This window comes from Rhodococcus sp. RCBS9, assembly GCF_029457415.1.
GTDB lineage: Bacteria > Actinomycetota > Actinomycetes > Mycobacteriales > Mycobacteriaceae > Rhodococcus_F > Rhodococcus_F qingshengii.
In genome coordinates this window covers 1,088,478-1,202,161 of record NZ_CP120422.1, presented here as the reverse complement: position 1 = coordinate 1,202,161, position 113,684 = coordinate 1,088,478, and the positions used below count along the sequence as shown (strand labels likewise).

112 protein-coding genes and 2 riboswitches (2 of these 114 cut by a window edge) are annotated in these 113,684 nt (G+C 62.8%); of the genes, 49 read left to right on the top strand and 63 right to left on the bottom strand.

Annotation, left to right across the window (positions count from 1 at the left end; translation table 11 throughout):
• The 3 genes from P0M12_RS05680 to P0M12_RS05670 form a co-directional block, all read right to left on the bottom strand.
• Nucleotides 1-808, bottom strand: the 5' portion of a protein-coding gene (locus P0M12_RS05680; RefSeq protein ID WP_210377633.1) for a hypothetical protein. 62 nt of this gene lie to the left of the window's left edge; only the first 808 of its 870 coding nucleotides appear in the window; its start codon is at nt 806-808; the stop codon falls past the left edge of the window.
• Complete coding sequence (locus P0M12_RS05675; protein WP_030535304.1) at nt 805-2,004, bottom strand: homogentisate 1,2-dioxygenase; 1,200 nt, start codon at nt 2,002-2,004, stop codon at nt 805-807. Before P0M12_RS05675 ends, P0M12_RS05680 begins: the two co-directional genes overlap by 4 nt.
• A 107-nt stretch (nt 2,005-2,111) precedes the next feature.
• Nucleotides 2,112-2,663, bottom strand: a complete 552-nt coding sequence (locus tag P0M12_RS05670) for a MarR family transcriptional regulator (protein ID WP_064073953.1) — start codon at nt 2,661-2,663, stop codon at nt 2,112-2,114.
• 104 nt (nt 2,664-2,767) lie between these two features.
• Here P0M12_RS05670 and P0M12_RS05665 point away from each other — a divergent pair, with 104 nt between their 5' ends.
• Together P0M12_RS05665 and P0M12_RS05660 are read left to right on the top strand one after the other, a co-directional pair.
• On the top strand, nt 2,768-3,382 hold the full coding sequence (locus P0M12_RS05665) for a TetR/AcrR family transcriptional regulator (protein WP_064073954.1): 615 nt from the start codon (nt 2,768-2,770) through the stop codon (nt 3,380-3,382).
• 174 nt (nt 3,383-3,556) lie between these two features.
• Nucleotides 3,557-5,155, top strand: a complete 1,599-nt coding sequence (locus P0M12_RS05660; RefSeq protein ID WP_063315878.1) for an ABC transporter substrate-binding protein — start codon at nt 3,557-3,559, stop codon at nt 5,153-5,155.
• A 58-nt stretch (nt 5,156-5,213) separates the two neighbouring features.
• Here the strand turns inward: P0M12_RS05660 and metE are convergent, their stop codons facing one another.
• From metE to P0M12_RS05625, 7 genes are all read right to left on the bottom strand, one after another.
• Nucleotides 5,214-7,478 carry a 5-methyltetrahydropteroyltriglutamate--homocysteine S-methyltransferase gene (metE, locus tag P0M12_RS05655; protein ID WP_158170084.1) on the bottom strand — a complete coding sequence of 755 codons (2,265 nt, stop codon included), beginning with the start codon at nt 7,476-7,478 and terminating at the stop codon, nt 5,214-5,216.
• A gap of 158 nt (nt 7,479-7,636) precedes the next feature.
• A riboswitch (cobalamin riboswitch) is annotated at nt 7,637-7,838 on the bottom strand.
• 105 nt (nt 7,839-7,943) lie between these two features.
• Nucleotides 7,944-8,381 (bottom strand): helix-turn-helix transcriptional regulator, encoded by a 438-nt coding sequence (locus tag P0M12_RS05650; protein WP_003940179.1) that lies wholly within the window; start codon nt 8,379-8,381, stop codon nt 7,944-7,946.
• 219 nt (nt 8,382-8,600) lie between these two features.
• Nucleotides 8,601-9,230 (bottom strand): response regulator transcription factor, encoded by a 630-nt coding sequence (locus P0M12_RS05645; protein WP_003940330.1) that lies wholly within the window; start codon nt 9,228-9,230, stop codon nt 8,601-8,603.
• A complete protein-coding gene (locus P0M12_RS05640; protein WP_054831249.1) occupies nt 9,227-10,351 on the bottom strand; it encodes a histidine kinase in 1,125 nt (374 codons plus the stop codon). The genes P0M12_RS05645 and P0M12_RS05640 overlap by 4 nt, the downstream gene beginning before the upstream one ends.
• Complete coding sequence (locus tag P0M12_RS05635) at nt 10,352-11,146, bottom strand: ABC transporter permease (RefSeq protein ID WP_019745005.1); 795 nt, start codon at nt 11,144-11,146, stop codon at nt 10,352-10,354. It abuts the gene before it with no gap.
• Nucleotides 11,146-12,102, bottom strand: coding sequence for an ABC transporter ATP-binding protein (locus tag P0M12_RS05630; RefSeq protein ID WP_003940598.1), 957 nt, complete (start codon nt 12,100-12,102; stop codon nt 11,146-11,148). Before P0M12_RS05630 ends, P0M12_RS05635 begins: the two co-directional genes overlap by 1 nt.
• A gap of 45 nt (nt 12,103-12,147) precedes the next feature.
• Nucleotides 12,148-13,095, bottom strand: coding sequence for an EamA family transporter (locus tag P0M12_RS05625; RefSeq protein WP_003940332.1), 948 nt, complete (start codon nt 13,093-13,095; stop codon nt 12,148-12,150).
• A 68-nt stretch (nt 13,096-13,163) separates the two neighbouring features.
• On the opposite strand from P0M12_RS05625, the gene P0M12_RS05620 reads away from it, so the two are divergent.
• On the top strand, nt 13,164-13,709 hold the full coding sequence (locus P0M12_RS05620; protein WP_003939872.1) for a CGNR zinc finger domain-containing protein: 546 nt from the start codon (nt 13,164-13,166) through the stop codon (nt 13,707-13,709).
• A gap of 113 nt (nt 13,710-13,822) precedes the next feature.
• Nucleotides 13,823-15,121 (top strand): NtaA/DmoA family FMN-dependent monooxygenase, encoded by a 1,299-nt coding sequence (locus P0M12_RS05615; RefSeq protein ID WP_050654749.1) that lies wholly within the window; start codon nt 13,823-13,825, stop codon nt 15,119-15,121.
• On the opposite strand, the gene P0M12_RS05610 is transcribed toward P0M12_RS05615, so the two are convergent.
• On the bottom strand, nt 15,118-16,083 hold the full coding sequence (locus P0M12_RS05610; protein ID WP_030535313.1) for a proline dehydrogenase family protein: 966 nt from the start codon (nt 16,081-16,083) through the stop codon (nt 15,118-15,120). The genes P0M12_RS05615 and P0M12_RS05610 overlap by 4 nt on opposite strands.
• The gene (pruA, locus tag P0M12_RS05605) at nt 16,083-17,744 is read right to left on the bottom strand and encodes an L-glutamate gamma-semialdehyde dehydrogenase (RefSeq protein WP_054188899.1); all 1,662 of its coding nucleotides are present in this window, start codon (nt 17,742-17,744) and stop codon (nt 16,083-16,085) included. The genes P0M12_RS05610 and pruA overlap by 1 nt, the downstream gene beginning before the upstream one ends.
• Nucleotides 17,745-17,939: 195 nt before the next feature.
• Here pruA and P0M12_RS05600 point away from each other — a divergent pair, with 195 nt between their 5' ends.
• Genes P0M12_RS05600 through P0M12_RS05590 form a run of 3 tightly spaced genes read left to right on the top strand, consistent with a single transcriptional unit; the run spans nt 17,940 to nt 21,024 of the window.
• The gene (locus P0M12_RS05600; protein WP_054188898.1) at nt 17,940-19,610 is read left to right on the top strand and encodes a PucR family transcriptional regulator; all 1,671 of its coding nucleotides are present in this window, start codon (nt 17,940-17,942) and stop codon (nt 19,608-19,610) included.
• On the top strand, nt 19,607-19,924 hold the full coding sequence (locus P0M12_RS05595) for a nuclear transport factor 2 family protein (protein ID WP_007733586.1): 318 nt from the start codon (nt 19,607-19,609) through the stop codon (nt 19,922-19,924). Before P0M12_RS05600 ends, P0M12_RS05595 begins: the two co-directional genes overlap by 4 nt.
• Nucleotides 19,924-21,024, top strand: coding sequence for a DNA alkylation repair protein (locus P0M12_RS05590; protein WP_073512790.1), 1,101 nt, complete (start codon nt 19,924-19,926; stop codon nt 21,022-21,024). Before P0M12_RS05595 ends, P0M12_RS05590 begins: the two co-directional genes overlap by 1 nt.
• 11 nt (nt 21,025-21,035) lie before the next feature.
• Here the strand turns inward: P0M12_RS05590 and P0M12_RS05585 are convergent, their stop codons facing one another.
• From P0M12_RS05585 to P0M12_RS05575, 3 genes are all read right to left on the bottom strand, one after another.
• Entirely contained in the window at nt 21,036-21,482 is a 447-nt protein-coding gene (locus P0M12_RS05585; protein ID WP_277377509.1) for a DUF2752 domain-containing protein, read from the bottom strand.
• A gap of 50 nt (nt 21,483-21,532) precedes the next feature.
• Nucleotides 21,533-21,823 carry a CD225/dispanin family protein gene (locus P0M12_RS05580; RefSeq protein WP_209909674.1) on the bottom strand — a complete coding sequence of 97 codons (291 nt, stop codon included), beginning with the start codon at nt 21,821-21,823 and terminating at the stop codon, nt 21,533-21,535.
• A gap of 166 nt (nt 21,824-21,989) precedes the next feature.
• A complete protein-coding gene (locus tag P0M12_RS05575) occupies nt 21,990-23,039 on the bottom strand; it encodes an ABC transporter substrate-binding protein (protein WP_065352758.1) in 1,050 nt (349 codons plus the stop codon).
• A gap of 373 nt (nt 23,040-23,412) precedes the next feature.
• On the opposite strand from P0M12_RS05575, the gene P0M12_RS05570 reads away from it, so the two are divergent.
• The gene (locus P0M12_RS05570) at nt 23,413-24,501 is read left to right on the top strand and encodes a 3-deoxy-7-phosphoheptulonate synthase (protein ID WP_063315883.1); all 1,089 of its coding nucleotides are present in this window, start codon (nt 23,413-23,415) and stop codon (nt 24,499-24,501) included.
• Between the two features lie 54 nt (nt 24,502-24,555).
• Here the strand turns inward: P0M12_RS05570 and P0M12_RS05565 are convergent, their stop codons facing one another.
• From P0M12_RS05565 to P0M12_RS05530, 8 genes are all read right to left on the bottom strand, one after another.
• Entirely contained in the window at nt 24,556-25,359 is an 804-nt protein-coding gene (locus tag P0M12_RS05565) for a TIM barrel protein (protein ID WP_007733578.1), read from the bottom strand.
• Nucleotides 25,356-27,083 carry an FAD-dependent oxidoreductase gene (locus P0M12_RS05560; RefSeq protein ID WP_007733576.1) on the bottom strand — a complete coding sequence of 576 codons (1,728 nt, stop codon included), beginning with the start codon at nt 27,081-27,083 and terminating at the stop codon, nt 25,356-25,358. The genes P0M12_RS05565 and P0M12_RS05560 overlap by 4 nt, the downstream gene beginning before the upstream one ends.
• On the bottom strand, nt 27,080-28,174 hold the full coding sequence (locus P0M12_RS05555; RefSeq protein WP_277377508.1) for a Gfo/Idh/MocA family oxidoreductase: 1,095 nt from the start codon (nt 28,172-28,174) through the stop codon (nt 27,080-27,082). The genes P0M12_RS05560 and P0M12_RS05555 overlap by 4 nt, the downstream gene beginning before the upstream one ends.
• Complete coding sequence (locus tag P0M12_RS05550) at nt 28,174-28,998, bottom strand: aldo/keto reductase (RefSeq protein WP_064443835.1); 825 nt, start codon at nt 28,996-28,998, stop codon at nt 28,174-28,176. The genes P0M12_RS05555 and P0M12_RS05550 overlap by 1 nt, the downstream gene beginning before the upstream one ends.
• Nucleotides 28,995-30,947, bottom strand: coding sequence for an FAD-dependent oxidoreductase (locus tag P0M12_RS05545; protein ID WP_007733572.1), 1,953 nt, complete (start codon nt 30,945-30,947; stop codon nt 28,995-28,997). Before P0M12_RS05545 ends, P0M12_RS05550 begins: the two co-directional genes overlap by 4 nt.
• 44 nt (nt 30,948-30,991) lie before the next feature.
• Nucleotides 30,992-31,873, bottom strand: coding sequence for a shikimate dehydrogenase (locus P0M12_RS05540; RefSeq protein WP_007733571.1), 882 nt, complete (start codon nt 31,871-31,873; stop codon nt 30,992-30,994).
• Nucleotides 31,874-31,936: 63 nt separating this feature from the next.
• A complete protein-coding gene (locus P0M12_RS05535; protein ID WP_007733570.1) occupies nt 31,937-33,313 on the bottom strand; it encodes an MFS transporter in 1,377 nt (458 codons plus the stop codon).
• A gap of 139 nt (nt 33,314-33,452) precedes the next feature.
• Nucleotides 33,453-34,370 (bottom strand): LysR family transcriptional regulator, encoded by a 918-nt coding sequence (locus P0M12_RS05530; RefSeq protein WP_020970528.1) that lies wholly within the window; start codon nt 34,368-34,370, stop codon nt 33,453-33,455.
• 134 nt (nt 34,371-34,504) lie between these two features.
• Here P0M12_RS05530 and P0M12_RS05525 point away from each other — a divergent pair, with 134 nt between their 5' ends.
• A complete protein-coding gene (locus P0M12_RS05525) occupies nt 34,505-35,197 on the top strand; it encodes an SDR family NAD(P)-dependent oxidoreductase (RefSeq protein WP_064444223.1) in 693 nt (230 codons plus the stop codon).
• Nucleotides 35,198-35,219: 22 nt separating this feature from the next.
• On the opposite strand, the gene P0M12_RS05520 is transcribed toward P0M12_RS05525, so the two are convergent.
• Nucleotides 35,220-35,993, bottom strand: coding sequence for a hypothetical protein (locus tag P0M12_RS05520; RefSeq protein WP_064443837.1), 774 nt, complete (start codon nt 35,991-35,993; stop codon nt 35,220-35,222).
• A 105-nt stretch (nt 35,994-36,098) separates the two neighbouring features.
• On the opposite strand from P0M12_RS05520, the gene P0M12_RS05515 reads away from it, so the two are divergent.
• Nucleotides 36,099-36,926, top strand: a complete 828-nt coding sequence (locus tag P0M12_RS05515; RefSeq protein ID WP_211920784.1) for a crotonase/enoyl-CoA hydratase family protein — start codon at nt 36,099-36,101, stop codon at nt 36,924-36,926.
• Nucleotides 36,923-38,461, top strand: coding sequence for an AMP-binding protein (locus tag P0M12_RS05510; RefSeq protein WP_277377507.1), 1,539 nt, complete (start codon nt 36,923-36,925; stop codon nt 38,459-38,461). Before P0M12_RS05515 ends, P0M12_RS05510 begins: the two co-directional genes overlap by 4 nt.
• On the opposite strand, the gene P0M12_RS05505 is transcribed toward P0M12_RS05510, so the two are convergent.
• Entirely contained in the window at nt 38,454-39,086 is a 633-nt protein-coding gene (locus P0M12_RS05505) for an alpha-ketoglutarate-dependent dioxygenase AlkB (RefSeq protein ID WP_007733562.1), read from the bottom strand. The genes P0M12_RS05510 and P0M12_RS05505 overlap by 8 nt on opposite strands.
• A 147-nt stretch (nt 39,087-39,233) precedes the next feature.
• Here P0M12_RS05505 and P0M12_RS05500 point away from each other — a divergent pair, with 147 nt between their 5' ends.
• Nucleotides 39,234-39,650: a hypothetical protein gene (locus tag P0M12_RS05500; RefSeq protein ID WP_007733561.1), complete on the top strand. Its 417-nt coding sequence runs from the start codon at nt 39,234-39,236 to the stop codon at nt 39,648-39,650.
• 94 nt (nt 39,651-39,744) lie between these two features.
• On the opposite strand, the gene P0M12_RS05495 is transcribed toward P0M12_RS05500, so the two are convergent.
• Nucleotides 39,745-39,972: a hypothetical protein gene (locus P0M12_RS05495; RefSeq protein ID WP_020970523.1), complete on the bottom strand. Its 228-nt coding sequence runs from the start codon at nt 39,970-39,972 to the stop codon at nt 39,745-39,747.
• Nucleotides 39,973-40,219: 247 nt separating this feature from the next.
• Here P0M12_RS05495 and P0M12_RS05490 point away from each other — a divergent pair, with 247 nt between their 5' ends.
• Nucleotides 40,220-41,011, top strand: coding sequence for a MerR family transcriptional regulator (locus P0M12_RS05490; RefSeq protein ID WP_270008161.1), 792 nt, complete (start codon nt 40,220-40,222; stop codon nt 41,009-41,011).
• A 383-nt stretch (nt 41,012-41,394) separates the two neighbouring features.
• Here P0M12_RS05490 and P0M12_RS05485 read toward each other — a convergent pair whose 3' ends face one another.
• On the bottom strand, nt 41,395-42,297 hold the full coding sequence (locus P0M12_RS05485; protein ID WP_277377506.1) for a DedA family protein: 903 nt from the start codon (nt 42,295-42,297) through the stop codon (nt 41,395-41,397).
• Complete coding sequence (locus tag P0M12_RS05480; RefSeq protein ID WP_073512689.1) at nt 42,294-43,001, bottom strand: methyltransferase domain-containing protein; 708 nt, start codon at nt 42,999-43,001, stop codon at nt 42,294-42,296. Before P0M12_RS05480 ends, P0M12_RS05485 begins: the two co-directional genes overlap by 4 nt.
• Nucleotides 43,002-43,133: 132 nt before the next feature.
• On the opposite strand from P0M12_RS05480, the gene P0M12_RS05475 reads away from it, so the two are divergent.
• Complete coding sequence (locus P0M12_RS05475) at nt 43,134-44,270, top strand: histidine kinase (RefSeq protein WP_277377505.1); 1,137 nt, start codon at nt 43,134-43,136, stop codon at nt 44,268-44,270.
• Nucleotides 44,267-44,911 carry a response regulator transcription factor gene (locus P0M12_RS05470; RefSeq protein ID WP_073512655.1) on the top strand — a complete coding sequence of 215 codons (645 nt, stop codon included), beginning with the start codon at nt 44,267-44,269 and terminating at the stop codon, nt 44,909-44,911. The genes P0M12_RS05475 and P0M12_RS05470 overlap by 4 nt, the downstream gene beginning before the upstream one ends.
• 37 nt (nt 44,912-44,948) lie before the next feature.
• On the opposite strand, the gene P0M12_RS05465 is transcribed toward P0M12_RS05470, so the two are convergent.
• The 4 genes from P0M12_RS05465 to P0M12_RS05450 form a co-directional block, all read right to left on the bottom strand.
• Nucleotides 44,949-45,323, bottom strand: coding sequence for a hypothetical protein (locus tag P0M12_RS05465; RefSeq protein ID WP_019744976.1), 375 nt, complete (start codon nt 45,321-45,323; stop codon nt 44,949-44,951).
• Nucleotides 45,324-45,450: 127 nt separating this feature from the next.
• Nucleotides 45,451-46,584 (bottom strand): HoxN/HupN/NixA family nickel/cobalt transporter, encoded by a 1,134-nt coding sequence (locus P0M12_RS05460; RefSeq protein WP_277377504.1) that lies wholly within the window; start codon nt 46,582-46,584, stop codon nt 45,451-45,453.
• Between the two features lie 140 nt (nt 46,585-46,724).
• Nucleotides 46,725-47,054 carry an AzlD domain-containing protein gene (locus P0M12_RS05455; protein ID WP_003940007.1) on the bottom strand — a complete coding sequence of 110 codons (330 nt, stop codon included), beginning with the start codon at nt 47,052-47,054 and terminating at the stop codon, nt 46,725-46,727.
• Nucleotides 47,047-47,784 carry an AzlC family ABC transporter permease gene (locus P0M12_RS05450; RefSeq protein WP_277377503.1) on the bottom strand — a complete coding sequence of 246 codons (738 nt, stop codon included), beginning with the start codon at nt 47,782-47,784 and terminating at the stop codon, nt 47,047-47,049. The genes P0M12_RS05455 and P0M12_RS05450 overlap by 8 nt, the downstream gene beginning before the upstream one ends.
• A gap of 79 nt (nt 47,785-47,863) precedes the next feature.
• Between P0M12_RS05450 and P0M12_RS05445 the strand changes: the two genes are divergently transcribed.
• Together P0M12_RS05445 and P0M12_RS05440 are read left to right on the top strand one after the other, a co-directional pair.
• The gene (locus P0M12_RS05445) at nt 47,864-48,304 is read left to right on the top strand and encodes an Lrp/AsnC family transcriptional regulator (protein ID WP_020970517.1); all 441 of its coding nucleotides are present in this window, start codon (nt 47,864-47,866) and stop codon (nt 48,302-48,304) included.
• Nucleotides 48,305-48,361: 57 nt separating this feature from the next.
• Nucleotides 48,362-48,787: a VOC family protein gene (locus tag P0M12_RS05440; protein ID WP_003940409.1), complete on the top strand. Its 426-nt coding sequence runs from the start codon at nt 48,362-48,364 to the stop codon at nt 48,785-48,787.
• Here P0M12_RS05440 and P0M12_RS05435 read toward each other — a convergent pair.
• Complete coding sequence (locus tag P0M12_RS05435) at nt 48,784-49,794, bottom strand: AraC family transcriptional regulator (protein ID WP_003940556.1); 1,011 nt, start codon at nt 49,792-49,794, stop codon at nt 48,784-48,786. The two genes, P0M12_RS05440 and P0M12_RS05435, sit on opposite strands and share 4 nt — an antisense overlap.
• On the bottom strand, nt 49,791-50,981 hold the full coding sequence (locus tag P0M12_RS05430) for a pyridoxal phosphate-dependent aminotransferase (RefSeq protein ID WP_209920524.1): 1,191 nt from the start codon (nt 50,979-50,981) through the stop codon (nt 49,791-49,793). The genes P0M12_RS05435 and P0M12_RS05430 overlap by 4 nt, the downstream gene beginning before the upstream one ends.
• 135 nt (nt 50,982-51,116) lie before the next feature.
• Between P0M12_RS05430 and P0M12_RS05425 the strand changes: the two genes are divergently transcribed.
• From P0M12_RS05425 to P0M12_RS05405, 5 genes are all read left to right on the top strand, one after another.
• Nucleotides 51,117-51,695: a carboxymuconolactone decarboxylase family protein gene (locus P0M12_RS05425; protein WP_277377502.1), complete on the top strand. Its 579-nt coding sequence runs from the start codon at nt 51,117-51,119 to the stop codon at nt 51,693-51,695.
• Nucleotides 51,696-51,820: 125 nt separating this feature from the next.
• Nucleotides 51,821-52,216, top strand: coding sequence for a TOBE domain-containing protein (locus tag P0M12_RS05420; RefSeq protein ID WP_003940157.1), 396 nt, complete (start codon nt 51,821-51,823; stop codon nt 52,214-52,216).
• A gap of 25 nt (nt 52,217-52,241) precedes the next feature.
• The gene (gene modA, locus P0M12_RS05415) at nt 52,242-53,051 is read left to right on the top strand and encodes a molybdate ABC transporter substrate-binding protein (RefSeq protein ID WP_003940357.1); all 810 of its coding nucleotides are present in this window, start codon (nt 52,242-52,244) and stop codon (nt 53,049-53,051) included.
• Nucleotides 53,048-53,857: an ABC transporter permease gene (locus P0M12_RS05410; protein ID WP_020970514.1), complete on the top strand. Its 810-nt coding sequence runs from the start codon at nt 53,048-53,050 to the stop codon at nt 53,855-53,857. The genes modA and P0M12_RS05410 overlap by 4 nt, the downstream gene beginning before the upstream one ends.
• Nucleotides 53,854-54,939: an ATP-binding cassette domain-containing protein gene (locus tag P0M12_RS05405; RefSeq protein WP_007733546.1), complete on the top strand. Its 1,086-nt coding sequence runs from the start codon at nt 53,854-53,856 to the stop codon at nt 54,937-54,939. Before P0M12_RS05410 ends, P0M12_RS05405 begins: the two co-directional genes overlap by 4 nt.
• On the opposite strand, the gene fadD11 is transcribed toward P0M12_RS05405, so the two are convergent.
• From fadD11 to P0M12_RS05370, 7 genes are read right to left on the bottom strand one after another with little or no spacing between them, the layout of a single operon-like run.
• Nucleotides 54,915-56,717, bottom strand: coding sequence for a fatty acid--CoA ligase FadD11 (gene fadD11, locus P0M12_RS05400; RefSeq protein ID WP_277377501.1), 1,803 nt, complete (start codon nt 56,715-56,717; stop codon nt 54,915-54,917). The genes P0M12_RS05405 and fadD11 overlap by 25 nt on opposite strands.
• Nucleotides 56,714-57,676, bottom strand: coding sequence for an SDR family oxidoreductase (locus tag P0M12_RS05395; RefSeq protein ID WP_042451253.1), 963 nt, complete (start codon nt 57,674-57,676; stop codon nt 56,714-56,716). The genes fadD11 and P0M12_RS05395 overlap by 4 nt, the downstream gene beginning before the upstream one ends.
• Nucleotides 57,677-57,680: 4 nt before the next feature.
• Complete coding sequence (locus P0M12_RS05390) at nt 57,681-59,114, bottom strand: aldehyde dehydrogenase family protein (RefSeq protein WP_277377500.1); 1,434 nt, start codon at nt 59,112-59,114, stop codon at nt 57,681-57,683.
• Nucleotides 59,111-59,611 carry an SRPBCC family protein gene (locus P0M12_RS05385; RefSeq protein WP_007733538.1) on the bottom strand — a complete coding sequence of 167 codons (501 nt, stop codon included), beginning with the start codon at nt 59,609-59,611 and terminating at the stop codon, nt 59,111-59,113. The genes P0M12_RS05390 and P0M12_RS05385 overlap by 4 nt, the downstream gene beginning before the upstream one ends.
• On the bottom strand, nt 59,608-60,699 hold the full coding sequence (locus P0M12_RS05380; protein WP_007733536.1) for a PDR/VanB family oxidoreductase: 1,092 nt from the start codon (nt 60,697-60,699) through the stop codon (nt 59,608-59,610). Before P0M12_RS05380 ends, P0M12_RS05385 begins: the two co-directional genes overlap by 4 nt.
• Nucleotides 60,696-61,628 (bottom strand): metal-dependent hydrolase, encoded by a 933-nt coding sequence (locus tag P0M12_RS05375; RefSeq protein WP_003940129.1) that lies wholly within the window; start codon nt 61,626-61,628, stop codon nt 60,696-60,698. Before P0M12_RS05375 ends, P0M12_RS05380 begins: the two co-directional genes overlap by 4 nt.
• Nucleotides 61,628-63,184 carry an NAD(P)/FAD-dependent oxidoreductase gene (locus tag P0M12_RS05370; protein WP_054782246.1) on the bottom strand — a complete coding sequence of 519 codons (1,557 nt, stop codon included), beginning with the start codon at nt 63,182-63,184 and terminating at the stop codon, nt 61,628-61,630. Before P0M12_RS05370 ends, P0M12_RS05375 begins: the two co-directional genes overlap by 1 nt.
• A 183-nt stretch (nt 63,185-63,367) precedes the next feature.
• Between P0M12_RS05370 and P0M12_RS05365 the strand changes: the two genes are divergently transcribed.
• Together P0M12_RS05365 and P0M12_RS05360 are read left to right on the top strand one after the other, a co-directional pair.
• On the top strand, nt 63,368-64,024 hold the full coding sequence (locus tag P0M12_RS05365) for a TetR/AcrR family transcriptional regulator (RefSeq protein ID WP_007733534.1): 657 nt from the start codon (nt 63,368-63,370) through the stop codon (nt 64,022-64,024).
• On the top strand, nt 64,021-64,647 hold the full coding sequence (locus P0M12_RS05360; RefSeq protein ID WP_030535343.1) for a TetR/AcrR family transcriptional regulator: 627 nt from the start codon (nt 64,021-64,023) through the stop codon (nt 64,645-64,647). Before P0M12_RS05365 ends, P0M12_RS05360 begins: the two co-directional genes overlap by 4 nt.
• 4 nt (nt 64,648-64,651) lie before the next feature.
• Here P0M12_RS05360 and P0M12_RS05355 read toward each other — a convergent pair whose 3' ends face one another.
• Entirely contained in the window at nt 64,652-65,830 is a 1,179-nt protein-coding gene (locus tag P0M12_RS05355) for an acyl-CoA dehydrogenase family protein (RefSeq protein ID WP_047271188.1), read from the bottom strand.
• Between the two features lie 187 nt (nt 65,831-66,017).
• On the opposite strand from P0M12_RS05355, the gene P0M12_RS05350 reads away from it, so the two are divergent.
• Nucleotides 66,018-67,739, top strand: a complete 1,722-nt coding sequence (locus P0M12_RS05350; RefSeq protein WP_050654833.1) for an FUSC family protein — start codon at nt 66,018-66,020, stop codon at nt 67,737-67,739.
• Here P0M12_RS05350 and P0M12_RS05345 read toward each other — a convergent pair.
• Nucleotides 67,715-68,677, bottom strand: a complete 963-nt coding sequence (locus P0M12_RS05345) for a sigma-70 family RNA polymerase sigma factor (RefSeq protein WP_030535346.1) — start codon at nt 68,675-68,677, stop codon at nt 67,715-67,717. The genes P0M12_RS05350 and P0M12_RS05345 overlap by 25 nt on opposite strands.
• Before the next feature lie 277 nt (nt 68,678-68,954).
• On the opposite strand from P0M12_RS05345, the gene P0M12_RS05340 reads away from it, so the two are divergent.
• Genes P0M12_RS05340 through P0M12_RS05315 form a run of 6 tightly spaced genes read left to right on the top strand, consistent with a single transcriptional unit; the run spans nt 68,955 to nt 75,324 of the window.
• A complete protein-coding gene (locus tag P0M12_RS05340) occupies nt 68,955-70,034 on the top strand; it encodes an ABC transporter substrate-binding protein (RefSeq protein ID WP_277377499.1) in 1,080 nt (359 codons plus the stop codon).
• On the top strand, nt 70,031-70,852 hold the full coding sequence (locus P0M12_RS05335; RefSeq protein ID WP_277377498.1) for an ABC transporter ATP-binding protein: 822 nt from the start codon (nt 70,031-70,033) through the stop codon (nt 70,850-70,852). The genes P0M12_RS05340 and P0M12_RS05335 overlap by 4 nt, the downstream gene beginning before the upstream one ends.
• Nucleotides 70,845-71,717, top strand: coding sequence for an ABC transporter permease (locus P0M12_RS05330; RefSeq protein WP_277377497.1), 873 nt, complete (start codon nt 70,845-70,847; stop codon nt 71,715-71,717). Before P0M12_RS05335 ends, P0M12_RS05330 begins: the two co-directional genes overlap by 8 nt.
• A gap of 31 nt (nt 71,718-71,748) precedes the next feature.
• Nucleotides 71,749-73,095 (top strand): LLM class flavin-dependent oxidoreductase, encoded by a 1,347-nt coding sequence (locus tag P0M12_RS05325; RefSeq protein WP_007733520.1) that lies wholly within the window; start codon nt 71,749-71,751, stop codon nt 73,093-73,095.
• Nucleotides 73,092-74,324 carry an MFS transporter gene (locus P0M12_RS05320; RefSeq protein ID WP_042451237.1) on the top strand — a complete coding sequence of 411 codons (1,233 nt, stop codon included), beginning with the start codon at nt 73,092-73,094 and terminating at the stop codon, nt 74,322-74,324. The genes P0M12_RS05325 and P0M12_RS05320 overlap by 4 nt, the downstream gene beginning before the upstream one ends.
• Nucleotides 74,325-74,337: 13 nt before the next feature.
• Nucleotides 74,338-75,324, top strand: a complete 987-nt coding sequence (locus tag P0M12_RS05315) for an LLM class F420-dependent oxidoreductase (RefSeq protein ID WP_030535352.1) — start codon at nt 74,338-74,340, stop codon at nt 75,322-75,324.
• A 9-nt stretch (nt 75,325-75,333) separates the two neighbouring features.
• Here the strand turns inward: P0M12_RS05315 and P0M12_RS05310 are convergent, their stop codons facing one another.
• The 5 genes from P0M12_RS05310 to P0M12_RS05290 all read right to left on the bottom strand — a co-directional run bounded on the left by P0M12_RS05310 (nt 75,334) and on the right by P0M12_RS05290 (nt 82,356).
• The gene (locus P0M12_RS05310) at nt 75,334-75,996 is read right to left on the bottom strand and encodes a DUF3239 domain-containing protein (RefSeq protein ID WP_007733514.1); all 663 of its coding nucleotides are present in this window, start codon (nt 75,994-75,996) and stop codon (nt 75,334-75,336) included.
• Between the two features lie 73 nt (nt 75,997-76,069).
• Nucleotides 76,070-78,148 (bottom strand): hypothetical protein, encoded by a 2,079-nt coding sequence (locus P0M12_RS05305; protein WP_064687600.1) that lies wholly within the window; start codon nt 78,146-78,148, stop codon nt 76,070-76,072.
• Nucleotides 78,149-78,250: 102 nt separating this feature from the next.
• Nucleotides 78,251-79,909 (bottom strand): DNA repair helicase XPB, encoded by a 1,659-nt coding sequence (locus tag P0M12_RS05300; protein WP_003940219.1) that lies wholly within the window; start codon nt 79,907-79,909, stop codon nt 78,251-78,253.
• 180 nt (nt 79,910-80,089) lie between these two features.
• The gene (locus tag P0M12_RS05295) at nt 80,090-81,166 is read right to left on the bottom strand and encodes an alcohol dehydrogenase catalytic domain-containing protein (RefSeq protein WP_007733511.1); all 1,077 of its coding nucleotides are present in this window, start codon (nt 81,164-81,166) and stop codon (nt 80,090-80,092) included.
• On the bottom strand, nt 81,163-82,356 hold the full coding sequence (locus tag P0M12_RS05290) for an LLM class flavin-dependent oxidoreductase (protein ID WP_162113731.1): 1,194 nt from the start codon (nt 82,354-82,356) through the stop codon (nt 81,163-81,165). The genes P0M12_RS05295 and P0M12_RS05290 overlap by 4 nt, the downstream gene beginning before the upstream one ends.
• A 216-nt stretch (nt 82,357-82,572) precedes the next feature.
• Between P0M12_RS05290 and P0M12_RS05285 the strand changes: the two genes are divergently transcribed.
• Together P0M12_RS05285 and P0M12_RS05280 are read left to right on the top strand one after the other, a co-directional pair.
• On the top strand, nt 82,573-82,884 hold the full coding sequence (locus P0M12_RS05285; protein WP_003939736.1) for a hypothetical protein: 312 nt from the start codon (nt 82,573-82,575) through the stop codon (nt 82,882-82,884).
• Between the two features lie 54 nt (nt 82,885-82,938).
• Complete coding sequence (locus P0M12_RS05280; RefSeq protein ID WP_003940633.1) at nt 82,939-83,589, top strand: TetR/AcrR family transcriptional regulator; 651 nt, start codon at nt 82,939-82,941, stop codon at nt 83,587-83,589.
• 424 nt (nt 83,590-84,013) lie between these two features.
• On the opposite strand, the gene P0M12_RS05275 is transcribed toward P0M12_RS05280, so the two are convergent.
• Both P0M12_RS05275 and P0M12_RS05270 read right to left on the bottom strand, forming a co-directional pair.
• Complete coding sequence (locus tag P0M12_RS05275) at nt 84,014-84,139, bottom strand: hypothetical protein (RefSeq protein ID WP_003940363.1); 126 nt, start codon at nt 84,137-84,139, stop codon at nt 84,014-84,016.
• 87 nt (nt 84,140-84,226) lie between these two features.
• Nucleotides 84,227-86,551, bottom strand: a complete 2,325-nt coding sequence (locus P0M12_RS05270; RefSeq protein WP_256082622.1) for a helicase-associated domain-containing protein — start codon at nt 86,549-86,551, stop codon at nt 84,227-84,229.
• Nucleotides 86,552-86,611: 60 nt separating this feature from the next.
• Here P0M12_RS05270 and P0M12_RS05265 point away from each other — a divergent pair, with 60 nt between their 5' ends.
• Nucleotides 86,612-86,800, top strand: coding sequence for a hypothetical protein (locus P0M12_RS05265; RefSeq protein WP_019744939.1), 189 nt, complete (start codon nt 86,612-86,614; stop codon nt 86,798-86,800).
• A gap of 83 nt (nt 86,801-86,883) precedes the next feature.
• On the opposite strand, the gene P0M12_RS05260 is transcribed toward P0M12_RS05265, so the two are convergent.
• Nucleotides 86,884-87,447 (bottom strand): transglycosylase family protein, encoded by a 564-nt coding sequence (locus P0M12_RS05260; protein ID WP_003939675.1) that lies wholly within the window; start codon nt 87,445-87,447, stop codon nt 86,884-86,886.
• Between the two features lie 8 nt (nt 87,448-87,455).
• Nucleotides 87,456-87,676, bottom strand: a riboswitch (cyclic di-AMP (ydaO/yuaA leader).
• A 383-nt stretch (nt 87,677-88,059) separates the two neighbouring features.
• Here P0M12_RS05260 and P0M12_RS05255 point away from each other — a divergent pair.
• Nucleotides 88,060-89,457 (top strand): YncE family protein, encoded by a 1,398-nt coding sequence (locus tag P0M12_RS05255; protein ID WP_058226123.1) that lies wholly within the window; start codon nt 88,060-88,062, stop codon nt 89,455-89,457.
• A gap of 94 nt (nt 89,458-89,551) precedes the next feature.
• On the opposite strand, the gene P0M12_RS05250 is transcribed toward P0M12_RS05255, so the two are convergent.
• Both P0M12_RS05250 and P0M12_RS05245 read right to left on the bottom strand, forming a co-directional pair.
• Entirely contained in the window at nt 89,552-89,941 is a 390-nt protein-coding gene (locus P0M12_RS05250; RefSeq protein WP_003939919.1) for a YccF domain-containing protein, read from the bottom strand.
• A gap of 33 nt (nt 89,942-89,974) precedes the next feature.
• Nucleotides 89,975-90,202, bottom strand: coding sequence for a hypothetical protein (locus P0M12_RS05245; RefSeq protein ID WP_003940194.1), 228 nt, complete (start codon nt 90,200-90,202; stop codon nt 89,975-89,977).
• Nucleotides 90,203-90,417: 215 nt separating this feature from the next.
• Between P0M12_RS05245 and P0M12_RS05240 the strand changes: the two genes are divergently transcribed.
• On the top strand, nt 90,418-90,831 hold the full coding sequence (locus P0M12_RS05240) for a cold-shock protein (protein WP_007733502.1): 414 nt from the start codon (nt 90,418-90,420) through the stop codon (nt 90,829-90,831).
• Between the two features lie 88 nt (nt 90,832-90,919).
• Here P0M12_RS05240 and P0M12_RS05235 read toward each other — a convergent pair whose 3' ends face one another.
• From P0M12_RS05235 to P0M12_RS05225, 3 genes are all read right to left on the bottom strand, one after another.
• Entirely contained in the window at nt 90,920-91,387 is a 468-nt protein-coding gene (locus tag P0M12_RS05235) for a DUF2771 domain-containing protein (protein ID WP_223304425.1), read from the bottom strand.
• Between the two features lie 26 nt (nt 91,388-91,413).
• Nucleotides 91,414-93,108 carry an MFS transporter gene (locus tag P0M12_RS05230; protein ID WP_175280096.1) on the bottom strand — a complete coding sequence of 565 codons (1,695 nt, stop codon included), beginning with the start codon at nt 93,106-93,108 and terminating at the stop codon, nt 91,414-91,416.
• Nucleotides 93,109-93,177: 69 nt separating this feature from the next.
• Nucleotides 93,178-94,008: a glutaminyl-peptide cyclotransferase gene (locus P0M12_RS05225; RefSeq protein ID WP_075834166.1), complete on the bottom strand. Its 831-nt coding sequence runs from the start codon at nt 94,006-94,008 to the stop codon at nt 93,178-93,180.
• A 38-nt stretch (nt 94,009-94,046) separates the two neighbouring features.
• Here P0M12_RS05225 and P0M12_RS05220 point away from each other — a divergent pair, with 38 nt between their 5' ends.
• The 3 genes from P0M12_RS05220 (at nt 94,047) to P0M12_RS05210 (ending at nt 98,167) form a co-directional block, all read left to right on the top strand.
• Nucleotides 94,047-94,868 (top strand): DUF3027 domain-containing protein, encoded by an 822-nt coding sequence (locus P0M12_RS05220; protein ID WP_030535360.1) that lies wholly within the window; start codon nt 94,047-94,049, stop codon nt 94,866-94,868.
• 68 nt (nt 94,869-94,936) lie between these two features.
• The gene (locus P0M12_RS05215; protein WP_064114461.1) at nt 94,937-97,609 is read left to right on the top strand and encodes a hypothetical protein; all 2,673 of its coding nucleotides are present in this window, start codon (nt 94,937-94,939) and stop codon (nt 97,607-97,609) included.
• A 6-nt stretch (nt 97,610-97,615) separates the two neighbouring features.
• Nucleotides 97,616-98,167 (top strand): phosphatase PAP2 family protein, encoded by a 552-nt coding sequence (locus tag P0M12_RS05210; RefSeq protein WP_007733495.1) that lies wholly within the window; start codon nt 97,616-97,618, stop codon nt 98,165-98,167.
• On the opposite strand, the gene P0M12_RS05205 is transcribed toward P0M12_RS05210, so the two are convergent.
• Together P0M12_RS05205 and P0M12_RS05200 are read right to left on the bottom strand one after the other, a co-directional pair.
• Nucleotides 98,157-99,197, bottom strand: a complete 1,041-nt coding sequence (locus P0M12_RS05205; protein WP_051649549.1) for an iron-siderophore ABC transporter substrate-binding protein — start codon at nt 99,195-99,197, stop codon at nt 98,157-98,159. The genes P0M12_RS05210 and P0M12_RS05205 overlap by 11 nt on opposite strands.
• 90 nt (nt 99,198-99,287) lie before the next feature.
• Entirely contained in the window at nt 99,288-99,545 is a 258-nt protein-coding gene (locus P0M12_RS05200; RefSeq protein ID WP_007733492.1) for a DUF2530 domain-containing protein, read from the bottom strand.
• 102 nt (nt 99,546-99,647) lie between these two features.
• Here P0M12_RS05200 and P0M12_RS05195 point away from each other — a divergent pair, with 102 nt between their 5' ends.
• The 3 genes from P0M12_RS05195 to P0M12_RS05185 all read left to right on the top strand — a co-directional run bounded on the left by P0M12_RS05195 (nt 99,648) and on the right by P0M12_RS05185 (nt 102,987).
• The gene (locus P0M12_RS05195) at nt 99,648-101,102 is read left to right on the top strand and encodes an NCS2 family permease (protein ID WP_277377496.1); all 1,455 of its coding nucleotides are present in this window, start codon (nt 99,648-99,650) and stop codon (nt 101,100-101,102) included.
• A 65-nt stretch (nt 101,103-101,167) separates the two neighbouring features.
• Entirely contained in the window at nt 101,168-101,599 is a 432-nt protein-coding gene (locus P0M12_RS05190) for a MarR family transcriptional regulator (RefSeq protein ID WP_003939901.1), read from the top strand.
• 80 nt (nt 101,600-101,679) lie between these two features.
• Entirely contained in the window at nt 101,680-102,987 is a 1,308-nt protein-coding gene (locus P0M12_RS05185) for an MFS transporter (protein WP_007733487.1), read from the top strand.
• Here P0M12_RS05185 and P0M12_RS05180 read toward each other — a convergent pair.
• The gene (locus tag P0M12_RS05180; RefSeq protein ID WP_003940103.1) at nt 102,971-103,519 is read right to left on the bottom strand and encodes a hypothetical protein; all 549 of its coding nucleotides are present in this window, start codon (nt 103,517-103,519) and stop codon (nt 102,971-102,973) included. The two genes, P0M12_RS05185 and P0M12_RS05180, sit on opposite strands and share 17 nt — an antisense overlap.
• A 70-nt stretch (nt 103,520-103,589) precedes the next feature.
• Between P0M12_RS05180 and P0M12_RS05175 the strand changes: the two genes are divergently transcribed.
• Genes P0M12_RS05175 through P0M12_RS05165 form a run of 3 tightly spaced genes read left to right on the top strand, consistent with a single transcriptional unit; the run spans nt 103,590 to nt 105,293 of the window.
• Nucleotides 103,590-104,180, top strand: a complete 591-nt coding sequence (locus P0M12_RS05175) for a TetR family transcriptional regulator C-terminal domain-containing protein (protein WP_037128521.1) — start codon at nt 103,590-103,592, stop codon at nt 104,178-104,180.
• A 49-nt stretch (nt 104,181-104,229) separates the two neighbouring features.
• Nucleotides 104,230-105,036 (top strand): RNA methyltransferase, encoded by an 807-nt coding sequence (locus P0M12_RS05170; RefSeq protein ID WP_218747701.1) that lies wholly within the window; start codon nt 104,230-104,232, stop codon nt 105,034-105,036.
• A complete protein-coding gene (locus P0M12_RS05165; RefSeq protein WP_030535366.1) occupies nt 105,033-105,293 on the top strand; it encodes a DUF2537 domain-containing protein in 261 nt (86 codons plus the stop codon). Before P0M12_RS05170 ends, P0M12_RS05165 begins: the two co-directional genes overlap by 4 nt.
• Nucleotides 105,294-105,313: 20 nt before the next feature.
• On the opposite strand, the gene P0M12_RS05160 is transcribed toward P0M12_RS05165, so the two are convergent.
• The 4 genes from P0M12_RS05160 to P0M12_RS05145 all read right to left on the bottom strand — a co-directional run bounded on the left by P0M12_RS05160 (nt 105,314) and on the right by P0M12_RS05145 (nt 109,624).
• The gene (locus P0M12_RS05160) at nt 105,314-106,099 is read right to left on the bottom strand and encodes a hypothetical protein (RefSeq protein WP_042451221.1); all 786 of its coding nucleotides are present in this window, start codon (nt 106,097-106,099) and stop codon (nt 105,314-105,316) included.
• Nucleotides 106,100-106,151: 52 nt separating this feature from the next.
• Nucleotides 106,152-107,111 carry a septation protein SepH gene (gene sepH, locus P0M12_RS05155; RefSeq protein WP_058037820.1) on the bottom strand — a complete coding sequence of 320 codons (960 nt, stop codon included), beginning with the start codon at nt 107,109-107,111 and terminating at the stop codon, nt 106,152-106,154.
• A gap of 200 nt (nt 107,112-107,311) precedes the next feature.
• Complete coding sequence (gene serC, locus P0M12_RS05150) at nt 107,312-108,433, bottom strand: phosphoserine transaminase (RefSeq protein WP_007733484.1); 1,122 nt, start codon at nt 108,431-108,433, stop codon at nt 107,312-107,314.
• 63 nt (nt 108,434-108,496) lie between these two features.
• Nucleotides 108,497-109,624, bottom strand: coding sequence for a citrate synthase 2 (locus P0M12_RS05145; protein WP_003940025.1), 1,128 nt, complete (start codon nt 109,622-109,624; stop codon nt 108,497-108,499).
• Between the two features lie 244 nt (nt 109,625-109,868).
• Between P0M12_RS05145 and pdxH the strand changes: the two genes are divergently transcribed.
• The 4 genes from pdxH to P0M12_RS05125 form a co-directional block, all read left to right on the top strand.
• The gene (pdxH, locus tag P0M12_RS05140) at nt 109,869-110,582 is read left to right on the top strand and encodes a pyridoxamine 5'-phosphate oxidase (protein ID WP_007733483.1); all 714 of its coding nucleotides are present in this window, start codon (nt 109,869-109,871) and stop codon (nt 110,580-110,582) included.
• A complete protein-coding gene (locus tag P0M12_RS05135) occupies nt 110,579-111,844 on the top strand; it encodes an MFS transporter (RefSeq protein WP_209447876.1) in 1,266 nt (421 codons plus the stop codon). The genes pdxH and P0M12_RS05135 overlap by 4 nt, the downstream gene beginning before the upstream one ends.
• Nucleotides 111,845-111,885: 41 nt before the next feature.
• Nucleotides 111,886-112,833, top strand: coding sequence for an aldose 1-epimerase family protein (locus P0M12_RS05130; RefSeq protein ID WP_277377495.1), 948 nt, complete (start codon nt 111,886-111,888; stop codon nt 112,831-112,833).
• 358 nt (nt 112,834-113,191) lie between these two features.
• Nucleotides 113,192-113,684, top strand: the 5' end (the start) of a protein-coding gene (locus P0M12_RS05125) for a citrate synthase (protein WP_003940509.1). It continues 806 nt past the right edge of the window; the window shows 493 of its 1,299 coding nt (coding positions 1-493); the start codon lies at nt 113,192-113,194; its stop codon lies off the right edge, out of view.

Genomic DNA, 113,684 nt, shown 5'->3' with positions numbered 1-113,684 from the left:
TCAGAGGGTCCGAGATGCTGCAGGTACCGAACGAGAGGAATCGGCGACGCACCTCGCCGGCCTCGTCCTCGGTGAGGTCGGACAGGGCTTGCGCGATCGATTTTCCATCGCGCTGAGACAGTGCAGCAACAATTTCCGAACGATCGGCGCCCCGCCTCGCCGCGTCGACGGCCACCATGATGTTGAGGAAGCCGTGTTGCTCGAAGCCTGTTTCCGGATCGGTGTTGCGCACGCCGTGGTGCAGTCCCGCAGTCGCCTTGAACGGGATATTCGCTCGGACAACGGATATCACCGCATCGGCGAGCTCTTCCTCGTTCGGGTACGCCTCGGCGACAATCCCGCCGGTGCGAAACTTTGCGGAATGCCCGGCAGTTTCGAGAGCTGCCAGATAGCCCGCGCGCCGATCACCTCGAGGCACCTCGACAAAAATGTCGACGTCGGGATGAGCGGCATGGACACGAGCGATTTCCTCGAAGGCCGCATCGGCGTCCAACCCGTCAGGAATTCCCACCTCGACGGCGGCGACGTGAACACCAGGGATGGCGAGCGCGTTCGAGAGTGCGGCCGCCGTATCGGATGGGCCGGCCGGCACGGTCAGGCTCAGCGTCACCGGGCTGTCCGCTGAAACGTACGCAGCCAGTTCGCTCAGTCGCGGCGCGGGAAAAACGAAAGGCCCGACCAGTGCGTCGTAATCCGCCTGCAGGTAGGCGGCGTGGGCCGGAACTGCCTCGGCGAGAGGAGCATTGCCGGGTGGGAAGAGTGCTGCGTCGTCGCACAGGCCGCGCAGGAGTGGGGAGATGATCGTCATTGCCTAGGCCCCCGCCCTGCCCAGCTCCAGGCGTACGCTTCGTCCTCGCAGGCAAGGGCTCCCTCACCCAATTCGAGGGGCCGGAACGTATCGACCATCACGGCGAGCTCGTCGAAGAACTCGGCGCCGATGCTCCGCTCGTAGGCGCCGGGTTGTGGTCCGTGGGCGTGGCCGCCGGGATGAATCGATATCGACCCCTGACCGATGCCGGAACCCTTGCGCGCCTCGTAGTCACCGCCGCAGTAGAACATGATCTCGTCCGAGTCGACGTTCGAGTGGTAGTACGGCACCGGGATCGACAGGGGGTGGTAGTCGACCTTGCGCGGAACGAAGTTGCAGATCACGAAGTTGTTCCCCTCGAACGCCTGGTGCGCCGGCGGCGGTTGGTGAACACGGCCCGTGATCGGCTCGTAGTCGGAGATGTTGAAGGTGTACGGGTACAGGCAGCCGTCCCAGCCGACGACATCGAAAGGGTGCGTGGGATAAACCATTCGGGTGCCGACGATGCCCGCCGACGTTCGGTGCTTGACCAGTACCTCGACGTCGGTTCCTTCGGCGATCATGGGCGCGATCGGTCCGTGCAGGTCTCGTTCACAGAACGGTGCGTTCTCGAGCAGCTGGCCGAAGCGGGACAGATAGCGCTTGGGTGGGACGATGTGACTGTTCGCCTCGATGGCGTAGGCACGAAGTGGCTTGTCACCCTTGGGGATCCATCGATGCGTTGTGGACATCGGGATCAGGACGTAGTCACCTTCACTGGCCTCGAGTGCGCCGAAGACGGTCTCGACGGTCGCCTCGCCAGATTCGATGTAGACCATCTCGTCGCCGATTGCGTTGCGATACAGGGGAGATGGCGCTGCCGCAACGACGTAGGACAATCGCACGTCGGCATTTCCGAGGATGAGACGACGGCCGGTTACCACGTCGGTCTCGTTCCAGGTGCTTTCGGGAAACAGCGTGTGGAGTTTCAGATGGCGCGGTTTGAGGGGATGGTTGGGGGTTGTGCTCTGATCGCGCAGTTCCCAGACCGTTGCGTCGACGATGGCCGACGGGATCTCGCGGTGGTACAGCAACGAAGAATCCGAGGAGAAACCTTCCTCTCCCATCAGTTCTTCGTAGTAGAGGTTGCCGGACTCGTCACGGTGTTGGGTGTGACGCTTCGGTGGGATGTTGCCGAGTTGTCGATAGAACGCCATGACGGGGCTCCTTCTGTGCTGTTCTGCCTGGCTCACCCACCAGATAGTAAACACATTAACTAAAATGATGTGATGAGCGCAACCCTCCAAGGGGGTTCGGGTCTATGTCAGTTACGTCCGCGTACGTCGAACTGGCTGCGGTTGGTGATCAGTTTGTCCAGGAGCATGACAAGAATTCGCTGTTCGGCCTCGCTCAGGACGCTTACCCAGGCGTGTTCGCGTTCGTTCTGCTCGCGAAAGGCTTCGACCATGGCTTCTCGGCCCTTGTCGGTCAGGTACAGCTGGACGGAACGGCCGTCGTTCTCGGTGGGCCGACGATCGATCAATCCGTCTGCCAGCAGCGACTTGGACAGATTGGAGACCGCTGCCCTACTCATGCCGGTGAGCTCGGCGGCAGCCTTCGGCTCGATCGGACCGGCCAGCCAGGTGACGAACAACAGCCTGAAGGAGGACCATGACCAGCCGCGAGGGCGGTGGATCGACGACTCGAGATCGTAGGTGACCACGTTGGAAGCCCGATTGAGTGTCAGTAGTACCTCGGTGGCCAGCTGGTCGCGAAAGCCGTGTTCGGTGGCCAGTCGCTTGTTGGCCAGTTCGATGAACGACCAGAAGTTCAGCGCGCCGACGGTTGGCTGGTCATCGGTTGTCCGGTCAGTCATGGACTAACCCTAGCGCGATCTGCAGTTGATTAATCCGTGTATTAGATCTCGGGGTTACGATGAAACTTCGCAACCCGGCACTGCGGTCAGGATTCTGAACTATCGTGACGCGCGTGACTGCGCGCAGCGACGAGTTTCCCTTGGACGTCGACCTCATGTCGGTGGGGCAACTCGAGCGGAGAGGACGACTGACCACGGCGGTGGTCGAGATGCTGGCCGAGATGCCGTCGGATCGAATCCAGATGAAAGACGTCTCGGAGCGTTCAGGCGTCGCACTCGGAACGCTGTATCGCTACTTTCCGACCAAACAGCAACTTCTGGCTGCGGCGATGACGGCGTGGAGCGGTCTCGAATCGGTCCGTCGTCCTGAGAAGTTGCGGGCAGACGGTGGTGAGAACAACGCGTACGAGCGGGTTCTGGCACTTCATCGCCGCGAGATGAAGGCATTCGAGCGTAGGCCCCACTTCGCTCGGTTGGAGATCGAACTCCATTCGTCCTCGGATCAGTTCGTGATCGAGTCGTTGGATCTGCGCGCAGCGGCACATCGGAGAATGCTGTTCGAGTTGATGGACGGCGTCCCGGCCGAGACGGCGAGGGTTGCGGCCGTGGCAATAGGCGGCACGATGCTGACGGCCCTTGCGCTGTGGACCAGTGGCCGGATCGGATTCGCAGAGGCCCAGCGGAACGTCGAAGACGTCATCGGACTGGTAATTCGCTGAACGGTTGCAACCTAGAATTCAGTTCTTGTTTCTGCTGTCATGAACGCGAATTATCGCTTCGGCTTTGTGAAAACGAAGACGCAGGACGAGACCTTACCTAGAATTCACTTACAAATATGTCGGGGTGTCCGATCCAGGGATCGACGTATCCGTGAACTGTGAAAGTGAGTCGCAATGAAGCGCTCGTACCGAGTCCGCGCTCGAATCTGGATGGTTGTCCTGGCGTCGGCGACGCTGGTGGTGACGGGGTGCGCCGGTAGCAGCCAAGGTACGACCACGGATGCATCGGACGTGACGGTCGGAGTTGTCGGTGACCAGAACAACGGGGGAGAGCCGCGATCGGGTGGCACCGTGTCGTTTGCCACCTACAACGGGATCAGCAGTCTCGATCCGGCTGACCGTCAGGACGGCGGCGCTACCGGTGGTAGCGAAATGGCAGCCATCTACGACCTTCTCATGCGCTTCGATACGTCGGCGGGCGAGTATGTTCCCCACTTGGCTCAGTCGTTGTCGGCCAACGGCGACAACACGGTGTGGACACTGAAATTGCGCGACGGCGTCACCTTCAGCGACGGCACTCCGATGGACAGTGCGGCAGTCCTGTGGAGCATCGATCACTATCTGCAGAAGAAGGGAACTCACGCGCTGGTGTGGAAGACCGCTGTGCGCGAGACGAATTCACCGGATCCGAGTACGGTCGTCTTTACATTGGCGCAGCCGTGGGACGAGTTCCCGATCATGTTCACCACCGGTCCCGGCATGATCGTCGCGCCCTCGTCGATGGCTACCGGCACGTTCACCCCGATCGGGGCAGGCCCGTTCACCGTCGAGAAGTTCGCCTCCCAGGACGAATTGGTGCTCGCTGCCCGTCCGACGTACTGGGACGGGGCGCCGTACCTCGAGAAGTTGCGCTTTCCGGCAATCGTCAACGAGAAGAGCAAACTGGAAGGATTGCACACCGACGGAATCCAGGTTGCCTATCTGAAGTCTCCCGACTTCATTCACGAGGCTTTCGAAGCCGGTGATCCCGGATTTGTGTACTCGGCCAGCATGGCCGGAGTTCTGGCAATCAATCAGCGCGACGATCGGGCAGCGAAGGACGAGCGCGTGCGTAAGGCGATTGTCGCTGCGGTGGACCCGAATACGTTCAACGAGCGAGTTCAGGGCGGCTTCGGCGAACCCGGCACCGACATGTTCGCGTCGTGGTCGCAGTGGCACGGATCGGTGGCCGGGAACGGCTTCGACCCCGAGGCGGCCAAGAAGTATCTCGCCGAGGCGAAGGCGGACGGTTACGACGGAAAACTGACGTACGTCGGGATGAACGATCCGGCGACGCAGCGCAGCGCACTGACGTTTCAGTCGCTCTTGCAGGCAGTGGGTTTCACGGTCGACATCACCTACGCAACCAGCATCAACGATCTGATTTCCATGCTGTACGCAAAGCATGACTACGACGTGTCCTACTTCGCGTTTAACGTGCTGGAAGAGTCACCGTTCGTGCGTATGTACGGCAACCTGTTCAGCGAATCGCCGTCGAACATCCTCGGTTACAAGAACGCTCGGATGGACGAGTTGCTCGGCAAGCTGCAAACAGCGTCGGGCGAGGATGAGCGGCGAGCCGTCATCGACGATATTCAGACCGTGGTCAACGAGACGGCGCCGATGGCCGTGGTCAACTCCGGCAAGGTCTTCATCCCGTGGCGCGAGAACGTCCACGGAGTGACCCCGAGTGCGGACGGGATTCTGCTCTTCGGCAACACGTGGTTGAGCTGACCCCCGTGCGCCTTTTTGGTAGTGCCCACTACCAAAAAGGCGCACCGGGGCTTTGCCCCTATAGCTCCGCTCGTACCAACTTCGCGGCTTCGACGAGGTTACGCAGTGACGCCTCGACCTCGACGGAACCGCGGGTCTTCAAACCGCAGTCCGGGTTGACCCACAACCGCTCGACAGGAACAGCTTTGAGTGCCTCACGCAGGGATTCGGCAATCTCGTCGACGCTCGGCACCCGCGGCGAGTGGATGTCGTAGACACCCGGGCCGACGCCGAGATCGAACCCGACCGAACTGAGATCGTCGAGGACCTCCATGTGTGAGCGCGCCGCCTCGATGGACGTGACGTCCGCGTCGAGGCCGGCGATGGCGCCGATCACCGCTCCGAACTCGGAGTAGCACAGGTGCGTGTGGATCGCGGTGGAATCCGCGACGCCCGAGGTAGCCAACCGGAAGGCGCCGACCGACCAGTCCAGGTAGGCACGCCGATCCTCGGCGCGCAGTGGGAGTAGTTCTCGTAGAGCCGGTTCGTCAACCTGGATGATTCCGATTCCGGCGGCCTGCAGGTCGACGGTCTCGTCTCGAATGGCCAGTGCGACTTGATTTGCCGAGTCGGCGAGGGGTTGGTCGTCGCGGACGAACGACCAGGCCAGAATGGTGACGGGTCCGGTGAGCATGCCCTTGACCGGCTTGTCGGTCAGGGACTGCGCGTACGTGATCCAGTCGACGGTCATCTGTTTCGGGCGGGAGACGTCGCCGTACAGAATCGGCGGACGCACGCAGCGGGTGCCGTACGACTGGACCCAACCGTTGGCGGTGGCGAAGAATCCGTCCAACTGCTCCGCGAAGTACTGGACCATGTCGTTGCGTTCCGGCTCACCGTGAACAAGAACGTCCAGGTCCAGCTTTTCCTGGAGCGCAACAACTTCGGCAATTTCGGCGCGCATACGGTTGACGTACTCGGCTTCGTCGATCTCGCCCTTGCGCAGTGCTGCGCGAGCGATGCGGATCTTCGAGGTTTGCGGGTACGAACCGATGGTCGTCGTGGGCAGCGGCGGCAGAGAAAGCAGTTCGTCCTGGGCAGCGCGACGTTCGGCGGCGGGCGCGCGACCGGTCGCCGAGTTCAGCACCGCGTCCAGACGGCCTCGAACACTCGCATCATTGAGTCTGCGATCGTCCTTGCGGGTCGACGCGGCCGCTCGTGCCAGAGCGAACTCGTCATCCACCGACTCTCGGCCCTGTGTGAGAGCGGTTGCGAGAGTTACTACTTCCTTGACCTTCTCGGTGCCGAACGCGAGCCACGAGCGCAGGGCCTTGTCGACATCGGCCTCTGCGTCGAGAGTGTACGGAACATGCAGCAGGGAGCACGATGTGGAGACGGCAAGAGTATCCACGCTGCCCAACAGAGCACCCAACGTGCTCAGTGCCGAATCCAGATCCGACCGCCAGATGTTTCGTCCGTCGACCACGCCGGCGACGACCAGTTTGCGGGCGAGTTCGGGGACGGAGCCGATCGAATCCTGACCGGCCACCAGGTCGACGGCAAATCCTTCGACGCCGGTGGACGCAAGCGCGGGCAGCGCCTCACGCAGCGAACCGAAGTACGACGCCAACAGGATCGACGGCCGCTCGGACAGCGCTGAAAGCTGTTCGTACGCAGCGCGTGCCGCTTCGATTTCCTCGTCGGTGCGATCGCCCACGAGGGCCGGTTCGTCGAGCTGAACCCAGCTCGCACCGGCCTTCGCGAGCCGACCGAGTAGATCCGCGTAGAGGGGGAGTAGTTCTTCGAGTCGCGAGAGCAGCGGCTCGTCAGTGCCGACAGCCTTCGAGAGCAGCAGGAAGGTGACCGGTCCGATGACGACCGGGCGGGCTGCAATGCCGTCGGAAAGTGCTTCTGCCAGTTCGGACAAGACCTTGGACGGGTCGAGTGCGAACGTGGTGGACGGCGAGATCTCCGGCACCAGGTAGTGGTAGTTGGTGTCGAACCACTTCGTCATTTCGAGCGGCGCGATGGTGTCCGTCCCACGGGCAGCGGCAAAGTAGCGGTCCAACGGATCGGCGACCGACGCGACGCGGTCGGGCAGCGCGCCGAGAAGAACTGCGGTGTCGAGCATCTGGTCGTAGAAGGAGAAGGTATTGACCGGGACGGAGTCGAGGCCCAGGTCACGGAGGTCGGCCAAGCCCTGCCGACGGAGGTCACGGGCGACAGCCTGCAGGGCGTCGGCGTCGATGCGCCCTGCCCAGTAGCTTTCGGTTGCCCGCTTGAGTTCTCGATGAGGACCGATGCGCGGTGAGCCCAGCACGGTCGAAGTGAATGTTGTTGTCACGGAGTTTCTCCAGATTGCCAATGCACTGATGGCCACTGCCGGCAGACGGGTATACCTCACGAGACCCCGAGTTTCAGCGGGCAGCACTGCCCGCACCGCACGCGAGGTCCGATGGAGATCTACACGCCCATTCCACGAGGCGGTGGACCGTCGGGCACGGCGTGCCCGACACAGTCGGCAGGTCTTCGGACTCGCGGGCACTCGATCGAGTTGGATCGAACCTACTGGCCGTCGCTTCCCAGGCGGATGCCCAGTGCACATGAACGGCGGTCGTTCCTGCTTACCGCTGCGGGACAGTCCCGGATTTTCACCGGGTTCCCTCTCACCCCGACAGCTTGCGCTGACGGAGCTTCGACGCCGGGACCGGTCTTCGGGGCTCCTCATGACCGTGCCGGGCGAACCAGCTGCATCGACCAGCATAAGGCCAACCCTCCCTGAGCAGTCAAGGAGAGTCGGCGAAGGGCGCTATGCGCGTGACATGTAGGAATTCGAGTCCGGTGGTACGCGCGGAAGATTTTCGGAGGAACGTAGATTCTCCGCCATTTCGACAAGCAGATCCTGTGAAGACGGTGAGAGGTCGACGACACGGGAGGTGAGGTTCCGCAGGCGCACGTTGTGCAGCTGTTCGAGGAGGGAGAGGTCTGCCTCGCCACCTGAGATCGCGGGCGGAGTGTGATCGGACGGGGCGTAGAAGTAGTCCGGATGGACCTTGAAGAAGTGGGCGAGGGCGGCAACCACTTCGGGTGACGGATTGGTTCGGACGCCGGTGCGCAGTTGCGACAGGTACGGCGTCGAGATACGGCAGCCGAACTCGGTCATGCCGCGAACGACCATCGCGTTGGTGACGTGAAAGTCGGCAGTCTCGAACAGCGAGTTCAAGCGATCGTTGAACTGGTTCGACATGAGACGTCCCTTCCCCCGCTACGCACAGGCTCCGTCGGTTCAATTAACTGCATCATAGCCAGGTATCGAACGATTAGCTGTTTCGGATTCTCGCGAAGCGGTCGTTTGCAGGGAAAATCCCTAGGGTAGAAGGTCCCTACTTTGAGTGATCTGGACAAATCGCCATCACGAATCGAACGGCGAACTATTTGCCGGGGAAGGCTATTCCAGACGCGCGGATCAGAGCCAGCCGTTCGACTCGGCGATTCTGACGGCTTCCGCGCGCGTCGACGCACCCGTCTTACCCATCGCGGATGACAGATGATTTCGAACTGTCCCGGCAGACAGGAAGAGCGCCCCTGCGATGGCTGCCACGGGTGCGCCGTCGTGAGCGGCGCGCAGTACTTGGGTCTCACGCTCCGTCAGGGGCGACTCGCCGCTGACGAGGCTGTCGGCCGCAAGGGTGGGATCGACGACGCGCAGTCCGGCGTGGACACGCCTGACCGCGTCGGCAAGCTGCCTGGCGGGGGTGTCCTTGACGACGAACCCGCCGGCCCCGGCGTGCAGCGCTTTACGAAGAAATCCGGGACGGCCGAACGTGGTGACGATCAGAACCCGGGTGTCGGGTGCTGCCTCGCGAAGGGCCGCCGTCGCGGCGATTCCGTCCATGCCGGGCATCTCGACGTCCAGAAGCGCGACGTCCGGGCGGTGTTCGAGAACGGCGGACACCACCTCGTCGCCGCGACCGACCTCGGCCACCACGGACAGGTCGGATTCCAGATCGAGCAGCGCGGCCAAAGCTCCTCGCACGAGCGCCTGATCGTCCGCCAAGAGCAGCCGTATGGTTGCTCGATCGCCCTGGCTGTTCACTCTGTCTCCTGTTCGACTACCTGAAGTGCAAACCCCTGCGGCTGGGGATGAGTGATGATCACTCGTGCGCCCGACGCTCCGGCGCGCTCGCGCAATCCGATCAGACCGTTTCCGGAAGACGTCGACTCGGCCCCTCGTCCGTCGTCGACGACCGACGCACTATTTTCGTCGACCGTGATCCGGCAGTGGGTCGCACCGCTGTGTCGAACGACGTTGGTGACGCCCTCACGGATCGTCCATGCAAAGAGTTCCCGAAGACGCGTGGGAACCATGTCGGTACTGCTCGGCACCTCGTCCTCGATACCAGCCGCACGCAATGCCTCTCGCGCTCGGGCTATCTCGACGGGAAGAGAAATCCCACGAAATCCTTCGACGGCCGAGCGCACGTCTGCCAACGCGTCACGCGAAAGTCTTTCGAGGTCGTCGAGTTCGTTGCGCGCACGTTCGATATCGACATCGAGTAGGCGATTGGCCAGTTCGGCTTTGATCGTGATGACGGTCAGCGAGTGCCCGAGGATGTCGTGCAGATCGCGCGCCATCCTCGTTCGCTCCTCCATGATTGCCCGCTGCTCCTGCTCTTCGCGTTCATGGAGTATGGCGAAGTTGCGGCTGATCAGGGACATGATTCCCCAGGTCGCGAACGCGGCCGCGCAGACTCCGAGTGAGAGTCCGGAGTAGTTTCCCCATCCGGACGAGAGGCTGACTATCTCCACGGAGGCCGCGAACACCAAAGCGAGAATGCCGCCGGCGACGGTCGGCAACAGCGTCACCGCTGTCACCGCGAGGTACGGTGCTGCTGCCAAACCTGTCGGCCCGACGCTCACGATCATCACAGCGGCCAACGCGGTCAAGGCGGACAGAGCCAGTGCAGCTTCGCGAATCGTCGGCCGAGTCATCGTCATTCGACGCCGCTGCTGCGTTGTGGCGAAGGTGTAGAGGTAGAGGGCACTGAAGGCGATCGTCGCGAGAATCCCTGTCCAGCCGCGCAGTTCGTCGCGTAGATTCCATCCCTCGATCAGCGGCCCGCCGAGAAATACCATCCAGACCGCCGCGAAGAGAACGCCGAAACGATTCCGCCGCGGGAGCGCGACGGAATCTTCTCGGTCAGTCGTTTGCGACAACTACACACGCTCCGTATCTCGTTGGAACCGCCAGATCGCTCCGCCGGCGAAGATGGCGAACCACACCAGGATATTGACGATCCAGGTCCAGTGAATGCTATTGCCCGTCAACGGTGCGTGGGCGAGGGCGTTGATGCCGAACATCGGGGTGAACTGTGCGATGGTCGCCCATACGGAACCGTCGGTGAGTGGTACGAAGAGTCCGCCGCCGAATGCGAGCAGAGCCAGTCCCGGTCCGAGCAACTGCATGACGTTCTCACTGGGGAGTAGGTACCCCATGAACAGGCCGAAGGCCGCGAAGATCGACGATCCCAGCCAGGCGATCAATGCCGTTGTGAACCAGAGTGATCCGTCCATCTGCGCCGAGGTGAACGCGCCGACGACGTAGACCACGAGAATCGAGACGAGACCGAGCAGCATCGCCATGATCAGTTTGACGGCGATGTAGGCGACCGGGGTCAGGGGAGTCAGCCGAAGTTGTCGGCTCCACCCGGACGCTCGTTCGATCGAGACCATCGCGCCGCCGCTGGTGGTGGCCAGCATCGCGCCGTACAGGGCCATGCTGATCATGATGTACGCGGCGACATTGCCGTGCCCGATCCCGTGGTCGTCGTCGCCTTGACCGAGACCGAAGACGAGGAAGAAGACAACCGGCATGACGAGCGTGAAGATCATCGTGCGCCGGTTGCGAGTCAGGCGACGAAATTCCAGTCGCAGTAGCGTCGTGTTGAATCCGCCGAGAGGTACGACGGTTCGCTCGGCTCCGTAGGTATTCGCTTCGGTTGCAGTGGTCATCACTTCTGTCCTTCGGAGTTGTTCGACGTGAGTGCGATGAATGCGTCTTCGAGGCCACGCGAGACGATTTCGAGATCGCGAGCCTGCGTATTGGTCAACAGGAACCGTGCAACGGCATCGGTGTCGCCCGAGTGCACGAGCAGCGACTCACCGCGCACCTCGACGGCGTCGGAGTTCGGTATGGCTCGCAGGAGTTCGTCGGTGATGCCTGGAACAGTCGCGCGCAGGGTGCGTCCGGACGCCATCGCCTTGACCTCGGCGGTGGTCCCGTCTGCGACCACGGTGCCTTGCCTGACCAGGATGATGCGGTCGGCGTAGACATCGGCCTCTTCGAGGTAGTGCGTCGCAAAAAGCACAGTGCGACCGTGATCTGCGTCGGCGCGGATGGCGGACCAAAAGTCCCGACGCCCTTCGACGTCCATGCCGGTGGTGGGCTCGTCGAGAATGAGCAATTGCGGGTTCGACAGCAACGCCATCGCAAATCGCAACCGCTGTTGTTGTCCGCCTGAGCATTTGCTGACCAGGCGATCGGAGATGTCGAGGATTCCGGCTCTCCCCAGCACTTCGTCGACCGGACGGGATTGGGAGTACAGGCTGGCGGTCAGCTGCACAGTCTCGGCAACCGTCAGCTCTTTCAGTAGTCCGCCGGTCTGCATGACTGCCGAGACGAGTCCGCGGGCAATCGCCGATCGAGGTGACATTCCGAAGACGCTCACCTCGCCTGACGTCGGCCGGGACAGGCCGAGGATCATGTCGATGGTTGTCGTCTTGCCTGCGCCGTTCGGGCCGAGGAACGCGACGATCTCGCCGGGGCGGATGCTCAGGTCGATACCTTTGACGGCGTCGACGGTTCCGAAACTCTTGCGAAGTCCGGTCAACCGGACGGCGTCGTGTGCCGATCCTTCAGTGAGTGTGTGCAGTGCCTGTGGTGAATGCCGTGCCTGTGTTGAGGTCATACATAGAATCTGCTCGCTTCGAGGTCGTGATCCCTCGTCCGTCCGTCATTCTTCTGCCATGACATTTGTCATCGGGTCGGCCGGTATCTGTTTCGGTGCAACCTGACCGAGGCGCGCGAGGACCAACCCCGCGATGATTGCTGCGCCACCTACAGCTTGGAGTGCGGTGACGGATTCCCCGACCAGGATCCACGCGGCGACGACCGCGCACAGCACTTCGGTCAGCGCTACCAGAGACCCGATTGTCGGCCCCAGCAGCGTGATCGCGGCGATGCCGGTGAGATAGGCAATGACAGTGCTGACCAGGACCAGGACCACCACCGGCAGCCACACGTTCACCGAATGGTCTGCCACGACGGCGTTCGAGGCCGAGAACTGGAGGGGGAGGACGCCTACGAGTCCGAGCGCGCCGATGACCACTGCACTGACCGTGAGCCCCGATGCCGCGAGAACAACAGGATGGAGATCACCGTCCGCACGTTCGGAAATGACGAAATAGACTGCAAGGCATGCCGCGGCGGCCAGTCCCCAGGCGACTCCGACGGCACTGATCTCTGCCGATCCGAAGACGTCGATCACCACGGCGGCGCCGATCAAGGCCACCGCCGCACCGAGAAGCGTCTGCACGCTCGGACGTGCGCCCTTGGTTATCCACACCCACCCGATGACGATGATCGGTGCAAGGTACTCGAGAAGCAATGCGACGCCGACCGAAAGATGTTGCACGGCATTGAAGAAGCACAGTTGAACGCCCGAGATCGCGAACACCCCGTACAGCAGTACCGTTCGCGTGTGGGTGCTCACCTGTCGTAGGCGAGGCCATTGGGTGGCTACGGCGATCACCATCATCACCAGTGCGCCGCCGGCAACGCGCGCGAACACTGCGCCGCCGGGGGACCACCCTGATTCGATGAGAGATTTCGCGAACGGGCCCGATACGCCGAACGTTGCCGCGGACAGCAGAGCGAAGATCAAGCCGTTGCGAGAGTTCACGTCGTCACCCGTCAGGAGTAAAAGCGATTACGATGCTGACATTAGGTTGATACGGCTCAGGAGTCAAAGTGCATTTTGCTGGTGACACGGAATCGGCGCTCGTCTTCGCCGCGTCGTTGGTCAACACGGCCCGCGGCGGGGCCGAACTGCTTCCGGATCAAGAGGAGCTGACACGGTTTCTCGACGCGGATCGCTGGACCGGCAGGCGGGACGGCACACCGGAGGAATTGACGGCGGTTCGTGCGCTGCGTCCACGACTGCGAAAGTTCTGGGAAGCCGCGGGAGTGGACGACGCCGTCGAGGTGGTGAACACACTGCTACTCGAATCGGGCGCGAGGCCGCGGCTCACCAGGCACGACGACCTCGGCTGGCACCTGCACGTCACCGCTGACGATTCGCCACTGGTGGACCGGATGGCCGCAGAAGCGGCGATGGGTGTGCTCGATCTGATCCGAACCGACGAATTCTCGAGGTTGCGATGGTGTGAGGCCCCGGACTGCGAAGCGGTCTTCGTGGATTTGTCGCGCAATCGTTCGAAGCGATACTGCGACACCGGAAACTGTGGGAACAGGGCGCACGTCGCCGCCTATCGTGCCCGTAAATCCGGGGCGTGACCAAGCGGCGTTCGGAGGGATAGAACCAGGCTGAGTGAATACCTTGTCGGGAGCCAGGATCGGTCTAGCGTTGTGAATTCGGAACAGATTTCGCGAAGCCAGGAGGATGGTCGGTGGCCGATCGTAGGCGTCCACTCAAGACGGTGACCGGTGTCAGCGGGGCGGTGAGTATCTACGACGCAGCGATCGATCCGACGACGTCGACGGTCGCGTCCGCGATCGACGTCGCAAAGACGGCCGAGGCGAACAAGATCGACGGACTGTTTGCCGCCGACCTGCTGAGTTTCGGCGCGCAGGGCGCGATCGGTGCGCAGGAGCCGTTGATCTTCCTTGCCGCGCTGAGTGCGGTCACCACCCATGTGGGGCTCATCGCCACCGTCACGACGACGTTTCATCACCCATTCAACCTGGCACGGTTGTTCGGCACCCTGGACCACGTCAGCAATGGTCGAGCCGCATGGAATGCCGTCACTTCCTCACTCGGAGAAGAGAACTACAGCGACCTGGACCTGCCGAGTCCGGAGGAGCGGTACGCCCGAGCGGCCGAATCGCTCGAGGTGGTCAACGCGCTCTTCGACAGCTGGAAGCCCGGCGCCTTGATCCGGGGAGAGGGCTCTGCGGTGCTGGATCCGTCGAGGGTGGTCCCCATCGAGCACCGAGGCAAGTACTTCACCGTACAGGGGCCGTTGAACATTCCATCCCTGCCGCAGCGTCGTCCGGTCCAATTCCAGGCAGGCCAATCTGCCGGGGGTATCGAACTGGGTGCTCGCTTCGCGGAGGTCGTATTCACTTCTCTCGCAACCTTCGAGGACGCGGTCACCTACACGAAGACGATCCGCGCCAGGGCGGCAGAGTTGGGGCGTGGGGACGAACTGCCACTGATTTTCAGCTCGTTCCACGCAACGTACGGCGCTACCGAAGCCGAAGTCGAACGATTGGTCAGAGAAGCCGAGGAATCGACGGACTTCGACGCCGGACGCACCAGGCTTGCCGATATGTTCGGCGGCGGCGTGGATTTCTCGGAATTGCCGCTGGATCGGCCGATCCCGGAGTCGTTGTTGCCGGACCCGTCGTCGGTGAATCGACGGCGGGGCCGGGTCGAGATCTTCGGCAAGCTCGCATCACAAGGAAAGACTCTGCGTGAGTTGATCATCGCGTCCAAGGACACCGGCCACTGGGCAGCGGCGGGCACCCCGGAACAGCTCGCGGACGCGATCGAGGAACGATACGACGCGGGCGTACTCGACGTCATCACGCTCGGTGACCTTGCGGATCCGCGTACACGCGATTTCGTCACGAACGGGCTGCTGCCGGAGCTGCGCAAGCGCGGAATCGTGGGATCCGACTACGTCGGCGATACCTTTCGCGAGAACCTCGAGTTGCCACCGCTGCCACCGGTTTCCGGTGTCTAGTTGTTGGAAGCGAGTGAGCGCATGAAGAACATGAGGTTGGCCGGTCTTTCCGCGAGGCGACGCATGAAGTAGCCGTACCACTGGCTGCCGTAGGGAACGTAGACCCGCAGGTGATTGCCTTCGGCTACCAATCTGCGTTGTTCGCCGTCGCGGATGCCGAAGAGCATCTGGAACTCGAAATCCGCGGCTGTCCGCTCGGTCAGTGTGGCGAGTCCGAGGGCGGCGTCGATCATGGTGGGATCGTGGGAGGCCACCATCGGGTATCCGTCACCTTCCATCAAGACCTTCAGGCAACGCACGTACGACGCGTCGACTTCGGCGGCCTTTTGGAACGCGACGCCGGCCGGTTCCTTGTATGCACCCTTGCACAGCCGAATTCGTGAACCTGATCCGGAGAAGTGCCGGCAGTCGGCCTCGGTGCGGTGTAGGTACGCCTGCAGGACCGTGCCGAGCGTCGGGAAGTCGCGGCGCAACTCTTCGACGATGGACAGTGTCGAGTCGGTGGTGGTGTGATCCTCCGCATCGACGGTGACCCACGCGCCCACTTCGTCTGCCGCTGTGACGATTCGGTGAGCGTTCGCCAGGGCGATCTTCTCGCCGTCACCGGGAAGTGACTGCCCCAACGCGGAGAGCTTGAGCGAAACCTCCAGGGAGTGTTGCGTCCCGGCAATCTCGGAAAGCGTTGCGTACGAGCGGAGAAGGGAGAGATAGGCGTCGACGGTAGCTGTTGCCTGAGCCGGATCGGTGGTGTCCTCGCCGAGGTAGTCGACCGTCACGAACCGGCCACTGGTGAGGATGTTGCGCACCGCTGACATCGCTGCGGGTTCCGCGTCCCCGGCGACGAACCTGTCTACAAGCTTGCGGGTCAAGGTCATCCCGGAGACTGTCTTCTCCAGTCGCGACGAGCGTGCCGCCGCGAGGAGTACCGGGCGCAGTGGGTTGCTCAGCGAGACGGCACTCATCAACGGTTCTCGCTCTCGGCTGGATCGACGTCCTGGTGGGGGTAACGATGATCGGTGGGAGGAACGAAGGTTTCCTTGACGGTGCGTGTCGACGCCCAACGGAGCAGATTCTGCGGCGAACCGGCCTTGTCGTTGGTACCGGAAGCCCGCGCACCTCCGAAGGGTTGTTGTCCGACTACCGCTCCCGTCGGCTTGTCGTTGACGTAGAAGTTTCCGGCGGCGAACCGCAGACCATGATGAGCTTGATCGACGGCCGCACGGTCGGTGGCGATCACGGCGCCGGTCAGGGCGTAAGCGGATCCGCTGTCGACGCGCGCGAGGATGTCGGCGTAGGCATTCGGTGCGGAGTCGTCGTAGACGTGAAGCGAAAGGATGGGACCGAAGTACTCGGTGCTGAAGGCTTCGTCGCTCGGGTCGTCACCGAGTAGGACCGTCGGTGAGATGAAGAATCCTTCACGGTCGTCGTAGTCGCCGCCTGCTGCGATGGTGAGGCTGCTGGTCGACTTGGCGCGGACGATCGCGGCGGCGTTTCGGTCGAACGAACGTTGGTCGATGACGGCGCCGCCGAAGTTCGTCAGGTCGGTGACGTCTCCGTACTTCAGCGACGACACAGTGTCGATGAACGTGTCGCCCATCTTGGCCCACACCGACTTCGGGATGAACGCCCGTGATGCGGCCGAACATTTCTGGCCCTGGTAGTCGAAGGCCCCGCGAATCAATGCCGTCGTGAGTACGTCCGGGTCAGCGGAACTGTGTGCGAGTACAAAATCCTTGCCGCCGGTTTCGCCGACGAGACGCGGATACGTCCGGTAGTTCGAGATGTTGGCTCCGACCTCACGCCACAAACGCTGGAACGTTGCGGTGGATCCGGTGAAGTGGATACCCGCCAGTCGGGGGTCGGCAAGCGCGACCTCGGACACCAAGGGGCCGTCGCCGAGAACAAGATTGATCACCCCGGGCGGGAGGCCGGCAGCTTCGAGTAGTTGCATTGTCAGGTACGCCGCGACGGCCTGCGTGGGTGACGGCTTCCAGATCACGGTGTTGCCCATCAGGGCCGGTGCTGTGGGGAGATTTCCGGCGATGGCGGTGAAATTGAAGGGAGTGATCGCGTAGACGAAACCTTCGAGTGGACGATATTCGACGCGATTCCACACTCCCGGAGCGGAAACGGGTTGGTCGGCGAGTATCTGACGTGCGAACGCGACGTTGAAACGCCAGAAGTCGATCAGTTCGCAGGGCGCGTCGATCTCGGCCTGGTATGCGGTCTTCGACTGGCCGAGCATTGTTGCGGCGGCGATGGTTTCGCGCCACGGGCCGGAAAGTAGATCGGCGGCGCGGAGGAAGACCGCAGCGCGGTCGTCGAACGAGAGGTCGCGCCAGGCCGGGGCGGCGAGTGCGGCGGCGTCGATGGCATCACGAACGTCCGAGTGGGTTGCGCCCGCATACGATCCGAGCACCGAACTGTGACGGTGTGGTTGAACAACGCTCTCTCGCTTACCTTCCGCAGTTCGGTGGATGCCGCCGATGACCTGCCTGATGTCGGTCGGCGATTCGGCCAGTTCGGTCAGTTTCGTACGGAGGCGCGATCGTTCCGGGCTTCCCGGCGCGTAATTGTTCACCGGTTCGTTGGCTGGGTGGGGGACATTGGTAACGGCGTCCATGACGATCCTTCGGCAGACTCAGGAGTGGGCAGTTGTCGTGTCGTGAACCAGTCAAGTCGAAAGACGTCGGCGAGTAATCCGCTGAGCGGCCAAACATCGGTGTCCGTGTTTGTCCGATCGGCTGAACCGTTTTCGCAGGAAAATGCACTATTCTCGAAGTTGAGGCGTTGCGACGGTCCGGGGAGTGGGTGGTACGTGTCTATCCGTGGGGTCAGGCTCGACGCGGTCCTTCGGGCGCTGGGCGGAGCTTTTGTCGAGCTCGTCCTCGCGCCGTCGGGTGATGACGTCTTCGTCGACTCCGTGGTGTTCGCAGAGGTCGGGGACCTCACGCGCCCCAGAACCGCGGCCGTCGAATCCTCTGAGTTCTGGCTCGCTGTCGGTATCGGCGCAGCCGAATTGGCGGCCTGGCTGAACCGCCTCGATCAGAAGGGATCAGCGCCTCGGGCCGTCATGTCGAAGGAGGCCTCGGACACGTCGGTGCGTGCGGCGGCACAGCGCGCCGGGATCGCCTTGATAGCGGTCCATCCGGATGCTCGTTGGGATCGATTGTTCACGACCATCCGGGGCGTGCTCGATCATTCGGTGTCCCGACAGGATTCGGACGACATCGTATTCGGTAGTGACACAGACTTGTTCGAGCTGGCGCAGAACGTCGCCGCAATCACGCGGGGGATGGTCAGCATCGAGGACGAGCATTCCCACGTCTTGGCCTATTCGGCATCGGGAGATGCTGCGGACGAGCTACGTCGGCAATCAATCCTCGGCCGCGAAGGACCTCGCGAATACCTCAGAAAGCTACAGGAGTGGGGCGTCTTCGAGAGCCTGCGGCGAAGCGACGACGTAGTGGAGGTGCCCGCTCACGACGACCTTGCGATCAGGCGACGGTTGGTGGTTCCGATTCGGAGAATATCCGACAATGTCAAGGGGGAGAGCGGTTTCAGCTCTGATCTTCTCGGCACGATCTGGGTGCAGGAAGGCCCGGTTCCCATTGCCGGCGATGCCGACAGCGTGCTCCGCGGTGCCGCGGCCGTTGCTGCTCGGCTGATTTCGCGCTTCCGAGACGCGCCGAGTAACGAGGCGATACAGATTCAGCGGTTGCTCGGGGTTCGCGGCGGCGGTGTCGACGTTCCTTCGCTCGCGGCCTCGTTGACCATCCCGATGTCCGGACCGGCGATGGTGGTCGGAGTGGCGAGTATCGGAAACGGTGGGCTGCCGTCTTCGGGCGAACTCGTGTCGTCTTTGCGACTGCACGCCAGCGCCTTTCAGCGTGAATCGCTGGTGAGTGCCGTCGGCACCCGGATCTATGTGCTGTTTCCGCGAACCCAATCCGTGAAATCCACAGTCTCGTGGACCCGCGAAGTTGTCGCGCGTTTGGACAAGGTGTCGCCTTCGGGGCTACGGGCCGCGGTCTCGTCGCCGGTTTCGACGCTTGCGGAGGTGGCCCAGGCTCGGGCCGAAGTGGATCGGGTCTTGGACGGAACGTCGGGGGATGTTCGTGTGACCACCCTCGCGGACTCGCGCACACCGGTGCTGCTGGGCGAAATCATGGACACCATTGCGGCCGACGAGCAACTGCACGATCCGAGAGTCGACGCCCTGGACGTCTACGACAGACGCAACGGGTCGAACATGCGCGAAAGCATCTCCGTTTACCTCGCACATTCGGGCGATGTCCGACGTGCATCCGAGCAGCTTCGGATTCACCCGAACACCCTCAGGTATCGGATCAAGAGGGTCGAGGAGATCACGGATACCGACCTCTCCGAGCCGTCGGCCAGGCTGTTGATGGAGATTCAGTTGGCGGCGTCTGCTCGGGCAGTGAGTTCGCCGAACCTGTCGGACCCCAGCAGTACTCTTCGCGAATGATCGACTCAGCGAAGGTGCCAGGCGCAGCGCGCGCGTATTTCGACGGCGGCGACGTCCGCGGCGTTTTCACCGAAGACGCAGTGGTTCGTGACGACGGCCGGACGTATGTCGGGATCGAAGAAATCGTGGCGTGGAAGTCCGCCGTGTCGACGGCGTTCACCTTCACCCAGAAGATCGAGTCGGTCAACACCCCAGGCTCGGCCGTTGTCGTGTCGGTGAAGGTCGAGGGTGATTTTCCCGGAAGCCCCGTCCAGTTACATCACCATTTCACTCTCGACGGTGATCGGATTTCCGCTCTCACGGTGTGCCCCTGATGCCCACCGCTGACGAACTGCTCGGGAAATCCGTCGTCGCCGATCTGGCAGGCTGTCTAGAGCGAGCCTCCGGTCACACACGCCTCGCCCTCGTTCGGGGTAGTACATCCGAATTCGACGGTATGAGTCTCGGCGAACGTACGCGCGTTGTGCGGGACGCGATGACTGCCGAACTGCCTCAGGATCTTCCGGCCTTCGCCGAGATCATCCGCCGTGCGCTTTCAGAAGAGACCTTCACCGGTTGGATGATCTGGCCGGTGACCGAAGCCGTCGCCGTCACGGCGACACGAAGTGGCTCCGAGTCGGATTTCGACGAGGGAATGGCTCTGCTTGCCGAGTTGACGTCGCGTCTGACGGCCGAATTCGCAATTCGCTCATTTCTCGAAACGAACCTTGACCGTTCGCTGGCGATCGCACTCACCTGGACCGGCCATGAAGACGAACACGTCCGGCGCTTGGCGACCGAAGGCACTCGTACTCGTTTGCCCTGGGGAAGACGAGTGAAAGAATTGACGGCGCGTCCCGAGTCGACAATCGTCATTCTCGACGAGCTGTATCGGGATGATTCGGAATATGTACGACGTTCGGTCGCAAACCATCTCAACGATCTCAGTCGTGCTGACGCTGCGCTCGCAGTATCGACTGCGAAGCGTTGGCTGCAGACACCGGATGCCAACACACTGAAAATCGTCAAACATGCATTGCGGACGTTGATCAAGGCCGGCGATCCAGATGCTCTGTCCCTCTTGGGGTTCTCGCCGCCCACCGACGTCGTGGTCGAGGGGTTCGTCATCGACCGCGAAACAGTTGATGCGGGTGGAGAACTCACCTTCGACTTCGCCGTCACGAACAATGGCAGCGAGTCCGTCACCGTCGTGATCGATTACATCGTCCACCACGTGAAGGCCAACGGGCAGACGACGCCCAAGGTCTTCAAACTGACAACACGAACGCTGGATCCCGGGGTGCCGGCCCGTATCGCGAAGAGGCATTCCTTCAAACCGATCAGCACCCGGAAGTACTACGCCGGCGAACATGCCGTCGAGGTGCAGATCAACGGCGTACGCCAGGTGCGAGGTGTATTCCGTTTGGACGCGTGAGGAGATCCGGCCTAGATGCGGAGACTGGCAAATATCGGGATCGGGGGTATGCGGACCGTCGTCCAGATCAACACGAGTGTCAAGATCACAGCCGGTGACCAGCGCAACTGATGCCAGAGCACGACGGGTCTTCCACGGGTGCGGGCGGTCGTCCACGAGACGTACGTGAACGCCAGTGCAAGCAGCATCACGAGGCCAAACGCATTGAAACGCATCGCTGCACCGAAATCGCCGTGGATGAGGCTGTACACCATCCGAGTGCTACCGCAACCGGGACAATTGACGTTGAACAGCGCTTTGGTCGGACAAACGGGAATGACCCCACCAGGTGTGGTGGGGTCACTCCAGGAGATGAAGGCGCACAGCGCAATTGCCGTGAACGCAACTGCCGCTGGCGCCTTCAGTGCGGCGAGTCGTGATATGTCATCGTTCTCGGTGTCACCACAATTCGGTGTCATTGCAGTTCGGTGTTTGGCCGCTAATCAGTGTCGCCGGTCGGCGTCGGCGGTCACAGGGAACTCGATCCGGCAAGGACGACGACAAAAAGGAAGTACAGAACAGCGACGGCAACACCTGCGCCGACTGACCACAAGGCGAACTTCTTGGCATCGTCAGCTGATTTTTGCGCAGCGTCGAACTGACCTTGCGCCCACAAAGTGTTGACCTGGCTTGATTTGACGATCGAGACGATGCCGAGCGGGAGGCAGCAGAACCCTGTCACGAGAATCGCCCAGACCAGATTGTTGTCCGGCGGAGGGCCGACCGGTTGTTGCTGGCCGTAGTACGGGTTCTGCGTCATTGGTCACCTAGCGTTCGGAGAAACAGGGCGTTCGGAGAAACACCCTCTGACGTGCGAAGAGCACGGGCAGGTGACAAGATAATCCGTTTCCGAGTGAGTCAGTATCGACTGTTCGTATGACAGAGAATCCGGTTGATTTCTGATTCGGAAGGCGATCCCGAAGACGTCAGCGCATGACCTGTACCTGCTCGGCGATGTCAGCGGCCAGGGCCATCGCAGTCAGAGCGAGGCCGTTGTTGAGGTCGTATCGCAGATGCCCGACATGGCCGTCCTGGACAGCGCGGACTCGTTTCCACGTGGGCGACTCGGCTTCCACAGCGTCGGGGTTCTGTAGCAAGACGAAGTCGGCCTGGTCGAAGATCGCAAGCTCCTCGAGGCTGTAGAAAGTCGAATCCTTCCGATCAGGTGCGGCATGGGCAGCGTCGGTCAAGACGTTCAAGCCGAGGTCCTGCGCAACCGAGACGGCGAACGTGTTGTTCTGCAGCCAGATCTGACCGCTGTCTGCGCCGGCGATCGCAATCGACTTGCCTTCGAGGAGACCACCGATCTTGGCCCGCGCTTGTGCAAGTTCGGCGTTGTATCGGGCGATGACGCGTTCGGCGACTTCGCGGCGATCGAGAGCCGTGAGCTGCGCGGTCATGGCCTGCTTCCACGACGAGCCCGTCGTGCCCTCGTCGACGACGAGCACCGGTGCGATGTCAGTGCCGAGCAGGCCCTTGTCCTGGTAGTAATTCCACCAGCCTTTCCCGACGACCAAAAGATCGGGGTCGTGGCTCAGTATCGATTCGGCATTCGGTTCGTTGTTCGTCCCACCGAGGCGAGCCGCGCCGGCGGGTACCTGGCGCATGAGTTGAGACTTCGGATCCCAATTGGTCGCGACGATCGGGTACTCGGCAAGTAGTGCAAAATCGAGGGCGCCTCGAGCTTCGAGCACCACGACGCGCTTGGGGTCCCGCGGGAGGCGGTAGGCCTGGTCCGCGACGACGATGTCGACCCACTCGTCGGAGGCTTCGGTGCCGCTGGATTCGCCCGAACATGCAGAGAGTGCGCCTAGTGTACCGAGCGCCGCCGCACCGGCCAGGAATCCGCGTCGTGTCAAGGAATCGATCAGACGGGTGAACTCGCCGTCCACATCTCTTGTCGACTGCAAGGGGGTATCGGTCGCAAAAGGGGACACCGTCGGGTGGAAGGTTTCGGTCGATTCGATCACAGGCATGAGAAGGCGCAGCTCCATCTGATGTTCCGGGCATTGGCAGGTGCCTGACCAACGTATTCGAATTCCGTAGCCGCAGCCTTGCTCGAAAGCGCCAATCGCTCAGCGGATTTGGCCATTCGTCACGGGCTCGTGCCACGGGACTCTCCCCTCGGATTCGGCTCGTTGTGGAGGGGCGCGCCCATCTGATCCGAACTCGAGGTATCGTGGCCGACATGCAGCGCGTCTATTTCTGGTTTAGCAGGCCGGCCCCGGGTGGGCCTGCCGGCGTAACCACGCGCTGACAACCTCCACCCAAGAGCCGGACTACAGACCGGCTCGCTGGAGTTTCTCTTCATCTCTGGGGTCGGCCTGAGAACAGGAAACCGAAAACCCCATGACTGTCACCATCGACACCACCGCAGCTTCGGACAGCCTCGACGATCAGCGCACTGTGAGTATCAGCCCGCTCGTGTCACCGGCGACTGTTCGTGCTCAGCACGCTCCGGACGAGGTCGCCGCCGCCACTGTGCGCACCGGTCGGGCCGACACCATCAACATCCTCAACGGTGACGACGATCGTTTGATCGTCGTAGTCGGTCCGTGCTCTGTGCACGATCCGGAAGCGGCGATGGACTACGCCCGCCGGTTGGCCGCCAAGGCCGACGAACTGCGGGACGATCTGCACATCGTCATGCGCGTCTACTTCGAAAAGCCGCGCACCACACTCGGGTGGAAGGGCCTGCTCAACGACCCCCACCTCGACGGCACGTTCGACATCAACACCGGGCTCGGTATCGGCCGCAAGTTGCTTCTCGACGTGTCGAGCCTGGGCCTGCCTGTCGGCTGCGAGTTCCTTGATCCGATCATGCCTCAGTACATTGCCGACCTGGTCAGCTACGGTGCGATCGGCGCCCGGACCGCCGCCAGTCAGGTTCACCGTCAGCTGTGCAGCGCGCTGTCCATGCCCGTCGGTATCAAGAACTCCACCGAAGGCGACGTACAGGTAGCCGTCGACGGCACCCGCGCCGCGGCAGCGAGCCACGTGTTCCCCGGAACGGACCTCGACGGCCAGGCTGCCTTGATCCGTACCGCGGGCAACCCTGACTGCCATGTCATTCTTCGTGGCGGTAGCGACGGACCGAACTACGATGCCGAGACCGTCGCGGACACCCTTGCCCGCCTGCGTAAGTCGAACCTGCCCGAGCGCGTGGTCATCGACGCGAGCCACGGTAACAGCAGCAAGGACCATGAGCGTCAGGTCATCGTGCTCGACGACATTGCCCGACGTCTGACCGAGGGCGAGCAGGGAATCGCGGGCGTCATGTTGGAGAGTTTCATCGAGGCCGGCCGTCAGGACCTGACCTTGGGCAAGGCGGACGAGCTCACCTACGGCCAGTCGATCACCGACGCGTGCATCGACTGGTCCACCACCGCAGCGCAGTTGGACCGTCTGGCGCAGGCCGTTGCGGCTCGGAGGGGCTGACGCCCCCGTGCGCCTATTTGGTAGCGCCAACTACCAAAAAGGCGCACAGGGCCGCTAGGCCAACACTTCTCGCGTGGCCTCGACCAGGTGCTCCAGCCAGGCGTCGGTGCCGACGGCGCGGCGCAGTGGCTCGTTGGGCAGTTCGATGCTGACCGGCAGTCCGGCAGGCAAAGTCGACCAGATGTCGGCCAGGGCTATGCCGCCGGTGCCGGGCACCAGACGCTCCTCGCGGGCCTGACGGATCAGCTCTGCGTCCCCAGTGGGAGCGGGGGTCGAACCGTCGCACATCTGGGCGTAGTGCAACCACTCGCGCGGGATGGACGCAAGATCCTCGAGCGTTGTCGCCGAGCGGTCGGTGTGCAATGCGTCGACCAGGACACTACGAGCCGGACCGTCTGCCGCCGAGACGATCTCGATGGCCGCACGTGCATCGGGCACCGCAGTCCACGGCATGAACTCGAGGGAAGCGACGATGCCGTAGTTCGCGCACAGTTCAGCGAGGCGGGCATAGGAGTCCGTGAGCCGAGCGCGGTCGCGGTCGTCGCCGCCCACCAGAACGGCTTTGGCTCCGAGCTGTGCTCCGGCTTCGAGCAGCGGAGCGTAGTCGGTGGGGTCGAAGTCGGCTGCAAGACGGATGATTTCGAGGTCGAATACCTCGACCGGTGAATCGCCCAGTCGACGCACCAGTTCGTCCAACGACTGCTTGTCCTCGTGCAGAGGGTAGGCCGTCGTACCTGGTGCCGCGGGCATCAGACGGATACCGATGGTGTCGAAGCCGTGCTTTTCAGCTAAGTCGACGTGCTGCATCGGTGCGGTGTCGAGCACTGTGAGGGCTGCCAGTCCGAGTGAGAGTGTCATGCGTGCGCTCCAACTGTCTCGGCTCCGGCCAGTTCCCGGCCGGCCAGGTAACCGAATGTCATGGCCGGTCCGAGGTTGATGCCCCCGGACGGGTAGTGCCCGCCCATCACGCTCGCCTGATCGACGCCGACGGCGAGCAACCCCTCGATGGGGCGGTCGTTGTCGTCGAGCACATGCGACGACGAGTCCGTGACCAGTCCGGCGAAGGTGCCGAAACTCCCTGGCACGACTTTCACCGCGTAGTACGGACCCTTCTGCAAGGGCGCGAGCGACGGGTTCGGCCACGGATTGGAAGCATCTCCGGAACCTCGGTTGAACGGTGTTGTACCGCGACCGAACTCGGGGTCTTCACCGGCCACGGCCCCGATATTGAAAGCTGCGACGGTTTTCTCCAACTGCACGGGGTCGACGCCGATCTTCTCGGCCAAGTCCCGAAGAGTGCGCCCACGCGTGAGGTACCCCGAGCGCAGGTACGGCTGGATCGGGATCGGCAAGGGCTTCGCCATGCCCAGCGGGAGGTATCGCACATACTGTTGATCGGCAATCAACCACGAGCACACCTCTTCGCCCTCGGGAACCTGCTCGACCATCGCGAGTGTGTAGTCGTGATAGCCGAGTGCTTCGTTGACAAACCGCTTGCCGTTCGCGAGAACTCCGATGACACCGGGCTTTCCGCGATCGAGGATGTGCGGGAACACACCTTCCTTGCCGTTGCGGTAGCGAACGATGGAGACGGGGCAGTACGCGACGGGGGAGGCGAGGGTGCGGTCGAGTCGGCCGCCCACGGATTCGCCGAGGGTGATGCCGTCGCCGGTGGTTGTCTTCGGAGTGAGTGACCAGTGCTCGTTTCCGGTGGGGGTACGGGGGAACAGTTCACGTCGGCGGTCGATGTCCTGGGCGAAGCCGCCGGTGGCTAGTACGACGCCGCGCGTGGCAGTTACCGAGTACGCGCCGTCCGGACCTTCGAGGCGGACGCCGACAACGCGGCCGTCGTCATCGGTCTGCAACGCGGTCGCGGACGTCTTCACCCGAAACTCGACGCCGAGATCGAGTGCCGAGCGCAGCATCATGCCGACAAGCGCGGTGCCGTTGACGAGTTGCTGGCCACGACGCTTGGTGGCGAGATCGAACATGTGCTTAGTCACCCGAACACCACAGTGCACAAAGGCTTTTGGTGAGCGGGTCGAGTGCAGGAAAGCCTGCAGGTCGGGCCCGGCCATGATGCCCATACCGAGGAACGACGTTTCGTACAGCTGCCGACGCAGTAGCGCCGCGACATCTGGTCCGAGCTTTCGCAGACTCACCGGTTTCGGTCCGACGGAACGGTGACCCGTGCCGGCGCCCGGTGTGTCACCGTGAATATCGGCGATCTTGGCTCCGGGCACGAACTTCAGAGCAGTCGTGCGTTCGAAGAACTCGACCATCTCCGGGGCGCCGTCGAGGAGTGCATCGACCTTGGCGGCGTCGAAGTTGTCGCCGAGTCGGTTTTCCAGATACGTCCGCGGCGCCGAACGATCCTCGACAACCCCGTCGGCGATGGCAAACATGTTGCGTGGGGTCCACATCCACCCGCCCGACCAGGCCGTTGCGCCGCCGCAGGTGTCGGCCTTCTCGACAACGAGTACCGACGCGCCGCCATGTGCTGCGGCAATTGCTGTGGAAAGCCCGCCTGCGCCGGAGCCCACGACAACCACGTCGTAGGTGAGGGGGGTACTGCTACTCATTTCTGCTCCTTGGCAGTTGTTGCGAGGGTCGGTGTCGATGTCAGCTCGACAACCTTGCCCGTTCGTGACGATTCGTAGATTGCGGCGATGATGGCAAGTGACGCGCGCGCGTCTCGACCGGTGACGGCGGGTTCGCGCCCGGTCAGGACCGCGTCGGCGAAGTCCTGAACCTGCAGGGTGTGGAAGTCGGTCAGTGCCGCATTGACCGCTCCCACATCGAGATTGGCGTCGATGTCGGCGGAGTACGGCGACCGGAACTCGACTTCGCCCGGCACGGTCCAGATTTCGTTGACACCCTCGTGCCCTTCAGGAAATTCGAGGACGCTGGCAATGGCGCCGGTGCGCCCGATCACCGTCACGCGGTTACCCAGATTGTGATTGGCACCGGTAGTCGCGGTGACGGTGGCGGTGCCGCCCGAGGCAAAGGAGATCACAGCTGACGCGCTGTCTTCGGTCTCGATGTGCTCACCGTGGGTGTGGGTGCGGATGAAGCCGCTGACCGAGACGGCCTCGCCCATGAACCAGGCCAGCATGTCGATCTGGTGCACGGCCTGTGTCATGAGCACGCCACCGCCGTCGGTGTCCCAGCGTCCGCGCCACGCATCGGCCGAGTAGTAACTAGACGGGCGGTGCAGGATCACCGACGCCTCACCGAGCATGGGTAGTCCGATCCGCCCGTCGTCGATGGTGTCGCGGATCCGACGTGCTGCCGGCCAGAATCGGCGTTGGAAGAGCACCCCGAACGTGATACCGGCGCGGTCGGCGGCCTCGATCATGCGGTCGGCGGCAGCAACATCGACTGCGATGGGCTTCTCGCACAAAACATGTACACCCGCTTCGGCAGCGGCCACGACTACCTCTTCATGTACCGGGTGCGGCGTGCAAACGGTGCAGGCGTCGAGTCCGAGGGCGAGAAGTTGCTCCACTGAACTCACGGCTGCGGGAATGCCGTGCGCTGCCGCGAACTCCTGGGCGCGTCCGAGATCGGGATCGCAGCAGCCGATCACCTCGACACCGGGGACTTGTTGCAGCGCGCGGGCATGGTTGCCGGCGATCTTGCCGCAGCCGACGATTCCGACTTTCAACGTCATCAGAAATGTTCCTCTGCTTCGACGTCCCGCGCTGCAGACTCGCCGCGGTCGAGACTGTTCAGTGCTTCGATGTCCTCGCCGGATAGGGTGACGTCGAGTGCTGCCAGGTTCTCGGCCTGACGCGTCGGGTTCGCTGATCGCGCGACCGGAACCACACCCTGCGCGACGTGCCAAGCGAGGACCACTTGAGCTGGTGTGCAACCGATTCGACCGGCGATCTCGCTCACAACGGCGTTGTCGAGCACGTCACCCCGGCCGAGCGGACTCCACGACTGCGTGAAGATGCCAAGTTCGTCGTTGGCGCGGCGAACCGGGATCCGAGCGAGCGACGGGTCCATCTGAATCTGGTTGACTGCCGGTGCCTCGCCGGTTTCGGCGACGACGCGGCGCAGGTGGAGCTCCAGGAAGTTCGACACACCCACGTACCGAACCAGTCCGGCGTCGCGGCAGGCCAGCATCGACTCGAACGACGCGACATAGCGATCGATTCGCGGGAGTGGCCAGTGGATCAGGAACAGATCCAGCTGGTCGAGTCCCAGTAGTTCCAGACTCTGCTCGAGGGCGCCCCGAATGTCGCCGGAAACCTGGTCGTTGCCACGAAGTTTGGTGGTGACGAACAGTTCTTCTCGCGGCACACCTGATTCCGCCAGCGCCACACCGACGGCGCCCTCGTTGCCGTAGATCGCGGCGGTGTCGACGAGCCGGTATCCGGCCTCGATGCCGGAGAGAACCGAGTTCGTGGCGTCGGCACCGACCAGGGGCCAGGTTCCGAGTCCAATGGGTGGCAATGCAGTTGCCACGGGTGTGGCTGCCTGTGTGGTCATGCGTGAACCTCCTGACGTGCCGCAGCGGCGGCGGTGATCGCGACGGCAACGTCGGCTGCGGTCACGAGTGCGGCATGGATGGACCCGCCGTCACCGCTCGCGTCGCCGACGGTATGTACTCCGAGTCGTGGTGCCAGTGAACGGAGTTCGGCAAGAAGTTCCGAACGCGGCTCGACGCCTTGCGAGATCAGCAGTTCGCCGGGAGCATCGACCTCGCTCAGCACACCGGCCGTCGAAATCGTGACGCGGTCAGCGGCGACTGTGGTGACGATCGAGCTGAGGTAGGTCGTGAGGTTCTCACTTGCGGCCAGGCGCGGCAGCAGCACGATCTTTCCGCGGCGTCCGACGTCGTGCGCGATGGTTTCCTGCGGGCCGATCATCACGACCTGGGTGCCCTTCTGAAGGAGATCGTCGGCGACGGCCGCAGCTTCACGGTCGGCGCCGAAGATGGTGACAGCGGCAGGAGTCGGATCGCTGGAGACGAGGAATTCGCGGACGTCGCGAACGGTACGGGTAGCTGCTCCGGGGAGATCGACCACGGGGCCGACGCCGCCGGCGGCAAGAACTATGGCGTCGAAATCGACACCGGAGAGCAAAGCAGCATCTACCCGGGTCGAGGTGTGGCAGTGGACCCCGAGTTCAGCCAGTTCCGCGGCGTACCAGTCCACGATCCGTCCATATTCGGGATACTCGTGAAGCTTCGATGCCAGAGCGAAGTCGCCACCGAGGCTGGGTCGCTCGTCGTACAGGTCGACGCGGTGACCGGCAAGTGCGAGGTCGCGGGCAGCGGCCATTCCCGACGGCCCGGCACCGATGACGGCGACCCGCACGGTGGCATCAGCCGGCTTTGTAGGCTGATCCAATTCGCGGCCGACCCACGGGTTGACGGAGCAGGGAATGGGGCCGGCGGCCAGGCTGTCGATGCAGTAGTTGCAGGCAATGCAAGGGCGGTACCGGCCACCGTCGATGGCACGATTCGGGAAGTCCGGATCTGCGTGCAGCGTACGAGCCATGCTGACGAAGTTCGCCTGCCCGGATTCGATGATCCGCGCAGCGATCTCCGGCGACGTGATGCGTCCGGCCACTCCCACCGGGATGTCGAAGTCGCGCTGGTACTGCTCGGAGTACGGCGCGAGGAGACCGCGCGACCATTCACCGGGCTGGATGATCCACTGTCCCGCTTCGTAGTTGCCGGCCGAGACGTCGAGGAAATCGAGTCGGTCGGTGTCGATGGCGCCGATGCGAGCGCGAGTCATCTCGGCGTCGAGTCCGCCGTCGATGCCTTCGAAGGCTGAGAATCGGAGTCCCAGAGTGATTCCCGGTGCGTGCTCGTGGACGGAGGCGATGACCTTGTTGACGAACAAGGTGGGGTCGGCCCACTCGTCGTCGCGGTGATTGTAAGCAGGGGAGAGGAACTGGTGGATCAGATACCCGTGGCCACCGTGCAGGGAGATGACGTCGACGCCGGCCTGCTGGCAGCGTGCCGCGGCTTCACCGAAACATTCGATGATGTGCTCGATGTCGTCGCCGTCGAGTTGTTCTGGCATCTCGCCGCCGACAACCAAACACGGAATCGGTGTCGGGGCAACGGGAACAAACCCGCTGACAGAACCTTGCGCCGTACGTCCACCGTGGTTGAGTTCGACTCCGACGAGGGCGCCGTGAGCGTGGATCGCGTCGGCCATCTTCTTGATGCCGGGAATCCGTTCGTCGACGTCGACGCCCATCTGCCGGATGCGTCCCTTGCCGTCGGCACGCACGTAGCTCGCTTCGGTGAAGATCAGTGCAGCACCACCTTCGGCGCGGCGGGCGAGGTACGCGATGTACTCGTCCGTCATGGTGCCGTCGACTTCGCAGTAGTTGCGTTCCATCGGGGCCGACACGAACCGGTTCCGGAGGCGGACGCTGCCCATGTCGAGAGGTTCGGCGAACGGCGCAGTCACGTTCATCAGTGCTCCTGGTACTTCGCGAGAAAGTAGGTGTTCGGTTGTGCTCATGCGCGTGCCGTCTCGGAGAGCAGCTCGCTCAGATGGCTGCGCATGCGATCCGTATCGGCTTCGACACCCGTCAGGAGTGTGAAGGTGTCAGAGGCTTGAGCCACCAGCATCTGGCCGCCGTCGAGGACTCGACATCCGAGAGTAATTGCAGCGTCGAGCAATTCGGTGCGCATCGGCCGATAGACGATGTCCGCAACCCACAAGCCCGCGTGGAGCGCCGCGGGGTCGAACGGAGTTCCGGGATGGCCGACCATCCCGATCGGAGATGCGTTGACGACGCCGTCGCACGTAGTCAGGTTGACGGCGATCTCATCGATCGCCAAAGCCGTTGTGCGCGTGCCAGGGAAGGCCGAGGCGACGCGAGAACACACATCGGCAGCGCGAGCGGGATCAATATCTGCGATGCGAAGATCCGTGGTGCCGGCGGCGGCGAGTGCGTATGCCACAGCGGAACCCGCCCCTCCTGCCCCGGCAAGCACCACTCGGTCCAAGGCGGCGTCGGGCAAACCGCGCTGCAGTGCTGTGAGGAATCCGCTGTGGTCGGTGTTGTGGCCGATCAAACGGCCGTTGTCGACCACAACCGTGTTGACGGCACCGAGCAACCGCGCGTTGTCGGACAGCTCGTCGAGCGCGTCCACGACAACCTGCTTGCACGGGTGGGTGATGTTCAGTCCGGTGAAATCGCCCGCGACGGCGCCACGCACCACCTCACCGGTTTTCTCGACCGAGATGTTCAGGTTCTCGAGATCTACCAGTTCGTAGCTGTAATCGTCGAGTCCCAGTGCTGCTGCTTCGTGTGCGTGCAACGCGGGCGAGAGTGAGGTGGCGATACCCGACCCGACAAGGCCGATACGGTGACGTGTGTATTCGGTGGTCATGACATTCTCCTGCATAAGTGGGGACGGCCCCTCGCGGCAATTCAGCGCGAGGGGCCGGTCCGGTCAAGCGTTGTTGCTGGTGAGCTCTGAGTCCTGCTTGATCGGCAGGCTCGGCTTCGGTTGGCCCAGTTCTGCTGTGGGCGTGCGGTACGTTTCCGGTCCGGTCATTGCCGCGATGGCGGAGACGACGGCGAAGCCCAGGCACATCCAGGCAACCGGTGTCCAGTTGCTCTTGTCTCCGGCTGAAATCGCCTGAGCGATAGCCGGTGTGAAGCCGGCAACAAGGAGTCCGAGCATGAGGCTGACGGCCATTCCGGTGTATCGGACCTTCGCGGGGAACTGCTCCGGGAAGTACGCCGGGTACGTGCCGTTGGGCATGGCGTAGAAGATGCCGATCATGACGATTCCCGAAGCGAAGACCATGGGGACGCTTTGGGTTCCGATCGAATGGAAGAAGACGAAGATCATCAGGCCGGCTCCGATCGCGCCGACGACGAAGATGGGCTTGCGTCCGTAGCGATCCGAGAGGATGCCGAACAGCGGCTGAGTCAGTACGGCAACAAAATTGGCGGTCGCGATTGCCCACAGCATCGTGGAGCGCTCGAAGCCGGATTCGACGGCGTACGCCAGGGCGAAGACGTTGACGATGGTGTTGATCATCGCGAAGGTCGAGCTCATGCTGATACGGATCACGGTGCGCCAGTGCGAGCGGAACATCTCGACGACGGGAATTCCGGCCGTCTCGTCCTGTTCCTTGAGTTCCTCGAATACCTCCGGCTCATCCAGGGCGCGACGTAGCCACAGCGCGACGACGGTCACGATGATGCTGAGCCAGAAGGGAACTCGCCAACCCCACGAGTAGAGGTCTTCGTCGGGCAGGCTCGCCACTGGGATGAATACCAGGCTGGAGACGACGATGCCGAACATGATCCCGCTCATGGTGAACGAGGTGAAGAACGAACGACGGTGATCAGGTGCGTGTTCGAGCGTCAGTGCCGAAGAGCCGGGTGATTCACCGCCCGCAGAGAGCCCTTGAAGAAGGCGAAGCAAGACGAGAATGATCGGCGCGGCGATGCCGATCTGGTCGTAGGTCGGCAGGCAACCGACGATGACCGTCGCAACACCCATGAGGAGCAGGCAGGCGAGAAGCGCGTTCTTGCGTCCGTACCGATCGCCGAGGTGTCCCCAAAGCACCGCGCCGAGCGGGCGGGCGACGTAGGCGACACCTAAGGTGCTGATCGAGAGCAGGGTTGCCGTTGATCCGCCGCCGGGGAAGAAGATCTTGGGGAACACCAGCGCGGCCGCGGAGCCGTAGATGAAGAAGTCGTAGTACTCGAGGGTGCTGCCGAGGAAGCCCGAAACGGCGGCGCGGCGCGCATTCGAATTCGGGTGCTCCGCAGTGGAGTGCGTGGAACCGGTGGAGGTGATCGGTGGTGCCATGTGAAGTCCTTTCGTCCCGATGGGCCGGCCGTGGCGGCACGTTTGGTGATGCACCACGCATCGGTGACGTCCCTCACCTTTCGGCGGCTGAGACGACAGTGCCACGAAGGACTATGGCGCGTCCAACACTAAATGAGTCTCAGATAATGACGTTTTTGGTCTCAATCTCCGGCGTCGGCAGAATTTCCTCGGATGTCTCCAATGCGACGGCGAGCGCATCGGTCATGTGCCGCGGTGACCAGGCAATTCCGTGATTCATGAACGTCGGCTCGCCGGTGAGTGGGACGAACACACTGCCAGGTGGGGTGATAGCAGCCATACCGGACGTCATCAGCGCTACACCGACGCCGGCGGCAACGAGCATCAGGATCATGTACGGATCGGTGATCTCCTGAACCACGCGAGGCCTGAAGTCTGCGTTCATGCAGGCGCGCATCGCGGTTTCCTGGAGGGCCGAGCCGGCCGAGAGCGGGGTGGTCACGAATCCGTCGTCGGCCAATTCACGGAGGTCGATCGCGTCTCTCTCTGCGAGGGGATGGTCGATCGGAAGCACAGCGCCGAATGCCTCCCGTCGGATCAGTCGGGTAGACAGTGATGCGGATTCCACGGGTAGTCCGACGAAGGCGAGATCGAGGGCGCCGCTCTCGAGTTGGATGACCGCGTCGCGCGTCATGATCCGGCCGAGGAGTGTCAGTTCGACTTCCGGATAACGCTGACGCAACGCGCGTGTCAGTGGCGGAAGTGCTTGATAGTTGAGCACTCCGGTGAACCCGATTGTGACTCGTCCGTAGACGCCTCCCGACGACGCGCGCGTAGCGTGTCGTGCCGTCTCCATGTTCTCGATGACGCGATAGGCGTGGGGGAGAAAGGCATGTCCGCCGGATGTGAGTGCGACGCTGCGAGTGCTTCGTTCGAACAACTTGACGCCGATGTCCTTTTCGAGCTTTCGGATCATCTGGCTGAGCGGCGACTGGGCCATCTGGAGCCGTGATGCGGCCCGCCCGAAGTGAAGTTCTTCCGCAACCGCGACAAACGCGTGCAACCAGCGGGTTTCCATCGGCAAGGCCTCCAGGTATTTGACGTTGACAACAAACGCCATATATTCAGAATTTCTACACAGTGTGACGGCAATTATGCCTGTTTGCAACATAAATTGAGTGCGTAGCGCACAGAAACTCAGGAGTGAATGCGATGCAGGGTTACCCAGAGGGTGTCACAGCGCTCGTTACCGGCGGTGCGAGCGGAATCGGCGCCGCCAGTGCAAAGCTGTTGACGGAGAGGGGAGTTCGGGTGGTAACGGCAGATCTTGCCGAAGGCGCGGACGAACAACTCGACGTGAGTGATCCGACAGCAGTCGATGCGCTTCGAACCAGGCTCCGCAGAGTCGACATCTTGATCAACAGTGCGGGAATCGTAGGACCATCAGCGCCACTCGTCGACGTCGACCTCGCGGCTTGGCAGCGTACGTTCCGCATCAACGTCGAAGGGACATTCCTGATGTGCCGGGCGTTCGTGCCGGGGATGGTTGCGTCGGGGTGGGGGAGGGTCGTCAACCTCGCAAGTATTGCGGCCAAGGACGGAAACCCGAATCAGAGTGCATATTCCGCGTCCAAAGCGGCCGTCGTCGCGCTGACGAAATCACTCGGCAAAGAGGTCGCCACCACCGGTGTGCTGGTCAACGCGATAGCTCCGGCGGCCGTGGAAAGTCCTATGAATGCCGGCACCGATCCGGCCATCCTCGCCCGTTCGCAGTCTTTGACGCCGATGGCGCGAATGGGGAGGGCCGACGAGATTGCCGAACTGATCTCCTGGCTGTCGTCGTCGGCGGTAAGTTACTCGACCGGCGCCGTGTACGACGCCAGCGGCGGCCGTGCAACATACTGAATTACCTTCTGGGAGAAATCGATCAGAACCGGAGCAGTGACTGCCACAGTTCGCGAGATGCGTCCTGGTACTCGAGCATGTGCGAGATCAGTTCGCGCAGTGGCTGTGTCGGTTCGAGTTCTTCCGGAAGGAGCGGATTGCGCACGATGACCGCGATCACCGCGCTGCCCAGAGCAAGTGATTCGCGGGCCGCCTCCTCGCGACTGATTGTCGCCAGGCGTGTTTGCGCCTGTGTGAGTGCTTCACGGGCCTCGGCGATGTCGGCCAACAGTGCTTCCGAGTTCCAGAGTGTGCGGATTGTCGAATCATCCTCGGGGGCAAGGTGAGCGATTTCCATGACGGCCGATTCGGGGGCGGCGCCGAGTCGGCGGAGAGTGCGGCGGGCGCTGTCCGTGCCGCCGAGGAGATTGTTCGGACGGACTGCGAGTGTGGGCTTCCACTCCTCGTAACCCGCCAGTCGCAGCGCTTGATCGTGCCGGCGGGCGGCAGTGCGGTCGCTTCGTTTGAGCCCCGAGTGCTCGACGGCGATCCAGGTGCCGTCCCAGGGGCGTATGCGATCGGTACGAGTTCGCCACCCCTCCACTTCGCTGTAGGTGGGGATACCGTCCGGGTTGAGGACGTACGTTCCACGAGCGGTACGACGCAGTTTGTTCTCTCGGCACAGGCGGCCCGCTGCCACGCGAATGCTCGATGCGCTGACGCCGACGATCTCGCCGGCCCGGGTCAGCACAGCGGTGCTGAACTCGGTGTCCGGGCTCGCTGTTGCGAGGTCCAGCACAACTCGGGTTGCGGACATTCCTCGATCAGTTTGTAACAACTTTTGAACAACTCCTGACAAATTCTGTTACAAGTGGCATGGTGGGTACCGGGAAACCTTATCCGCGAGCAGTGAGGAAATATCGTGACCGACTCCGATCGACCAGGTGGCGATGTCTATGTGGAGCGTGACGGTGGCGTCACCGTCATCGTGATGAATCGCCCTGATCGCAAGAATGCGGTGGACGGGCCGATGGCGGCGCAGTTGCGTGATGCCTTCCTGGAGTTCGAATCGGACGAGAGTCAGAAGGTGGCGATTCTGTGGGGCGCGGGCGGCACATTTTGTGCCGGTGCGGATTTGACCGCAGTCTCCGACCCCGCCCGCGTGCATGAGTTGCATCCGGAAGGCGGCGGCACCGGCCCGATGGGGCCGAGTCGGTTGGTGTTGTCCAAGCCATTGATCGCCGCCATCAGCGGATACGCGGTTGCAGGAGGGCTCGAGCTTTCATTGCTCGCGGACCTGAGGATCTGCGAGGAGGATTCCGTGTTCGGAGTCTTCTGCCGGCGCTGGGGAGTTCCTCTCATCGATGGTGGGACCGTGCGACTGCCGCGAATCGTCGGGCAGGGGCGAGCGCTCGACATGATCTTGACCGGTCGCCCGGTCGACGCTTCGGAGGCGTTGGCCTTCGGACTGGCCAATCGTGTTGTTCCAGTGGGGCAGTCACTCCAGGTAGCCAAGGAGCTTGCGCACCAGTTGTCCGCTTTCCCACAACTCTGCATGCTCGCGGATCGCGCATCGGCCTACCGATCTTTTGATCTACCACTTGCCGAAGCACTGCGCGCCGAGGGTGTCGCAGGAAATCCCATTGTCATCGCCGAAGGTGTGCGCGGCGCTGCTGCGTTCGCCGCGGGCGCCGGCCGGCACGGCCGATTCGAGAACAACCCGAATTCGAACGAGGAAACTGAACCATGATGCCCATGACCCGAGATCTGATCGCCCGTGGTGCGCGACAGCACGGACCGCGAACAGCCGTCGTCTTCGGCGATCGATCGATGACGTTCACGGAAGTGGACGAACTCAGCAGCCGATTGGCGCATACATTCATCGCGCTCGGTATCGGGCGTGGCGCACGGGTTGCGTTGCTGGTCAACAACTCTCTTGCCAGCGTGCCTGTCGATTTTGCGTGTGTCAAAGCCGGCATCAACAGGGTTCCGCTCAACTCGCGACTCTCGCTCGACGAGCACGCACGAATGCTCGCGGACACCGACACTTCGCACGTCGTTTTCGGTACTGACCTTGCCGGCCGAGCTGCTGAACTGTCCGCCAGGTTCCCGGATCGGACGTTCGTCGGGCTGGAAACAGGTGCGGAGGGGCAGCTTTCGCTGTTGGATCGAGCACAGGGCATGTCTTCGGCCACTCCGGACGTCGAGGTAGATCCCGACGACGTGATCCTGACGCTGTTCACTTCCGGGACCACGGGAACGCTGAAGGCCGCGCAGCACACTCAGCGCAGCTACGCCGGAATCTGCCGCAATGTTCTGCTCAATCTGCTTCCGGCGACTCAGGACGACACGATGTTGCACGCAGCATCACTGATTCACGCCAGCGGTGTCTTCGTGCTTCCATTCTGGCTCCGTGGCGGTAAGACCGTCATCCTCCCCGGTTTCGACCCGTCGACCTTCTTGGACTCGATAACCGAGCATCGGGCTACGGCAATCAATCTGGTGCCGACGATGATTCAGATGCTCCTCGAACGCCCTGATTTTGCGAGCGCAGACATCTCGAGTCTGAAATCCGTGATCTACGGTGCGTCGCCGATGCCGCTGGCCACCATCGAACGGGCGATGCAGGCGTGGGGGCAACACCGTTTTCTCCAGTACTACGGGCAGACCGAGGCACCGCTGTGTATTGCAGTCTTACGGCCCGAAGATCACACGGAAGATCGCCTGCTGTCCTGTGGTCAGCCGGCCATCGACGTCGAGATCAGGCTGCTCGACGGCGAGGGAAACGAAGTGCCCCAGGGAGAACCGGGTGAAATCGTGATCCGCTCGCCATCGGCGATCGCCGGATACTTCAATGCACCGGAACTGAATGCGGACACCTTCACCGAAGACGGCTGGGTTCACACCCGTGACATCGGTCAGTTCGACGCCGAAGGATTCTTGTTCTTGAAGGACCGAGCTTCGGACATGATCATCAGCGGCGGATACAACGTCTACCCCCGTGAAGTCGAGGATGCACTCCTGACGCATCCGTCTGTCCGTGAGGTCGCCGTGGTGGGTACCGCCGACGCCAAGTGGGTGGAGGCGGTCACGGCTGTGGTGGTGCTCGAGGACGGGACCGTCGAAAACGACGTACTGCAAGCATCATTGGTCGCGCACGTCGGCGAGCGACTGGCGTCGTACAAGAAGCCGCGTCGGGTTGTTTTCGCAGAATCCATACCGAAGACGGCCGTCGGCAAGCTCAATCGGAAGGCGCTGCGAGACGAACTCCGCGACGCTATCTAACTCCGCGAGTGCGGAATTGAACGCTGATTCTCGGCCCGAGGGCCCGCGCACTCTTCGGGACACAGTGTTCCCACGTGCGTTGGCAGGATCCGCCCATGACGAGTAGATCTCCGTGTCCGAGATTGAAGCGGATGGATTCGCCGCCCCCGCGAGGGCGCAATAGGAGCGGGCGAGCCGCACCGAGAGACAGGATGGCCACCATCGTGTCCTCGGTGCGACTTCGTCCCGTATCGTCCCCGTGCCAGGCAACGCTGTCGGAACCGTCGCGATAGAAACAGAGACCCGACGTGGCGAATGGTTCGCCGAGTTCGTCGAAGTAGTGACTGCTCAGCGCGTCTTTGGCTTCGGTGAGAAGTGCGTCCGGCAGTGGTTGATTCTCTGCGTAGAAACACACCAGACGAGGGACGTCGACAACGCGGTCGTACATCTGACGCCGTTCGGAACGCCACGGCACCGTAGCTTCCAGATTGTCGAACACGGCCTCCGATCCGGTCAGCCAGGCCGGGCGATGGTCGACCCATGCGCCGGCTGTGAGGATACGTCTCTGCACCGTGCCCTCGAGATCGCCCAAAGAGACGCCCAGGTCACCGTTGTCGAACAGAGACGGTTGCATCGTGGCGGTCATAGACTCCACCGTACACCGAAATCGAACATATGTTCCCATGAAATTTGATTGCAGTGCTGGACGGCTGTTCATCCTTGCTGGGTGATGTCCGGCGGCGTGAACCTTTGAATACTGTTCTCACGCTATTTCGCCGAAGAAGGGGATGTCATGACTGCTCCGCACCAATCTCATGCGAACCACCCTGTCCGACAAGGCTTTGCCATCGGGACCACGGTGGCGGCAGCATGCCTGCTCTTCGTCGCGGGAATCGTCGCGTTGCTGCAGGGCATCGCGGCTCTCGCGGACAACGATTTGCTGATCGTCGGAGTCAATTACACCTTCGAATTCGATGTCACGACATGGGGTTGGATCCACATCGTGCTCGGAATCATCGGCATCGCGGTGTCGCTGGGATTGTTCGTCGGCATGGCGTGGGCCCGCGGGATGGCATTCGTCATCGCGGCACTTTCGATCGTGGCGAATTTCCTGTGGATGCCGTACTACCCGCTGTGGTCGATCGTGATCATCGCCCTCGACGTCGCTGTGATCTGGGCCGTCGCGACCTGGCGACCTGACGAGGTGTGATCCTCTGACCGAAGTGAGTGGTTCACCTGCGGTAGGTGAACCACTCACTTCGCTGTGTCCGGGCCTCCACGGTTGGCCTCATCCCTACGCGGCGTCAGCGCCGTTTCGGTGACTCGCGATCCTGGTTCTCGCGCGGACGCATGTCCTTCGTCGATCGGTGTGGGAAGCCATGGATCATCGAGCAAGAGATCCAGCAGATCACTACCGTTGCGATTCCGAGTCCGATCGACGCGAATGGTTCCTGCGTAGCCAGCCAGACGCTCAGTCCGATTGCCGTCCCGACGATCAGAATCAGGATGGTGTCGAGTCGTGTCGTTTGCATCGAAATCATCGCCTGGCACAGATAGTTTCTGGCGGCCCGCTGGTTTTGGCGGCCCGCCGCCCGGCGAGTGACAGCCGGGGGCAGACCTTGCGCGGCTGACCCCTCGCTCTGGAAATCGCCGCCGCAAGTGATCAATACCCGCGAAATTCGTCTGCGAAACTCCTCACGGAAGAACAGGGCCTTATGTCTCAAGGCCCGACATGCCGGGCCTTGACTATGACGTAGCGTCATAGTTAATGCTGTTCGTATGCGAATCAGCGACGTGGCCAGTGCGGCAGGCACCACTCCGCGGACCGTTCGGCACTATCACCGACTGGGGTTGCTGGCCGAGCCGAGACGACTGTCCAACGGTTACAGAACTTACGAACTTCCCGATCTGGTCAGGCTGATGCGCATTCGATGGCTCTCCGCCGCCGGCATTCCACTCGGATCCATTGCCGCGATGATCGAACCGACGCCGATCGATGTACGAGAACCGGACGACTTCGCCGAAGATCTTTCCTCCCTGATCGCGGAGATAGACCGGAAGCAGCGCGTCCTCGCAGACCAGCGAGTGCGCCTCGAGGAAATGCTGTCGGCGCGAGGTGCTGGGAGGGTGGTCTCGCCGCTTCCGATGGAGCTGCTGTCGGCGTTCGACGAGTTGATCGCGTCGTCCCCCACGGGTTCGGTGCGACGCTTGTTCGAGCGCGAACGCGACATGTGGGAATTGGTGGCGATCTCGGGCGCAGCGCCGCACGAACTGTTCTCCACGGCTACACGATTGCTGTCCGACGAGGGCGACCGGAATCGAATTGTCGATCTGTACCGTCGTTTCGCTGCATTGGCTGGGCGTGAGGTAGTCGACGTTGCAGACGAGATCGCGTGTCTGTCCTGCGAGTTGGAGGAATCACTGGCCGGGGTGCTCGGCGACGTGTGCTCAGACGGAGACTCTGCAGGTGTCGGCCTTTCGGTCGCGATCGCGGATCTGGTGCCTGATCCAGCGCAACGTGAAGTGGTTGCGCGCGTCGCAACACGTCTCATGTCAGGCGGTACGGCGTGATCCGATCACTGTGGTTGCTCTCGACGGGCAGGAGAGACGGAGGTTCCAGTGATACAGCGACTTTCGGATACGCGAAGGGGACCATGTCGATACCGGTGGCATTTGTCGCGGCGAGTGTGATCGAGGCCGTGGCGATTCACTTCCTGGTGCCGTGGCAGTGGCTTCGCGTCGTGCTGCTCGTTGCAACGGTGTTGTCGCTGATTGCGATTGGCGGTTGGCTTGCCGGACGCGTCGTGCACCCGCATCTCGTGTCCGCTCGAACGGTGGTGTTTCGTTCCGGCACGGGCGTTCGTGTCGAGGTGGACCGATCACGGATTTCGCGGGTGAGCATGGTCCGAAGATTCGGTGAGACCGCAAACTCGATTGTCGGCGACTGCCTGGTTCTACCGGGGCCCGACGGCACTGTCGTGGATGTCGGCTTCGACCGACCCGTCTCGGTCACGCTCCCGAAACGGCTGTCGAAGGGATCTAGCTCCACTCTGATCGATGGGTTGCGGTTGCATGTCGATCAACCCGGCGAATTCTGTGCAGCGTTGTCGCGGGACTGAACTCACATCACGTCGTCTGCGATCCGAATGATCGATGTCCTCCTGCATGCGGTGGCGCCCAGCCTGCGCCGAGCGCTCGCAGAAGGTGCTTCCGCAAGAGTGCGCACGGGACCAACCAGGTAACACCCGCGCTCTCGATCTGCTGCGAAGGATCACCCATCTTGCTCCGACCACCGCAGCGGCCGTCAGTGCGGCAATTGCGACAAGAAATGGGGCCCCGAACGTCGTGATCTGATGGAGGGATGCGGCGGTCATGTACCCGAGGGTTGTCTCGGCTGTCGCCCACACGAGGGCACCGACCGTGCTGTACGGAGCCATCTTGCGGTACGACAGATCAGACATCCCGACGAGGTGGGGAGTCAGTGTTCGCACGACCGGGATGAATCGACTTGCCAACACAGCAGGGCCGCCGTGTCGAAGGATCAGTGCCTCGGCTCGTCGCAGTAACCGAGTGGGGACGCGGCGAAAGAGCCTCTCGCTGAAGGGACGCCGGTGAAGCGAGCGCCCGGTGCGGTGGGCGAGGAAGTCACCGACCACGACTGCTATGGCGGCGATTGCGATGAGAACCGCCAGATTGACGTGCCCGTACCGGGCCATTGCGCCACCTGTCACCAGAAGTGTGAACGTGGGGACAAGAGCGCCGACAAGAAGAACGGACTCGGCCAGGACCGCAGTGCCGACCAGCGCGTAGGCACCATAAGCGGGTACATGTCCCAGCAGCCCAACCAGATCGATCACGCGTTCACCTGAGGATCAGACGGGGCGGGGTTCGGTAGGACTTCACGAGACAGTTCCCACACCAGGGCGGGCGGAAGGTTCGCCCAGATTGTCTTGCAGTCCACGGTGAATCGTTGTCGGTATTCGGTGAGAAGCTCCTCGACCTGGCGGTGGCGACGCACTGATTCCCGCGAAGCGGTCACCGAACGCAGTCGACGAGTGCCCCGGTAGGCGAAGTACGTCAAACACCCTCCACCTGTGAGAAGTTCGTCGTAGCGCGTGAGAATGTCCCTCACCGTGCTTGGCGCAAAATTGGTGAACGGTAGTCCGGAAACGATCGCGTCGTAGCGAATGTCATTTTTTATCAATTCAATTCGTGATTCGTGGACATGCGTGCGCGGCCCGCCGAATCTATGGGCGTCACGAGTGAGCTCGCGCAATCGAGCTGCGAAGCGCGGATTCGTTTCGACGACATCGAGTCTGTCGGTCGGCGAGAGCCGGTCGAGCAGCGCCGTTGTGATGGGGCCCGTCCCTGCTCCGACCTCGAGGACAGTGCGCGGACCGTCAAATCGGGTAACCGGTGCAGTCATCGCCCGGGCGAGTGAGATGCTGCTCGGAGCGACGGCGCCGACGTCACGGAAACTGTCGAACGCCTCGCGTAGGAACATGGCGGAAGAATTGACTCCGGGGCGGACAGATCGAGTGGAGCGGGGTTTGTCATTCACGGATTCGACGCTACGAATATCGGTGAGCAGGAGAATCGGCCGATCGACGACGGTATACCCCGACGAAAGTCGGGGGTCGTGGGCTCCCATCGTCGGGGTCAATCGGGAGCTGTGACAACTACTGTCATTGGCATGACTTGGGCTGAGAACTCGACCGTCCGTGCAACGGGGCGTCTCGTCATCGTCGCGGTGTTCACCGCGACCGCTATCCAGAACTGTGCGTCATCTCTCGACAGCGGATATCGGGCTCCCGGGATCGTCGTCGCGGCAGTTGCCGGAGCCTTGATCGCTTGGCAGAGAGTCGCCTGGTACGTCGCCCCAGTGGTGATTACGGCTGCAACCGGCATTTTCGGCTGGGTTCTTCTGCCGCTGCTGGCGTTGGTCCTGTTCGATCTAACAGTCCAGCGGCGCACGAACATCGCCCTGCTCTTCAGTGCAATCGCGATCGCGGTGACAGCATTCGCGCCTGCTCAGGCCACTCCACAGGCAATCGAGATATCCGCGATGATCATCATTCTCGCGTTGCCGATGCTGGCGGGAATGTGGGTCGGACACCGCCGGAAAAGGATCGCAGTGCTCAACGACGAAGTCGCGCGTCTCAAGCACGAACGGAGTCTGGGGGAGGACCGGGCGCGCGCCAAGGAACGGGCCCGGATCGCAGCGGAGATGCACGACGTTCTCGCGCATCGTCTGAGCATCATCGCTCTGCACTCCGGTGTTCTCGAGGCCAAATCGGCGACCCTCCCCGCTCCGATCGGTGATCGACTTACTCTGTTACGCAACGCATCCACGCAAGCATTGTCCGATCTGCGAGACCTCCTCGGGGCCCTTCACGAATCCCCTGAAGATCTGCCGACTCGACCGGTTCTCGTAGATGTCGACGACCTGACCGAACAAGCACGCGCGGCCGGGCAAGATGTCACGCTCGTAGTCGATGGCACCTCAGCTGACGCCCCTGTCGCCCTTCAGCTCGCTGTACAGCGCATCGTCTTGGAGTCGCTGACCAATGCGCGTAAACATGCGGTAGGAGGTTCGGTAACCGTCCGCCTCGCCTACGGACCACCTGTGACTACCGTGTCGGTCGACAACACGCTCGGGTCGGCATCCTCGGATGCAGCCCCCTCCGGCTACGGATTGGTCGGACTCCGTGAGCGAGTGCTCGCGCTGGGAGGTGAATTCGAAGCGGGCCCCATCGACGAAGGCGGGTGGCGAGTCTCAGCTCGAATTCCACACCCCCATCCGGTCGAACAAGATTGGCAGGAAAAATGATCCGCGTAATGATCGTCGACGACGACGCACTTGTTCGACTCGGCCTCACGGACTTACTTGTCGACGACCCCGACATTGAGGTCGCTGCGCAAGCATCCGATGGCATCGAAGCAATCGAGAAGGCTACCGCTCACCGGATCGACGTTGCGTTGGTCGATATCCGTATGCCGAGAATGGACGGCATCGCGGCGATCTCAAGGCTCCGCGCTCTGCCGCATCCGCCGAAAATTATCACTCTGACCACCTTCGATCTCGACGAATACGTCTACGAAGCAGTGGCTGCGGGCGCCGATGGGTTCCTGCTCAAAGACGCTGCTCCCGGCGAAATAGTGCGCGCGGTCCACACCGTGGCTGTGGGATCGGCCATCTTGCACCCCAACGCCGCCAGGCGACTTATCGACCGCTACCACCGCACCGATACGAAGGCGGCAACAAATGCCCGCCAACGCATCGAGTCTTTGACGCCCCGCGAACGGGACGTCCTCGACCTCCTCGCTCGCGGAGATACCAACGCAGAGATTGCGCAGGAACTCGGTATGCGGGAGAGCACGGTCAAAGCTCACGTCAGTCGTATCTTGGCCGCGTTGCAGACCACAAACCGCGTGCAAGCCGCGCTGCTTGTGCGTGACGCCCAACAATGACGCCGGGCCACGGTGCTCTACGGCCCTGCTCGCGTATTCACCGAAGCGGATCGACAACCAGCCACTGCACCGTTCCACCGACATTCCATAGTGCATCGGGGTTGTCGAGCGAGGCCGCGTACGTTGCCGCAGCTTGGTCGCCGGCGATCTCACCGCTCTCGCCCGACGGCGGGTTGGGCTCGAGGAATTCGGAGGGGTGCGGCCCTGGCCATGCAGGCACGTCGAACGGGGAAATGCTGGTGTCGATGAGGCCAGGTCGATGCACGGTCACCCAGTCGGGAACTTGCTTGGTTTCCGCCGCCACGGCGATCCCTGGTCCTTCGGCAGCTTCGCCGTCGCCGCTACCGCAGCCTGCCACTGCAAGAACAAGTCCCGTGATTGCCACACCCACTACCGCATGACGTATCCGCACCGTTTTCTCCTAGCCGGGGCTGACCCCGTTCGAACTCCACTATTGCATCTCGCCAACTCCGCGGGATGCGTCTTTTCATAAATGTGGGAAACGCACTGAATGTGCGTAGAAGACTCGGATTGCCAAACTATTCAGCGGTCGATCGAGGTGCGGCGGCAACGGATTGTGCCTGCCACCGTTCTTCGATGCGGCCGTACCGCCACACGAGTAGAGCAATCAGCCAGGTGGCGACAAAGAGTCCGACGATGATGAAGCCCATCGCGCCGAGATCCAAGTTCCCGATGGTGCCGAGAAACCCGTCGTGAATGTCGAGTTTGTCGGTGAAAATCGAGATGATTTCCTGGGACCCGATCAGCAGTGCCACTGCCACCGAGAGTCCGGTGATCACCATGTTGTAGTAGATCTTTCGGACCGGCTGAGCAAATGCCCAACCGTAGGCGAAGTTCATGAACGATCCGTCGATCGAGTCGAAAAGCGACATCCCGGCGCAGAAGAGGATCGGCAGAACGAGGATCGAATACCACGGGAGCCCTGTCGCCGCCGCGCCGCCGGCGATCACCAACAGCCCGACTTCGGTGACGGTGTCGAATCCCAATCCGAACAGTAGGCCGACCGGGTACATGTGCCAGGGCTTGCGAACCATCTTCATCACCGGGCCCAGAATCTTGTTCAGGGCGCCACGGCTGTCGAGTTCCTTCTCGAGTTGTTCCTCGTCGAAGGTTCCGGCCTTGTACTTCGTGTACACCCGATGAATCCCGATGAGAGAGACAAGGTTCAAGATTCCGATCAAAATCAGGAACGTGCCGGAAATGGTGGTGCCGAACAAGCCGGTCCACTTCTCCAGATCGGAGTTGTCGTCGGAAAGGCTGGTGGCCAGTTGCCGCACACCCAAAGCCAAGAGGGCGACGAGTACGAAGACGATGGTCGAGTGTCCGAGCGAAAACCAGAACCCGACGGACATCGGTTTCTTGCCGTCCGCTACCAACTTCCGAGTGGTGTTGTCGATAGCGGCGATGTGATCGGCGTCGAAAGCATGGCGCATGCCGAGCGTGTACGCCGTTACGCCGAGTCCGACGCCGAAGACACTGCCTTCGATCGTGTAGTGGCCGGGGACAACCAGGCCGAGAAGAACTGCCCACCCGACGACGTTGAGCGCTACGACGGTGACGGTCATCCCGATGATGCTTCGACGCTGGCCTCGATCCAGACTGTGCCAAGCACCGGCGATTCGAGTGCCTGTCGTGGTCATTGTCGTGGACATCGAACCTCACCGATCCTTCAGTCGCGGCCGGCGGCCACGCTACTGAAATCGTATAAGTGTTCAACTGTTCAGATAAGCGCCTGGAGGTTACAAATTGCCCATTCGGGAGTAAAGATATTTTGCTCGTCGATGGGAAATGCTCAGGCGAACACGGTATTGACCAGCGCGACGTAGATCGTCGTTCCGACGACGATGCTCAGGACGGCATTCTTTCGCCAGAGGTGCGCGGCGATCGTGGCGCACACTGCAATCAGTTCGGGTAGGCCATGAGAAGGGGCGGTGATCGACACCCCTTTGAGTGAATACATGACGAGAATCAACATGACGCCTGCCGGCATGTAGATGCCGAGGTAGCCGACCAGGGCGGAGGAGCGCAGCGGCATGAGCGCGGCGAAGGGGATTGCGCGCAGCGCGAAGGTGACCACGGCCATGACTGCGACCGCCGCAAAGATGTACGAGGTGTCAGGCATCGATCTTCGCCTTTCGTGAGTCGTAGACAAAGCGCCCGATCAGGAAGAGCACGAAGGCGCCCATCGCAATTGGCAGCATGTGATCCGGCGCTGCGAGCCGGGCGACCAGAGCGCAGGTGACCGCGGCGACCGGCACCGCGAATCCGTTTTGTGCGCGAATCGCTTCGATCGAGAGGACGACGAACAACGCCGTCAGGGCGAAGTCGAGGCCGACGATCGAGTCCGGAATCCACTGTCCTGCCGTCGCGCCCAGGATCGCGCCACCGATCCAGTAGCCGTGCAGGTACAGCTGGGAGTAGACGATGACGCGTCCGGTGAGTGCCTTGGGATCGGCAGTTACCGACATCGCATAGGCCTCGTCGGTCAGCGCGAACATGCTGTAGAAGCGGGCGAAGGGGTTGCGAATCTTTTCCAGCGGAAAACTCAAGGCGTAGAACACATGTCGAAAGTTGACCAGCAGTGCGGTCAGAGCGACGTACGGCAGCGGTGTCATGGCCGCGACCATTCCGACCGCGAGAAACTCCAGCGATCCTGCGTAGATCAGCGAGGTGAAAGCGACTGCCCACCAAGGGCTGAGCCCTTGTTGGGCCACAAGAACGCCAAGTGCGATCCCGAGCGGGAGCAGGCCGAATCCAACCGGTAGCGACAGCTGGAAGGCGTGCCGCCACGCCGGGGTCCGCGGTGGGAGTTCGACGGCCGGTGCGGCCGTCGACGATGCTGGTTCGATCACGACGCAAATCTATAACAAAGATCGAGGTGATCGATTGCTCAGAATGCCCAAATATTGAACAGTGCGCAATAATAGTGCGATGGATGCCATGGATGACGCAATTTTGTTTCACCTACGCCAGGACTCGAGTTTGACCAACACCGAGTTGGCGGATCTGGTGGGTCTGACACCCTCACCTTGCCTGCGTCGGGTGAAGAAGCTCGAAGCCGACGGAATCATTACCGGGTACCGGGCGATCGTCAGTCAGGAAGCGCTCGGTCGAGGATTTCAGGTGATCGTCACCGCCGAGATCGGAGTCAACGACCAGGCCACCATCGAGGACTTCGAATCCCAGGTCGCCGCCTTCGACGAAGTGATCGAATGTCGGCGGTTGTTCGGAATTCCCGACTACTTCATTCGGGTCGCGGTGAAAGATCTCGCGACGTATGAGAACTTCATGGTCACCAAGCTCAGCGGGCTTCCGGCTGTCTCGCGGGTGACATCGTTGATCACCATGAAGACCATCAAGAGCGTCGACTGACTCCCGGGCTCGGCTGAACCTTCACTAGGTGTCGGTGGTCGGCGTTAACGTCGGAACATGGGATACGAATTTCAAGTCACAGTAGATTCGGCACATCCGCACGAACAGGCGAAGTGGTGGGCCGCAGCACTCGGGTGGGCAGCGGAGCCCAGCGACGAAGACTTCATCAGGGGCCTCGTCGCCGCTGGTCACGCCAAGGAATCCGACACCACGACATTCGAGGGAGTCCTCGTCTGGCGCGAAGGTGCGGCCATCAGCGATCCGGAGCATCCCGAACGTCCCCGCGTTCTGTTCCAACTGGTTCCGGAATCGAAGACGGTGAAGAACCGGCTCCATTTCGACATACGAGTGGGCGACAAGCGCGAGGATGTCGCAGCGCACCTCGAGACGGTGGGGGCGACGATCCTGCACCGAGGAGCGCAGGGGCCGAGCGTGTGGATCACGATGACCGATCCCGAAGGAAACGAGTTCTGCGTCAGCTAGCGGTACGAACTCGGAGTGTCGCCGGTCCATCGTTTGAAGGCCCGACGGAAGGCGCTGGGCTCGGAGAACCCCAATCGCGCCGAGAGTACTTCGACGGATTCTCCGCGCCGCAAACCAGCGATGGCTACGTCGCGGAGCACTTCCTCGCGTAGTTGATTCAGTGATGTTCCGTCACGCCGCAGCAGTCGACGCAGATGGGGAACGCTGATCGAAAGCATCTCCGCGATCTCCTCGGCAGTGGAGGTTCGCCCCTTCACCCCGAGCTCCAGGACCCGTCGTACCTGCGCCGACGCAGTGCTGTCGTAATCACGTTCGGACATGAGCTGAATCGGAGATTCTCGGAGGTACTCCTCCAACGTCTCCTCGGTTTGGATGATCGGTGCACGCATGGCCGAGTTGTCGAACTCCAGTGCCGCGCGCTTCGCGCCGAAGGTGACCGGCGCTCCGAAGATGTAGTCGTAGTCCTGCGCCAACCGTGCATCCGGTGCCGAGTACGGAAACTCGACCGCCCGAAGTCGGACGCGCTTTCCGATCAACCATGCGGAAAATCGGTGCAGCAAGATCAGGACGAAATCGGTTGTGACACGTTCTGCGACATCAGGTTCGGCGACGCCTTCGCGAGCTCGGACAGCGAAACTCACCCGAGTGCTTTCCTCGCCCTTCTCGATCGACAGTGGGGCCAGAGCCGGTAGCGCACGGATCACGTCGGACATTCGAGCGAAGGCCGATCCGAGATCAGGGCAATGGATCAACGTCAGGCAGATCAATCGGAAAGTGCCACGGGGGACCGGGGCGGATCCGAGGCCGAACAATTCGTCGTCGGTGATCTGCCACGTGGATTGGATGAACGTGGTGACCTGAGTCGGGGTCAGTCGGGCGCGCGGGTCGGACAGTGTCTCGAGGTCGATCCCGGCAGCGCGCAGTGCACCCGACAAATCGACGTCGTTGTCCGGCGAGAACGCGAGATAGCGGTGGACGAATGCGGTCGGGATGGTCCGCGCTGTCATGGGTGCGCTGCTCCTTGGAGCAGGTGGAGACGGCGTGCAGCTTCGGACAGAATGTGGTCCTGCTTGCAGAAGGCGAAGCGCACCAGGTGCTTCCAATCGTCGCGGTTGTCCGCGAACACGTCGACCGGAACGGCCGCGACGCCGATCCGCTCGGGCAGTGCGCGGCAGAAATCTCCCGCATCGGTTTCGCCCAACGGTCTGATGTCGGCAAGGAGGAAGTACGTGCCGCCACCGGAATGCACCGTGAAACCGGCCTCGGTCAGAGCTTTACCGAGCACGTCGCGTTTGCCTTGCAAGCTCTGTCGAAGTTCGACGACCCACGGCTGTTCGTTGGTGAGCGCGTAGGCAACGGCCGGTTGGAACGGTGCACCGGCAACAAATGACATGAACTGCTTGGCGGCACGGACTCCGTCGATGAGTTCGCTCGGGCCGATCGCCCAGCCGGTTTTCCAGCCGGTGACATTGAAAGTCTTTGCGGCACTGGACACCGTGACGGTGCGCTCACGCATGCCCGGGAGCGACGCCATCGGTGTGTGGGTGAGGCCGTCGAAGACCAAGTGCTCGTAGACCTCGTCGCTCAACACGATCAGGTCGCGTTCGCACGCGAGTTCGGCGATCGCTCGAAGTTCGTGATCGGTGAATACGGTGCCGGTGGGGTTGTGAGGACTGTTGACGATCAGCATCTTCGTCTTGGCGGTGATCGCGCCGCGCAATGCATCGAGATCGACCGCAAATCCGTCTCCCGCGGTTACCAACGGAACTGTGCGACGTACAGCGCCTGCCAACGCGACGGATGCAGCGTAGGAGTCGTAGTACGGCTCGATCAGCACTACTTCTTCGCCGGGTTCGACCAGTCCGAGAATCGCAGCACTGATCGCCTCGGTGGCGCCGACGGTGACCAGAACTTCGGAGTCGGGATCACTGTCGAGTCCGTAGCGGATGCGCCGATCCTCCGCGATGGCCTGACGCAAGACGGGCATGCCCGGACCGGGCGGGTATTGATTGACGCCCTCGGCGATGGCTCGGCGCGCTACCTCGAGCATGGCCGCAGGACCGTCGGTATCCGGAAAGCCCTGACCGAGGTTGACCGCGTCGTGAAGTGTGGCCAACGCTGTCATCTCGGCGAAGATCGTGGATGCGAACGGCTGCAGACGCGAGACGGTGCGGTTGCGGGGCGTCGAAGGCATCTTTGCAGCTTAGTCGGCTGACACCGCATCCTCACATCCGCTCGGACGCGGTGCTTGTCACGTTTGAATCGCCGCCATCGTCCAACTCTGTAGAGAGCATCGAATCCGGTGCCCCAGAACATACGGAGGCTTGCCATGACTCGCATTCCCGCAGTGACACCGTCAGAAGCCAGTCCGTTGATCAAAGTGGCATACAAATTCGCCGCCAGGCAGTACGACGAAGTCCCCGAGCCCTTTGCCGTCCTGGCCAACCATCGGAAATTGTTCGTAGCGGCTGCCCGCCACGAAATGGCTGTGCAGAAGGCGTCGAAGGTGCTGCCGTCGAACATTCGTGAACTGGCCGTCTATCGCGTCGCCTGGACTGTCGGCTGCTCGTGGTGTGTCGACTTCGGGACGATGCTCTCGCGCTTGGACGGTTTGGACATCGACAAGTTGAAAGAGATCGCGAACTACCGGGGTTCATCGAAGTACAGCGAAGACGAGCGGGCCGCGATCGCCTACGCCGACGCCATGACCGGTGACCCCCATGGGGAGAACGGGGTGACGGACGAACAGGTCGCGGATCTCGAGCGCAGGTTCGGGCGAGCGGGCGTCGTGGAACTGACCTATCAGATCGGGCTCGAAAACATGCGCGCCCGGATGTATTCGGCGTTGGGGATTACCGAGCAGGGGTTCAGCACCGACTCCTGCCGTGTGCCCTGGGCAGAAGAATGATGCGCTGATTCGTCTACGGCAACTATCGACAATGCTCCGCAGATACGTGATCATGATTGACTAGTTCACGCATCTGCGGAGCATTTCGGCTTGTTAGGTCCGCACTTGCGACCTACGATCACCTGGTGCCCAACATTCGAATCCGCGAAGCTGCCGGCCTGCTCGGTGTCAGTGACGACACCGTCCGGCGGTGGGTCGACGGTGGGCTTCTCACCGCGACGACGGACGACTCCGGCCGCAAGGTCATCGACGGTGCCGAGTTGGCGGGCTTCGCCCGGTCCAACGCCGGACCCGCACCGGCCGATCCGCTCACGGGTGCGAGTTCGGCCCGCAACCGGTTCGCCGGCCTCGTCACCAAGGTCGTCACCGACAAGGTGATGGCTCAGGTCGAAATGCAGTGTGGGCCCTTCACTGTCGTCTCGTTGATGAGTACCGACGCGGTTCGGGAGCTCGGACTCGAGGTCGGGAGTATCGGAGTCGCAATCGTGAAGGCCACCACGGTCATCGTGGAAACGCCGTAGTTTTTGAACATACTGGAGGAAATTCGTGAAGCGTGTAGTCGGACTTGTTGCAGCAGGTGCCTTTTCGCTTGCCCTGGTGACCGGTTGTAGTTCCTCCGACAATTCTTCGTCGGAGACGTCGTCGGCCGCTCCGACCACAACCACTTCGAGTGAGAGTGCCACGGGAAGTATCACCGTCTTCGCGGCGGCGTCACTCAAGAACAGCTTCACCGAACTCGGCAAGGAATTCGAGTCCGAGAACCCCGGTTCATCGGTCACTTTCAGCTTTGCCGGGTCCTCGGACCTCGTCGCTCAGATCACTCAGGGCGCACCGGCTGACGTGTTCGCCTCGGCTGACGCCGCCAACATGACCAAGGCCACCGACGCCGGCGTCGTCGCGGGGTCGCCCTCGGACTTCGCGAGCAACACCTTGACGATTGTTGTGCCGCCGGGCAATCCGAAGGGCATCGCGTCGTTCGCCGATCTGGCAAAGGAGGGGACGCAACTGGTGATCTGCGCTCCGCAGGTCCCTTGTGGCGCGGCTACGAAGAAGGTCGAGACGGCCACAGGCGAGACCCTCTCGCCCGTCAGCGAAGAATCGTCGGTGACCGACGTTCTCAACAAGGTGACGTCCGGGCAGGCCGATGCCGGCATCGTTTACGTCACCGACGCGAAGTCCGCTGGTGACAAGGTTCAGACCGTCGCGTTCCCGGAAGCCACCACGGTGGTCAACCTGTACCAGATTGCGGTGCTGAAGGATTCGAAGAATTCGGGAACGGCAACCAAATTCGTCGATCTCGTGAAGGGGCCCAAGGGCCTGGCAGTTCTGAGTGACGCGGGATTCGCTGCCCCGTGACACACCTAAGACCGGCGGTCCGGGCTCCGCTCGGGTTGCCGGTATGGATTTACCTTCCGGCGCTGATCGGCGGAGCGTTTGTCATCGCGCCCTTGGCGGCGATGCTGGCCACCGTGCAGTGGTCGCAGTTCTGGGAACTCGTGACTTCCGAATCGTCGGTTGCCGCGTTGAAACTGAGTTTGAAGACAGCGGCAATGAGCACGCTGCTGTGCATCCTGTTCGGGGTACCGATGGCCGCGGTGTTGGCGCGCAGTCATTTTCGGGGACTGTCCGTTCTTCGATCCTTGATTCTGCTCCCGCTGGTTCTGCCGCCAGTGGTGGGCGGTATCGCGTTGCTGTACACGTTCGGGCGCAAAGGGTTGATCGGTGAGCAGTTGGAAGTGCTCGGCATCCAGATAGCATTCTCGACAACCGCGGTGGTCCTGGCGCAGACGTTTGTCGCGCTACCGTTCCTCGTCGTCAGCCTCGAAGGTGCGCTACGCACTGCGGGCACACGATACGAGGCCGTAGCCTCGACGCTCGGAGCCCGCCCGACCACCGTGCTTCGCCGGGTGACTTTGCCGCTGGTGCTTCCCGGTCTGGTGTCAGGGGCAGTGCTGGCTTTCGCTCGCGCACTGGGGGAGTTCGGTGCAACGCTGACGTTCGCGGGAAGTCTGCAAGGGGTCACGCGTACCCTGCCGTTGGAAATCTATCTCCAGCGTGAGACCGATCCGGATGCAGCGGTAGCGCTTTCGCTGGTGTTGGTCGTAGTCGCGGTGGTCATCGTGGTTGCGGTGCGTGGACGCGGATCGGCGGGTTCGTTGTGAGTGGCCTCCACGTCGACATCGAGATTCCGGAGCGCGATGTCGTTGCGACGTTCGACGTCGCGGCCGGTGAGGTGACCGCTGTCCTCGGACCGAACGGCGCAGGCAAGTCGACGGTACTGGCGGCGGTTGCCGGACTACATCACCCGCGGCGTGGGTTGATCGAACTGAATTCTCGCGTTCTCACCGATACCGGTAGGGGAGTCGCGTTGGCGCCGCATCGGCGCGGCACTGCTCTACTCGCGCAAGAGGCACTTCTCTTTCCCCACCTCAGTGCGGCCGCGAACGTGGCGTTCGCGCCGCGCAGTGCAGGGCGGTCGCGTCGCGATTCCGCCGATTCCGCGCGCCACTGGCTCGACGCAGTCGACGCCGCCGAATTGGCTGACCGCAAGCCGTCACAGCTCTCCGGCGGTCAAGCGCAACGAGTCGCAGTGGCGAGGGCATTGGCTGCTGAACCCGAACTACTCCTGCTCGACGAACCGATGTCTGCGCTCGACGTCGCCTCCGCCCCGGCATTGCGGTCGTTGCTGCGTAGAGTGCTCCGAACAGGAGATCGCACGGCCGTGCTCGTCACGCACGACGCTCTGGATGCGCTGGCCCTTGCCGACACCGTTGTCGTGCTGGACGGCGGCCGGGTCGTCGAACGTGGTGACGTACGAACAGTTCTGACTCGCCCGCGTAGTGCATTTGCAGCACGCATCGCAGGGATCAACTTGCGCAGCGGCACGATGGCCGGAGACGGAATGCTCAGAAGTCCGGTCGGGGTGGATATCGCGGGCCAGACGGAGACCGACTTACCGGCCGGCAGTGCCGCCGTGGCAGTCTTCGAGCCGCGAGCAGTGTCGGTCTACCTGGATCCGCCTCACGGGAGCCCACGAAACGCGTTTGCGGTCACGATCGCGGAGATCGAAAATCGAGGCGATGTCGTCCGAGTCCGAGCCGAGGACGAAGCCGGCCAGCCGGGCTTGTCTGCCGACATCACGGCGAGCGCAGCGGCCGAGCTCGATCTGGTTCCGGGATCGGCCGCTACGTTTGTGGTCAAGGCCACCGAGACGCTGATTTATGCGCAGGGCGCAGGCTCGTAGACGTCCTCTACGACCGAATCCGCATAGAGGGCTGCAATTTCGGACGCGTACTTCTCGGCTATCGGCTTGCGCCTGAGCTTCATCGTCGGTGTCAGCTCGTCGCCGCCTGGCTCCCAGAACGTGGTGAGTACGTGAAACCGCTTGATCTGCTCGGCCCTCGACAGACGCGAGTTTCCCTCGGCGACAGCAGTTGCAACGATGTCGACGATCCGAGCGTCCTTGGCGAGTACCGCGGCCTCGGCCGCAAGTCCCAGTGAGCGTGCCGCTCCGACCGCGGCGTCGGCGCTGAGAGTGATCAACGCTGTGTTGAACTTTCGGCCGTCTCCGATTGCCACGACCTCACCGATCAACGACGACGACGTCTTCACTGCGGTCTCGATGGTAGCGGGGGACATGTTCTTTCCCGACGCATTGATGATCAGCTCCTTCTTGCGATCGATCACCGTGAGGTATCCGTCTGCGTCGGCCGTGACGATGTCTCCGGTCGAAAGCCAACCGTCTGCACTGATCGCTTCGGCCGTTTTTGCCGGTTCGCCGCGGTACCCCTTCATGACCAACGGTCCTCGAACCAGTAGCTCACCGTCCGCCTCGATGCGCATTTCCATGCCTGGAAGCAACTTTCCGACCGTTCCCAGCTTGGTCGGCTCGGCCGGTGCGGTGCTCGCAATGCATGTCAGCTCGGACATTCCCCAGATCTCCGAGATCGGAACTCCCAGGGCTGCAAAGAATGCCAAGGTGTCCGGCGGAATCGGTGCGGCGCCAGAGATGGCCCACTTCAGTTCGGCAAAACCGAGTTTCGCACGCAGAGCGGAGAGGACCATTGCATCGGCTCGGGCGTAGTCCGCTTCCAGTTCGGCGGGGACTGTTTCACCGGCTCGCAAGTGTGCGAGCCGAGTGCGACCGACGTCGAGTGCCCACTGCAATGCCGCTCGCCGCGCGTCGTCCGGTTCGTTGGCGACGGCCGATTCGACTGCAACCTTCAGCTTTTCCCACACACGGGGGACGCTGCCCCAGATCGTGGGGCGACAGTCCGGAAGCGCAGCCGCTACCTGGCTCGGATCCGGCACGACAGTGATCTGGGTGCCGAACACCATTTGCATGTACAGGCAGGTGAGCCGATCGGCTATGTGCGCCGACGGCATGTACGAGGTGATGCGGTCACCGAACTCGACGGGGAGTACAGCACTGACGGCGGTGGTTTCGAACAACAGACAGGCATGAGTCGTCTCGACGCCCTTGGGGTTGCCGGTCGTGCCGGAGGTGTAGATCAACGTGGCGACGTCGTTCGGTTTCACCGCACGCCAGGTGCTCTCGAAATCGAAATCGGCGGCAGCAGAGGACTTGATCTGCTCCAGCGTCAGGGTGCCGGACTGCTGGGCAGACGGTTGCGCGTCGACGACCACGATCGTGTCGAGTGTGGCACCGGATCGGCGAACGGTATCCACGTACTGGGCCTCGCAGACGAGCACTCGCGCACCGGAATTGGCGAGGATGTACTGGATGGCTTCGGGTGCCGACGTGTTGTAGATGGAGAAGGACGTCGCGCCGAGGTGTTGGGCGCCGACGTCGATCGGGTAGAACTCGATGCGGTTACTCATCATCAATGCAACCGTATCGCCATGTCCCACGCCGATTCCGGCCAATCCCGCGGCAACATCGCGAACCTGTTCGCCGTACGCGCGCCACGTCAGTGTTCGCGCATCGCCGATGTCTCGCAAAGCCACCGCGTCGGGCGCCACCGCCGACACTCGCTGGAAGGCTGCACACAACGTAGTCATGATGTTCTCCTGGATGCCTTTGGCAGGGCTGATGCATTCGTCGGGGCCGCAGCGGTGGTTCTGTCTTCGAGTTCGCGGATCAGGTCGTGTGCCTGTTTGTCTTTTGCCAGGTAACCGTCGGCAAGGACATTGATGAATCCGCGTCCCCACGCCCAGGGTTCCCAGGCAGCGGGGGCAAGGGTCCGGGCGGCGCGGCGCGCGATCGCGTCGGCGATCACGGTGGCGGCACGGTCCGGGGAGATTCGATGACGGAGGGGACCGGGTAGTCGAGCGTCGAGTTTGCGGCCGATCTCGTCGTCGTCGAGTGTGGCGCGTGCAAGTTGTGTATCCACCATCCCGAAGTACGCGATGCCGGCAGTAGCGCCGTAGCCGGCAACCTCGAGACGCAGCGCCCGGCCGAGCGCTTCGACCCCAGCCTTGCTGATCATGTACGAAGCGCCGCCCAAACCGGGGGCGAACGACGCCGCCGATGACACGACGACGATGTGCCCACTGTTGCGGATCACCTCGTCGATGGTCGGATGCACGGTGTTGAAGACGCCGGTGAGATTGACGTCGAGCACACGATCGAAGGCGTCGGGATCGATCTGGCGCAATGTTGCCGGGGGAGGGGTGATTCCGGCGTTGGCCACTACGACGTCGATTCTGCCCAGCTGCTCGATGATCGTTTGCACGGCTGCGGTCATGCCGTCCCGATCTCGGACATCGGCCGTCACCGTCACGACTCGCTGTGACTCGAATGAGCGCTCGGCCGTTGCCAATGAACTCTCGTTGACGTCGACCAGTGCCACGGTGGCCCCACGCCGGTGGAGAGTGCGCGCCAGCGCTGCACCGATACCGTCGCCTCCACCGGTGATCAGTACGACCTTCCCGGCGACGTCGTAGTCGATTCGGCGTCCGGGCAGTGGAATGCCCAGATCGCGGACTGTTCCCGCAATTGCGGACAAGCGTCCCGTCATTGCTTCAGTGCCTTCCGTGTAGCGCGCGGATGAGAACCTTGACCAGCCAGTCGATTCGGGCGGTCCTTCGAAACGTCGTCAGTGGTAGGGGCGAACGGAATCGTTGCCGAGTCGTCGAACGAGCGTAGGTGAACTCCTTCAGACCATCTGGGCCGTGAACGCGTCCGAAACCAGATGCTCCGACCCCACCCAGTGGCAGGTTGGGAACCGCGGCATACATCACGTAAGAGTTCACCGACGCTCCTCCGGATCGGAGCCGATCGGCAACAGCCGCTCCGTCCTTGCCGAACACGCTTGCTCCCAATGCGTATGGCGACGCATTGACCAACTCCACCGCCTCGTCCATCGAGGCGACCTTGGTGATCGTCATCGTCGGGCCGAAAGTTTCCTCCGTGACGGCGAGGCTGTCTTCGGGGACGTCGACCATGATGGTCGGTTGCACGTACTGGCCGGAGATCGAGCCGAGCCCTCCGAGAACGACACGTCCACCCCGCGACATCGCGTCGTCGATGTGGCGCCGGATTACAGCCACTTGCGAGGGCATGGTGATCGGACCGATCTTGTCTTCGGCACCCGGACCCGCATGAACTCGGGCAGCCAAAGTGATTGTCTTGTCGATAAACTCGCCGTAGACATGTTCGTGCACGTATACACGCTCGACGCCCAGACAGGTTTGACCGGAGTTGGACAATGCTCCCCACACCGCAGCATCCGCGGCGGCACCGACATTTCCGTCGGCATCAAGGATGAGCGCGTCCTTACCACCACATTCCATCAACACCGGTGTGAGGGTCTCGGCGCACGCTGCCATGACTTTCTTGCCCGTCGCGGTCGATCCGGTGAACCCGATCTTGTCGACACCGGCCAGGCACAGTGCCGCGCCGACCGAACCATCGCCCGTGACGACCTGCAGCACAGGATGTTCAGGGACGACCTCGGCGAAGGCGCGGCCCAACCATTGCCCGACTGCCGGTGCGAACTCACTCGGCTTGTAGACCACGGCGTTGCCTGCAGCCAGCGAGAACGAGAGCGAACCGAGTGGGGTGAAGACCGGATAGTTCCACGGACCGATCACACCGATCACCCCGAGAGGTCGATACTCCACCGAGGCGGCCTGATTGACCGTCAACAAACTGGAGCGGACGCTGCGCCTGCCCAATACCTTTCGGGCATTCTTCGACGCCCACGCGAGATGTTCTAGTGCCATGGCGATTTCGAGCATCGCGTCAGGGTGCGGCTTGCCCATGTCCCGGTGCACGACGTCGGCAAGTTCGGATGCGCGACGAGCGATGATTCCTCGCCACCGATCCAGTCGACGAGCACGTTGCTCGAATGTCAGTTCTGCCCACCACTCGGAAGCAGTACGGGCGTCGCGCACTGCCTGTGGCACCGTGTCGTCGGACGCCTGTGTGGTCGTGTCGATCTCGGTCGCCGTCATCGTGGAGTTCCTTGAAGTGTGTGGTGGACGGCGCCGTCGGCCCAGCCGCGGGTGACGCGTTGGAGGATCGGTCGGGACAGAGTCAGAATGGGGGCGAACCACGGCTGCGCTTGCACAGCGAACGTCCAGGTGAGGCGGCTGCCAGTCGAAGTCGGTTCCAACACCAGATCTTCAGCGAAGCGTTTGAACCCCGGAAGTGACGCCGACTCCACGTAGAACGACATCCGGCGCCCCTCGTCCCAGCGGAAGAATCGCTCGTTCAGTGCAGCAAAAGCGCCGGCTCGCACGGTTCGCGTAGTCCCGACGCCGAATGGTCTGTCCGAGGTCCAGTCGGCTCCGGTGATCCCGTGCGCCCACGACGTGAGCGCTCCGTCCGAGGTCAACGTCTGCCACAAGCTTTCACATGTCGCTTCGGATTCGATCCGGTGAGTGATCACCAGCGGAGCGGAGCGGATGAAGGCTGCGTCGGCCGCAGAAAGAGAGAATTTTCCCTTCACAGGTCCACCACCAAAGACCCACCGGTGGAACGTGATCGACAGGTCAACATCGAACCAGTACGTTCGGATTCGGTGAGGAGGGTGTCTCGATGCTCGACGGTCCCGGAGAGCACCCGGACCTTGCATGTACCGCAGAAGCCCTGTTGGCATGAATACGCTACTCCGGGAAGTACGCGTCGTATTGCAGCCAAGGCGCTTTCGGACTCGCCCACATCGACGGTGAGACCGGTGCGCGCCAGATGCACCGTGAACTCCTTGCCGTCGACTACCGGGAGTGGGGAGAACCTCTCGCTGTGCACCGATCCGGTCGGGTTGGCGGCGAAAGTTGCCGCACGCACCGTGTTCATCAGCGGAACCGGTCCGCACGTGTACACCGCGGCACCGGGATCCGCAGCAGCGACGAGTGTTCCGATATCCGTCGGACCCAGCTCGTCGTCGGGTCGGATGGTTACCCGGCCGCTGGAATACTCCTCGATCTCGTTCAGGAATGGCATAGCTGCCCGAGTTCGTCCGAGATAGTCCAATCGCCACGGGACTCCGCGGCGGTGACAGCGTTGCACCATGGGAAGTATCGGAGTGATCCCGATTCCGCCCGCAACAAAGAGGTACGACGGAGCAGTGACAAAAGGAAATGCATTCCGCGGCCCTCGTACGTCGACAACCATTCCGGGTTTCAGCGACTCGTGTATCTCGCGGGAGCCGCCCCCGCCTTCGTCGATCCGCCGGACGGCGATCCGATACGAGGTCAAGTCGTCGGGGTCTCCGCACAACGAATACTGTCGTTGCCTTCCCGAGGGGAGAATGACGTCTAGGTGAGCGCCGGGAATCCACGACGGCAGGGTGATTCCTTCCCTCGGGGTCAAGGTGACACTCAGGACGTCTGCGCACTCGAACCGGACGGACTTCACGTCCAGCGTCATGTCGAATCCGCTGTAGCGGACCGGGTTGGGACGCGAAAGTATCTGCGCTGCAGGACTTGACGCAAAGATTCGACGGTATGCGCTCGTCGCCTGTGCGGCAATCCTCAACGACCGGGTCGGTGTGAAGTCTTGTGCGTCGTGAGGACGGTCGGCAGTCGTCTTGTTCATCCTTCACTCTTTTCGGAAGAACGATTGGCGGCAGGTGAGCGAGCGAGGTAGCGCATGGCTACGTCCATGTCCCCGATCTGGGACGGATGGAAGCTCGGCCGCAGATACGGAGGAATCTCGGTGATCAGGAATTTCATGTTCGGGACCAGGCCGCGGCGAGTGGCGCTGATCAGTTGCAGAGGCCACAGGCGGCCCTTCGCCTTCGACGGGTCCTGCCGGAAGAGGTAGTTCATCGAGGCGATGAACAACACGAACAACGTGAAGCTGGCGAGCAGCGCCGTGCGAACGCGGCGGGCGTAGCTACCGTCCACGTACATGTAGGCGTCGAAGGCCACGTTGCGGTGCTCGACTTCCTCGGCGCCGTGCCACTTGACCATGTCGAGCATCGTCGGGTGCATGCCGGCATCTTCGAGGGCGGGATCGGTGAGCAGCCATTCCCCGACCACCGCCGTGTAGTGCTCCATCGCGGCAAACAAGCCGAGACGTTCACAGAGCCAGGCGTGCTTGGCTTTTCCGGTCAATCCTTTGTCGCCCAATATCTTGTCCACGAGCCAGTCCATCCGGCGTGACATCGGTTTCATGTCCATGCCGAGGTCCGCAAGATGCTCGCGTGCACCTTTGTGCGACGACGCGTGTGTTGCTTCCTGGCCGACGAATCCCACCACCTCTTCGTGCAGGCGGGGGTCCTCGATGAGCGGGAGCGCTTCGGCGAGCGTTGCGGACATGGCCCGCTCTCCCTCGGGCAACACGAGATGCATGAAGTTGATGACGTGGGTGACCATCGGTTCGTTCGGCACGTAATGCAGTGGTACGCCGTCCCAGTCGAATTCGACGTCACGGGCGGCGATCGCATGTGCTTCGTCGGTGTAGCGGCGCGCGCCGGACGGTGCGACGACGGGTGTGCCTCGGAAGGCGTTGATGCCGAGCATTATCGGCTCCTCACGGTTTCTCGGGCAGTGGTGAGTGATTCGGACGAGACGGGTTGTACTTGCGCGTAGTGAGCGAGGTCGGCTCGTTTGGTCCTGGTGCGGAAGGATCGGTTGAATCCGGGATAGAAGGTGTAATTGCGGCCGCCGTCGACGAGGTAGTAACTACTGCACCCGCCGGCGTTCCACACGCTGGTGGCGAGTCGGCGGTCGGTCGCGCGCACGAACTCTCTCTGCACGTCTGCCCGGACGTCGATACTGCCGATGCCGCCCTCGTCCATTTGAAGAATGCAGCTCACGATGTACTCGACCTGCGCTTCGATCGTGACGACCTGAGAGGTGTAGACCACGGAATTGGGGCCGAGGATCATGAAGAAGTTCGGAAACCCGCTGATGGTGGTGCCGAGGAAGGCCTCGGCACTGCCGTTCCACGTCTGCGCGAGGCTGCGGCCGTCCTTGCCCCGGATGATGTCGAACGACGGGTTGTCTCCCATACGAAAGCCGGTTCCCATGACTATGGTGTCGACTTCCCGGAAGGCGCCGTCCGCGGTGAGGACTCCGCGCTCCTGCACCTCGACGATTCCGTCCGTCACCACCTCCACATTGGGTGACGCCAGCGCGGGATAGTAGGTGTTCGAGAACGTCGGACGCTTGCATCCGAATGCGTAGTGGGGGAGCAGCTTTGCGCGAAGCTCCGGGTCCCGCACCTGCCGGCGAAGGTGTGCTCGGCCGAGTGCGGCCAGCCCTTTGAGCAGTGACGGCTTGTACACGAATCCGGGTACCAGGGCTTCTTGGAGCAGGTCAAGTCCCTTGCGTGCCAGTCGTTGGGTGAGCGGCACCCGCTCGAAGAGAGCGCTCGGCCAGCCGGTCATCGGCTGATCCGGGTGCGGCAGGATCCACGTCGGTGTCCGCTGGAACACGGTCAACGTGTCCGCGAGCGGTTGCAGTCTGGGGATGATCTGCACCGCAGAGGCGCCGGTGCCGACCACGGCTATCCGCTCACCGCGAAGGTCGTGGTCGTGGTTCCAGTCCGCGGTGTGGAACATCTGACCACGAAACGATTCGAGCCCGGGAAGGTCGGGTGTGGCGGGGGCACTGAACGGGCCGGTGGCCGCGACCAGGAACTGTGCCTCCCACACGGTTTCCGCAGTGTGTACCCGCCAGATCTGGGCTTGCTCGTCCCACGAAGCTTCTGTCACGTCCTGGTTGCAGTGGAAATGACCGGCCAGTCCGAAGCGATGGACGCAATCCCGGAGATAGTCGTAGATCTCGGGCTGTAGCGGATACAGCCGCGTCCAGTTCGGATTGGGCGCAAATGAGAACGAGTACAGAATCGACGGGATGTCGCACTGTGCACCGGGGTAGGTATTGACCTGCCAGGTTCCCCCGGGCTCCGCGGCACGTTCCAGAACGACGAAGTCGTCGATCCCGGACTGCTTCAAGCGGACAGCCGTTCCGATGCCGCCGAAACCGGCTCCGATGACGACGACTCGTGTTCGGCGAGTTCGAGTTTCCTCGTCACCGGCCGATGGCCCCGAGGTTGGGTCGATGTCGACCATGTGTGACGCCTCCTGATTGGTGCGTGAACAACTGAACGAAGAGTAAGTCTGACATCAAGTGATGTCAACAGCGGTTGATGTCAGAATTCAACTGATTGACATCGGGCGATGTCAGTTCGCTTGCCGAGGTCGCCGCGATAACCTGAGGTCGAGAGCGCTGCCGGTCAGTGAGAACATGGGGACATGACGGATACCGAGGCTCGGCGCACCGGACCGCGCAGGTGGCGTGGGCAGGAACCGGAAGATCGCCGCGCCGCGCGCCGGACACAGCTGATCGAAGCCGGGTTGCAGATCATGGGCACCGAGGGAGCGGCCGCCGCGACCATGCGTGCGACCTGCCGCGAGGCCGCGCTGACCGAACGGTACTTCTACGAGAGCTTCGCCAACCGTGACGAACTGCTGGTCGCCGTGCTCGACGAGGTCGTTCTCGGTGCGCGTGACACTATTCTGGACGCTCTCGAGGCGGCGCCTTCCGAACCGTCGGCCCTGATCCGCCACGTGGTGAAGGCCTTCACCAACTACGTATTCAAAGATCCTCGACGTGGACGCATCATGTTCGTCGAATCCCAGGCGGAACCTGCGCTGTGGGATCGAGGGCGAGAATTGATGGCGGAGTTCACGAATCCGATTTCCGCGTCGCTCGAGCTGATGTACGGCGGCGAGGCAACCGACTCCGCGAACTCCGAACTCAATTCGGTGGGGCTGTTCGGTGCCCTCGCGTTCATCTATCAGGCGCACACCCCGTCCTCCAAGATCTCTCGAAAGCGTTTGGTGGAGCACATTTCGCTCATGGTCGAGGCGCAGGCGACGGTCAACAGCACGCCCGCGAGAAAAGAATGACGTCCGCGTCGGCCACAGGCGGAAGGCGTCTCGGTCCCGAAGACCGGCGTGAGCAGATCATTGTCAGCGCGGCAAAGGTTTTCGAGGAGAAGTCTTTTGCCGACGTCTCGATGACCGAGTTGGCCAAGGCGGCTGGGGTCGGACGTCCGCTGCTCAATCATTACTTCGGCTCCAAGCGGGAGTTGTATCTCGACGTCGTGCGGCGGTTCGTCTTCATTCCCGAAGTGGCGGTGGACCGCATTCCGCGATCGGCGAGCCAGGAGAAGCGGATCGGCGCCGTGATCGATCGGTGGCTCGACGTCGCCTGGCGTCATCGCGACATGTGGATCTCGACAGTCATGTCCGACGACCTCCGCCGTGATCCCGAGATGGATCGGATCCTGCAGGATGCTGACGACGTTGCTGCGCGACGCATGATGGATGCGCTCGAGATTCGACCGAGTGAAGGCAGCGAGGCTGCTGTTCATTCGATGATCGTGGCGTACGGAGGCTTGGCGAAGGCTGCCAGTAAGCAGTGGTTGGTGACGGGAGCGCTGGACCGCGAACAGGTGCACCTTCTGCTGGTACGCAGTTTGCTCGCCATCGTGCGTGACGTTCTGCCGGCGTGCGAGGCGGATTCCTGATTGCTCAGAGTGATCTCGCCACGAGGTCCTTCATGACTTCGTTCGATCCGGCGTAGATTCGCTGAATACGAGCGTCGGCGTACATCTGAGCGATGGGATATTCGAGTATGTAGCCGTACCCGCCGTGTAGTTGCACGCAGCGGTCGATCACGGCGCACTGCTGGTCGGTGAGCCAGTACTTGGCCATCGCGGCGGTAGTCGCATCGAGCTGCCCGGCAAGGTATTTGACGATGCAGTCGTCGATGAACGTTCGTGAGATACGAGCGATGGACGCGCACTCGGCAAGTTCGAAGCGCGTGTTCTGCAGATCGAAGAGCTTTTGCCCGAACATGTTTCGGGATTTGGTGTACTCGACGGTGAGGGCGACTGCACGCTCCATTGCCGCAGTGGCTGCAACTCCGCAGATCAATCGTTCGGGCAGTAGCTGCTGCATCAGCTGGGCAAACCCTGTGCCTTCGCGGTCCCCGAGCAGGTTTGTTGCAGGCACCCGCAAGCGGTCGAAGAACAGCTCGGTGGTGTCCTGGCCCTTCTGTCCGACCTTCTCGAGTATTCGCCCGCGCTCGAAACCCGGTGTGTTGTCATCGACCTCGGCCACGATGAGCGACACTCCACGCGCTCCGAGGCTGGGATCGGTCTTGGCGGCAATGATCACCAGATCACAATTGCGACCGTTCGAGATGAATGTCTTTGCGCCGCTGATCAGATAGTCGTCACCGTCGCGGACGGCTCGGGTGGTGATGTTCTGCAAGTCGGATCCGGTGCCGGGCTCGGTCATGGCGATTGCGCCCACCCACTCGCCACTCACCAGCTTCGGTAGCCAGCGCAGTTTGTGCTCGTGATCGGCGTAGGCATTGAGGTAGTGCGGCACGATTCCCGAGTGCACGCCGAGTTGGAGTGAATGATCACCCGCCATGACCTGCTCGTGGAACAGCACGGCGTCGTGCGCGAAAGTTCCTCCTCCGCCGCCGTACTCGGTGGGGATCGACATGCCGGCGAGCCCGAGCGCCCCGAGTTCTCGATATGCGGATTTGTCGGGAAAACCTTGGGACGCGAAGCGTTTCTGATGCGGTGTGACGTGTTTGGCGAAGAAGTTCCTTGCCAGGTCGGCCACGGCCTCCAATTCGTCGTCCATCCACGGGGACCGTCGTTCTGCGGTCCGGGTTGCGGTAGATCCTTGCGTCATCGTGATTCTCCCGATCGATGAAGTGCGACCCGCGAGCGGATCCGACTCCACCTATCATCCACACTGTTGACATAGTGTCAATAAAGGGGTGGTCGAATCGACCTCCGGACCCGCCTCGAATTCCACGTCGGCCGCCCGCAAGAATGGGAGGACACAGACACGAACAGGCCGGCGCGAAGGATGGGCAGTGGACCCCGAAGAAACATCAGCGGGTCACGAGTCCAACCTCCCGGCTCCGCGGCCGGCGCGCAGCGTCCTGTTCGGATTGCCGCCGGTGGGAAACAGGTACCCCGGAGCGGTTCGCGTCGCCCTAGCCCTGGCGATTCCGGCGGCCATCGCCACACTGCTCGGATTCGGGTCTGCTTCGCTCCTGGTCGGCCTCGGTGCATTTGCATCGATCTACGGTGAGGGTCGTCCGTACCGGAGCAGGTGGAAGGCAGTCGGTATCGCTGCGACGGCGCTGACGATCCTGTCCTTCGTCGGGGCATCGGTGGGTGAGCCCGTCCACCGAGCCATCGCTGAGGGAGCGCCGACGGTGCTGCTGGTCTTTGTCGTGCTGATCATGGCCGTCGTGGTGTCGACCTGCGCCTTCACCGTCGACGCGCTTCGATTGGGTCCACCGGGCGCGTTCTTTCTGTTGCTCACCACCGAGATCAGTTCCGTGATCGCCACTCCCGGTCAGCCGCCGGTCGAGGTCGCGATGTGGACGGCAATCGGTGGGATCAGCGCGGTGGTCGTCTCGATGACGGGAATCCTGTGGGCACCGAGAGCTGTCGAACGCAGTGCTGTACAGGCAGCCGTCTCGGCCGTTGCGGAGTACACGGACGCTCAGGCGAGGTACGCCCCACCCGAACTCACGCGAGACAAACGCCACGCTGCAGCACTTCGGCTGCATGACGCGTGGCAGTGCCTTTACCGCGGCGCAATCGTCGGGAAAGACCACCCGTTGACCCGTGAACTCGAACGAGCGCAGATCTCGATGGCCAGAGCGATCTCCGACGACCACGATCCGGAGCTCATGGCGGACCCCGCGTTCGACGTCGACGAGGTCGGGGCCCACCCGCCTCTGCCCGACCCGACGATCCGATATCGGTTCCTCCGCGCCTGCAATCCGTCCAGCCGAGCGTCGGTGACGGCACTTCGGCTGTCCATTGCCTGTATGGCGGCGGGAACCCTCACCGTCCTGCTCGGCATCGATCGCCCGGACTGGGCGGTGATCGCCGCGGCGATGGTCCTTCATCAAGGACCGGATCGAATACTGGGCACCTATCGCGGAATCCACCGCATCGGCGGAACCGTCCTCGGGTTGATTCTGTTGGGTGCCATCTACGCCTGGAGTCCGACCGGTCTGTGGTTGGTGGCGGTACTTGCCGTCCTGATGGCGGGGATCGAGCTGTTCCTGGTGCGGAATTACGGGATAGCCGTCATCTTCATCACCGCCCTCGCGATTCTCCTCGGCGCGGCCGGTGGTGCGCACGGGACCGTCCGACATCTGATCCTCAGCCGCATGCTCGAGACGGCAATCGGCGTCGTCGTGGCGTTGGTGGTCCTGTGGACGGTGGGGCGCGGTGCGCATCGACGCACTCTGATCTGGGTCGACGAACGGGCGGGTAGCGTCTTGTTCAAGCTGCTGACCGAAATTCGCGCGAGGCACTATGCACCACAGGCGAATTGGTCGGAGCTTTCGGAGCTTCGTCGGGACCTGGACTTCGAACTGCGAGGTAGCGCGATGGCCGGGATCGACGCCGCCCACAACGAACCCGAGTGGGCGTCGCAGCAGTGGAGGACGCACACCGAATTGCATCATCTGGGATCGGATGTACTGCACCGACTGTGGTTCGGCACGCAGGTGTCCAGATCACACCTCGAGGAATGGGAGTCTCGCTACTTGCGTTCGGGTTCGGTGTGATCGAGCATCGGCACAGCGCTGAACTTGGCTGGATTCGCAATGTCGTAGGCTGCGCACACAACTCCGTCGCGGACAGTGAAGCCGGCAACGCGAGCGGCGAACTGCGGGTACTGGTCGTCCCCCGGTGAGCCGGCGAATACACCGCCGAGCTGTCCGTTGACGAGAACCGGTGACATCGAGAACACCGCTGCCGGTCCGTACTTGCGGGCCAATCCCAGATAGAACCGCGCGACACGATCGCTGCCGCGCACAATGTTGACAGCCGTGCGGGTAGTTCCGCCTGCGTCACCGATCAGGACGGCATCGGGATCGAGTGCACCTATCACGGCGTTCAGATCTCCACTCGCGATAGCCGTCACCAATCGCTCGACGGCAGCAGCATGCTCCTCGCTACTGACCGGGACCGGGGCCGACGCTGCGGCTTTACGGGCCCGCGAGGCCAACTGACGGGCAGTGGCTACTTCGATGTCGAGGATGCGCGCAACCTCGGCGAAGGGCACGTCGAAGCCGTCATGCAGGACGAAGGCAACGCGTTGAGCGGGAGTAAGGGTGTCCAGGACGACGAGGGCAGCAAAACGATTCTGTTCCTGCGTCACGACGTACTCCAGCGGATCGGGTGTCGCTGAGGGTGTGCCCGAGGTGGCGTCGACGGGCGTGACGATCGGCTCCGGAAGCCACTGTCCGACATAGCTTTCTCTTCTGACCGCGGCCGATTTGAGATGATCGAGGCAGATCCGACCGACAACAGTGGTGAGCCATCCGCGCAGCTCGCGGATCTCGAGGTCGCTTCCTTGTCTCGATTGTGCGACTTGCAAGCGTATCCATGCCTCCTGCACCGCATCCTGAGCGTCGCTGAAACTTCCGGTGAGGCGGTAGGCCACCGACGTCAGGTGGCCACGGTGTTGCTCGAAGTCCTGCGCAGTCGTCGGCGAAAGCATGCCCTCATGATACGGACCTCACACATTAAATCCGGCATGAATGTAACCGTTGACCCAGGTAGTGGGTGCCGACGTATGGTTTCGGCACTGCTCACGGCTCGATCCTGTCTGCACATTCATTGGAGTCTCACGTGTTTCGGTCTTTCCCGCTCATGTCGCTCAACTGTTGTCGTTGAACTGACATTCCCCACACCTGCCTGTGCCGAGCGCCGCACACGGCGCTCCGGACAGGTGTAGCCGAGAACTGAACCAATCATCTTCTACAGGAAGCAACTTCATGATTCGCCCTCGTTTCGCGCGCTCGGTAGCCGCGGTCGTCGCTCTTGTCACTCTGTCCAGTTTTGCCGTTGCCTGCTCGGGCTCCTCCGACGAAGTGGTCAAGACCGCCGACGGCAAGACCGTCCTGCGGTACGAGGGCAGCACCGGACAGGTCATCTACCCCGAACTGGCCGCTGACCTCGGCTACTTCAACGACGTGGAGCTCAACTGGATCGGCGATACGACCAGCGGCCCTCAGAGCATTCAGAACGCAGCGACCGGTCAAACCGAGTTCGGCGGAGCGTTCAACGGGGCGGTGGTGAAGTTGGCTTCCGCGGGTTCACCGATCACCTCGGTCATCGGGTACTACGGCTCCGACAAGGAGAGCTTCAACGGGTACTACGTTCTCGACGACAGTCCGATCAAATCGGCGAAGGACCTGATCGGCAAGAAGGTCGGGATGAACACCCTCGGTGCGCACCACGAGTTCGTCGTGCGTGAATGGCTTGCGCGGCAGGGACTTACACCGGACGAGATCAAGCAGGTGGAACTGATCGTGGTTCCGCCGGTCAACACGGAACAAGCTTTGCGGCAGGGACAGATCGACGTCGCCACCCTCGGCTCGGTCTTCCGTGACTCCGCGCTCGAACGTGGTGGCCTTCGCGAGCTGTTCACGGACGAATCGTTGTTCGGCTCGTTCACCTACGGCACGTTGGTGTTCCGTGACGACTACATCGCGCAGAACAAGGAGGCGGTCGCCGATTTCGTGCAGGGAACAGCGAGGGCCATCCGCTGGACGCAGACACACCCACGAGAAGAAGTGGTCGCGAAGCTGACGTCGATCATCAACAGCCGCGGACGCAACGAGGACACCAAGCTCATCAGCTACTGGAAGAGCCCAGGAGTCGCCGGCCCCGGCGGAACGATCACCGATACCGAGATCAGCACGTGGATCGACTGGCTCACCCGTAACGGCGAACTCGAAGAAGGAAAGTTGAAGCCGTCGGACATCTACACCAACGAATTCAACCCGTACGCCAACGGAACGTATTCACCCGACAGCGGCGCTGACGGACAGGCACTGGAGGCAGCAAAATGAGCACAGAACCGAAACTACAGCTCGAACACGTCACCAAACAGTTCGACATTCGTGGGACCGACGAAGTTTTCACCGCGGTCGAGGACATCAACATCGACGTGGCGCCGGGGGAGTTCCTGGTCCTCGTCGGGCCGAGTGGTTGCGGCAAGTCGACTCTGCTGGACCTCCTCGGAGGACTCAGTTCGCCCACTTCCGGTCGAATCCTTCTGGACGGCAAGCAGATCACGGGCCCAGGCTTGGATCGGGGAATCGTCTTCCAGCAATACGCGCTACTTCCATGGCGAACTGCACGTCACAACATCGAGTTCGGACTCGAAGCGAAGGGCGTGAAGAAGAGCGAGCGACGCGAGCTCGCCGAGCATTACCTCGAACTGGTCGGTCTGCAAGGTTTCGCGGATCGCTATCCGCACGAGTTGTCCGGTGGAATGAAGCAGCGAGTCGCGATCGCCCGCAGCCTGGCATTCGACCCCGAAGTGTTGCTGATGGACGAACCATTTGCTGCGCTGGACGCACAGACGCGAGAGTCGCTGCAGGACGAGCTTCTGCGCATCTGGAAGGCCACCGGCAAGACCATCTTGTTCATCACCCACGGAATCGACGAGGCCATCTACCTCGGGCAACGTGTTGCAGTACTGACTTCGCGGCCGGGGCGCGTCAAGACGATCGTCGACATCGACATCGACCGGTCCGGCGACGACGTGCGATCAGGTGAGGAGTTCCGAGTGTTCCGGCACCGGATCTGGACGCTGCTGCACGGTGAAGTCGAGCGCGCTCGGGCCGGCGAACTCGATCCTGCCAAGGAGGTTGCACATGTCTAGCGCATTGGCGACGCCGGAGGTGGTCGCCACCCCGAAACCGTTGGCCGACAAAACACCTGACATTGCACAGCGGAGCCAGGCCGGCGGCAAGGCGGCGCGCTACATTCGTTCCACCGCCTGGCGGATTGCCAAGCCGTCGATTGCGATCGCGATCTTCCTCGGGATCTGGGAAGCGGCACCTCGGCTCGGGCTGGTGGACAAGGTCTTCCTCCCGCCCTTCACCGAAGTTGTGTCCGCATTCTTCACTCTCGCCGAGAACGGACAATTGCAAGAGCATGTTTCGGCCAGTCTGACGCGTGCGCTGACCGGATTCTTCGTGGCCATCGCGATCGCGATTCCGTTGGGAATCGCGATCGCCTGGTACCGCCCGGTCTCCGACTTCCTCAACCCGATTCTCGAATTGTTCCGCAACACAGCAGCCTTGGCGCTGCTTCCCGTCTTCGTGCTGATTCTCGGAATCGGTGAGGAATCGAAGATCGCCCTGGTGATCTACGCCTGCACCTTCCCGATTCTGCTCAACACGATCTCCGGTGTGCGAACAGTGGACCCCCTGCTGATCAAGTCCGCTGCCTCGCTGGGGTTCTCCTCGATTCGGCTGTTCCAGAAGGTGGTTCTGCCCGCCGCTGTTCCCACGATCTTCACGGGTATCCGCATGGCAGCCGCGTCGTCGATTCTCGTGCTGATCGCCGCCGAAATGGTCGGGGCCAAAGCCGGTCTCGGGTATCTGATCACCGCTTCACAACTCAACTTCCAGATCCCGAACATGTACGCGGGCATCGTCGCGATCTCGTTGTTGGGTCTGACAATCAACGCGATTCTGGTCCTGATCGAACGTCGGCTCTCGCGCTGGCGCGTCACCGCCTGACCACACATTCACGGAAAGATTCTGCGAACTCATGTCCGAACGACAATTTCATCTGAACGCCTTCCTGATGGGCGTCGGCCATCATGAGGCGGCGTGGCGCCACCCACGCACAAATGCGGCCAACCTCCTGGACGTCAAGCACTTCCAGGAATTGGGGAGAATCGCCGAGCGTGGAAAGCTGGACTCGGTGTTCTTCGCCGACGGTCTAGCAGTCGGCCCGCGGGTCAAGTACAACACCCAGGCGATCTTCGAACCCGTCACCTTGCTGTCGGCGATCGCGGCGGCCACCGACAAGGTGGGGCTGATTGCAACCGCGTCGACCAGTTACAGTGATCCATACACTCTCGCAAGGAAGTTCGCTTCCCTCGATCACATCAGTGGTGGACGAGGCGGGTGGAACATCGTGACGTCGGCCGGTGCCGACGAGGCCGCGAACTTCGGCCTCGATGCGGTACCGACGCACAGCGGTCGTTACGAGCGCGCCGAGGAGTTTCTCGACGTGACGCTCGGACTCTGGGACAGCTGGGAAGAGGGGGCAGTTGTCCTGGACGAAGAGACCGGAATCTTCGCCGATCCTGATCGTGTCCATCGCATCGACCATGACGGTCAACGATTCACGGTGGCTGGCCCGCTCAATTCGCCGAGGTCTCCACAGGGACGTCCGTTGCTCGTGCAAGCCGGTTCCTCCGAGAGCGGTAAGGACTTCGCGGCGAAGTATGCCGAGGCCGTGTTCACCGCTCAACGAACACTCGAGCAGGGGCAGGATTTCTACACCGACCTCAAAGCGCGGCTGATCAAGTACGGGCGTAGTCCCGACGAGATCAAGGTGCTGCCAGGCATCGTTCCCTTCATCGCGGATACGGAAGAAGAAGCCAAGGCACTGGAGCAGTCGTTCACGGATCTCATCTCACCTGAGTACTCGCTGCGCCAACTCTCGAACATGGTGGGCGTCGACCTCACCGAGCATTCGCTGGATGCCCCGTTGCCCCCGTTGCCGGACATCGATCGCATCCAAGGAAACAAGAGTCGATACCAGCTCGTCAAAGACCTTGCGGAGAGCGAAAACCTCACCGTCCGTGAACTGATCGGCAAACTCGGCGGTGGCCGTGGGCATCGGACATTTGCCGGGACACCGGAGCAGGTCGCGGACGAGTTGACCGAATGGTTCGACAAGGGCGCCGCGGACGGCTTCAACATCATGCCGCCCTATCTGCCCGGAGGGCTCGAGGTGTTCGTCGACCGGGTCGTGCCGATTCTGCAGGCGCGTGGGCTCTTCCGGACCGAATACACGGAATCCACCCTGCGGGGTCACTACGGCCTCGATCGTCCGGCGAATCGGTTCTCGCGGGCCGCTGACGCGGCAGAAGTGAGCGCGTGACGGAAACACTGCCCAAGGAACAGCCGGCGATTGCCGGTCTCAAGCCACTCGTCACAACGGTTTTCGTACCGGCGGCCATCTTCGGGATCGGTCAGGGAGCGGCTGCCCCCATCATGGCCGTCACCGCGCGCGACCTGGGTGCATCGGTTGCCGTCGCCGGCCTGATCGTTGCACTCGGTGGTTTGGGCGCCGTACTCGGTGACCTCCCCGCCGGCAGGATCGTGTCGCGTTTCGGTGAGCGCAGGTCGATCATCGGCGGAAGTTCCTTGGGTGCAACAGGAGTGGTGATCTGTCTCCTTGCGCAGACTCCGTGGATGCTCGGTATCGGCGCACTGTTGACCGGATTGGCGAATGCGGTGTGGGGCCTTGCGCGGCAGAGCTACCTCGCCGAGACCGTGCCACTCGGTCTACGGGCCCGAGCAATGTCGTCGTTCGCCGCGATGTGGCGGTTGGGTTTCTTCCTGGGACCGCTCATCGGGGCCGGCGTGATTCTCCTGGTGGGAGCGCGCGGAGGATTCCTCGTCCAGTTGGTGGGCGTCGTGCTCGCCGGGGCGCTGATGGCCCGCGTTCCCGACCCGCCACGAAAGGTGCAGGCAGGCAACAGCGATCACGGACACGTCACGCTCCCGGAGATCCTTCGCCGTCATCGTGCCGCTCTGTCGACGCTCGGGACAGGCTCCCTTCTGATGGGCGCCGCCCGCGCTTCGCGTGAGGCCGTTCTTCCATTGTGGGCATTGCACCTCGGATTGGATGCAGCCCAGGTGAGTGTGATCTTCGGTATCGGTGCGGCCGTGGACTTGCTGTGCTCGTACCCGGCCGGACACATCATGGACCGATACGGCCGCAGGCTGGTCGCGGTGCCTTCGCTGACGGTGATCGGTGTGTCGTACCTACTGTTGCCGTTCTCGACGGGTGCAGTGGGATTGACCGTGGTCGCTGTCGTGATGGGGATCGGCAACGGGCTGGGCAACGGCGTGATCATGACCCTCGGTGCCGATATCGCCCCGCCCGAAGAACGCGCCGAGTTCCTCGCTGCATGGCGATTGACGCACGACACCGGCATGTTCGGTGGGCCGCTCGCGATCGGTCTACTCGCCGCGGTGCTCCCACTCGGGTGGGCATTCGCCGCTCTGGGCGCGACGTCGTTCGCCGGCGCGGCGATGATGTTCCGCTTCATTCCGGTCTACTCTCCGCGGGTGTCACCCCGGTCGCGCGTCGGGAAACTGTAGGTAGGCTCGCTACATGCGATTCGGACTGTTCGTACCTCAAGGCTGGCGTCTGGACCTGGTCGGCATCGACCCCGCAAAGCAGTGGGAGGTAATGCGAGACTTCACGCTGCGCGCGGAGGCAGGGCCGTGGGAGTCGGTGTGGGTCTACGACCACTTCCACACCGTTCCCCAGCCGACGGAAGAAGCGACTCACGAGGCGTGGACATTGATGGCCGCACTCGGTGCGTCGACCTCGCGTATCCGACTGGGCCAGATGTGTACCGCCATGAGTTACCGAAACCCGGCGTACCTCGCCAAGGTCGCCGCGACCACCGATCTCATCACGGGTGGACGCGTCGAGATGGGCATCGGCGGCGGCTGGTACGAGCAGGAGTGGCGCGCATACGGCTACGGCTTCCCCTCTGCCGGTGAGCGTCTGGGCCGCCTCGACGAAGGAATCCAGATCATGCAGCAGGCGTGGTCGACCGGCAGCTCGACGCTCGACGGCAAGTACTACCAGGTCGACGGAGCGCTGTGCCGTCCACTTCCGTTGCAAGAGGGCGGAATTCCCATCTGGGTTGCCGGTGGCGGCGAGAAGGTCACACTCAAGATCGCGGCCAAGTACGCGCAGTACACGAACTTCGACGGCACCCCGGCCGGCTTCGCGCACAAGTCCGAAATCCTGAAGAAGCACTGCGACACCGTCGGTAGCGATTTCGACGCCATCGTCCGTTCGGCCAACTACAACGTGGCCATCGGCGCGACGGAATCCGAGGTGGCTCAGCGGTTGGAGACACTGAAGGCCCGACTGACGCCGTTGGTCGGCGAAGCTGCCGCCGATGCGTCGCTCGATGCGTTCCGCGGAATGCCTGCCGTGGGTACACCCGAGCAGATCATCGAGAACCTGTCGGCGCTCGAGGCGCAGGGACTCGAGTACGGAATCTTCTACTTCCCCGAGGCCGCGTACGACACGTCGGGAATCGAGATGTTCGAGAAGGAAGTGCTGCCCGCGCTCGCGTAACCGTTGGGGCTAGCGCAGCGAGTCAGGAAGATCGGCCGGGTTGATCAGAACCCGGCGATCGGGGTGGGTGCGAACTTCTTCGGAATCGGGAATCCGGCTCTGCAGGAAGTTCCACTCGCTCGCACTGACAGCAGCGATCGCGCGTGCCAGCACTGCCGAGTCCTTGGTCCCCCACTCGATCGGCATGGGACTGACCATCTGCCACGTGTCAGCCTTGCTGCGGGTGGAACGATCCGAACGCAGTGCGACCGACGGAATGCGGTCGCCGACTCGCCACTTCGGATTGAGTCGAACGTTGCGGCTGACGAGCGCGTACTGCGGTGCTCCGGCCGCCGGCTTCGCGATGTCGATCAATGCCGTCAAGGTCGCCGCTCGAGGGTGAACCTCGGTGACGATCGCGGGAACCAGTGGGTTGTCCGCATACAGAGATTCGACGCTTCCCACCTTGCGAGGTGCCCACACGGCAACCCACAGGGAACTGGCCGCACCGATGGCGAGGACTGCGCCGATGATGATGGACCACACCTCGCCCATGCTGATCAACCAGGCCCCGACCGCGGCGAGGACGATCGCGAAGATCACCGCAGAAATCTGCAGGCGGCGTACATCGGCCAGTGTGTCGTTGACCGACTTGGCGTGAGCCTTGTCGACGGTGAACTGGAAGTCAGCCACGAAAAATTCCTTCGGTGGTGCCGGACGATCTAGGACCGGCCCCCGATCGCCCGGGGACCGTCCACCAGCGTAGCTAGTTTCGCGCGCGCTCCCACATCTGCAGGTAAGCCTCGGCGCCGCGGCTCATGTCCTCGATGATGGTGTCGCCGTCGGCTCCCGCGGCGATGCGCATGTCCGCGATCCAGTCGGGAATCATCCCGTACTGCGCCACGCCGTCGGTGTTCACGTCGAAAACCCGGGTGCCGGCGCGCTGCTGGTCCATGACCGTGCCGTCGAAGGCGGTGTACGGATATTGCAGCGGATTTTCTGCGGCGTCGCCGCGCGGTGCGGCCTGCGGCCCGAAGCCGTTGGTGTCGGCGCCGTAGCCGAAACCGAAGTAGTAGTTCTCGCTTCGCATCGCCCGTGCGTCCCGCCACTGGTCGATGAACCCACGCTCTTCGGGCTTTTCGTCCGATGCGTCGAGTTGTCCGGCGTACAGGGCGACAAATCCGCCGAGTGCGTAGATCCGCTTGTACAGGCTCGGGTCGCTCCAGCTGTGACTGGAAACGACGCCGGAGTAGTTCGCAGCTTCGAGAATATCGAGAGCCGCTTCGGCGGTCTTGACGCTCATGTGATCGATGTCCACGATCATCCCTCGGTCCATCAAACCTCGGATCGTGTACGCGCCGAGGTCGGTCAGGCCGTGCGAATTGCATTGCGGACCAGAGGGGTACACCGGAAGCGTCACTCCGGGTGGGAGTACCGCGAGAAGATTCTGTGCGCCGTCGACCTTGGTGGGCAGCACATTGTCCTCGGCAACGCCGGTGCATGGTTCCGACTGCCAGAACTCCCCGGTGCCCAGGTAGTTGCCGATATTGACGGCCACTCCGGTGACGCCGCCGTCGAAACGGGCACCGCCGAGGGCGTTGTCGAACTTGTGCGTGACGATCATCTGCCGGACACCGAGGTCGTACAACTCGTCCAGGCCGCGGTCGATGTCGTCCTCGGTGCACTGCGGAATACCGTTGCGCACAGAGCAACCGAAGGGTTCGGACACCTCCACCCCGAGGGTGACGGCCAGCTTTCCGTCGGCGGCCACCTGCCTGGCCTGTTCCGGCGAGCTCACGATGCGGAACCAACCCCGGCCGGGACCGCCGTACTGGGCGTCGATGTAGTCCTGGAGTTCGCGTGTCTGCTGCGCCTGGATCCGGACGGTCTCCATCTCGTCACAGGGATTTCGCTTGCTCGGATACAGCTCGCACAGGACACGATTGGCGACAAAGAGATTGGTGAAGATTCGCAGCCCGCCACGCCAGGCCCGCTCGACCCACTTGTAGTACGTCTGCTCGTGCGTCAGTGAATCGTGCGCCGGCCAGTCGGCGAAACTCGGCCAGCCGGTGGTGTCGTGAGTTTCGAAGGGATTGCCGTACGACAGAACGTTTTCGAGGAGCGCCGGTATCCCGTCAGGTTGATGGTCCGGGCAGTCGACGAGCGCTGCGGTGACGCCCTGAGGATCGAAAGGTCGGCCGCAGTGCAGGTTTCCGCCCATGAACTCGGAAGCATTCATGTGCACGTGTGTGTCGATGAATCCGGTGACTTCACCGTTCGGTCCGATTTCTCCCGGAACGCCGTTTGCGCCCACCTCCGCTTCGGGGAAATCGGCGCAGCCATCGCGCGGGATCAGCGTGAACGCAGATTCGGGAACGTCACCGGGATCGGACATCGTGAGCATCAAATCTCGCGAGATCAGTTGACGGCCGTTCGAGGTCGCGGTCAGAACGAACGATTCACCGGTGGACATCACGGTCCAGTCGGTGGAGGGAGTTGCTTCGGAAGTGGCGAGTACCGAGTCCGCGCCGTCGTGCGAGAGCATCGACCCGTCCGGGCCGTACAGCATGAATCGACCCAACTGGGCCGCATGTAGCCGGAACGGTTCGGCGTCTGCGGCTTTCGTTACGTCGGTGAGGTACGCCGACCCGTCACGACGGACGAAATCACCAGACTCGGTGCGCAGCGCGAAGCAACCGTTCGCAAGTGCGTACACCGAGTTCTGCGCAGTAGGAGCAGGACTCGGTGCCGCGGCGCTGACGCCGGTCGCGGCGACTACGACGGCGGCAGTCAGCAGCGAGATGGTTCCGGCGAGCCGACCCCGTAGACGTGGAACTGAGCGCATGGTGCTGGTGACCCCCGGCCGATGGACACGACTGTGACAGGGGACACTCTACAGATAACTGGACGTATGTCCATTTGATTCTGCAACGTGTTGCAGAAATGCTCAGCCGATGGCAGGTCCGAGCAGGTCATCGGCGTCGGTGATCCGATAGGCGTAGCCCTGTTCGGCGAGGAATCGCTGACGATGTGCCGCGTACTCCGCATCGAGAGTGTCGCGCGAGACCACCGAATAGAAGTGAGCCTGACCGCCGTCGTGCTTGGGTCGCAGTAGGCGTCCGAGTCGCTGCGCTTCTTCCTGTCTCGACCCGAAGGTTCCCGAAACCTGCACGGCGACAGATGCCTCCGGAAGGTCGATCGAGAAGTTCGCGACCTTGCTCACCACCAGCGTCTGGATCTCACCGTTACGGAACTGATCGAACAGGATCTCGCGTTCCTTGTTCTTGGTGGATCCCTTGATCACCGGGGCGTTCAGGGCTTCGCCGAGTTCGTCGAGCTGATCGAGATACGCACCGATCACCAAAGTCGGAGAATCGGGGTGCTTGGCCAGGATCGACTTCACGACCGCAATTTTCGTGTGAGCCGTCGAGCACAGTTTGTAGCGCTCCTCCGGTTCGGCGACGGCATAGGACATGCGCTCGGCGTCCGTCATCGTCACTCGCACCTCGACGCAGTCGGCCGGTGCGATCCAGCCCTGCGCTTCGATGTCCTTCCACGGAGCGTCGTAGCGCTTGGGTCCGATGAGCGAAAAGACGTCGCCTTCGCGTCCGTCCTCACGAACCAACGTCGCGGTCAGGCCGAGACGGCGGCGTGACTGCAGGTCTGCCGTCATCCGGAAGACCGGCGCGGGGAGCAGGTGTACCTCGTCGTAGATCACCAGTCCCCAGTCTCGGGAATCGAAAAGTTCGAGGTGCTTGTACTCGCCCTTCGTGCGACGTGTGATCACCTGGTACGTGGCGATCGTGACCGGCCGAATCTCCTTGCGCTCGCCGGAGTATTCGCCGATTTCTTCCTCGGTCAACGATGTACGCGCGATCAACTCACGCTTCCACTGACGACCGGCAACGGTATTGGTGACGAGGATGAGGGTGGTGGCCTTGGCCTTTGCCATCGCTGCGGCGCCCACCATCGTCTTGCCGGCGCCACACGGCAGCACGACGACGCCCGAACCGCCGGCCCAGAACGAATCCGCTGCCATCTGCTGGTAGTCGCGCAGTTCCCAGTGGCCCTCTTCGAAAGCGAGATCGATCGGGTGCGCTTCGCCGTCCACGTAGCCGGCGAGGTCCTCGGCCGGCCAGCCCACCTTGAGCAGCATCTGCTTGAGGCGGCCGCGTTCGCTCGGGTGGACGATCACGGTGTCGTCGTCGACCTTCTCACCGAGCATCGGCGAGATCTTCTTGTGTCGCATCACCTCGGTGAGGACTGCGCGGTCGAGGCTGACCAGGATGAGGCCGTGCACCGGGCTCTTGACCAGCTGTAAGCGTCCGTACCTGGCCATCGTGTCGACGATGTCGACCAGCAGCGGTTGTGGAACCGCGAATCGTGAGTACGACACGAGCGCGTCGACAACCTGCTCGGCGTCGTGTCCGGCGGCGCGGGCATTCCACAAGGCCAGGGGAGTGATGCGATACGTGTGGACGTGTTCGGGGGCCCGTTCGAGTTCCGCGAAGGGGGCGATTGCCTGCCTGGCATCGCCGGCGCGCTCGTGGTCGACCTCCAACAGCAGCGTCTTGTCGGATTGGACGATCAACGGTCCGTCGGTCACGGAATCCTCCTAGTGAAACAAACGCGGCAGCCACAGAGCGTTGCGCCGCGTTGTCGGCTGACGCCAACCCTGCCATTGTCCTGGTATCGGGGCGCAGACGCCAACAGGCGACGCTCGCACAGCCCGAAGTAGAGGTGCCCGAGTGCGAGCACCCCTACGTCAACAGGGCAGGATCGACCGCTATTCCGGGAGGCCCGCGGGTAGTACGAGGATCTTCACGTGTTCGTCGGGTGCGCGCAGAGCTGCGAAAGCGTCCGAGACTCCATCCAGACCGACCCTGCCGGTGATGATCGCTTCGGCGTCGATCTCGCCGTCGGCGAGCCTCTGCAGGGTGATGTCGTAGGCATTCTCGTAAGGACCGTGACCGAAGTTGATCGAGATCCTCCGGAACTGCCCGACGACGGGAATGATCGTCTCGTCGCCGAACGGCGCAGCCAGAACCTGAATCCGCGAGTTGAACGGCAGAGTGTGCATCAGTTCTCCGATGACTCCCGCCCGACCGCTGCATTCGTAGGCGATCAGAACTCCGTTCGCGGCCTGGCCGACAAGCTGGTTGCCTTCGGCGATCATTCGATTCCACAGTTCGATCGGATCCTGCTCGGCCGGATCGACGACGATGTCCGCGCCCATCTTCGCGGCGAGCTCGCGTCGTTTGGGGGAGGGCTCCGACGCGATGACGATCTGCGCTCCGCGCGCTTTCGCGGCGACGATGGCGCCCAGTCCGATCGTTCCGCAACCGATGACGAGCGCCGAATCGGCCGAGGTGAGGCCGGACTGTTGGAGATGCATCTCGCCGACGTGGAGAGGTTCGGCAAGTGTGGCGTGCTCGAGTGACAGGTGGTCGGGAACTTTGCGGACCCAGAACGCGTCGACGACGATGTGATCGCCGAACGCGCCGTGGTACTCGTTCGAGTAGCCGATGATCGTCGGGATCCCGGTAGCGGTGTCGGTGGCCAAGCCGATGCCGGCCACCCGATCGCCGATCGCGAAATCGTCTACTGCAGAACCGGTCTCGGAGACGATACCCGCGTATTCGTGCCCCAGCACCACTGGCGCGTCCGGATCGAAGGTGGCGAGCGGGTAGCCCCCGTCGTGCGCGACCTGAACGAAGCGGCACGGGTCCTTCGACATGCTCAGGTCGCTGCCGCAGATCCCGCAGGCGACGACGTCGATGCGGATCTGATGGGGTGCCAACGGCGGCGGGTCGGCGATCTCGGTGACCGCGAATTCTCCCTGCTGGAAACGGACGGCTCTCATGCGCGCACGGCTCCCGTCTCGGCCGGCCGGCCGTAGTAGTCGGTATGGGCTTTGGTGATCGCTCCGACCAGCCCGCCGATCAGGTATTCGCGATTGTCCTCGGCGAACTGCATGCTCGCCTGACGCCCGACATTTCGCTTCCGGAAGTGCGGGACCACCTCGGAGGCGAACAATTCGTAGCTGCGTTTGGTGTCCTCCCAGCTCGCCATGTCGACGTGAAGGATCAAGAACGTGCCGAACCCTCCCGTCTTCTCGATCAGACGCTCGATCTGTGCGATCGCATCTTCGGGGGTACCGATGATCGCCTGACCGAACTCGCCGAGCGTGTCGTTGCGCCACTGATCGATGATTCCGGCAGGTGTATCTGCCCAGGCCGGGTTCTGGCCGGTCTGTCGATTCACGTAAGAAGCCATCGATCCGATCCGCCGGCTCACGGCGCGCTCGGCCTCGGCTCGGGTCTCGGCGATGAACATCGGATTGACCACACGCCACGTCGCTCGGTCGGCGCGGTGGCCGTGTTCGGCCGAGACCTTCTCGTACACATCCCAGTTGCGATCCAGTGCGTCGAAGCCGCTGGGTGAACTCGCCGCCAATGAGAGCAGGGAGAGGCCGTTCTTGCCTGCGAGCACCGAACCGTTGGGAGAAATCGTGGACGCTGTCACTGTCTCGATGCCGTCCGCGCGATAGGTGGGCAGCTGTGCGCGTGCGTCACGCAACGTGAACCAGTCGGTTTCCATGTTGACGACCTCGCCGCGAAGCAACGCGAGAATGGCCTCGAGCGCTTCGCCCTGGCGACGACGCTGGTCCGACGGGTTGATGCCCATCATGTGTGCATCGAGGGGGATCTTGCCCGGGCCGGTGCCGAAGATGAGCCGTCCGCGGGTCTGCAGATCGAGCTGAGTGATGCGGTCGGCCGTGATCAACGGGTGGTGATAGGGCAGAGACGTCACGCCTGTGCCGAACTGGATGCGCTCGGTTCGCTCTGCGGCGGCCGCGATGAACATGTCCGGGGCAGGCACGATCTCGGCGCCGGTCGAATGATGCTCACCCATCCACGCTTCTTCGAATCCGAGGTGGTCCAGGTGTGTCATGAGGTCGATATCGCGTCTGAGTTGCAGGGCGGGATCGGCGTCGAGCGGGTGGTACGGGGCGAGGAAGGCTCCGAAGCGGATGGACGATGCGGACCACACGATGACAACTCCTGTCGACAGGGGAGTGATTTGGATCACTCGCTCTGATCGAGATGTCTAACATGGATCAACTGATCCAATAAGTTGAGCCTCCCGCACAGTGGGAGATTTGTAATCACCTGTAGTTCAACGTTATCTGGTGCAATGACGTCGGATATCGTTGTTGCAAGTCGATCGACTGAACCAAGTTACTTTCCGAAGGAGTATTGAAGAGGTATGCAACTGGACGTCACAATCACCCCCGACTCCTCGACCGTCGAACTGAACAGTGTCGACGACTTCACCAGTCTCTCGGTCGTCGTTGGCGGCGACGATCGATCCGAGACTCTGAGTCGGGTACTGGAACCGTGGGGGGAACTCGAGGGGGATCACGTCTGGCTCGACATCGGCCACTTGGAGCAAGCCGTCGCTGCCCGGATCGGAAACACCGAGTGGAGACAGAAGTTCTCCGCGATGGTGGACTACGCACGCGCCCACGGCTGGGTGGATCGCGACAACAGGGTGCGAGCACACCGTGAATCACTCTGACTCCGCGTTCGCCACGGTTGAGACGTTTGTCGAGCCCGTGCGAAGCTCGTTCGTATGACCGACTCCCGGCAGAACCGTCAAGGCGACGCGACGCGTCTGCGTTTGCTCAAAACTGCTGAACGGCTTTTCGCGACAGAGGGATTGGATGCAGTTTCGCTGCGCTCGGTCAATGCCGCGGCCGGTCTCGGGCCGTCATCGGTCCACTACCATTTCGGAACCAAGGACGATCTGGTCGCAGCGGTGCTGTTGGACATGGGAACGTCGGTGCGAGATCAGATCAGCGCGAACGTCGACGCCCTCTCCGCCGACAAGACGCCGCCGACGGTCGAGGCGCTGGTACGGGCCGTCACTGCGCCCTACAAGGCATTGCTCCTTCGCCATCGCACGCGGGGAATGCGATGGATCAGAATCGTCACGCAGATCTCGCAGCCGCAGATGTCACGACCGGGCCATCCAGCCCTCGAGGCGACCGAGTTGCACCTGCGTGAACATCTTCTCGACCAGGTCCGTCGTACTTTTCCTGCTACCGATCCCGAACGGCTCGAGACTCGCTGGGCGATTGCCTTGATGGGCTTCCTCCAGGCGTTGAGCCGGGCGGACGATTGGAGCGGAAGTGGCAAGCCGCTCGCGCCGGAGCGGCTTGCCGACTTCTACGAGGACCAGGTCGTCTTTCTGGTCGGTGGTGTGCGGCAGTTATTGGGGTGAGCGCCTAATCGATGCGTCTCCTATTTCTGCGCGACCACTGACTTCCGCATTTCCATTACATGAGTAATAGCTTCGGAAATTCCGGACCGGTAACCGATATTCTTTTCGGAATCACCCGGAGTGGAATCAAGCTCCGATTCGAGTCTCGTTTGAATGCGGTCCAGGGTATGGATTGTTCTTTTCACGATGGTTGATTCTCTTTCTGCGGTAAATCCGATAGAAGTATTCCGGATTGCCGAGCGTGTTCGTCGAGGACGCAGAGTGAAGCGAGGGTCATGCCCGCTGCGTACCCGCGCGAGCGTGCGTCAGTTCCTCGATTACGTGACTTGAACAGGTTGAACGTTTCGTGCAGGTGCACAAGGGTGTCGGTGGGGGCAGGCATTGGTCAGCTTCGCAATCAGCTCGTCTTCTCTGGACTTTGCTGTCAGCTCCGCTTCCGCTTACGGATGAACTCGGAAGACTCCGCAGATTTCGCCCGCTTCTCCGCGCGGCGTTCCTTGATCGACTGGGCGGGTTTCTTCATGTTCTTACCCGGCGCCTTGTCAGCCATTGTCGCTCCTCATTTTTCGAAGTGGCAATCACAAACTGACCTCGACCATACTTCATTTACAGAAAAAAGCCAGTTGCTTCTTTTTTGCTACTTTTTTCCGGAGTCGACGGGGCTGACGGAAGTAATTCGGTGCAACGTGAAACGGCGAACCGCGCCGCTCGCGGGGTCGAAGGCGTCCAGCTGTCCGCCGCCCACGCTGACGGGGTCGACGATGCGATGCGTCGCGACCCCCTGGGCGTCGACGTAGCCGATGTTGACGCTCGAATTGTCTCGGGCCGCCGTGGCCAGCAAGGCGATGGTGGCGGCGTTGTTCTCCCGTGAACCGTCCGTTCGCACTCCGCCGCGGCCGGGGGCGGAAGCACGGTCTCCGGCCCGCATCGTGCGGACCAACGACGCCAGCTGATCCGCCGACGGGCTCGCCGGCATCCTCGACGCCGGTCGGCTGCGACGGTTGGGTACACGTGCCCCGCGTGGGCGGAGATCGACCAACGTGCCCGAGGAGTCCTCACCTGCCGGCGCGAATCCGGCGGCTCGCAGCTCGGTCAGGACTTCGCGGAGAGGGGCCTGCGAAATCGCGACGGTGGGAGCCAAGGCGCGCAGTGCCAACGGCTCGGCCACTGCGGATGCGAGGACCTCCGCCAGCAGTGACGCGTCCTCACATCGAATGAACGACGCCGCCACTCCGGCACGCAGTCGTCCGTGTCGACGGGCGACATCGTCGATCAGATACGAAAGTGATTGGGGGACAGGAGTCTTCGATTTCGAAGCGAACATCGCATGCAGTTCGGTGGCCGTCAGACCGGCGTCGAGCGCACGACGCACGCTGTCCTCGCTGATGCGGTACATAGACGCCGATCCGGCCGACTCGATGTCTGCGACCAGGCTCACCTGCTCGAGCAGGTCCGGTACCAGCGGGCCGGGCGCAACCAGAGTCAGATCCGCCTGGACCAGGATGTAGTCGATGGGCTCGGGTAGCGCGGACTGCATTTCGGCTTCGGCGTCCCCGCCGTGCAGCAAGGCTCGTCCAGGTGACGACAACGCGCCGCGGGCCACCAGCCCGAGAGCAGCGGCCTCGTCCAGAGTCCGCTCGATCGCGAACGTCCGCAGGCGCCCGCTCCATCGCGGGCGTCGCCACGCCAGCAGCCGACTTACCTCGACGGCCGACGCGGTCTGGCCGCTGTCGAGTTCGGAGAGCAGCCCCAGAATGGCCTGACGATCTCGCGGAGCCGCCGGAGCGCGGCCCTCCTCGGACAACGCCGCGATCGGCTTGTCGGTGGAATCGCGCAGCCCGATCATCCACGGGACTCGAGGTACGTCGACCCAGGCGGACGCCAGGACCTCCCACCGTCGCGCTGTGGATGCGTTCAGCCAGCCGTCGACCGCAAGCGTGGGCGTCCAGTATTCGTCCGCGTTGTCCGAGACCGGCGCCGGATCTGGTGTTCCACTGGCGATGAGTCCGGCTGCCGAGAGCAACTCGACAAGTAGGCTCACGCGCGCTTCGTCGAGATCGGCCGTCTTGGCCACGCGTCGTAGTTCTCGAACACCGAGCCCACCGGCTCGCAGTGCGGGGGCCGGCGCTGCGCCCAGAACAGCGATCGCGTTCTCGCATTGGCGTACCAACTCGAGCGCCTCGCCGGCTGCTGCGGCGTTCACGTCCGCCGGCTTGAGTTTGTCGCCCCCGATGACGGGTGCGGTCAGCGTCGTCGGATCGAAAACCGGCTCGCCGCGGATGACCTGACGAACCGTCGCCGGAAGCTCGACGGTCTGCTCGTCGAGCCACCGCAGCAGGCCGGCCGCCAGCAGTCGTTGAACCGGGCGCTCAGGCGGCGTTCCGGGGGCAGCGTCGCGGGTGCGACCGATCGGGCTGGAGTTGGCGAGTGTCTCGAGGAGATCCCGCTCGCGGGTGTCCAGAGCGTTGAGCGCAGCCGAGATCTCGGTCTCGGTCATCGCCTCGGCAGGTTCGAGGGCGCGCCCCACACGCCACGGAATCATCCCGATGACTGCCGGGACGACGCTGATGGGATCGACACCCCAGATGAGGGCGGACGCGCGCATCTTCGACAGAGACTTGTCGACGGCCTTCTTGGTGACCTTGCCCTTGCCGGTCAGCGCTCGTTCGGCGATCGCACTGTTGAGCTCCGCCCGCGTCATCGGAGTTTCCTCGGCGCCGGCCAGTGCCAACAATTCGAGAAGACCGAAATCGAGGGTGTCGAGTTCGTCTGCGGCTCGGCTGACCGACGCGCGTTGCTGTGCCCGACCGCTGAGAACCACCATCGTGCTCGGCGGCGGTACGGCCAGATCGGGGCGCAGACGCAGCAACTCCGTCAACTCGGCGTCACTGCGCGCCGAGAGCCAATCGGTCAGACTTTCGGCTGCGGAACTGCCCGCCGGGGTGCCACGTGTTTCGGTCATCAGGTATCAGATTAGAGACCTGGTCTGTACGGCGTAACGGCGTCCTGTCAAAATGACTTCGTGGCCAACAATTCGAAGCAACACTATGTAGATCCAGGATGGCCGGAAACTGCAGACGGAGATCACGCAGTGACCGAATTGTCATCGACCCGCGCAGGTGGACTTTCACCCTTCGGCGAGGACACCACCTTTCCGGTTCCGGTGGAGTCACTTCCTTACGTACACCCGCACACCGTCATCAACCGATAACAACTCGACACGAAGAAGGCCCGCACCGAATCGGTGCGGGCCTTCTTGATGTTCGAGCGTCCGAGCGGACAGTCTTGCCGGTGTTACTTGAGGAACGACTTCGCGGTGTCGGCGACTGCGAGGATCTGCGGGTCGACCGGGATGCCGTTGGCCTCGGCGAATGCGATTGCCTGATCGATGGCGTCGGCGACCGGGTGTGCAACGGTCTGTGCGACCTGCTGCGCCGGAGCCGGAGCTGCCTGAGGAGCCGTGGTGGCCGGAGCGGAACGCTCGGTGGCGCCGCTGCTCAGCCCGAGGCTGGAGGAGCAGGACGGCCATGCGCCCCAACCCTGGTTTGCGAGAACACGCTCGGCAACAACGATCTGCTGCTCGCGAGTGGCCTGGTTTGCGGTGGCTGCGTACTGTCCGCCGCCGTGTGCGTTCCACGTGCTGGGGGAGAACTGCAGTCCGCCCTGGTAACCGTTGCCTGTGTTGATGGCCCAGTTTCCGCCGGCCTCACACTGGGCGAGACGATCCCAGTCGGAGTCGGGGGCAGCGTTTGCGGTTCCGGTGGCTGCAATTCCTGCTACGCCCATGATGGCGCCGGTGACGGCGACCTTGGCGACAGTGCGGCCGGTGGTGGTGGGCTTGCGATGGCGTCCGCTCATGATGGTCGAAATCCTCTCCACACGCGCCTGCGAGGTCAGCTGTCGGGTTCGGGCTGAGAGGTCGCCCGGCCTCGCCTTTCCTGGCTGGAAAGGGTCTGGCTTCACCCCAAGATTCGGTCTTGCGATCGAACCGGTGTCCACTGGAGAACTTTTCTGTTCTCACAGAGGACTTTGGGTCCCCCGTCCTCGTCCCTGGAATGCTCTGTCGGAAGTCCGGTACCCGCGGGACAAGGCTTGGCGCGGCGGGCCGGAGGTGGCCGAGTTTCCCGGCCGAAAACGACGGTAACGGCTCGAGTCGCTCGTGTCACCATTTGATAACGCGGCGTGGCGAAGGACGTACAACGCGTCACACAAAGCGCAGGAGACTCTTCCCAGGTAGGTGGGGGTGACTGAGTGAATGTCCGGTTGTGTCCGTTCCGTTATCCATCCGTAATGTGAGCAAGGTCACACGTTATGTGGAAATAGAATTTCGGGCGATTGAGAGGTGTGTCGATCCGCGCCCAGGGTGTGGCCCGTGTCTCAACATCGAGATTGAAACTTAGGTTAGGTTTGCCTGACTTGCCTCGATTGGGCAGGTTTCGCAGAGTCTTCCAAAGAAGTAGGGCACCCCTCATGAAACTGCAATACCGTCGGCGTGCGGTCACCGCGTCACTCGCCGTCGCCGCTGCTGCTGTCGGCCTGGCCGTCACTGCTCCCGCTGCACACGCCTCACCCGAGGATCCGACACACGGTGTTGTCGGAAGCTATTCCGCAACCCAGCCCGGCGACATCGTCGTCGACTCGGCAACCCACCGCGGATACATCACGCAGTACGGCGGACCGACCAGCTCGTTGTCCGTCGTCGACACGAACACCGGCAAGTCCGTCGGCACCATCGACGGCGTCGTCGGTTACCCGTCGGCACTTGCCGTCGACTCAGGCCTCGGACGCGCATACGTGTCCTCCTCCTACGGCGGCGCGATCTCGATTGTCGACACGAAGACCGGGAAGGTCGAAAAGACGGTCACGCTGAGCGAGAAGAACCCCGACGGCTCGCGTCCGCAGATCAACGATGTCGTCGTCGATCCCACAACACACCGCGCGTACTTCTCGGACTACAAGTCCGGCAACATCCGAGTCGTCGACCCCAACGCCGCCGACGCCGTGTCGAGCATTCTGGTCCACAAGTCGGCAACGCCGACCAAGCTCGCCTTCGACAGTGTCCGTGGCTTCCTCTACATCGCGGACACCAACTTCTTCGACGAGAATTACGGCCGCACGCTGTGGCAGGCGGACGTACGCAAGGGCGGAGCACTCAAGTCGATCGTGCGTGCCGACAACCTCTACCCGGTCGACGTCGATGTCGACACGAACACCGGCAACATCTACATGACCGACACCCGGGCAACCAACCTGTGGGCGATCACCCCGGCCGGCGCGGTTCTGTCGAAGACCACGCTGTCTCCGACTGCGATTCCCAACGGCGTGGTCGTCGACGCTGCGGCAGGCATTGCATATGTCGCGGACGTCATGAACGGACACCTGTGGTCGGTCGATCTGACGACCCGCGCCACCACCGCTCTGACCGATACCAAGGTTCCGGCACTGGAGAAGGTCAAAAACCTCGCGCTCGACACCTCGACCGGCGCCATCGCGTCGACGACCAACGGGGGCAAGGTGACAGTCGTTGCTGCGTACCCGCTACCCGCGACCGTCGAATTGCCTGCCGCTCAGGTAGGTAAGGCGTATTCGCAGAAGCTCACTGCCGCCGATGCGCGCGCAACCTTTGCACTCACCAGTGGCACTCTGCCCGGCGGACTGTCCCTCGCACAGGACGGCACCATCTCGGGTACCCCCACCGCTGTCGGCAGCGTCACCGTCGAGGTCACTGCGAAGAGCGTGCTTTCGCGTGCTTCGAGCGTGACCATCGTGGTCTCCGAGGGGCCGGTCGGCCCCGTCGATCCGGGCAACCCGGGAACGGGTACCGGTTCGCTCGGTAACCTCCCCGGACTCGGTAGCCTCGGCCGCTGATACGACCTGATACCAGAGAACCCGACCACAGCAACTGCTGTGGTCGGGTTCTTCGGTCCGCGGGCCCGCTATGCGTAATCGACGCGGTCCACGACTATGCGTAATTCACCCGGTCCACGTCGACGATCTCCTTGCCGAGCGGCATCAGCGAGATCGGAATCATCTTCAGGTTCGCGACCGCGAGCGGAATTCCGATGATCGTGATCGCCATCGCGACGGCGGTGACGATGTGTCCGATCGCCAACCAGATACCGGCGATGATCACCCAGATGACATTGCCGATCATCGAACCGACACCAGCGGTCGGCTTGTCGACGACGGTCTTACCGAACGGCCACAGTGCGTAGATGCCGATGCGGAATGCCGCGATTCCGAAGGGAATCGTGATGATGAGGATGCAGCAGATGATGCCTGCGGCGAAGTAACCCAACGCCAGCCAGAAGCCGCCGAAGACCAGCCAGATCACGTTCAGGAGGATTCTCATGGTCAGTGACCTTTCGGTTGGAGGCGGGAGTGATCAGCGCACGCGTCGACCGGATCTGAGCGTGTAGACGATGGCCAGAAGGAAGCCGATCGGGCACGCGAGTGCTACCAGGTACAACGCCAGGCCGGGTGGGGTGTCGCTGAAGATATGGACTGCGAAGATGGCCACGATCGCCAGGAATCCGACGATGAACAGTGCCATCGCCGTACGGAACAGACCGTTTCCGGTGCCGGAAGTGCGCGGGTTCGGTTGAGGGTCCACACCTACGAGGATAGTGCCTGTAAACCTGGGTGCCGACCCGGGTTCGTCCCAGGTAGACTGTTAACAGACTGCGCGCCCCGCTGAAGCAAGTGTGGGGCGCGTTCTTTTGCATTCTTCCACCGGAAGCGATGCGAGCAAGGCCATGAGGCTCTTCCGAGAGCCTCCCGAGCACATTGGGGCAGACGCCCCAGTCGAGTGATGAGCAGGTGAACGCGGTGCCGACCGGCAAGGTGAAGTGGTACGACGTCGAAAAGGGTTTCGGCTTTCTGTCGCAGGAAGAGGGCGAGGACGTCTACGTCCGTGCTTCCGCTCTCCCCGAGGGCGTCGAAGGCTTGAAGGCCGGCCAGCGCGTCGAGTTCGGCATGGCTGCGGGCCGCCGCGGTCCGCAGGCACTGAGCCTGAAGGTACTCGAGCCGGCGCCGTCGTTGCGGGGCGCTACGGCGACGCGTCGTGAGCCCGTCGAGCGTAAGCACACCCCTGACCAGCTGCACGGCATGGTCGAGGACATGATCACGTTGCTCGAGGCGAAGGTCCAGCCGGATCTGCGCAACGGCAAGTACCCGGACCGCAAGACCGCTCAGCGGATCTCCGAGGTCGTCCGGGCCGTCGCTCGCGAGCTCGACACCTGATCGCTCGATACGAGCTGCCATACACGGCTTCGAAACAAAATGCCCTGCACACCAATCGGTGTGCAGGGCATTTTCGATGTTCCGGGGATCAGGCGGTCTTGATCGACCAGATCAGCAGTCCCTGTTCGCTTCCCTCACCGACGGCGAGGTGGATTTCGACGCCGACCAGTTGCTTGACGGGATCGCTCGAAGACTCGACCGTCACTGCCAGGGCCTCGCCGGGCTCGAAGACTCGGGGCTCACCGGTCTGGTTGCCGTCGGCATCCTCGTAGACGGCGAGCAGTGCCCACTGCGCATCCGAGACGTCCGTCGACAACGACAGCTGCAGCGGGTAGCCCGCTGGAACGTCGAGTGCGTAGATGTCGCCCACCTGGGCGCACTGGGACAGGTCGATGGTGCAGAAACCGGCAGGGTTCGTTTCGATCGTCTTGCCGTGTGCGTATGCAGTGATGACCGGCAGCTTGTCGGGGTCGTCGTTGATGTTCTTGATGATCACGAAAAGAACGGAGACGTAAGCAACCAGTGCCACCACCATCAGGACACTGATCGCTGCCACGATCTTCTTTGTTCTCGAGCGCATCATCACTGCGGAGTACTTCCTTGTCCTCGGTTGGATTTACCGGTGTAAATCACTTCGGTCACTTCTTGTTCGGCCAGATCGGGTCGCTTCCCGCCGAGGCCGGGCAGGAGGCTGCTTCCTCGGTAGCTCAGGAAGGTCTGCAGAAGCCCGATCGTCAGGAACACCGATACAACAGTGAACCCGATCCAGTATTCGGTCGGAAGCAGAACCCCCAATGCGCCGCCGAGTACCCAGCTCAGCTGCAGAACCGTCTCGGATCTACCGAATCCGGACGCGATCGATTCCTCGGGCAGGTCGTGCTGGAGTGACGCGTCGAGTGAGACCTTGGCGAGCGCGCTGGCGGCCGATGCGATGAGCGTGGCAAGCGCGGCCGTCATGAGGTTGTCCGTCAGAGCTGCGATCACCGCGATGATCCACACCGACGCAGTACACCGGAGCACGATCAAGGCAGGCCGGCCGAGCTTGAGGCGCGCACCCGTGGCATTTCCGGCGAAGTTACCCAGACCGGCTGCTGCGCCGACCAGGCCGAGCATCATGGCCTGCTGGAGCGGCTCGTGATCGGTGCGTGATTTGGCGACGAACGCGATGTAGAGCGTCAGGAAGCCGGTGAGCACGCGAATGGTGCCGTTGCCCCAGAGTCCGATGATCACGGCGCGTCCGAGAGGCTGACGGACCTTGGCAGGTTTGGCGTCCGGCTGCGGTGGGGCGCTGCCGGCGTGATGCGCTTCGTCCGGGTGGTAGGTGATGGTCGCGGGAACCTCACCCTCGGTGACCTCGACCCACGACGGGATTCGCATGCTCAGATATGCGCCGAACACGGTGACGGCGACCGCGAACCACAAGGCGCCGGTGGAACCGAAAGCCAGCGCGAGCGCACCTGCGACAGCGCCGGCCCCGATCGTTCCACCGATCAGCCCGAAGACCGTCAGACGCGAATTCACGCGCACCAGGTCTATTTCCGGTGGTAGGACGCGTGGTGTCACTGCGCTCTTGAGCACCGAGAACGATTTACTGAGCACCATCATGCCGAGCGCGGCCGGATAGAGGATCCAACTGTCGAAGTTGAAGACCAGGATCACCGCGAGGAGCGTCCGGATTCCGAACGACGACGCGAGTGCGATGCGGCGTCCGCGCTGCAACCGGTCGAGCATGGGGCCGATGAGCGGTGCGATGACCGCGAACGGTGCGATCGTGATCAGGAGATAGAGCGCGACCTTGGTCTTGTCCTCGCCCGTCGCGGCCGAGAAGAACAGCGTGTTGGCCAGAGCGACGGAGATCGCCGCGTCGGTCGCGTTGTTCGTCATCACCGCGTAGGTGAGAGCGGTCAGACCGGACTTGTCCGCGCCGTCGGCCTTCGCCGCGCGCTGGAAGGTCGCGATGCCCTTGTTCGTCAGTTCGCGGCTGCGCATCGCTGCGACGCGAGTGACGGTGAGCTTGCGAGGCATCGGTGGAGCCTTGGGAGCGTCCGCCCCCGGCGTCTTCGAACCGGCCGCGAATTCGGAGTCTCCCCGCGATTCGGGAATCGGATGCAGCGGTGGCAAAGGCGTGCGACGGGCAGCGGGACGGGCCGAAGGTGGGTAATTGTCCGGGCGGGCCGCGGGTGGGTAATTGTCGTAACCGGGGTGCACCTGTTGCCCCTCCGGCTCGTCGTGGATTCGCCGAGTTTCGGGGTCGTAGGGTTCGCGCGGTCCGGTCACCACTCAATTCTGTCCTAGTGTCGGCGCGGCTACCACGCACACCCCTGCGAGTCCTGTGTCATGTCGGACTCAGTTAACAAAACGGACTTCGAACATCTGCGGCCAATACTTGCCGGTGAGCAGGAATCGATCGGTACCGGGAATCTGCGCGATGCCGTTGAGAACGTCGACGGTGCTGGTCGATCCGTCCGCGACGAGTTCTTCGCGTAGCGGCGAAGCGTCGTACACGTTCGTGACGCTGCCGTCCGACGGGTCGATTCGGACGACGGTGTCCGTGGTCCAGACATTGGCGTAGACGGAGCCGTCTTCGGCGCATTCCAATTCGTTCAGCTTGCCGACGGACTCCGAAGATCTGGTGACGTCGACGGTCGAGATCGACGCGAAGGTTTCGGGATCGCGAAAGGTCAACGTGGCCGAACCGTCGCTCGAGACCAGCCGATCCCCGAGCGAACAGATTCCCCATCCCTCGGTGTCGAGTGGGAACCGCCCTCGTTCGGTCAAGGTGTCCTTGTCACGGGCGATGGCAACGCCGTCTTTCCAGGTGAGTTGCCACAGTGTGTCTCCGGCAACCGTGATGCCCTCACCGAACAACGGCGGGTCGAGATCGGCACGCGCAACTTCCGGTCCCGAAGCGGGGGACTGCTCGTCGGAGATCTCGCTCGAGCGCACCCAGGACTGCCCGACGCGTCCGGTGCTTTCGTACAACCGGTTTCCGTCGATCTCGAGGCCCTGCGTGAACGCGTCGGGATCGTGCGCGGACACTCGAACGATCTCGACGGAGCCGGTTTCGGACGTGAGGTTGTCGGGAGCGCCGGGGGAATCGGAGCACCCCGCCAAGGCCGAGGCGATCACGGCGACCACTGCAAAAGTGCGCACGGAATTGGCGTGTGACCTACTCATCTGCCCAGCATGGCAGCCCAGTGCGTTGCGGACTTGCGGTGGTGCGGCAAACTGGAGGAGTGAGTGTTGCTACTTCTCCAGAGCGTGCAGTGCCGCGCCCAGTACTGGCCGATGCGGTCGAGCTTGCCCGAAAGGCAGTCGTCGACCTGCATGAAGGCGGTGTGGGGGCATACCTCGGCGTGACGTCGGAGGACGAATTTGCCGCCACCCATCGATTTGCAGCAGACATTCCGGGATACCGCGGTTGGCAGTGGGCGGTTGTCGTCGCTGCCGGACCGGAGGACACCCACGCCACGATCAGTGAGTTGGCGCTGTTGCCGGGTCCCGACGCGTTGGTTGCGCCGGAATGGCTGCCATGGGATCAGCGGATTCGTCCCGGCGATCTGTCCGTCGGTGACCTACTCGCCCCGCCGGCCGAGGATCCTCGCCTCGTTCCCGGCTACGTCGCCACCGGTGACCCGGAAGTCGACGAGGTAGCTCTCGAAATCGGGCTCGGCCGCAAACAGGTCATGAGCCGCGAGGGCCGACTCGATGCCGCGCAGCGTTGGTTCGACGGTGACTTCGGCCCGGAGTCGGAGATGGCGAAGGCCGCGCCGTCGACGTGTGGACTGTGTGGATTCTTCCTTCCACTCGCCGGTTCGCTGCACGCAGCGTTCGGTGTGTGCGGAAACGAACTCTCCGCAGACGGCCGTGTGGTCAGCGTGTCCTACGGTTGTGGCGCGCACTCGGACACCAGCCTGCCGCTCGGTGCGGGCTCGCCGCAGTTCGACGCATTCGACGACGGGGCCGTCGAGCTGATTGCGGTGCCCGCTCGCCCGTCGAGCGCTGTTGCAGTTGAGGATTCGGTATCCACCGAGTAGAAGATCCGTTCGGTACGGACGCACTCCGCGAGGCGACGCTGCGCGCGTGGTCGGAATCTCCGACGCGATTGCGTGAAGACGCGGCTGCGGAATCCGACCTCGCAAAGGCCGGGTACCGCGACCGTCTGCTCACCGAACTGGCGCAGAACGCTGCCGATGCAGCTGCACGCGAGGGCGTCCAGGGCTCTTTGTGGGTGGATGTGGACGGTCGGACGCTGACGGTGGCGAACACGGGCCGTCCACTGGACGAATCCGGTGTACATGCGCTGACCGCGCTGCGCGCGTCGAACAAGGTCGACGCCGACGAAGGTGTGACGGGACGGTTCGGCGTCGGATTCTCGGCAGTTCTCTCGGTCAGTGACGAGGTGGAACTGCGCTCGTCGACGGGATCGATTCGATTCTCCGCCTCGCACACTCTGCGCGAGATCGAGTCTCGCGAACTCCCCGTGCCGGAAACCGGTGTCCCCGTACTTCGTTTGGTGTGGCCCTCTGGCGAATTGCCGAGCGACGGTGCCGATTCGGAAGTGGTGCTGACGCTTCGGCCGGACGTCGATGCCGCAGCGCTGCTTTCGCAGATGGCACGTGAGGCTGTCGACCTGCTCCTCGAACTCCCAGCTCTCGGATCAATTCGTCTGGGTGAGAAGACTTTTCGGCGATCGGAACGGGTGCTGGATTCCGGCCTCGTCGAGATCGCTATCGGTGATCGCACGTGGTGGCAGTACACCGCGCCGAACGCACGATGGTTGGTGCCCGTCCGCGACGGGGTCGTCGAGCCGGTCGCAGACGACGTCCTGCGGGCGCCGACGCGATCCGACGAGGAACTGTCGATCCCCGCGATCATCATTGCCGACATTGCAATGCAACCCGATCGGCGACGCCTCATGCCCGCTGCACCGATCGCTCCGCTTGCCGAGGGGTACGCGAAGTTCCTTGCTGCACTACCTCCTCGGCAGCGAACGGCACTCGTCCCGATCCCTGCCTTTGCCCGCAGCGAAACCGATTCGCTTCTGCGCGAAGCGCTTCTGAAGGAGCTGCAGGAAAACGAGTGGCTTCCGGTGGTCGGTGAGCCCGACCGCGCGCCGCAGCGAGCGTCCGTGGTGCCCGGGCTCAGTGATGACCTTGCCGAGTTGCTCACCGACATCATCGGTGGCCTGGTTGTCCCCGAGCTCTCCGGCCCCAAGCACGAGCGAGCGCTCGCGGCGGTGTCGACACACCGCATCGGGCTCGCGCGCATCGCCGAACTGCTCAGCGGTTCGGAACGTGAACCCAAGTGGTGGAATCGCCTCTATTCGGCTCTCGAGCCTCTGGTGATCGACACTCTTGCGGTGGAAGAGCTTGGAACACTGCCGGTTCCGCTCTCCGATGGACGGACGGTGACCGGGCCGCGGACCGTCGTCGTCGGCGTCGAACTGGGCGAAGACGCGCCGTCGGTGGAGTGGACGAGGTTGGTTCATCCCGTCGCGGTTCACCCGTTGCTGTCTCGATTGGGAGCGCAGACCGCGAGTGCCACCGACCTGCTGTCCGATCCGGCGCTGCGCGCATTGATCGAAGATGCTGCGGACCAAGATGATTCGGTAGCGACGGAGTTGGCGCAAGTGGTGCTCGGATTGGCGGCCCACGTGGCGCCAGGGGCGCTGCCGTCGTGGATCGGTGAAGTGCTGCTTCCTGATTCGGAAGGCGAATTGCGGTCCGCCGACCAACTTCTGCTTCCGGGAGCTCCCCTTGCAAGCGTCCTGGTCGAGGATTCTCCCTTCGGCATCGTCGACGCTGATTTTGTTCAGCGGGTGGGGGAGCAGGCGCTACGGGTAGTCGGTGTCGGGTGGGGTTTCACGGTGGTCCGTGAGGAATTGCCGTCCGGCCCCGATCACGATCTCGACGCCGAAGACGCATGGTGGGACACCCTCGACGAGGACCCCGAATACATCGAAGCCGTGCGCGATCTCGATCTCGTGGACGAAGACCGCTGGCCGCAGGCGTTGTCGCTGCTGGTCGAGTCGCCGGCGACGCGGGCGCTGCTCACCGACCGTCGTGGATACACGGCGTGGTGGTTGCGTTCGAATGCCGAACTCGGCGGTGAGGTGCTGGGCTTGCTGCGCGCTCCGGGCGATCGCACCTTCGAGGGATTGCTCGATGCTGCCGAACACCCCGACGCCGGATTCTTCTCCGGATTGCTGGCATCGGATACCGTCGACGATCCGGAACTGGCTCAGCTGCTGCTCGATCGGCTTGCCGACCCACTACGGATGCCGGCCTCCGCCGTTGTCGCGCGGACGCACCGACTACTGGGGGAGGCAGCGCAGCGACGGGTTCTCGACCTGGAGGAACTGCACCTGCCGCCGTTCGTGCGAGGCCTTTCCGGCGATCTGGTCGATCCCGGCGACGCCCTTGTTCTCGACCGACCGTGGCTGGGAGCGGCACTGCCTGCACAACGAGTGGTGCTCGGCAGCTTCGAGACGGCCGACGCACTGGCAGATCTGCTCGACGTCGCGACGGCGTCTGCATCCGTTCACGGACGAGTGAGCAGCACCGGCGTCGTGACGACGTGGGCGAACGAACCGCAGGCAGTTCTCGGCTTCGCAGCCCTCGGCCGTGAGGTTCCCGGCGGCGAGGTAGTGATCCATCACGAACTGTCGGTGGAACTGACAGGGGCGGTCGAGACGACGGTGATCGTGCCGTGGTGGGTGGACTCGGACGGCGTTCATCACGTGATGCGTACGTGGACTCTGCCGCAAGGAATGTGAGGGCAGATGTCTTTTGATCAGTGGGTACTCGACAGCGCAGTGAGTCAGCGGACGGCGTGGCTCGTAGACGTCGTCGACGTCATCACCGACAGCGGCGGAACCCTCGCGTCGTGGCTGATCGCGACGCTGCTCACGATCGTGCTTCTGGTTCGGGGACTACGCACCGAAGCTCTGCTGATCGCCGGATCGATGTTGACCGGTCTGCTCGTGATGAGCGGATTGAAGCGCATCTTCACGCGAACCCGTCCACCCCTGCCGGAGCGGTTGATCGAAATCGATTCGTATTCGTTCCCGTCGGGCCACGCGATGATGAGCGCGATCCTCGCGACTTCGGTTGCCGCCGTGATCCTTCGTCTTGCCTTGCCGAGGCTCGCGAAGATGGCAATGCTCGCGAGCCTCGGCCTGTACACGATCGCCGTCGGATTCTCCCGCGTCTACCTGGCTGCCCATTGGATGACCGATGTACTGGCAGGTTGGGCGTTCGGGATGATGTGGGCCGGGGTGTGGATCTGGGGAACCGCGCAGATCAGAAAGCGCCGGGCGCTGGTTACTTCGTGAGCTCGGCGAGTAGTTGGCTCGTGGCCCACGGCAAGCTCAGTGCCGAGCTTGCGGTCAAGGCCGCACCGACCTGCGGAGCCTGATCGTCGTTGACGTAGACGACGCGATTGTCCTTGACCACGTCGAGTTGCTGGAAGCCAGGGTTGTTTCGGACCGCCTGTGCGGCATCGGGATTGCCGATGACAACGAGACGGTCCACGTCGAGAAGATCCAGTCGTTCGGTGGAGATCGGCGCGTAGAACTCACCGTTCATCAAGGCCTCGACCGCGGGAGCAGGTTTGAATCCGAGACTGCCGAGAACCCGTCCGCGGGCGTCCTCGGAGGAGAAGGCGTAGAACTCCGGGGTCGCGTCGACGCTGATGATCACCGCGGTCTGGTCTGCAAATTCCGGGTGAGCGCTTCTGGCGTCGGCGAACTGCTTGTCGATATCGGCGACCAACTTCTCGCCGTCGGCTTCGCGACCCACTGCCTTCGCTGCGGTCTTCGTCGTGATCTGCCACGGAGTTGCGTAGTCGCCGTAGGCCGGATCCTTCGCGACGGTCGGGGCGATCGCGGAAAGTGTGCTGTACAGGTCTTTGTCGATGCTCGAGTAGAGCGCGAGGATCAGGTCGGGCTCGAGCGCAGCGATCTTTTCGACGCTGATCGTGGTTTCGGGATTGCTGCCGACGACGGTCGGTTCGGTTCCGCCCCAAGGGCCGGTGACCCATGGCCACGTGCGGTTGACGTCCGGTTCGCCCGGGTACTGGTTGACCATTCCGACGGGCTTGATGCCCAGAGCCAACAGAGCCTGCTCGTCGTTGTAACCGACGGTGACGATCCGTTGTGGTTCGGAATCGATCGTGGTGCTGCCGAAAGCGTGATCGATCGTGACGGGGAAGGCGCCACCACCGGAACTCGACGAACTACTTGCTGCGTCGTCGTTCGAACTGCAGGAGACGAGTGCTGTGCCGACCAGGGCGACCACAGCAACGGATGTCAGTCTCGTCCAACGTCCTCGGCTTTTCCAACGATTTCGGTGGGAGATCTTCACGGCTACGTGGTTCCTTTCAGCATTGACAAGCTAAGACCGACACGAGAGTGCAGGGTAGGCTTACCATACTGAAAGGGTGAATCGACCTGCTCAGTCGACCAGACCGGCGCCCTGTTGTGCGCCCTTGTCGCCGCGCACAGCTGCGCGTCGTTGAATGGAGAACAGAGCGAAGCCGAGGAAGCCGACTCCGATACCCGCGTAACAGATCGGGAGTGCATCCGACCAACGATCGCCGCTCACCGCGACCACGATCGTGGCGATCACCCACAACGCGGTGCCGATGATCAGTGCCGGCGCGGGTGCGGACAATTTGCCGATCAGGCCTGTTGTGTTGCGAGTCTCCGTCACAAAATTAACGCTACCCGTACCCCGGTGGCCTACTCTCCCTAGTGCGACCGGCTTCATGTGCGCCGGCACACGGCGACCTACAGCGATGGGGAAAGAACAAACATGGCGGCACCCGGCAAGATCCTCGACACCTATTTCAAGATCAGCGAACGAGGGTCGACGATCTCGACCGAGATTCGCGGCGGTGTCGTCACCTTCGTGGCGATGGCCTACATCGTGGTCCTCAACCCCCTGATCCTCGGCAGTTTCTCGGCTGACGACGCTGCAGCGAAGACCGACGTTCTCGGCAACATCCTTCCGGTCAACCAGGTGGCGGCGGTCACCGCTCTGGTTGCGGGCCTGATGAGCATCGTCTTCGGTGTCGTTGCCAACTATCCGTTTGCCATCGCCGCGGGTCTCGGCATCAACAGCCTGCTCGCCGTCACAATCGCACCTCAGGTCACCTGGCCCGAGGCGATGGGCCTGGTGGTCATCGACGGTGTGATCATCGTTCTGTTGGCACTCACCGGTTTCCGAACTGCGGTGTTCAATGCGATTCCCTCGGCATTGAAGTCCGCGATCGCGGCCGGTATCGGCATGTTCATCGCCTTCATCGGACTGGTCGACGCCGGATTCGTCCGCCGTATCCCCGATGCCGCCGGTACGACGGTTCCCGTCGGACTCGGAATCAACGGTTCGATCGCTTCGTGGCCGACCGTGGTGTTCATCTTCGGTGTGCTGCTCATGGGTGTTCTGGTAGTGCGCAAGGTTCGTGGTGGACTGCTGATCGGCATAGTCGTCACGACGATCCTCGCCGCGATCATCGAGGCAGTTGCCGACGTCGGACCCTCGCTCGGAACCAACCCCAAGGGCTGGAACCTCAGCATCCCCGCGATCCCGGAGATGCTCGGTGGTATGCCTGATCTGAGCCTGGTCGGCGACGTCAGCATCTTCGGCGCATTCACCCGCATCGGTGTTCTGGCCGCCAGCCTGCTTGTCTTCACCCTCGTGCTCGCGAATTTCTTCGACGCCATGGGCACGATGACGGGTCTCGGTAAGGAAGCCGGCCTGACCGACAAGGGCGGAAACCTCCCCAACGTCGGTCGCGCGCTTGTCGTCGAAGGCGCGGGCGCGATCGTCGGCGGTGGCGCTTCGGCGTCGTCGAACACCGTGTTCGTGGAATCCGCGTCGGGTATTGCCGAAGGCGCCCGCACGGGCCTGGCAAACGTCGTGACCGGACTGCTCTTCCTCGTCGCGATGTTCCTGACGCCGCTCTACTCCGTCGTGCCGATCGAGGCAGCTGCGCCTGCCCTCGTCGTCGTCGGTGCGCTGATGATCGGGCAGGTCCGAGACATCGATTTCACCAAGTTCTCGGTTGCTCTCCCGGCGTTCCTGACCATGATCGTCATGCCGTTCACCTACTCGATCGCCAACGGCATCGGCGTCGGCTTCATTTCATGGGTGGTCCTGCACGCTGCCAGCGGTGGTATCAAGAAGATCCACCCGTTGCTCTGGATCGTGGCGGCACTTTTTGTGGCCTACTTCACTGTCGGACCCATTACCGACGCCCTTACGTGAAATCAGGGTTGACCGGTATTCGATTACGTGAGCTACCGGCCAGCTCTTGACGTATTGTCTGACGCGTGACCACCGAAACTCGTGCGCTGGCCAGCGATCTTTCCCTGGCTGTAGTGCGTCTCACCAGGCATCTGCGCGGCCGCAGAGTCGACGCTCAGGTATCGCTGACGCAACTGTCCGCCTTGGCGAGCCTGGATCAGTACGGCCCGATGACTCCTGGCGTACTCGCAGCACGTGAGAAAGTGCAGCCGCCGTCGATGACGCGCGTTGTTGCTTCTCTCGCCGAGCTCGGTCTGGTCGAGCGCTCGCCGCATCCCACGGATGGTCGTCAGATCATCGTGAATCTGTCCGACGCCGGGCAGGCGTTGCTCGCGGACGAAACCCATGCGCGTGAGGCGTGGATGAACGAGCAGCTGGCCGGGCTGGGTGGCGAAGAACTCGCGACACTGCGCGGTGCCGTCGAGATCATCACCGAGATGGTCAACAAGACGGAGTAGCTCCGCTACCTAGAGGTCGTTGCCCAAACGAATTACTTGAGGGGCAAGATAGTGGGGTGCCCCGAGACCCCGATTCCGGCATGTTTGCCGCGCTCCACAACCGCAACTACCGCCTTTGGGCTTCCGGACAGATCGTTTCTCTGGTCGGCACGTGGATGCAACGCATCGCCCAGGACTGGCTGGTACTGACGCTCTCGGACGGCAACGCGCTGGCGGTGGGCATCGTCATGGCCTTGCAGTTCGGCCCGACGCTGTTCTTGTCGGTGTGGGGTGGGGTGCTGGCCGATCGGTACGACAAGCGTCGGATCCTGATCTTCACGCAGTGGGCGAGTGCGGTATGCGCACTCGTGTTGGGCCTGCTGGACGTCGGTGGGCTCGTCGCGTTGTGGCATGTCTTCCTGATTGCCTTTGCCCTCGGCTGTGTCTCGGCGCTCGACGCACCCGTGCGTCAATCGTTCACCATCGAAATGGTGGGCAAGGAACACCTGTCCAACGCCATCGCGCTCAACTCCATGACGTTCAACACGGCCCGCATCGTCGGTCCGGCCATCTCGGGTGTGCTGATCAACCTGATCGGAACAGGGTGGGTGTTCCTGCTCAACGTCGCAACATTCGGTGGGGTGCTCATCGCGCTCTACCTGATGAACAAGAAGGAGTTGATCCCGTCGGAACCGGCCCCGCGCACCAAGGGGCAGGTGCGCGACGGGTTCCGATATGTATGGGGCCGCAAGGACCTTCGCGTGATAATGGTGTCGGTCTTCATGGTCTCGACCTTCGGCCTGAACTTCGCGATCAGCCTGGCGGTGATGGCGCGCAACACGTTCGGCCTCGAGGCCGACGGTTACGGATTGCTGTCCACGACGCTCGCCGTGGGCACCCTTGCCGGCGCTGCGTACGCCGCAAGACGGAAGGAAGCGCCGCGGTTGCGGACGTTCCTCGGTGCCGCCGTGGCTTTCGGTGTGTTCGAGGTCGCGGTGGGATTGATGCCCACCTACGCGTTGGTGGCGCTGATGTTGATCCCCACGGGCGCACTGACGTTGACGTTCACGACGTCCGCGATGAACATCCTGCAGATGTCGGTGCCTTCCGAGATGCGCGGGCGGGTGATGGGTATCTACATGCTCAGTTTCCTCGGTGGCACACCGCTGGGAAGCCCGTTGCTGGGTTGGCTCGCCGACTCCGTGGACCCACGTGCGCCCTTGATCGTGGGCGGAGTGATCTCGCTCGTCTCGGGCACTGTGGCCGGGGTGTACCTGCTACGCAGCGAAGGGCTGAAACTTCGTCTTGCGCGACCGGAAGACGGTGGCAGGCTGCCGGTTTTCGTCCTGCGTCCGGTGATCGTATGCGACGCGACCGAACAGGCAGTCGAGGCTAGCCGCGCGCCGTGACCTTCTCACGCTTGGGAAACACCGTGTAGCTCAGGGCGATTGCTCCCCAGATTGCGAGTACCACTGTCAGCTTGCTGATCCATCCGTCGAGGGCTCCAGTGCGGGTGGGGTCGTCGACGAGGAAGATGGCCGCGCCGAGAAGTCCGCACGCGACGGCCCAGGCGATCGCGGCTTTGCCGAACTCGCGCCATTCGCGCAGTGCTCGCGCACTCCCGTACTTGGGTGGTGCGACGGGAGCCGGGCCGCCGGCGAATCGGTAGGCGAACCTGGCGTCGGCCCAGGAGATGAGGCTGTGTCCGAACGCGACGGAGAATCCGATGTAGGCCGCGGCAAGCCCATGGGTGAAGTTTGCCTCGCCACCGCCACGAAGATCGAGGGCTGTGGCGACGAGCAGTACGACATCCACCAGGGGCGCGCAGATGAGCAGTGCGGCGCCCAGCGTTTTGCGGCGCAGTAGATAGCGGGCCGCGAGACCTGCGGCGATGAACACCCAGAACATGATTTCGCACGCGATGATCAAGTGGACGATCATGACATCAGCTCATTTCTAGTACGACTGTGTTAGTGATTGAAAACTAGCACAGCTGTGTTAGTTTTGTGAAGTGGTGAAACGTAGCAGTCCGGATGAGCGGCGTGAAGAGATCGCCGAGGCCGTGTGGCGTGTGATCCGTCGAGACGGTGTGGCGAGCGCCAGCGTCCGGGCGGTCGCGGACGAGGCGAAGATGTCGACGGGGTCGCTACGGCACTTCTTCGCGACGCAGTCCGAACTCTTGCTGTTCGCGATGACGCTCGTGACCGTCCGGGTGGAGGAAAGGATTGCCGGCATCGACTTCGATCCCGACATCCGCCGCGCGATCCGTCAGTTCACCGATCAGTTCGTTCCCCTCGACCAAGATCGGCGTGAAGAAATGCAGGTTTGGGAGGCCTTTGCTGCTGCCGCCCAGACCGATTCGGCGTTGACGGCCGTGCGTGACGAGACAGACCGGACCTTGTTCGAGCACTTTCGTTCGTTCGTGGAAGCGGCGCATCGAGCGGGTTTTCTACGGCCGGGTGCCTCGGTCGACATCGAGGCGATGAGATTGCATGCGCTCGCCGACGGGCTCGCGTCGCACGGCGTCGACAATCCCGAGCGAACCAATCCAGAGGTGATCAGCCAGGTGCTCGACGCGCATTTTGTCACGCTGTTGCGCTAGGTCGGGAGTAGTGGTGGGGGGCTCGCGGTGCGTACGGCACGATAGACCCGTGGTTCACGTCATCGACATCTCAGATCCCGCCGATCCCCGGCTGGATGACTTTCGCGATCTCAACTCTTCGGATCGGCGCCCCGACCTGCCGGAGGGCAAGGGACTGGTCATCGCCGAGGGAGTGTTCGTCACTCAGCGACTGCTGACTTCGCGGTTCGAGCCGATCAGTCTCCTCGGCGTCGAACGACGGCTCCTGGAGCTCGCTGACGATCTCGACGGTGTGGACGTGCCGTTCTACCGTACGAGCGCCGAAGTGATGGCCGAGGTCGTCGGATTTCACCTCAACCGCGGCGTCCTCGCTGCAGCAGCACGCCCGGCACCGCTCGCGATCTCGGACGTGTTGAAGGACGCGAAGACCGTCGTGGTCCTCGAAGGCGTCAACGATCACGAGAATCTCGGCTCGATGTTCCGCAACGCGGCGGGGCTCGGTGTCGATGCAGTTCTGTTCGGGAAGGGTTGTGCCGACCCGCTGTACCGGCGGTCGGTCCGTGTGTCGATGGGGCACGTGCTGCGAGTGCCCTTCGCGCATGTGGCAAAGTGGCCACACGACTTGGATGAGCTGCGTGGCAACGGTTTTCAGCTCATTTCCTTGACTCCGAATCCGGAAGCGGTCACTTTGGCCGAAGCGATGACCGGGGAGAAGGTAGCGCTACTGCTGGGCGCCGAGGGGCCAGGTTTGACCGAACATGCGATGCGGGCCACCGACATTCGTGCCAAGATACCCATGGCGCCCGGCACCGACTCGCTCAACGTCGCGACCGCAGCGGCGATGGCCTTCTACGAACGTGTCAGGACCGGCCGGTGACTCAGGACCGCACGCCCTGGTTCACCGGAATCGCGGTGTCGGTGTTCGCAGCCATGCTCTCGACCAGTGCCGTCGCGGCGTTCTGTGTCGCGCTGGGCAACGTGAACGTGCTCCTGGCGGTTGTCGTCAATGTCATTGCGGTAGGCGGACTTGCGCCGACCGTCTGGCGCTGGCGAGCCGTCCCCGTCTGGCGATGGGTGGTCTACGGCGCGGTAGCCGGCGTACCGCTCGGGTGGATCGCAGCGATAGCCGCGTGAACCTGTGAGGCTGCTCGGCGCTACTTGAAGCCGAAGTACCGAGCGAGGCGGCCGCGCGGCTTGGCCACCGGTGCGTCGTGGATCGGCGGCATGTTTTCGGGCATGGGTACCTCTGTCGGCGCCTGCTCGGGCATCGGCGCGGGGGCTGGGGGTGCAGGTTTGGGTGCCTCGCCGGGTCGGTGAATCTTGAAGCCCCACAGGAGAATCTGCGTTGTGTCGAGTTCGTGTTCTCGCGGCGCGCCGGTGTATCGAAATCCCAGCCACTCGAGGTTGGCGGACTCCGCGAACTGTTGCGGGTGGAACGGAAGTGACTGCGGATCAGGCAGGATCCCGGGCGGGTAACGCAGGGGATGGTTGCCGGCCCAGAATTCCAGTTCCCAGGTCTGTGGGATCCCCAGATTTTCGACGATGTCGATCGGGATGGCACTGAACGAGCGTCGTAGCTCGCCGTCCTCCCACAGTGCAAACGAACCCTGCGCGGTTTCGGGGACGGAGCTGATCAACAGCGTCGAGCCACCCTCTGCCGAAAGGTGCCAGGAATCAGGCAGTTTCGAGGGGACGAAGGTGCTGAGTTCGGAGCTGCAGACGACACTCACTCGACCGTACGCGCCGACGAAGACGTAGCCGGGGCTCACCGTCGCGGCCATCGACAGCGGCTGAGGCCCGAGCGACTCGAACTCCTTGTCCGGGTACAGCGACATGGCGATTTTCAGGGCCTCGGTCTGATCCGGCTGTGGGTACCTGCTCAATTCGGTGCGAGCGTCTGCGCCGCCCAGAAACCAGATCGTCGATACCCGTGCAGCCACCGGCAGCCCTCTCTCCTCAGCCTCGCTCGAAAGAAGAATACTTTCCTTCGGGTCAGCGACCGCTGCTGCGGACCCCGAGGAGTACGTCGTCCCACGAGGGAAGAGCAGGCCGTCCGCGCTTGTCCTTGGTCTGCGTCTGCTGCGGAGCGGTTTTCGGGGTCACATCCGGTGCGGGTTCGGGAACCTCTTCGGTGACGACGGTTTCCGGCTCGACAGCAATCGGTTCGGGCGCCACGATCCGTTCCGCCACCACCGTCCGCTCGGGGACTACTGTGCGCTCGGAAACTGCTGTCCGCTCGGAAACTGCTGTCCGCTCGGAAACTGCTGCGGGCTCGGGCTCGATCTCCGCCACCGGTTCGACGTCGAATCGGGACAGTTCGAGCTGCTGCGGTTCGTTCGAGACCACCGGTACCAGGCCGCGGAGCGGGCGACCGAAGTCGGGATCGATCAAGTCGAATGCCGCGTCGTCGAGTGCGACGATCGTTCCGCCGTGCGCGTCGGGCTGGTAGCGCCAGTGCGCGGCGTTGGTGGTGCGGCCGGCCTGCCACTGCAACTGCGCGACCCACTGATTGTCCTCGTCGCGCCAGGCATCCCAGGTGGCCTCGTCGATACTGTGGCCGCGGGCGCGGAATGCGTGGGTCACGATTTCGGAGAGGGTGGGAACTGTCGGACCGTTGTCGCGCACCGGGTGTCCGCCCTGCGCCATTTCCGCGGCGCGGGAGCGCTCGAGCAGAACGGGGTACGCAAAGCGCTCGACCTTGCTGATGGGGATCTTCGCTTCTTCGGCGACCTGCTCTACGGAAGCACCGGAACGAATGCGCGCCTGAATTTCGCGGGGACGGAGTTGGCTTTCCATTTCGATCTCAATCTGGCCGAGTCGAGCCACGTCTCCGCGGGAAGCTGCACGAAGTTTGTCATCGGCGGGAAGCCGGAATTTCTGGCCGGTTTCAGCATCTGCGCACACCACATGCGATCCATCGGGTTCAAGTCCGATCACTCGAAGCTCTCGCACATTGACCTCCTTATCGCGCCGGCTCGCGACTTTGCGCCGCGCTCAACTGTAATTCATTCGTGACCATGGACTCGGCAGGACACGCAGGGCGAGATGACCTCGGATCCGCCCACCGGTGTGGTAGCTCACAAGGCCTGGCGCAAACGACGCTCGGCCCCCGACGTCATGCCGGGGGCCGAGCGGTGAAGCAAATGTGAAAATCAGCCGAGCTGAGAAACGACCCAGTCGATGCTCTTGGTGAGAGCGGTGACGTCATCGGGGTCGATGGCCGGGAACATGCCGACGCGCAGCTGGTTGCGGCCGAGCTTGCGGTACGGCTCGGTATCGACGATTCCGTTGGCGCGCAGGATCTTTGCCACCTCGGCAGCGTCGACGTCGTCGTTGAAGTCGATGGTGCCGACAACCTGCGAGCGGTGTGCCGGATCAGCGACGAACGGCGTTGCGAACTCACTGGCCTCGGCCCAGTTGTACAGGCGCGAGGACGAATCCGCGGTGCGAGCGGTAGTCCAGTCGAGGCCGCCGTTGCTGTTCATCCACTCGATCTGGTTGGCGAAGAGCAAGAGGGTGGCCAGGGCCGGGGTGTTGTACGTCTGATCCTTGGAGCTGTTGTCCACGGCGATGGGCAGCGAGAGGAAGTCAGGCGTCCAGCGTCCCGAATCCTTGATCTCCGCGACGCGTTCGAGGGCGGCCGGGCTCATCAGCGCGATCCACAGTCCGCCGTCTGCAGCGAAGCACTTCTGCGGAGCGAAGTAGTAGACGTCGGAATCGGCGACATTGACCGGAAGTCCGCCGGCGCCCGAGGTGGCGTCGATGGCGATCAGTGCGTTCTCCGAACCCGCGGGACGCGAGACGGGGATCGACACACCGGTGGAGGTCTCGTTGTGCGCCCAGCCGATGAGATCGACGGACGGGTCGGAGACCGGCACCGGTGCGCTGCCCGGATCGGCGGAAACGACGATCGGGTCACCGATGAACGGGTTGGCCTTGGCGACCGAAGCGAACTTGGAGCTGAATTCGCCGTTGGTCAGGTGCAGCGACTTCTCGCGGATGAGGCCGAATGCGGCCGCATCCCAGAACGCAGTGGTTCCGCCGTTGCCGAGGACGACCTCGTAGCCCTCGGGCAGTGAGAACAGATCGGCGAGGCCGGAACGAATGCTGGCCACAACGTTCTTGACCGGCTTCTGGCGATGGCTGGTGCCGAACACCGAAGCGCCCACCTCGACCAGGGACTGCAGCTGCTCGGGGCGAACCTTGGAAGGACCGCAGCCGAAGCGTCCGTCGGCGGGCTTGAGGTCGGCGGGGATGATCGGTGTGGAGGTCATCGCTTCTTTCTGTTCCTTCACTTGTGTTCTGTACTACCGTGATTGGCGAATTCGAGCGGGGTACTACGCGTGGCTGATCTGGTCCCAGCCCTCGACCGACTCCGGAGTACGGGGCGCCGGGCCGGTGTAGATGGCGGCCGGGCGTACCAGCTTACCGAGACGCTTCTGCTCGAGGATGTGTGCACACCAGCCGGCGGTGCGGCCACAGGTGAACATGGCGGGCATCATGTGCGCGGGAACCTCGGCGAAGTCGAGGATGACGGCGGCCCAGAACTCGACGTTGGTCTCGATCGCGCGATCGGGACGACGCTCACGCAGTTCTGCCAGTGCAGCCTGCTCGAGAGCTGCGGCAGCCTCGTAGCGGGGAGCGTTGAGGCGCTTCGCCGTGGCGCGGAGCACGCGTGCACGGGGATCTTCGGCGCGGTAGACGCGGTGTCCGAAGCCCATGAGCTTTTCCTTGCGGTCGAGGATTCCCTTGACCAGTGCGCGGGCGTCGCCGGTCTTCTCGGTCTCTTCGATCATCGGAAGAACTCGGGCCGGTGCGCCGCCGTGCAGCGGGCCGGACATCGCGCCGATGGCGCCGGAAAGCGAAGCCGCGACGTCGGCGCCCGTGGAGGCGATGACGCGGGCCGTGAAGGTGGAGGCGTTCATGCCGTGCTCGGCTGCCGAGACCCAGTACGCGTCGATTGCCTCGACGTGTGCCGGATCGGGCTCACCCTTCCAGCGAACCATGAAGCGTTCGGTGACGGTCTTGGCCTCGTCGATGCGGCTCTGCGGGACTGCAGGCTGGTAAATGCCGCGAGCGGACTGCGCGACGTACGACAGCGCCATGACGGATGCGCGGGCGAGCTGGTCGCGGGCGGTCTCGTCATCGATGTCGAGGAGCGGCTGGTAGCCCCAGATGGGAGCCAGCATCGCCAGTCCGGCCTGAACGTCGACACGGACGTCGCCGGTGTGAATGGGGAGGGGGAACGGCTCGGCCGGCGGGAGGCCGGGGCCGAAGCGGCCGTCGACGAGAAGGGCCCATACGTTGCCGAAGGTGACCCTCTGGCCGACCAGGTCTTCGATGTCGACTCCGCGGTAGCGCAGTGCGCCGCCGTCCTTGTCGGGTTCTGCGATATCGCTGGTGAAGGCGACGACGCCTTCGAGTCCGCTCACAAAATCGTCCGGTATTGCTGCGCTCGCTGCCATTCTCGTGGACTCTCCTCGTTCGAGTGCGCCAGGTCTACAGTCGCACTGCCTCAGCTTCAGTGACTGCGCCTCGGTGCTCGCAGGGATGAGCACGCACCGTGTTTTGTACTGCGCAATCGTCTCGTCCCGATTCGGCGCTGTCGCTGGTGCGGCTCGCGGTCCGGGTCGGGTCTAGCCACGGCAAACTTTAGCGCGTGCCGCGTAGCCGTTGGCCAGTGAGTACCCGGGAGTAGCGTTCTCGGCTGTGTCGAATGAACGTCAGGACCCGCAGGCGGTGGACAACGAACTCGCGGCCATGCGTGTGGGCTATCCGCAAGCAGGCAGCGAATCGGAGTCCGTCGAGGACCGCATGAGTGCGGAATTGGATACTTCGGTTGTCGAAACCGGTTGGCTGCCCCTCATGCGCCAATGGCTCGTGGACGCCGTCGAAGCTGACGCGCCGGAGCCCAACGCCATGACTCTGTCGACGGTGGACGACGGTGGCCGTCCGGCGTCGCGCACCGTGCTCTGCAAAGGGCTCAGCGAGGACGGCGTCCTCTTCTTCACCAACTACGGATCCGACAAGGCTCGTCACCTCGACGCCCACCCGTACGCGTCGGCGAACTTCACGTGGCTGACCCTTGCCAGGCAGGTGATCGTCCGCGGCACCACCGAGCGGGTGAGTGCTCAACTGACGCAGGAGTATTGGCGAACCAGGCCTCGAGGTTCACAGCTCGGCGCGTGGGCGTCGTCGCAGTCTCGTCCGATCGACTCGCGAGCCGATCTCGACGAGCAACTGCGTGAGGTCGCTGCTCGATTCGGCGTGGACGGTGAGATTCCGGTGCCACCGAACTGGGGCGGGATTCTGATTCGGCCCGAGTCCGTCGAGTTCTGGCAAGGACGCGCGAACCGCATGCACAATCGAGTTCGCACGAGCCTGGTCGACGGACAGTGGTCCGCCGTCCGTCTCCAGCCGTGAGCCGGCTACTCGCGGACACGACTCCGCTCGAGAATCGCGACTATCGACGGCTGTGGACGGCCGGCATCGTCACCGTCATCGGCGCTCAGCTCAGCGTGGTCGCCGTACCGCAACAGGTGTACGAGATCACCCGAAGCTCGGCCTACGTCGGTCTGACGGGAATCTTCGGTCTGGTCCCGCTGGTCGTTTTCGGTCTGTGGGGCGGCGCACTGGCCGACGTCATGGATCGACGACGGCTGTTGATGATCACCTCGATCGGACTCGGCGTCACGTCGGTGCTGTTCTGGATCCAGGCTGCCCTGAACGTGAACAACGTGTGGTTGGTGCTCGGATTGTTCTCGGTTCAACAGGCGTTCTTCGCGGTGAACCAGCCGACGCGAGCGGCGATCATCCCTCGGTTGATTCCGGGTAGGCAGTTACCGGCCGCGAACTCGCTGAACATGACTGTCGTGCAGTTCGGTGCGATAGCCGGCCCGCTACTGGCGGGTGTCCTCATACCGTCGGCCGGTCTGCAACTGCTGTACCTGCTCGACTCGATCTTTCTTCTCGCCACACTGTGGGCGGTATGGAAGCTCCCGGCGATTCCGCCGACCGGAACGTCTCGGCGGGCCGGATTGAGCGAGGTCCTCGGCGGTTTCACGTATCTCGCGACGCAGAAGGTTCTGCTCGCGTCGTTTGTGGTGGACATCATCGCGATGGTGTTCGGGATGTCGCGAGCACTGTTCCCGGAGATCGCTCACGAATCCTTCGGTGACCCCGCCAGCGGCGGTTTTGCGCTGGGACTGCTGTTCGCGGCGATGTCGGTGGGAGCCGTTCTGGGCGGAGTCTTCTCGGGTTGGTTGCCACGGGTTCAGTACCAGGGGCAAGCCGTTCTGGTCTGCATCGCGCTGTGGGGGCTGTCCATGGTCGGCTTCGGCGTTGCCGTGTACTTCGCGAGTCCCGGTTCCAGTGTGATTCTGCTCTGGGTGGCGGTCGCATTCCTGGCATTCGGCGGAGCCGTCGACATGGTCTCGGCGGCTTTCCGCAGCACGATGCTCCAGCAAGTGGCAACCGACGACATGCGCGGACGACTGCAGGGCGTGTTCATCGTGGTCGTGGCAGGTGGTCCGCGTATCGGTGACGTGCTGCACGGCGGTGCAGCCTTCCTGTTCGGGACCGGTGTCGCGGCAGCGGGCGGCGGCTTCCTGGTGATTGTCGGTGTTGTCCTTTCTGCCCTCGCATTCCCGGCATTCGTTCGCTACAAGGTGGGACGCGCCGTCTGACGTCCTGGTTAACCGGTCGCTCGTGGTGGAAACTCGTACGTATGACTGCGCCGCACAGCACGGGTAGGGGAGGGTTCGAGATCCGTGGTGGAGGCTATCGAGCCGAGATCGCCGCGGCCGGTGCCGGGTTGCGGCTACTCGATCACGAAGGACCGAACGGTCAGCGCACGCTGACCGAGACCTGGGCACTCGGATCGAAGCCACCGCTGTCGGCCGGATTGGTTCTCGCGCCGTGGCCCAACCGAATTCGCGACGGGCACTTCATGTTCGACGGGATCGAGCATCAACTCGAGATCACCGAACCTGCGCTGGGGAACGCGAGCCACGGGTTCGTCCGGCGTCGCAATTGGAGCCTCGTGGACCACACGTACGAGCGCGTCGAACTGTCGGTCGACGTGGGACTTCACAAGGGTTGGCCCTATCCGTTGCAGCTGTCGGTCGCCTACGAGGTCGGTGCCGACGGACTGACCGTCACGCACACGGCCACGAACAAGGGTGCGACCTCGTCGCCGTTCGGGCTCGGAATGCACACCTTCATTCGCGCCGGCGACTTTCCGCTCGACGAATGTGCTCTGCATCTGGCAGCAGGCACGCGGTTGCCGATCGATCCGGCGAGGATGCTGCCGAACGCGTATTCGCAGGCAGTCGCCGGTACGGACTACGACTTCCGGACACCGAGACTGCTTGCCGGGGTGCAGTTGGACACTCCGTACAGCGCATTGGACGTCGTCGACGGCAGTGGTCGCACGCAACACGAGCTGCTGGCTCCGGATGGAACGGGCACTGCCCTGTGGACCAACCGCGAGTTCCCGTGGATTCAGGCCTTCATCGCAGATCCCGCCAACGACAAGGGGTATCCCGATCGCGGCCGCGCATTGGCTTTGGAGCCGATGACCTGCCCGCCTGACGCCTTCAACTCGGGCATCGATCTCCTGGTGCTTCATCCGGGTCAGACCTGGACGGGTAGCTGGGGCATCAAGGCGCTGTGATCCGGCTCTCATACCGTGGGATCGTGTAACACCAGGTAGGCATCAGCCGATAACAATCGGTTTTCGGTACCCCGTGTCAGTGGTCCGGAAGGTCCGACGTTGCTCCCGTTCTCGAATTGCAGCCGAGATTTGCAGATCAGTGTGGGTAAATGCGCGATTCCGTAGACTGGAGTACCGGTCACGCGAATGGGAAAGCCCAGACTGGAACATGTTTCAGTTTCGGTGGGTATGTCGGGTTCGTGAGTACCCGAAAAATAGCCGTGGAGCGACCCTCCTTCGGCACGATCTCTCCCGTGCGACTAGTTTCTAGTTGATCGCATGTAGTTACTCGTTGGTTCGAGCTTGAGAGGGATCCTTCGTGCCCGCTGACAATGACACAAAGCCCACGCTTACTTACCCCGGTGGTGAGTACACGATGTCCATTGCCAGGGCAACAGAGGGCAATGACGGCATCGAGCTGGGAAAGCTGCTGGCCACAACGGGGTACACCACCCTTGACCCCGGTTTTGTGAACACTGCATCCACCAGTTCTGCAATCACGTACATCGACGGTGAGAAGGGAATCCTGCGTTACCGCGGATATCCCATCGAGCAGTTGGCAGGTAAGTCGACGTTCATCGAGGTCAGCTACCTGCTGATCTACGGCGAACTGCCGACCGACGCCCAGCTCGAGTCCTTCACGGACCGCATCCGTCGACACACCCTGCTTCACGAGGACCTCAAGCGGTTCTTCGACGGATTCCCGCGCAACGCTCACCCGATGCCGGTTCTCTCGTCCGCAGTGAACGCATTGTCGGCGTACTACCAGGATTCGCTCGATCCCGAGGATCCGGAGCAGGTGGAACTGTCCA

Excerpts from the sequence above, each read along its gene's own strand:
- P0M12_RS05675 (WP_030535304.1), bottom strand. The coding sequence starts at position 2,004 with ATGGCGTTCTATCGACAACTCGGCAACATCCCACCGAAGCGTCACACC.
- P0M12_RS05670 (WP_064073953.1), bottom strand. The coding sequence starts at position 2,663 with ATGACTGACCGGACAACCGATGACCAGCCAACCGTCGGCGCGCTGAAC.
- P0M12_RS05660 (WP_063315878.1), top strand. The coding sequence starts at position 3,557 with ATGAAGCGCTCGTACCGAGTCCGCGCTCGAATCTGGATGGTTGTCCTG.
- P0M12_RS05650 (WP_003940179.1), bottom strand. The coding sequence starts at position 8,381 with ATGTCGAACCAGTTCAACGATCGCTTGAACTCGCTGTTCGAGACTGCC.
- P0M12_RS05635 (WP_019745005.1), bottom strand. The coding sequence starts at position 11,146 with ATGACCACTGCAACCGAAGCGAATACCTACGGAGCCGAGCGAACCGTC.
- P0M12_RS05630 (WP_003940598.1), bottom strand. The coding sequence starts at position 12,102 with ATGACCTCAACACAGGCACGGCATTCACCACAGGCACTGCACACACTC.
- P0M12_RS05610 (WP_030535313.1), bottom strand. The coding sequence starts at position 16,083 with ATGAGTGCCGTCTCGCTGAGCAACCCACTGCGCCCGGTACTCCTCGCG.
- pruA (WP_054188899.1), bottom strand. The coding sequence starts at position 17,744 with ATGGACGCCGTTACCAATGTCCCCCACCCAGCCAACGAACCGGTGAAC.
- P0M12_RS05595 (WP_007733586.1), top strand. The coding sequence starts at position 19,607 with ATGATCGACTCAGCGAAGGTGCCAGGCGCAGCGCGCGCGTATTTCGAC.
- P0M12_RS05590 (WP_073512790.1), top strand. The coding sequence starts at position 19,924 with ATGCCCACCGCTGACGAACTGCTCGGGAAATCCGTCGTCGCCGATCTG.
- P0M12_RS05585 (WP_277377509.1), bottom strand. The coding sequence starts at position 21,482 with ATGACACCGAATTGTGGTGACACCGAGAACGATGACATATCACGACTC.
- P0M12_RS05580 (WP_209909674.1), bottom strand. The coding sequence starts at position 21,823 with ATGACGCAGAACCCGTACTACGGCCAGCAACAACCGGTCGGCCCTCCG.
- P0M12_RS05575 (WP_065352758.1), bottom strand. The coding sequence starts at position 23,039 with ATGCCTGTGATCGAATCGACCGAAACCTTCCACCCGACGGTGTCCCCT.
- P0M12_RS05570 (WP_063315883.1), top strand. The coding sequence starts at position 23,413 with ATGACTGTCACCATCGACACCACCGCAGCTTCGGACAGCCTCGACGAT.
- P0M12_RS05565 (WP_007733578.1), bottom strand. The coding sequence starts at position 25,359 with ATGACACTCTCACTCGGACTGGCAGCCCTCACAGTGCTCGACACCGCA.
- P0M12_RS05560 (WP_007733576.1), bottom strand. The coding sequence starts at position 27,083 with ATGAGTAGCAGTACCCCCCTCACCTACGACGTGGTTGTCGTGGGCTCC.
- P0M12_RS05555 (WP_277377508.1), bottom strand. The coding sequence starts at position 28,174 with ATGACGTTGAAAGTCGGAATCGTCGGCTGCGGCAAGATCGCCGGCAAC.
- P0M12_RS05550 (WP_064443835.1), bottom strand. The coding sequence starts at position 28,998 with ATGACCACACAGGCAGCCACACCCGTGGCAACTGCATTGCCACCCATT.
- P0M12_RS05545 (WP_007733572.1), bottom strand. The coding sequence starts at position 30,947 with ATGAACGTGACTGCGCCGTTCGCCGAACCTCTCGACATGGGCAGCGTC.
- P0M12_RS05540 (WP_007733571.1), bottom strand. The coding sequence starts at position 31,873 with ATGACCACCGAATACACACGTCACCGTATCGGCCTTGTCGGGTCGGGT.
- P0M12_RS05535 (WP_007733570.1), bottom strand. The coding sequence starts at position 33,313 with ATGGCACCACCGATCACCTCCACCGGTTCCACGCACTCCACTGCGGAG.
- P0M12_RS05530 (WP_020970528.1), bottom strand. The coding sequence starts at position 34,370 with ATGGAAACCCGCTGGTTGCACGCGTTTGTCGCGGTTGCGGAAGAACTT.
- P0M12_RS05525 (WP_064444223.1), top strand. The coding sequence starts at position 34,505 with ATGCAGGGTTACCCAGAGGGTGTCACAGCGCTCGTTACCGGCGGTGCG.
- P0M12_RS05520 (WP_064443837.1), bottom strand. The coding sequence starts at position 35,993 with ATGTCCGCAACCCGAGTTGTGCTGGACCTCGCAACAGCGAGCCCGGAC.
- P0M12_RS05510 (WP_277377507.1), top strand. The coding sequence starts at position 36,923 with ATGATGCCCATGACCCGAGATCTGATCGCCCGTGGTGCGCGACAGCAC.
- P0M12_RS05505 (WP_007733562.1), bottom strand. The coding sequence starts at position 39,086 with ATGACCGCCACGATGCAACCGTCTCTGTTCGACAACGGTGACCTGGGC.
- P0M12_RS05500 (WP_007733561.1), top strand. The coding sequence starts at position 39,234 with ATGACTGCTCCGCACCAATCTCATGCGAACCACCCTGTCCGACAAGGC.
- P0M12_RS05495 (WP_020970523.1), bottom strand. The coding sequence starts at position 39,972 with ATGCAAACGACACGACTCGACACCATCCTGATTCTGATCGTCGGGACG.
- P0M12_RS05490 (WP_270008161.1), top strand. The coding sequence starts at position 40,220 with ATGCGAATCAGCGACGTGGCCAGTGCGGCAGGCACCACTCCGCGGACC.
- P0M12_RS05475 (WP_277377505.1), top strand. The coding sequence starts at position 43,134 with ATGACTTGGGCTGAGAACTCGACCGTCCGTGCAACGGGGCGTCTCGTC.
- P0M12_RS05470 (WP_073512655.1), top strand. The coding sequence starts at position 44,267 with ATGATCCGCGTAATGATCGTCGACGACGACGCACTTGTTCGACTCGGC.
- P0M12_RS05460 (WP_277377504.1), bottom strand. The coding sequence starts at position 46,584 with ATGTCCACGACAATGACCACGACAGGCACTCGAATCGCCGGTGCTTGG.
- P0M12_RS05455 (WP_003940007.1), bottom strand. The coding sequence starts at position 47,054 with ATGCCTGACACCTCGTACATCTTTGCGGCGGTCGCAGTCATGGCCGTG.
- P0M12_RS05445 (WP_020970517.1), top strand. The coding sequence starts at position 47,864 with ATGGATGCCATGGATGACGCAATTTTGTTTCACCTACGCCAGGACTCG.
- P0M12_RS05440 (WP_003940409.1), top strand. The coding sequence starts at position 48,362 with ATGGGATACGAATTTCAAGTCACAGTAGATTCGGCACATCCGCACGAA.
- P0M12_RS05435 (WP_003940556.1), bottom strand. The coding sequence starts at position 49,794 with ATGACAGCGCGGACCATCCCGACCGCATTCGTCCACCGCTATCTCGCG.
- P0M12_RS05430 (WP_209920524.1), bottom strand. The coding sequence starts at position 50,981 with ATGCCTTCGACGCCCCGCAACCGCACCGTCTCGCGTCTGCAGCCGTTC.
- P0M12_RS05425 (WP_277377502.1), top strand. The coding sequence starts at position 51,117 with ATGACTCGCATTCCCGCAGTGACACCGTCAGAAGCCAGTCCGTTGATC.
- fadD11 (WP_277377501.1), bottom strand. The coding sequence starts at position 56,717 with ATGACTACGTTGTGTGCAGCCTTCCAGCGAGTGTCGGCGGTGGCGCCC.
- P0M12_RS05395 (WP_042451253.1), bottom strand. The coding sequence starts at position 57,676 with ATGACGGGACGCTTGTCCGCAATTGCGGGAACAGTCCGCGATCTGGGC.
- P0M12_RS05390 (WP_277377500.1), bottom strand. The coding sequence starts at position 59,114 with ATGACGGCGACCGAGATCGACACGACCACACAGGCGTCCGACGACACG.
- P0M12_RS05380 (WP_007733536.1), bottom strand. The coding sequence starts at position 60,699 with ATGAACAAGACGACTGCCGACCGTCCTCACGACGCACAAGACTTCACA.
- P0M12_RS05375 (WP_003940129.1), bottom strand. The coding sequence starts at position 61,628 with ATGCTCGGCATCAACGCCTTCCGAGGCACACCCGTCGTCGCACCGTCC.
- P0M12_RS05370 (WP_054782246.1), bottom strand. The coding sequence starts at position 63,184 with ATGGTCGACATCGACCCAACCTCGGGGCCATCGGCCGGTGACGAGGAA.
- P0M12_RS05365 (WP_007733534.1), top strand. The coding sequence starts at position 63,368 with ATGACGGATACCGAGGCTCGGCGCACCGGACCGCGCAGGTGGCGTGGG.
- P0M12_RS05360 (WP_030535343.1), top strand. The coding sequence starts at position 64,021 with ATGACGTCCGCGTCGGCCACAGGCGGAAGGCGTCTCGGTCCCGAAGAC.
- P0M12_RS05355 (WP_047271188.1), bottom strand. The coding sequence starts at position 65,830 with ATGACGCAAGGATCTACCGCAACCCGGACCGCAGAACGACGGTCCCCG.
- P0M12_RS05345 (WP_030535346.1), bottom strand. The coding sequence starts at position 68,677 with ATGCTTTCGCCGACGACTGCGCAGGACTTCGAGCAACACCGTGGCCAC.
- P0M12_RS05340 (WP_277377499.1), top strand. The coding sequence starts at position 68,955 with ATGATTCGCCCTCGTTTCGCGCGCTCGGTAGCCGCGGTCGTCGCTCTT.
- P0M12_RS05335 (WP_277377498.1), top strand. The coding sequence starts at position 70,031 with ATGAGCACAGAACCGAAACTACAGCTCGAACACGTCACCAAACAGTTC.
- P0M12_RS05330 (WP_277377497.1), top strand. The coding sequence starts at position 70,845 with ATGTCTAGCGCATTGGCGACGCCGGAGGTGGTCGCCACCCCGAAACCG.
- P0M12_RS05325 (WP_007733520.1), top strand. The coding sequence starts at position 71,749 with ATGTCCGAACGACAATTTCATCTGAACGCCTTCCTGATGGGCGTCGGC.
- P0M12_RS05315 (WP_030535352.1), top strand. The coding sequence starts at position 74,338 with ATGCGATTCGGACTGTTCGTACCTCAAGGCTGGCGTCTGGACCTGGTC.
- P0M12_RS05305 (WP_064687600.1), bottom strand. The coding sequence starts at position 78,148 with ATGCGCTCAGTTCCACGTCTACGGGGTCGGCTCGCCGGAACCATCTCG.
- P0M12_RS05295 (WP_007733511.1), bottom strand. The coding sequence starts at position 81,166 with ATGAGAGCCGTCCGTTTCCAGCAGGGAGAATTCGCGGTCACCGAGATC.
- P0M12_RS05285 (WP_003939736.1), top strand. The coding sequence starts at position 82,573 with ATGCAACTGGACGTCACAATCACCCCCGACTCCTCGACCGTCGAACTG.
- P0M12_RS05280 (WP_003940633.1), top strand. The coding sequence starts at position 82,939 with ATGACCGACTCCCGGCAGAACCGTCAAGGCGACGCGACGCGTCTGCGT.
- P0M12_RS05275 (WP_003940363.1), bottom strand. The coding sequence starts at position 84,139 with ATGGCTGACAAGGCGCCGGGTAAGAACATGAAGAAACCCGCCCAGTCG.
- P0M12_RS05270 (WP_256082622.1), bottom strand. The coding sequence starts at position 86,551 with ATGACCGAAACACGTGGCACCCCGGCGGGCAGTTCCGCAGCCGAAAGT.
- P0M12_RS05260 (WP_003939675.1), bottom strand. The coding sequence starts at position 87,447 with ATGAGCGGACGCCATCGCAAGCCCACCACCACCGGCCGCACTGTCGCC.
- P0M12_RS05255 (WP_058226123.1), top strand. The coding sequence starts at position 88,060 with ATGAAACTGCAATACCGTCGGCGTGCGGTCACCGCGTCACTCGCCGTC.
- P0M12_RS05250 (WP_003939919.1), bottom strand. The coding sequence starts at position 89,941 with ATGAGAATCCTCCTGAACGTGATCTGGCTGGTCTTCGGCGGCTTCTGG.
- P0M12_RS05225 (WP_075834166.1), bottom strand. The coding sequence starts at position 94,008 with ATGAGTAGGTCACACGCCAATTCCGTGCGCACTTTTGCAGTGGTCGCC.
- P0M12_RS05210 (WP_007733495.1), top strand. The coding sequence starts at position 97,616 with ATGTCTTTTGATCAGTGGGTACTCGACAGCGCAGTGAGTCAGCGGACG.
- P0M12_RS05195 (WP_277377496.1), top strand. The coding sequence starts at position 99,648 with ATGGCGGCACCCGGCAAGATCCTCGACACCTATTTCAAGATCAGCGAA.
- P0M12_RS05185 (WP_007733487.1), top strand. The coding sequence starts at position 101,680 with ATGTTTGCCGCGCTCCACAACCGCAACTACCGCCTTTGGGCTTCCGGA.
- P0M12_RS05180 (WP_003940103.1), bottom strand. The coding sequence starts at position 103,519 with ATGATCGTCCACTTGATCATCGCGTGCGAAATCATGTTCTGGGTGTTC.
- serC (WP_007733484.1), bottom strand. The coding sequence starts at position 108,433 with ATGACCTCCACACCGATCATCCCCGCCGACCTCAAGCCCGCCGACGGA.
- P0M12_RS05145 (WP_003940025.1), bottom strand. The coding sequence starts at position 109,624 with ATGGCAGCGAGCGCAGCAATACCGGACGATTTTGTGAGCGGACTCGAA.
- P0M12_RS05130 (WP_277377495.1), top strand. The coding sequence starts at position 111,886 with ATGACTGCGCCGCACAGCACGGGTAGGGGAGGGTTCGAGATCCGTGGT.